This is a genomic window from Aliiroseovarius sp. F47248L, assembly GCF_023016085.1.
Lineage (GTDB): Bacteria > Pseudomonadota > Alphaproteobacteria > Rhodobacterales > Rhodobacteraceae > Aliiroseovarius.
Genome location: NZ_JALKBF010000001.1, coordinates 681,939 through 794,280 on the forward strand (window position 1 = coordinate 681,939; position 112,342 = coordinate 794,280).

115 protein-coding genes and 2 tRNA genes (2 of these 117 only partly in view) are annotated in these 112,342 nt (G+C 57.5%); 54 read left to right on the forward strand and 63 right to left on the reverse strand.

Translation table 11 applies throughout. The features are described from left to right. Both MWU51_RS03400 and MWU51_RS03405 read left to right on the forward strand, forming a co-directional pair. Window positions 1-251: the 3' portion of a YHS domain-containing (seleno)protein gene (locus tag MWU51_RS03400; protein ID WP_348646713.1), read on the forward strand. Its footprint begins 223 nt before the window's first position; only the last 251 of its 474 coding nucleotides appear in the window; its start codon lies off the left edge, out of view; the stop codon is at window positions 249-251. Window positions 252-477: 226 nt separating this feature from the next. Continuing rightward, a complete protein-coding gene (locus MWU51_RS03405; protein WP_247034717.1) occupies window positions 478-930 on the forward strand; it encodes a CoA-binding protein in 453 nt (150 codons plus the stop codon). A gap of 84 nt (window positions 931-1,014) precedes the next feature. Here MWU51_RS03405 and MWU51_RS03410 read toward each other — a convergent pair whose 3' ends face one another. Next, window positions 1,015-1,329: a phosphoribosyl-ATP diphosphatase gene (locus MWU51_RS03410; protein WP_247034718.1), complete on the reverse strand. Its 315-nt coding sequence runs from the start codon at window positions 1,327-1,329 to the stop codon at window positions 1,015-1,017. Beyond that, window positions 1,326-2,105 carry an imidazole glycerol phosphate synthase subunit HisF gene (gene hisF, locus MWU51_RS03415; protein ID WP_247034719.1) on the reverse strand — a complete coding sequence of 260 codons (780 nt, stop codon included), beginning with the start codon at window positions 2,103-2,105 and terminating at the stop codon, window positions 1,326-1,328. Before hisF ends, MWU51_RS03410 begins: the two co-directional genes overlap by 4 nt. Before the next feature lie 101 nt (window positions 2,106-2,206). On the opposite strand from hisF, the gene MWU51_RS03420 reads away from it, so the two are divergent. Next, window positions 2,207-2,650 (forward strand): DUF302 domain-containing protein, encoded by a 444-nt coding sequence (locus MWU51_RS03420; protein WP_247034723.1) that lies wholly within the window; start codon window positions 2,207-2,209, stop codon window positions 2,648-2,650. On the opposite strand, the gene hisA is transcribed toward MWU51_RS03420, so the two are convergent. After that, window positions 2,647-3,363, reverse strand: a complete 717-nt coding sequence (hisA, locus tag MWU51_RS03425) for a 1-(5-phosphoribosyl)-5-[(5-phosphoribosylamino)methylideneamino]imidazole-4-carboxamide isomerase (protein WP_247034724.1) — start codon at window positions 3,361-3,363, stop codon at window positions 2,647-2,649. The two genes, MWU51_RS03420 and hisA, sit on opposite strands and share 4 nt — an antisense overlap. A gap of 137 nt (window positions 3,364-3,500) precedes the next feature. On the opposite strand from hisA, the gene MWU51_RS03430 reads away from it, so the two are divergent. Next, window positions 3,501-3,884 (forward strand): DUF2147 domain-containing protein, encoded by a 384-nt coding sequence (locus tag MWU51_RS03430; protein WP_247034725.1) that lies wholly within the window; start codon window positions 3,501-3,503, stop codon window positions 3,882-3,884. Window positions 3,885-3,931: 47 nt separating this feature from the next. Here MWU51_RS03430 and hisH read toward each other — a convergent pair whose 3' ends face one another. From hisH to MWU51_RS03450, 4 genes are all read right to left on the reverse strand, one after another. Beyond that, a complete protein-coding gene (gene hisH / locus MWU51_RS03435) occupies window positions 3,932-4,570 on the reverse strand; it encodes an imidazole glycerol phosphate synthase subunit HisH (protein WP_247034727.1) in 639 nt (212 codons plus the stop codon). Window positions 4,571-4,594: 24 nt separating this feature from the next. After that, window positions 4,595-5,182: an imidazoleglycerol-phosphate dehydratase HisB gene (gene hisB / locus MWU51_RS03440; protein ID WP_247034729.1), complete on the reverse strand. Its 588-nt coding sequence runs from the start codon at window positions 5,180-5,182 to the stop codon at window positions 4,595-4,597. Window positions 5,183-5,273: 91 nt separating this feature from the next. Further along, window positions 5,274-5,990 carry a hypothetical protein gene (locus MWU51_RS03445; RefSeq protein WP_247034732.1) on the reverse strand — a complete coding sequence of 239 codons (717 nt, stop codon included), beginning with the start codon at window positions 5,988-5,990 and terminating at the stop codon, window positions 5,274-5,276. Window positions 5,991-6,161: 171 nt separating this feature from the next. Continuing rightward, on the reverse strand, window positions 6,162-7,046 hold the full coding sequence (locus MWU51_RS03450) for a LysR family transcriptional regulator (RefSeq protein WP_247034734.1): 885 nt from the start codon (window positions 7,044-7,046) through the stop codon (window positions 6,162-6,164). 253 nt (window positions 7,047-7,299) lie between these two features. Between MWU51_RS03450 and MWU51_RS03455 the strand changes: the two genes are divergently transcribed. Next, window positions 7,300-7,638 carry a helix-turn-helix transcriptional regulator gene (locus MWU51_RS03455; RefSeq protein ID WP_247034736.1) on the forward strand — a complete coding sequence of 113 codons (339 nt, stop codon included), beginning with the start codon at window positions 7,300-7,302 and terminating at the stop codon, window positions 7,636-7,638. Between the two features lie 145 nt (window positions 7,639-7,783). Here the strand turns inward: MWU51_RS03455 and MWU51_RS03460 are convergent. The 5 genes from MWU51_RS03460 to tldD all read right to left on the reverse strand — a co-directional run bounded on the left by MWU51_RS03460 (window position 7,784) and on the right by tldD (window position 14,499). After that, window positions 7,784-7,858: transfer RNA gene (locus MWU51_RS03460), tRNA-Gly, on the reverse strand. 47 nt (window positions 7,859-7,905) lie between these two features. Beyond that, a tRNA-Gly gene (locus MWU51_RS03465) sits at window positions 7,906-7,980 on the reverse strand. A gap of 190 nt (window positions 7,981-8,170) precedes the next feature. Next, window positions 8,171-11,611 (reverse strand): pyruvate carboxylase, encoded by a 3,441-nt coding sequence (locus MWU51_RS03470; protein WP_247034738.1) that lies wholly within the window; start codon window positions 11,609-11,611, stop codon window positions 8,171-8,173. A 166-nt stretch (window positions 11,612-11,777) separates the two neighbouring features. Then, a complete protein-coding gene (dprA, locus tag MWU51_RS03475; RefSeq protein WP_247034740.1) occupies window positions 11,778-12,953 on the reverse strand; it encodes a DNA-processing protein DprA in 1,176 nt (391 codons plus the stop codon). Between the two features lie 121 nt (window positions 12,954-13,074). Next, the gene (gene tldD, locus MWU51_RS03480; protein ID WP_247034742.1) at window positions 13,075-14,499 is read right to left on the reverse strand and encodes a metalloprotease TldD; all 1,425 of its coding nucleotides are present in this window, start codon (window positions 14,497-14,499) and stop codon (window positions 13,075-13,077) included. A 209-nt stretch (window positions 14,500-14,708) separates the two neighbouring features. Here tldD and coxB point away from each other — a divergent pair, with 209 nt between their 5' ends. From coxB to MWU51_RS03530, 10 genes are all read left to right on the forward strand, one after another. Then, complete coding sequence (gene coxB / locus MWU51_RS03485; protein WP_247038670.1) at window positions 14,709-15,566, forward strand: cytochrome c oxidase subunit II; 858 nt, start codon at window positions 14,709-14,711, stop codon at window positions 15,564-15,566. Between the two features lie 101 nt (window positions 15,567-15,667). Continuing rightward, the gene (gene cyoE / locus MWU51_RS03490) at window positions 15,668-16,609 is read left to right on the forward strand and encodes a heme o synthase (protein ID WP_247034743.1); all 942 of its coding nucleotides are present in this window, start codon (window positions 15,668-15,670) and stop codon (window positions 16,607-16,609) included. After that, window positions 16,609-16,773: a hypothetical protein gene (locus tag MWU51_RS03495; protein WP_247034744.1), complete on the forward strand. Its 165-nt coding sequence runs from the start codon at window positions 16,609-16,611 to the stop codon at window positions 16,771-16,773. Before cyoE ends, MWU51_RS03495 begins: the two co-directional genes overlap by 1 nt. Further along, the gene (locus tag MWU51_RS03500; RefSeq protein ID WP_247034745.1) at window positions 16,770-17,345 is read left to right on the forward strand and encodes a cytochrome c oxidase assembly protein; all 576 of its coding nucleotides are present in this window, start codon (window positions 16,770-16,772) and stop codon (window positions 17,343-17,345) included. The genes MWU51_RS03495 and MWU51_RS03500 overlap by 4 nt, the downstream gene beginning before the upstream one ends. A 26-nt stretch (window positions 17,346-17,371) precedes the next feature. Further along, the gene (locus MWU51_RS03505) at window positions 17,372-18,172 is read left to right on the forward strand and encodes a cytochrome c oxidase subunit 3 (protein WP_247034746.1); all 801 of its coding nucleotides are present in this window, start codon (window positions 17,372-17,374) and stop codon (window positions 18,170-18,172) included. Window positions 18,173-18,252: 80 nt separating this feature from the next. Then, window positions 18,253-18,951, forward strand: coding sequence for an SURF1 family protein (locus MWU51_RS03510; protein ID WP_247034747.1), 699 nt, complete (start codon window positions 18,253-18,255; stop codon window positions 18,949-18,951). Between the two features lies 1 nt (window position 18,952). Continuing rightward, window positions 18,953-20,350: a threonine synthase gene (gene thrC, locus MWU51_RS03515; RefSeq protein ID WP_247034748.1), complete on the forward strand. Its 1,398-nt coding sequence runs from the start codon at window positions 18,953-18,955 to the stop codon at window positions 20,348-20,350. Next, entirely contained in the window at window positions 20,347-21,609 is a 1,263-nt protein-coding gene (locus MWU51_RS03520; protein WP_247034749.1) for a pitrilysin family protein, read from the forward strand. Before thrC ends, MWU51_RS03520 begins: the two co-directional genes overlap by 4 nt. Beyond that, entirely contained in the window at window positions 21,609-22,193 is a 585-nt protein-coding gene (locus MWU51_RS03525; protein WP_247034751.1) for a GNAT family protein, read from the forward strand. Before MWU51_RS03520 ends, MWU51_RS03525 begins: the two co-directional genes overlap by 1 nt. A gap of 18 nt (window positions 22,194-22,211) precedes the next feature. Further along, window positions 22,212-23,630 (forward strand): FAD-binding oxidoreductase, encoded by a 1,419-nt coding sequence (locus tag MWU51_RS03530; protein ID WP_247034752.1) that lies wholly within the window; start codon window positions 22,212-22,214, stop codon window positions 23,628-23,630. 145 nt (window positions 23,631-23,775) lie between these two features. Here MWU51_RS03530 and MWU51_RS03535 read toward each other — a convergent pair whose 3' ends face one another. Both MWU51_RS03535 and MWU51_RS03540 read right to left on the reverse strand, forming a co-directional pair. Next, window positions 23,776-24,315, reverse strand: a complete 540-nt coding sequence (locus MWU51_RS03535) for an adenine phosphoribosyltransferase (protein WP_247034754.1) — start codon at window positions 24,313-24,315, stop codon at window positions 23,776-23,778. A 70-nt stretch (window positions 24,316-24,385) separates the two neighbouring features. Next, window positions 24,386-25,255 (reverse strand): S-methyl-5'-thioadenosine phosphorylase, encoded by an 870-nt coding sequence (locus MWU51_RS03540; protein ID WP_247034756.1) that lies wholly within the window; start codon window positions 25,253-25,255, stop codon window positions 24,386-24,388. A gap of 159 nt (window positions 25,256-25,414) precedes the next feature. On the opposite strand from MWU51_RS03540, the gene MWU51_RS03545 reads away from it, so the two are divergent. Further along, window positions 25,415-27,049 (forward strand): SulP family inorganic anion transporter, encoded by a 1,635-nt coding sequence (locus tag MWU51_RS03545; protein ID WP_247034758.1) that lies wholly within the window; start codon window positions 25,415-25,417, stop codon window positions 27,047-27,049. Here MWU51_RS03545 and MWU51_RS03550 read toward each other — a convergent pair. Both MWU51_RS03550 and MWU51_RS03555 read right to left on the reverse strand, forming a co-directional pair. Next, complete coding sequence (locus tag MWU51_RS03550; RefSeq protein ID WP_247034760.1) at window positions 27,046-27,702, reverse strand: CatB-related O-acetyltransferase; 657 nt, start codon at window positions 27,700-27,702, stop codon at window positions 27,046-27,048. The two genes, MWU51_RS03545 and MWU51_RS03550, sit on opposite strands and share 4 nt — an antisense overlap. A 96-nt stretch (window positions 27,703-27,798) precedes the next feature. Continuing rightward, on the reverse strand, window positions 27,799-28,404 hold the full coding sequence (locus MWU51_RS03555; RefSeq protein WP_247034761.1) for a flavin reductase family protein: 606 nt from the start codon (window positions 28,402-28,404) through the stop codon (window positions 27,799-27,801). 71 nt (window positions 28,405-28,475) lie between these two features. Between MWU51_RS03555 and MWU51_RS03560 the strand changes: the two genes are divergently transcribed. Continuing rightward, on the forward strand, window positions 28,476-28,994 hold the full coding sequence (locus tag MWU51_RS03560; RefSeq protein ID WP_247034762.1) for an N-acetyltransferase: 519 nt from the start codon (window positions 28,476-28,478) through the stop codon (window positions 28,992-28,994). Here the strand turns inward: MWU51_RS03560 and MWU51_RS03565 are convergent. The 7 genes from MWU51_RS03565 to MWU51_RS03595 form a co-directional block, all read right to left on the reverse strand. Further along, a complete protein-coding gene (locus MWU51_RS03565; RefSeq protein WP_247034764.1) occupies window positions 28,966-29,244 on the reverse strand; it encodes a hypothetical protein in 279 nt (92 codons plus the stop codon). The two genes, MWU51_RS03560 and MWU51_RS03565, sit on opposite strands and share 29 nt — an antisense overlap. Before the next feature lie 79 nt (window positions 29,245-29,323). Next, the gene (gene ptsP, locus MWU51_RS03570; protein WP_247038672.1) at window positions 29,324-31,591 is read right to left on the reverse strand and encodes a phosphoenolpyruvate--protein phosphotransferase; all 2,268 of its coding nucleotides are present in this window, start codon (window positions 31,589-31,591) and stop codon (window positions 29,324-29,326) included. A gap of 320 nt (window positions 31,592-31,911) precedes the next feature. Further along, complete coding sequence (locus MWU51_RS03575; protein WP_247034766.1) at window positions 31,912-33,147, reverse strand: aspartate kinase; 1,236 nt, start codon at window positions 33,145-33,147, stop codon at window positions 31,912-31,914. Window positions 33,148-33,247: 100 nt separating this feature from the next. Next, window positions 33,248-33,700, reverse strand: a complete 453-nt coding sequence (locus MWU51_RS03580) for a DUF1178 family protein (protein ID WP_247034768.1) — start codon at window positions 33,698-33,700, stop codon at window positions 33,248-33,250. A gap of 84 nt (window positions 33,701-33,784) precedes the next feature. Continuing rightward, on the reverse strand, window positions 33,785-34,288 hold the full coding sequence (locus tag MWU51_RS03585; RefSeq protein WP_247034769.1) for an NUDIX hydrolase: 504 nt from the start codon (window positions 34,286-34,288) through the stop codon (window positions 33,785-33,787). A 134-nt stretch (window positions 34,289-34,422) separates the two neighbouring features. Continuing rightward, window positions 34,423-36,141 (reverse strand): methionine--tRNA ligase, encoded by a 1,719-nt coding sequence (gene metG, locus MWU51_RS03590; RefSeq protein ID WP_247034770.1) that lies wholly within the window; start codon window positions 36,139-36,141, stop codon window positions 34,423-34,425. Window positions 36,142-36,245: 104 nt separating this feature from the next. Further along, window positions 36,246-37,469 (reverse strand): MFS transporter, encoded by a 1,224-nt coding sequence (locus MWU51_RS03595; RefSeq protein WP_247034771.1) that lies wholly within the window; start codon window positions 37,467-37,469, stop codon window positions 36,246-36,248. Window positions 37,470-37,684: 215 nt separating this feature from the next. On the opposite strand from MWU51_RS03595, the gene MWU51_RS03600 reads away from it, so the two are divergent. The 5 genes from MWU51_RS03600 (at window position 37,685) to MWU51_RS03620 (ending at window position 41,687) form a co-directional block, all read left to right on the forward strand. Further along, a complete protein-coding gene (locus tag MWU51_RS03600) occupies window positions 37,685-38,806 on the forward strand; it encodes an ABC transporter ATP-binding protein (protein WP_247034772.1) in 1,122 nt (373 codons plus the stop codon). Between the two features lie 209 nt (window positions 38,807-39,015). Then, window positions 39,016-39,237, forward strand: coding sequence for a twin-arginine translocase TatA/TatE family subunit (locus MWU51_RS03605; RefSeq protein ID WP_247034773.1), 222 nt, complete (start codon window positions 39,016-39,018; stop codon window positions 39,235-39,237). A gap of 25 nt (window positions 39,238-39,262) precedes the next feature. Beyond that, the gene (gene tatB, locus MWU51_RS03610) at window positions 39,263-39,943 is read left to right on the forward strand and encodes a Sec-independent protein translocase protein TatB (RefSeq protein WP_247034778.1); all 681 of its coding nucleotides are present in this window, start codon (window positions 39,263-39,265) and stop codon (window positions 39,941-39,943) included. Beyond that, window positions 39,940-40,845: a twin-arginine translocase subunit TatC gene (gene tatC / locus MWU51_RS03615; RefSeq protein WP_247034780.1), complete on the forward strand. Its 906-nt coding sequence runs from the start codon at window positions 39,940-39,942 to the stop codon at window positions 40,843-40,845. The genes tatB and tatC overlap by 4 nt, the downstream gene beginning before the upstream one ends. 44 nt (window positions 40,846-40,889) lie before the next feature. Next, a complete protein-coding gene (locus tag MWU51_RS03620; RefSeq protein ID WP_247038675.1) occupies window positions 40,890-41,687 on the forward strand; it encodes an ATP-binding protein in 798 nt (265 codons plus the stop codon). A gap of 72 nt (window positions 41,688-41,759) precedes the next feature. Here MWU51_RS03620 and serS read toward each other — a convergent pair whose 3' ends face one another. Continuing rightward, window positions 41,760-43,052, reverse strand: a complete 1,293-nt coding sequence (serS, locus tag MWU51_RS03625; protein ID WP_247034782.1) for a serine--tRNA ligase — start codon at window positions 43,050-43,052, stop codon at window positions 41,760-41,762. A gap of 156 nt (window positions 43,053-43,208) precedes the next feature. Between serS and yajC the strand changes: the two genes are divergently transcribed. The 9 genes from yajC (at window position 43,209) to MWU51_RS03670 (ending at window position 50,160) form a co-directional block, all read left to right on the forward strand. Beyond that, window positions 43,209-43,538 carry a preprotein translocase subunit YajC gene (gene yajC, locus MWU51_RS03630; RefSeq protein ID WP_247034784.1) on the forward strand — a complete coding sequence of 110 codons (330 nt, stop codon included), beginning with the start codon at window positions 43,209-43,211 and terminating at the stop codon, window positions 43,536-43,538. Between the two features lie 57 nt (window positions 43,539-43,595). Beyond that, a complete protein-coding gene (secD, locus tag MWU51_RS03635; protein WP_247034786.1) occupies window positions 43,596-46,226 on the forward strand; it encodes a protein translocase subunit SecD in 2,631 nt (876 codons plus the stop codon). Next, window positions 46,219-46,974, forward strand: coding sequence for a sulfite exporter TauE/SafE family protein (locus MWU51_RS03640; RefSeq protein ID WP_247034788.1), 756 nt, complete (start codon window positions 46,219-46,221; stop codon window positions 46,972-46,974). The genes secD and MWU51_RS03640 overlap by 8 nt, the downstream gene beginning before the upstream one ends. A 30-nt stretch (window positions 46,975-47,004) precedes the next feature. Next, window positions 47,005-47,358 carry an Mth938-like domain-containing protein gene (locus MWU51_RS03645; RefSeq protein WP_247034790.1) on the forward strand — a complete coding sequence of 118 codons (354 nt, stop codon included), beginning with the start codon at window positions 47,005-47,007 and terminating at the stop codon, window positions 47,356-47,358. A 10-nt stretch (window positions 47,359-47,368) separates the two neighbouring features. Further along, complete coding sequence (ccmA, locus tag MWU51_RS03650) at window positions 47,369-48,010, forward strand: heme ABC exporter ATP-binding protein CcmA (RefSeq protein WP_247034791.1); 642 nt, start codon at window positions 47,369-47,371, stop codon at window positions 48,008-48,010. After that, window positions 48,007-48,663 carry a heme exporter protein CcmB gene (gene ccmB / locus MWU51_RS03655; protein WP_247034792.1) on the forward strand — a complete coding sequence of 219 codons (657 nt, stop codon included), beginning with the start codon at window positions 48,007-48,009 and terminating at the stop codon, window positions 48,661-48,663. Before ccmA ends, ccmB begins: the two co-directional genes overlap by 4 nt. 67 nt (window positions 48,664-48,730) lie before the next feature. After that, window positions 48,731-49,465: a heme ABC transporter permease gene (locus tag MWU51_RS03660; protein ID WP_247034793.1), complete on the forward strand. Its 735-nt coding sequence runs from the start codon at window positions 48,731-48,733 to the stop codon at window positions 49,463-49,465. After that, window positions 49,458-49,613, forward strand: a complete 156-nt coding sequence (ccmD, locus tag MWU51_RS03665; protein ID WP_247034794.1) for a heme exporter protein CcmD — start codon at window positions 49,458-49,460, stop codon at window positions 49,611-49,613. The genes MWU51_RS03660 and ccmD overlap by 8 nt, the downstream gene beginning before the upstream one ends. Next, window positions 49,606-50,160 carry a DsbE family thiol:disulfide interchange protein gene (locus MWU51_RS03670; protein ID WP_247034795.1) on the forward strand — a complete coding sequence of 185 codons (555 nt, stop codon included), beginning with the start codon at window positions 49,606-49,608 and terminating at the stop codon, window positions 50,158-50,160. The genes ccmD and MWU51_RS03670 overlap by 8 nt, the downstream gene beginning before the upstream one ends. 369 nt (window positions 50,161-50,529) lie before the next feature. Here the strand turns inward: MWU51_RS03670 and acnA are convergent, their stop codons facing one another. Next, complete coding sequence (gene acnA / locus MWU51_RS03675; protein WP_247034796.1) at window positions 50,530-53,301, reverse strand: aconitate hydratase AcnA; 2,772 nt, start codon at window positions 53,299-53,301, stop codon at window positions 50,530-50,532. Window positions 53,302-53,530: 229 nt separating this feature from the next. Here acnA and MWU51_RS03680 point away from each other — a divergent pair, with 229 nt between their 5' ends. Beyond that, on the forward strand, window positions 53,531-54,265 hold the full coding sequence (locus MWU51_RS03680) for a DUF1223 domain-containing protein (RefSeq protein WP_247034797.1): 735 nt from the start codon (window positions 53,531-53,533) through the stop codon (window positions 54,263-54,265). A gap of 26 nt (window positions 54,266-54,291) precedes the next feature. Here MWU51_RS03680 and MWU51_RS03685 read toward each other — a convergent pair whose 3' ends face one another. From MWU51_RS03685 to MWU51_RS03730, 10 genes are all read right to left on the reverse strand, one after another. Next, entirely contained in the window at window positions 54,292-55,221 is a 930-nt protein-coding gene (locus MWU51_RS03685) for a lysophospholipid acyltransferase family protein (RefSeq protein ID WP_247034799.1), read from the reverse strand. 67 nt (window positions 55,222-55,288) lie between these two features. Continuing rightward, complete coding sequence (locus tag MWU51_RS03690) at window positions 55,289-56,404, reverse strand: FliG C-terminal domain-containing protein (RefSeq protein WP_247034800.1); 1,116 nt, start codon at window positions 56,402-56,404, stop codon at window positions 55,289-55,291. Between the two features lie 74 nt (window positions 56,405-56,478). Beyond that, window positions 56,479-56,640: a hypothetical protein gene (locus MWU51_RS03695; protein WP_247034801.1), complete on the reverse strand. Its 162-nt coding sequence runs from the start codon at window positions 56,638-56,640 to the stop codon at window positions 56,479-56,481. Window positions 56,641-56,716: 76 nt separating this feature from the next. Next, window positions 56,717-58,024, reverse strand: a complete 1,308-nt coding sequence (purB, locus tag MWU51_RS03700; RefSeq protein WP_247034802.1) for an adenylosuccinate lyase — start codon at window positions 58,022-58,024, stop codon at window positions 56,717-56,719. 155 nt (window positions 58,025-58,179) lie between these two features. Further along, complete coding sequence (locus MWU51_RS03705) at window positions 58,180-58,584, reverse strand: VOC family protein (protein WP_247034803.1); 405 nt, start codon at window positions 58,582-58,584, stop codon at window positions 58,180-58,182. A 2-nt stretch (window positions 58,585-58,586) separates the two neighbouring features. Then, window positions 58,587-60,086 (reverse strand): replicative DNA helicase, encoded by a 1,500-nt coding sequence (locus MWU51_RS03710; protein ID WP_247034805.1) that lies wholly within the window; start codon window positions 60,084-60,086, stop codon window positions 58,587-58,589. Window positions 60,087-60,230: 144 nt separating this feature from the next. Next, window positions 60,231-60,911: an orotate phosphoribosyltransferase gene (locus MWU51_RS03715; protein WP_247034808.1), complete on the reverse strand. Its 681-nt coding sequence runs from the start codon at window positions 60,909-60,911 to the stop codon at window positions 60,231-60,233. Window positions 60,912-60,935: 24 nt separating this feature from the next. Further along, window positions 60,936-61,976, reverse strand: coding sequence for a dihydroorotase (gene pyrC / locus MWU51_RS03720; protein ID WP_247034810.1), 1,041 nt, complete (start codon window positions 61,974-61,976; stop codon window positions 60,936-60,938). A 132-nt stretch (window positions 61,977-62,108) separates the two neighbouring features. Then, entirely contained in the window at window positions 62,109-63,050 is a 942-nt protein-coding gene (locus MWU51_RS03725; protein WP_247034812.1) for a phosphoadenosine phosphosulfate reductase, read from the reverse strand. Between the two features lie 129 nt (window positions 63,051-63,179). Further along, a complete protein-coding gene (locus MWU51_RS03730) occupies window positions 63,180-64,226 on the reverse strand; it encodes a glycosyltransferase family 2 protein (protein WP_247038677.1) in 1,047 nt (348 codons plus the stop codon). A 365-nt stretch (window positions 64,227-64,591) separates the two neighbouring features. On the opposite strand from MWU51_RS03730, the gene MWU51_RS03735 reads away from it, so the two are divergent. Then, complete coding sequence (locus tag MWU51_RS03735) at window positions 64,592-65,695, forward strand: XdhC family protein (RefSeq protein WP_247034813.1); 1,104 nt, start codon at window positions 64,592-64,594, stop codon at window positions 65,693-65,695. Window positions 65,696-65,706: 11 nt separating this feature from the next. Here the strand turns inward: MWU51_RS03735 and MWU51_RS03740 are convergent, their stop codons facing one another. Then, entirely contained in the window at window positions 65,707-66,327 is a 621-nt protein-coding gene (locus MWU51_RS03740) for a TRIC cation channel family protein (protein ID WP_247034818.1), read from the reverse strand. A gap of 93 nt (window positions 66,328-66,420) precedes the next feature. Beyond that, entirely contained in the window at window positions 66,421-67,320 is a 900-nt protein-coding gene (locus MWU51_RS03745; protein ID WP_247034819.1) for a LysR family transcriptional regulator, read from the reverse strand. Between the two features lie 84 nt (window positions 67,321-67,404). Here MWU51_RS03745 and MWU51_RS03750 point away from each other — a divergent pair, with 84 nt between their 5' ends. Continuing rightward, the gene (locus tag MWU51_RS03750) at window positions 67,405-68,037 is read left to right on the forward strand and encodes a class I SAM-dependent methyltransferase (RefSeq protein ID WP_247034820.1); all 633 of its coding nucleotides are present in this window, start codon (window positions 67,405-67,407) and stop codon (window positions 68,035-68,037) included. 91 nt (window positions 68,038-68,128) lie between these two features. Here the strand turns inward: MWU51_RS03750 and infC are convergent, their stop codons facing one another. Continuing rightward, entirely contained in the window at window positions 68,129-68,674 is a 546-nt protein-coding gene (infC, locus tag MWU51_RS03755) for a translation initiation factor IF-3 (protein ID WP_247038679.1), read from the reverse strand. Window positions 68,675-68,974: 300 nt separating this feature from the next. On the opposite strand from infC, the gene MWU51_RS03760 reads away from it, so the two are divergent. After that, window positions 68,975-69,679 (forward strand): translation initiation factor 3, encoded by a 705-nt coding sequence (locus MWU51_RS03760; protein WP_247034821.1) that lies wholly within the window; start codon window positions 68,975-68,977, stop codon window positions 69,677-69,679. Between the two features lie 74 nt (window positions 69,680-69,753). Here the strand turns inward: MWU51_RS03760 and MWU51_RS03765 are convergent, their stop codons facing one another. Then, the gene (locus MWU51_RS03765) at window positions 69,754-70,473 is read right to left on the reverse strand and encodes an SOS response-associated peptidase (protein ID WP_247034823.1); all 720 of its coding nucleotides are present in this window, start codon (window positions 70,471-70,473) and stop codon (window positions 69,754-69,756) included. A 231-nt stretch (window positions 70,474-70,704) separates the two neighbouring features. Between MWU51_RS03765 and MWU51_RS03770 the strand changes: the two genes are divergently transcribed. Beyond that, on the forward strand, window positions 70,705-71,001 hold the full coding sequence (locus tag MWU51_RS03770; protein ID WP_247034825.1) for a hypothetical protein: 297 nt from the start codon (window positions 70,705-70,707) through the stop codon (window positions 70,999-71,001). A gap of 26 nt (window positions 71,002-71,027) precedes the next feature. On the opposite strand, the gene MWU51_RS03775 is transcribed toward MWU51_RS03770, so the two are convergent. From MWU51_RS03775 to MWU51_RS03800, 6 genes are all read right to left on the reverse strand, one after another. Beyond that, window positions 71,028-71,393 carry a cupin gene (locus tag MWU51_RS03775; protein ID WP_247034827.1) on the reverse strand — a complete coding sequence of 122 codons (366 nt, stop codon included), beginning with the start codon at window positions 71,391-71,393 and terminating at the stop codon, window positions 71,028-71,030. A gap of 177 nt (window positions 71,394-71,570) precedes the next feature. Next, on the reverse strand, window positions 71,571-72,425 hold the full coding sequence (locus tag MWU51_RS03780) for a ferredoxin--NADP reductase (protein WP_247034829.1): 855 nt from the start codon (window positions 72,423-72,425) through the stop codon (window positions 71,571-71,573). Between the two features lie 68 nt (window positions 72,426-72,493). Beyond that, the gene (locus MWU51_RS03785) at window positions 72,494-72,904 is read right to left on the reverse strand and encodes a DUF934 domain-containing protein (RefSeq protein WP_247034831.1); all 411 of its coding nucleotides are present in this window, start codon (window positions 72,902-72,904) and stop codon (window positions 72,494-72,496) included. After that, window positions 72,901-73,641 carry a phosphoadenylyl-sulfate reductase gene (locus MWU51_RS03790; RefSeq protein ID WP_247034833.1) on the reverse strand — a complete coding sequence of 247 codons (741 nt, stop codon included), beginning with the start codon at window positions 73,639-73,641 and terminating at the stop codon, window positions 72,901-72,903. The genes MWU51_RS03785 and MWU51_RS03790 overlap by 4 nt, the downstream gene beginning before the upstream one ends. After that, window positions 73,631-75,301, reverse strand: a complete 1,671-nt coding sequence (locus MWU51_RS03795) for a nitrite/sulfite reductase (RefSeq protein WP_247034835.1) — start codon at window positions 75,299-75,301, stop codon at window positions 73,631-73,633. Before MWU51_RS03795 ends, MWU51_RS03790 begins: the two co-directional genes overlap by 11 nt. After that, the gene (locus MWU51_RS03800; RefSeq protein ID WP_247038681.1) at window positions 75,294-75,620 is read right to left on the reverse strand and encodes a DUF2849 domain-containing protein; all 327 of its coding nucleotides are present in this window, start codon (window positions 75,618-75,620) and stop codon (window positions 75,294-75,296) included. Before MWU51_RS03800 ends, MWU51_RS03795 begins: the two co-directional genes overlap by 8 nt. Before the next feature lie 140 nt (window positions 75,621-75,760). Between MWU51_RS03800 and MWU51_RS03805 the strand changes: the two genes are divergently transcribed. Then, window positions 75,761-76,222, forward strand: coding sequence for an Lrp/AsnC family transcriptional regulator (locus tag MWU51_RS03805; protein ID WP_247038683.1), 462 nt, complete (start codon window positions 75,761-75,763; stop codon window positions 76,220-76,222). Here MWU51_RS03805 and MWU51_RS03810 read toward each other — a convergent pair whose 3' ends face one another. Further along, window positions 76,223-77,398 (reverse strand): cytochrome P450, encoded by a 1,176-nt coding sequence (locus tag MWU51_RS03810; RefSeq protein ID WP_247034837.1) that lies wholly within the window; start codon window positions 77,396-77,398, stop codon window positions 76,223-76,225. It abuts the gene before it with no gap. A 59-nt stretch (window positions 77,399-77,457) separates the two neighbouring features. Between MWU51_RS03810 and MWU51_RS03815 the strand changes: the two genes are divergently transcribed. The 5 genes from MWU51_RS03815 to MWU51_RS03835 all read left to right on the forward strand — a co-directional run bounded on the left by MWU51_RS03815 (window position 77,458) and on the right by MWU51_RS03835 (window position 83,860). After that, window positions 77,458-79,215 (forward strand): ATP-binding protein, encoded by a 1,758-nt coding sequence (locus tag MWU51_RS03815; RefSeq protein ID WP_247034839.1) that lies wholly within the window; start codon window positions 77,458-77,460, stop codon window positions 79,213-79,215. After that, window positions 79,212-80,453 (forward strand): sigma-54 dependent transcriptional regulator, encoded by a 1,242-nt coding sequence (locus MWU51_RS03820; RefSeq protein ID WP_247034841.1) that lies wholly within the window; start codon window positions 79,212-79,214, stop codon window positions 80,451-80,453. Before MWU51_RS03815 ends, MWU51_RS03820 begins: the two co-directional genes overlap by 4 nt. Window positions 80,454-80,689: 236 nt before the next feature. Beyond that, a complete protein-coding gene (locus MWU51_RS03825; protein ID WP_247034842.1) occupies window positions 80,690-81,697 on the forward strand; it encodes a TRAP transporter substrate-binding protein in 1,008 nt (335 codons plus the stop codon). Window positions 81,698-81,805: 108 nt separating this feature from the next. Further along, the gene (locus MWU51_RS03830; RefSeq protein ID WP_247034844.1) at window positions 81,806-82,465 is read left to right on the forward strand and encodes a TRAP transporter small permease; all 660 of its coding nucleotides are present in this window, start codon (window positions 81,806-81,808) and stop codon (window positions 82,463-82,465) included. Between the two features lie 3 nt (window positions 82,466-82,468). Continuing rightward, window positions 82,469-83,860: a TRAP transporter large permease gene (locus tag MWU51_RS03835; protein ID WP_247034846.1), complete on the forward strand. Its 1,392-nt coding sequence runs from the start codon at window positions 82,469-82,471 to the stop codon at window positions 83,858-83,860. A gap of 125 nt (window positions 83,861-83,985) precedes the next feature. Here MWU51_RS03835 and MWU51_RS03840 read toward each other — a convergent pair whose 3' ends face one another. From MWU51_RS03840 to MWU51_RS03865, 6 genes are all read right to left on the reverse strand, one after another. Further along, entirely contained in the window at window positions 83,986-84,180 is a 195-nt protein-coding gene (locus tag MWU51_RS03840) for a DUF2892 domain-containing protein (RefSeq protein ID WP_247034849.1), read from the reverse strand. Window positions 84,181-84,258: 78 nt separating this feature from the next. Beyond that, window positions 84,259-84,918, reverse strand: a complete 660-nt coding sequence (locus MWU51_RS03845; protein WP_247034851.1) for a Crp/Fnr family transcriptional regulator — start codon at window positions 84,916-84,918, stop codon at window positions 84,259-84,261. Between the two features lie 25 nt (window positions 84,919-84,943). After that, on the reverse strand, window positions 84,944-85,816 hold the full coding sequence (gene mmsB / locus MWU51_RS03850) for a 3-hydroxyisobutyrate dehydrogenase (RefSeq protein ID WP_247034861.1): 873 nt from the start codon (window positions 85,814-85,816) through the stop codon (window positions 84,944-84,946). 11 nt (window positions 85,817-85,827) lie between these two features. After that, on the reverse strand, window positions 85,828-86,856 hold the full coding sequence (locus MWU51_RS03855; RefSeq protein WP_247034862.1) for an enoyl-CoA hydratase/isomerase family protein: 1,029 nt from the start codon (window positions 86,854-86,856) through the stop codon (window positions 85,828-85,830). Beyond that, the gene (locus MWU51_RS03860; protein ID WP_247034863.1) at window positions 86,856-88,007 is read right to left on the reverse strand and encodes an acyl-CoA dehydrogenase family protein; all 1,152 of its coding nucleotides are present in this window, start codon (window positions 88,005-88,007) and stop codon (window positions 86,856-86,858) included. The genes MWU51_RS03855 and MWU51_RS03860 overlap by 1 nt, the downstream gene beginning before the upstream one ends. 134 nt (window positions 88,008-88,141) lie before the next feature. Continuing rightward, window positions 88,142-89,275, reverse strand: a complete 1,134-nt coding sequence (locus MWU51_RS03865; protein ID WP_247034864.1) for a carboxylate-amine ligase — start codon at window positions 89,273-89,275, stop codon at window positions 88,142-88,144. A 179-nt stretch (window positions 89,276-89,454) separates the two neighbouring features. Between MWU51_RS03865 and MWU51_RS03870 the strand changes: the two genes are divergently transcribed. Next, window positions 89,455-89,889, forward strand: a complete 435-nt coding sequence (locus MWU51_RS03870; RefSeq protein WP_247034865.1) for a hypothetical protein — start codon at window positions 89,455-89,457, stop codon at window positions 89,887-89,889. Window positions 89,890-89,944: 55 nt separating this feature from the next. On the opposite strand, the gene MWU51_RS03875 is transcribed toward MWU51_RS03870, so the two are convergent. Continuing rightward, on the reverse strand, window positions 89,945-91,444 hold the full coding sequence (locus MWU51_RS03875) for a CoA-acylating methylmalonate-semialdehyde dehydrogenase (protein ID WP_247034866.1): 1,500 nt from the start codon (window positions 91,442-91,444) through the stop codon (window positions 89,945-89,947). Window positions 91,445-91,613: 169 nt separating this feature from the next. Between MWU51_RS03875 and MWU51_RS03880 the strand changes: the two genes are divergently transcribed. The 4 genes from MWU51_RS03880 to MWU51_RS03895 all read left to right on the forward strand — a co-directional run bounded on the left by MWU51_RS03880 (window position 91,614) and on the right by MWU51_RS03895 (window position 94,655). Further along, window positions 91,614-92,504, forward strand: a complete 891-nt coding sequence (locus tag MWU51_RS03880; RefSeq protein WP_247034868.1) for a LysR family transcriptional regulator — start codon at window positions 91,614-91,616, stop codon at window positions 92,502-92,504. A gap of 107 nt (window positions 92,505-92,611) precedes the next feature. Beyond that, window positions 92,612-93,046: a CBS domain-containing protein gene (locus MWU51_RS03885; protein ID WP_247034870.1), complete on the forward strand. Its 435-nt coding sequence runs from the start codon at window positions 92,612-92,614 to the stop codon at window positions 93,044-93,046. 104 nt (window positions 93,047-93,150) lie between these two features. Beyond that, window positions 93,151-93,642, forward strand: coding sequence for a pantetheine-phosphate adenylyltransferase (gene coaD / locus MWU51_RS03890; RefSeq protein ID WP_247034880.1), 492 nt, complete (start codon window positions 93,151-93,153; stop codon window positions 93,640-93,642). Between the two features lie 179 nt (window positions 93,643-93,821). Further along, window positions 93,822-94,655 carry a methyltransferase domain-containing protein gene (locus MWU51_RS03895; protein ID WP_247034882.1) on the forward strand — a complete coding sequence of 278 codons (834 nt, stop codon included), beginning with the start codon at window positions 93,822-93,824 and terminating at the stop codon, window positions 94,653-94,655. A gap of 165 nt (window positions 94,656-94,820) precedes the next feature. Here the strand turns inward: MWU51_RS03895 and gap (MWU51_RS03900) are convergent, their stop codons facing one another. The 3 genes from gap (MWU51_RS03900) to gap (MWU51_RS03910) all read right to left on the reverse strand — a co-directional run bounded on the left by gap (MWU51_RS03900) (window position 94,821) and on the right by gap (MWU51_RS03910) (window position 97,200). After that, entirely contained in the window at window positions 94,821-95,819 is a 999-nt protein-coding gene (gene gap / locus MWU51_RS03900; RefSeq protein WP_247034883.1) for a type I glyceraldehyde-3-phosphate dehydrogenase, read from the reverse strand. A 125-nt stretch (window positions 95,820-95,944) separates the two neighbouring features. Further along, window positions 95,945-96,088 carry a hypothetical protein gene (locus MWU51_RS03905; RefSeq protein WP_247034884.1) on the reverse strand — a complete coding sequence of 48 codons (144 nt, stop codon included), beginning with the start codon at window positions 96,086-96,088 and terminating at the stop codon, window positions 95,945-95,947. 113 nt (window positions 96,089-96,201) lie between these two features. After that, complete coding sequence (gap, locus tag MWU51_RS03910) at window positions 96,202-97,200, reverse strand: type I glyceraldehyde-3-phosphate dehydrogenase (protein WP_247034885.1); 999 nt, start codon at window positions 97,198-97,200, stop codon at window positions 96,202-96,204. A 248-nt stretch (window positions 97,201-97,448) separates the two neighbouring features. Here gap (MWU51_RS03910) and MWU51_RS03915 point away from each other — a divergent pair, with 248 nt between their 5' ends. Then, window positions 97,449-98,411 carry a DUF808 domain-containing protein gene (locus tag MWU51_RS03915; RefSeq protein ID WP_247034886.1) on the forward strand — a complete coding sequence of 321 codons (963 nt, stop codon included), beginning with the start codon at window positions 97,449-97,451 and terminating at the stop codon, window positions 98,409-98,411. Here the strand turns inward: MWU51_RS03915 and MWU51_RS03920 are convergent. Continuing rightward, window positions 98,408-99,268 (reverse strand): DMT family transporter, encoded by an 861-nt coding sequence (locus tag MWU51_RS03920; protein ID WP_247034887.1) that lies wholly within the window; start codon window positions 99,266-99,268, stop codon window positions 98,408-98,410. The two genes, MWU51_RS03915 and MWU51_RS03920, sit on opposite strands and share 4 nt — an antisense overlap. Before the next feature lie 116 nt (window positions 99,269-99,384). Beyond that, complete coding sequence (tkt, locus tag MWU51_RS03925) at window positions 99,385-101,409, reverse strand: transketolase (RefSeq protein ID WP_247034890.1); 2,025 nt, start codon at window positions 101,407-101,409, stop codon at window positions 99,385-99,387. 240 nt (window positions 101,410-101,649) lie between these two features. On the opposite strand from tkt, the gene MWU51_RS03930 reads away from it, so the two are divergent. Genes MWU51_RS03930 through MWU51_RS03940 form a run of 3 tightly spaced genes read left to right on the forward strand, consistent with a single transcriptional unit; the run spans window position 101,650 to window position 102,899 of the window. Next, window positions 101,650-102,171, forward strand: coding sequence for a hypothetical protein (locus MWU51_RS03930; protein WP_247034892.1), 522 nt, complete (start codon window positions 101,650-101,652; stop codon window positions 102,169-102,171). After that, window positions 102,164-102,547 (forward strand): cell division protein ZapA, encoded by a 384-nt coding sequence (locus tag MWU51_RS03935; protein ID WP_247034897.1) that lies wholly within the window; start codon window positions 102,164-102,166, stop codon window positions 102,545-102,547. The genes MWU51_RS03930 and MWU51_RS03935 overlap by 8 nt, the downstream gene beginning before the upstream one ends. A 1-nt stretch (window position 102,548) precedes the next feature. Continuing rightward, on the forward strand, window positions 102,549-102,899 hold the full coding sequence (locus MWU51_RS03940) for an MliC family protein (protein WP_247034903.1): 351 nt from the start codon (window positions 102,549-102,551) through the stop codon (window positions 102,897-102,899). Between the two features lie 6 nt (window positions 102,900-102,905). On the opposite strand, the gene grxD is transcribed toward MWU51_RS03940, so the two are convergent. The 5 genes from grxD to MWU51_RS03965 form a co-directional block, all read right to left on the reverse strand. Next, on the reverse strand, window positions 102,906-103,268 hold the full coding sequence (gene grxD, locus MWU51_RS03945) for a Grx4 family monothiol glutaredoxin (protein WP_247034905.1): 363 nt from the start codon (window positions 103,266-103,268) through the stop codon (window positions 102,906-102,908). Window positions 103,269-103,313: 45 nt separating this feature from the next. Next, complete coding sequence (locus tag MWU51_RS03950; protein ID WP_247034907.1) at window positions 103,314-103,556, reverse strand: BolA family transcriptional regulator; 243 nt, start codon at window positions 103,554-103,556, stop codon at window positions 103,314-103,316. A gap of 60 nt (window positions 103,557-103,616) precedes the next feature. Beyond that, window positions 103,617-104,153: a hypothetical protein gene (locus tag MWU51_RS03955; protein WP_247034909.1), complete on the reverse strand. Its 537-nt coding sequence runs from the start codon at window positions 104,151-104,153 to the stop codon at window positions 103,617-103,619. A 3-nt stretch (window positions 104,154-104,156) separates the two neighbouring features. Then, entirely contained in the window at window positions 104,157-106,316 is a 2,160-nt protein-coding gene (purL, locus tag MWU51_RS03960) for a phosphoribosylformylglycinamidine synthase subunit PurL (RefSeq protein WP_247034911.1), read from the reverse strand. Window positions 106,317-106,759: 443 nt separating this feature from the next. After that, window positions 106,760-107,653 carry a LysR family transcriptional regulator gene (locus tag MWU51_RS03965; RefSeq protein ID WP_247034914.1) on the reverse strand — a complete coding sequence of 298 codons (894 nt, stop codon included), beginning with the start codon at window positions 107,651-107,653 and terminating at the stop codon, window positions 106,760-106,762. Between the two features lie 166 nt (window positions 107,654-107,819). On the opposite strand from MWU51_RS03965, the gene MWU51_RS03970 reads away from it, so the two are divergent. The 3 genes from MWU51_RS03970 to argC form a co-directional block, all read left to right on the forward strand. Beyond that, window positions 107,820-111,236: an indolepyruvate ferredoxin oxidoreductase family protein gene (locus tag MWU51_RS03970; RefSeq protein WP_247034916.1), complete on the forward strand. Its 3,417-nt coding sequence runs from the start codon at window positions 107,820-107,822 to the stop codon at window positions 111,234-111,236. A 124-nt stretch (window positions 111,237-111,360) separates the two neighbouring features. Next, complete coding sequence (gene murI / locus MWU51_RS03975) at window positions 111,361-112,173, forward strand: glutamate racemase (RefSeq protein ID WP_247034917.1); 813 nt, start codon at window positions 111,361-111,363, stop codon at window positions 112,171-112,173. Between the two features lie 55 nt (window positions 112,174-112,228). Continuing rightward, window positions 112,229-112,342: the 5' portion of an N-acetyl-gamma-glutamyl-phosphate reductase gene (gene argC / locus MWU51_RS03980; protein WP_247034919.1), read on the forward strand. 915 nt of this gene lie beyond the right edge of the window; the window shows 114 of its 1,029 coding nt (coding positions 1-114); its start codon is at window positions 112,229-112,231; its stop codon lies beyond the right edge, outside the window.

The window sequence follows — 112,342 nt, forward strand, 5'->3', positions numbered from 1 at the left end:
TATTTGCCAATGATGAACACCGAGCGATGTTTGCCGATGACCCGATGCGGTATGCGCCGCAATATGGTGGCTACTGCGCTTATGCAATGAGCCAGGGGCAGATTGCACCTACCGTGCCCGAAGCCTGGACGATTTATGACGGTCGGCTGTATCTGAATTTCAGCCTTGGCGTGCGCGAATTGTGGTTGGCGGATGTTCCCGGCTTTATCGCCAAAGCGGATTCGTTCTGGCCGGGTGTGCTGAGCGAGTAAGGCTCGGCTTCCCGGCCGAGAGTTCACAAGTTCTTTACAATCCCTTCCCAAAACTGGGTTTGCACATATTTGTTTAACGAGAGCGGGCTGTGGAACGCCCGATTTCTCATTTCACTGTCCCTCGTTCCACCAACTTGCGCCCGGCCTTTTGGTTTCGGGCGCATTTTTCGTAGCAGTTGTGAGGTGAGGGATTGGAAAGCATCGCACGCTGGCCTATCTGTCATGCATGACGCACAATGATACAGATACCCGCCTGAAATCTATTCTGACCTCGACCCGCGTGATCGGGTTGGTCGGCCTGTCCCATAAGCCGGAACGCGCAAGCCACGGGGTCGCCGCATTTCTGGCCGAAAAAGGATATCGTGTGATTGGTGTCAATCCAGGGCTAGCCGGGCAGGTCATGTTTGGCGAAACGGTTGTGGCGACGGTTGACGAGTTGCCGCCAGAGACTGACATGATTGACCTATTCCGCCGATCAGATGCCGTGGCACCGATTGTGGATGCCGCGCTGAAGGCCTTGCCGGGATTGAAGACCGTTTGGATGCAGTTGGGGGTGGAGAATGCCGAAGCCCGCGCTCAAGCCGAGGCCAAAGGTGTTGTCGTGATCGAAAATCGTTGCCCCAAGATCGAATATCCACGCCTGTTCGGCGATGCGGCGCTGGATGAATTGGTCGGGTAGGCTCACTTCGTGAGCCTGAAGGGCGCTGCCCCTCGCGGCGGGGGGCCGCTCACCCCGGGTATTTTTGGCCAGAAGAAACAGAGGTCAGTCGGTGCGAGCGGCTTTTTCCGCGATGCCGGACGTGCCGTCGCGACGTTCGAGTTCTGCCAGTACGTCGGCAAAAGGAATGTCGCGGGCGGTGAGCATGACTAGCAGGTGGTAGAGGACATCGGCGGCTTCGGCGGTCAGGTTTTCGCGGTCGTCTTTGACGGCGGCGATGATGGCCTCAACGGCCTCTTCCCCAAATTTTTCAGCACATTTTTCCGGGCCTTTCGACAGCAGTTTTGCGGTCCAAGAGGTTTTGGGATCGGCGCTTTTGCGCGCCTCGATCGTGGCGGCGAGGTGGGTGAGAATGCTCATGTCAACCTCATCGGGATGCCCGCGGCGGCCATGTGTTCCTTGGCCTCGCGGATGGTGTAGTCGCCGAAATGGAAAATGGACGCTGCCAGCACGGCGCTTGCGCCGCCTTCGGTCACACCTTCGACGAGGTGATCGAGCGTGCCCACGCCGCCGCTTGCGATGACGGGCACGTGCACCGCGTCCGAGATCGCGCGGGTTAGGGGGAGGTTGAAACCTGCGCGGGTGCCGTCACGGTCCATCGAGGTCAGAAGGATCTCGCCCGCGCCCTTGGCTTCCATCAGCTCGGCGAACGCGACCGCGTCGATCGGGTCGCCGTTCGCGTCCAGCGCGGGTTTGCGGCCCCCATGGGTGAAGATACCCCATTTGCCCGGCGCAACGGTCTTGGCGTCGATAGCCACCACGATGCACTGGCTGCCGAACCGATCAGCCGCCCGCGCAATCACGTCCGGGTCAGCGACGGCGGCCGAGTTGAAGCTGACCTTATCGGCACCAGCCAATAGCAGATCGCGGACGTCTTCGGGGCTGCGCACGCCGCCGCCAATGGTCAGCGGCATGAAACACTGCTCTGCCGTGCGCGTCGCAAGGTCATACATCGTGCCGCGGTTTTCATGGGTCGCCTTGATGTCGAGGAAGCAGAGTTCATCGGCCCCGGCGGCATCATAGGCGCGCGCCTGTTCCACAGGGTCGCCCGCGTCGATTAGATCGACGAAGTTGACACCTTTCACCGTGCGGCCCTCGGCCACGTCGAGGCAAGGTATGATGCGGGTCTTCAGCATTTTCTGCGCGGTCCTTGGCTGATCACGGTTTGTTTTATTTGTTCAAGCCCCAACTGGCCAGAGCATTGTCGCATTCGAACCTGATTTAAAGGAATTGCCCCATGATGAAACTCACCCTTGCAACACTTGTGTCGATGGTCGCCCTGCCGGCGATGTCAGAGATTGTGAAAGTGCCCGCATCCGGCACCGTTCCTGACACGATGGATGCGTTGGAGGCCGCCGTTGGAAACGCAGGTGCAACCGTATTCGCGCGCGTCGATCATGCTGGCGGCGCTGCGTCGGTGGATATGGAGCTTGGGGCCTCGCAGCTTCTGGTGTTTGGAAACCCCAAACTTGGCACGCCGGCGATGCAGGATGACCCGCTGGCCGGATTGATGCTGCCGCTGCGGGTGCTGGTGTATGAGGATGCCGATGGCGCGGTCTGGCTAGCCTATGAAGCGCCCGCCGACATGCTGGGGGAGTTCGGCATCGCAGGTGACGCACCCTATGTCGGCATGATGGAGGGTGCGCTGGACAAGCTGACCGCGGCTGCTGCGGGCGGTTAGAGTGCGGCCAGGGCGTCCCTCAGGTCAATGGCCCCGTCATAAAGCGCCCGGCCCGAGATTGCACCGTTCAGTGATGCGCCACAATCGCGCAAGGCAATGAGGTCAGCCAGAGAGCTGACGCCGCCACTTGCGATCACCGGGATTGAAACCGCGCGGGCGAGGGCGGCGGTGGCTTCCACATTCGGGCCTTGCATCGCGCCGTCGCGGTTGATGTCGGTATAGATGATGGCCGCGACGCCAGCGTCCTCGAACGATTTGGCAAGGTCGGTGACCATTACGTCGGTTTCCTCGGCCCAGCCCTTGGTGGCAACGCGACCGTTGCGCGCATCGATCCCCACGGCAACCTTGCCGGGAAAGGCGCGCGCGGCTTCGCGCACGAGGTCCGGGTTTTCGACGGCCACCGTGCCGAGGATGACACGCGACAAGCCCTTTTCAATCCAGCCTTCGATGGTCGCCATGTCTCGGATGCCGCCGCCCAGCTGGGCGGGGACGTCGATGGCGGCAAGGATCGCTTCGACCGCAGCGCCGTTCACCGGTTCACCTGCGAAGGCGCCGTTCAGATCGACGAGGTGAATCCACTCGCAGCCCGCATCCTGAAATGCCCGCGCCTGAGCCGCCGGGTCGTCGTTAAAGACGGTGGCCGCCTCCATCTCGCCGCGCAAAAGGCGCACGCATTGGCCGTCTTTCAGGTCGATGGCGGGATAAAGGATCATGGTAGGCTCCGATGTTTGGTGCTTTTGGTGCTTTTTGCATGGAAGTCGCGGCTTGCCAAGCCGCCCCTCCCGTCACGTCACACTTGCCATGAACGGTTTCTCGGGGTCAGGATATTTCCAGATTCAGGGAGGAATGAATGAAACGTATGTTAATGGCGCTTGCGCTGAGTGTTGGTATGGCAGCCCCCGCCTTTGCGGATGCCGTGGAAGGCGTGTGGAAAACGCAGGTGGATGACGGGAATTACGCACATGTCACGATGTCGAAATGCGGGTCCGCGATCTGTGGTGTGATTTCCAAGGCCTTCAACGCAGACGGGCCGATCAAGTCCGACAATATCGGCAAGCGGCTGGTCTGGGACATGCAGCCGAATAGTGGCGGCAAGTATTCCGGTGGCAAGATTTGGCAGCCTTCAACCGGCAAGGTCTTCAAGTCCAAGATGACGCTGTCCGGCAACAGCCTGAAGGTTGAAGGCTGCGTGGCGGTGTTCTGCAAGAAACAAACCTGGTCACGGGTGAAGTAAGCGAATTGAAACAGGACGAGGAGGGCGCTGTTTCAGCGCCCTTTCTTCTATGGTTTCCAGCTTAGAAAATTGGCGATCATCCGAAGCCCGGCCGACTGGCTTTTTTCCGGGTGGAACTGCATTCCAATCAGGTTGTCGCGGCCCACAATGGCCGTGATGTCGCCTGCGTAGTCGCAGTGCGCCAGCCGATGCGTGATATCATCCACCACGAAATGATAGGAGTGCACGAAATAGGCGTGGTCGCCCGTTTTGACACCCTCCAGCACCGGATGTTCGTGGTCGATCACCAGATCATTCCAGCCCATATGGGGCACTTTCAGCTTCGGGTCTGACGGGGTGATCTTGCGCACATGGCCCTTGATCCAGTCAAACCCGCTCGTGTCCTGATATTCGTGACTGACCGTGGCCAGCATTTGCATGCCGACGCAAATTCCCATGAAGGGACGAGCTTGCCGTATCACCGCCTCTTCCAACGCTTCGTAGATGCCGCGATGGTCCGACAGTTGCTGGCGGCAGGCCGGAAACGCCCCGTCGCCGGGCAGAACGATGCGGTCGGCGCGGGCCACGTCTTCGGGGCGGGTGGTGACGATCACCTTGCCCGCGTGGGTCTCTGCCGCCATACGCTGAAACGCTTTTTCGGCCGAGTGCAGGTTGCCGCTGTCATAGTCGATGATCACGGTCAGCATGGGATGCTCCGGGGATATAGCGGCTTAAAGCGCGCCTTTGGTCGAAGGAATTGCGTCCGCTTTGCGCGGATCAGTTTCTACAGCCAAACGCAACGCACGGGCGACGGCCTTGAAGCCTGCCTCGGCCACGTGGTGGGCGTTGAAGCCGTGCAACTGGTCCACATGCAGCGTGATGCCGCCATGGGTCGCCAGCGCCTGAAAGAACTCGCGCACCAACTCGGTGTCGAACGTGCCGATCTTCGGGGCGGCGAACTCCATGTTCCACACCAGATAAGGGCGTCCCGACAGGTCGAGTGCTGCCCGCACCTGTGCGTCGTCCATCGGCAGGTGGCATTCGCCATAGCGACGGATGCCCTTCTTGTCACCAAGCGCCTGCGTCAGAGCTTGCCCCAGCGCGATGCCGGTGTCTTCGACCGTGTGGTGGTCGTCGATGTGCAGATCGCCCTTGGCACGCACAGTTAAGTCGATCAGTGAATGGCGCGAGAGCTGGTCCAGCATGTGATCAAAGAATCCCACGCCAGTCTGGTTATCGTAAGCGCCGGTTCCGTCGAGGTTGACCTCGACCGAAATCTCGGTTTCCGCAGTCTTGCGGGTGATTTTTGCGCGCCGCATTCAGGTCGTCCTTTTTCTGTCTGCGCCCCTTATAGGCGCGCAGTTCTGCGCGGGGAAGGTAGCAAATTCCAACCCCATCGGGGTGTGGCAATCACGCGGCTTGTGACAGCATGAAATCATGTGGGCAGAGCGAGATTAGATGGCTCAAATCATCGCGCCCCATATAGGTCATGAAACCCTTCAAAGCCGTATTGCTGCCTTTGGGATACCAGGCCAGAGCGCCAGGATCGGTGTGCATATACCCTTCACGTTCGGCCAGCCCACGAAAGGCATAGCGTTCGGGCATGAAGCCAAAGATATGGTCGGGCGACCAGCGCAGCACGCAGGTGGCCAGCGCAAACCGCGCCAGCAGTCCAGGTAATCCGGTGCCGCGATAGCGGTCATCGCCTTTCACCCACAGTTCGCCGTGGTAGACCGTTTTTCCCCTGATACGTTTTGCACCGGGACCCGGCTTGTAGCAGCACCGATCAAGGTCAAGGTCCAGACCCGTGGGCGGAAAGTCGACAAACCGTTTGTCCAGATAGTCCGACAAGGCCAAACCGCCCAAATCAAACAGACGCATTGCCTGTGTGTGAACCAGTTCACCGTTTTCGTTCCAGCCAACAATCCAGAAGCCGGTATCTTCGTTCATATCATGGAGTTTTGGATCAAACGGCAGACCCAGTGGCTGGTGTGTGCGATGGGTGTTGATGTGGCTTTCGTACAGATCGAAATCTGACCCCATCTCAATCACCATGCCATGTTCGCTGGCCATGTCGAGGATCGCGGTCACATATTGTGCCCCCGCAAAAGTGTCATGAATGGTCATTTGGGTCTCCCATGTGCTCGTGGTCCAGGGGAATCTTAACCTATGCGGGAAACATTTCGAATCGATTTGCGATTTTTCGCGATTTACGGGAAATTAGGCAGAATTATGAGCATAATGTGACACATTTCGAACCTTTTTTCGGCCCGTTGCGACGCGAAGGTAGCCATAAATTTAGGCCATGTCGGGTGGAATGTCCTTCATAGTTAGATCGGCGTCCATGGCGTCGCGATCCTCGTCACTCAGATTGGCGATCTGCACGTTCCGGGTACGGTCGATCAGGGTGGCAAGGGCGAACTCGCCATCAGCGAACCGACAGGCCATCGCCAGCCGCTGATAGCTGATGGCCTTCAGCGTGTTGTCTTCGCCATGCCCGATACGTGTGTGGATGTGATCCAGACGAATGCCCCGCGTGGTTGCGATATCGTGAAATGGTTTTGCCAGTAGATTTGCAAACCCGGGCCCGCCGGGCAGATTGGCAATACCCTTGCCAACTGATGACCTGTATTTTTCCCACCCGAACCATGTGGCATAGGATGACTTTTCCCCAACTTCGGTACAGATCCAGTCGCCATTGTCCTCGTTATAGCGAAACACCATTAAATAGGGTCGCAGGGGGGCAAGCACAGGGCTTTCAAGTGCGCCTTCCGACCCCGCCCAGGCATGAAAGCCGAACTGGATTAGCGGTGAGCCCATATCCCAGATGGCGGTCAGTGGATGTTGCTGCAGGTAGTAGGGCACATCCCCGATCTGCATCCCAAGATAGTAAAGCTCATTTACATGCTTGCTTTCGTCGTGCAGCCAGGCGTCACCACGGGCGATCAATTCCTCAGCTTCGCGTAAAGCGTTCTTACCGTCTTCGGTGAGCTGGTACTGTCTATTGTCAAAGCTAAACAGCTTGCAGCCTTTGTAGCTTTCCAGTGAAGCAATGTGGCGGCGGACGGTTTGCCGGGTGCTGTCAAGCTCGCGAACGGATTCGGAAAGGTTCAATGTGCGCGCCAAAGATGCAAAGGAGCGTAGCATCTCAAACAAAAGGGCAGGGCTGCTTCGATTGATCATTTTTGCACCCAAACCGCCATCACCAAACTGTTTCCGCAATAGAATTCAAGTTGGCCCAAACAGCCTATTGCAGAAAAAGTCGTTTGGAAATTGTTATTTAGGACCACGGGTAAAGAAATAATACATCATGGGTGCATTTTTGCAACCGAACCGTGCACGACTCATCACTTGGGTCTCTGGGTGAAACCTGACATTCTCGTTTAACGGGAAGCAATTAAATGGTGAGAAAATGGTCCATCCAGTCGATGTCCATGTGGGTAAGAAAATCAGAGAAGTCCGTCTGCTGCGCGGTCTCACTCAGGTAAAAGTGGCGGAGCAGTTGGGGCTTTCGTTTCAACAGCTTCAAAAGTACGAAACGGGATACAATCGTGTCTCGGCCAGCAAAATGTTCGAAATTGCACAGCTCTTGAATGTTCAACCGGGGTATTTCTTCGAAGGTCTGGCTGAAGCCGGAACGTCAGAAGACGAAGCCATGGATGAACGCACGGCGAAAGCCGCGCAGGCGTTGTCATCAATTCAGGACGTAAAGGTGCGCAACCAGATCCAATCTATGATCCACGAACTGGCCAACCGCCAGTCGCTGAGCGCCTGAACAAATAGCACTACCTTTCTGAGGGGGAAGGGACGTGGTGGAAAGGGGGACGTGCGATGCGCGTCCCTTTTTCTTTTGGTCACGCTTAACCAGACGCCGCTACAGGCACGCCTGTTGTAAGCTTTATCTGTCCGAGAATTCCCATTGGAGCGGGCGAGGCGATTCGAACGCCCGACCCTAACCTTGGCAAGGTTATGCTCTACCCCTGAGCTACGCCCGCATCCTGATGGGTTTGTTCGACTGGGTAAGTCGAACCGGGTAACCGATTGGAGCGGGCGAGGCGATTCGAACGCCCGACCCTAACCTTGGCAAGGTTATGCTCTACCCCTGAGCTACGCCCGCATCCTTCGGTGAGCCGTGAGATATGAAATCCCACGCAAGGCTGCAAGGGAAAAATAGCACTAAAAGGTGAAATTCTCATCTTAAAAGGGACTCTTGCGCTGTTTTGCTGACAGCTAAGGCACCAAAGCCTAGCGGTAACGAAGAAGGGGCCGCCAGTGATGGCCGCCCCAAGACATGATTGTCGAAGTGATTACTCCAGCTCGATCATCAGATCCTTTGCGTCGATCTGTCCGCCAGGTTGCACATGCACGGCTTTGACCGTTGCGTCGCGTTCGGCATGGATGCCGGTTTCCATCTTCATTGCCTCGATGGTCAACAAAAGATCACCTTCGCGCACCGGTTGTCCCGCGGCCACCGAAACCGTAGCCACCACGCCAGGCATTGGTGCGCCCACATGGGCGCCATTGCCTTCTTCTGCCTTAGGGCGTTTTGTTGTCGACGCTTTTACCAACCGGTTCGCCACGCGAATAACACGCGGTTGCCCGTTGAGTTCAAAGAACACTTTGACCTCGCCGTCTTCGTTGGTTTCGCCCACGGCTTGAAGACGGATTTCCAGTGTCTTGCCGGGGTCGATCTCGGTCGAGATTTCCTCGCCCGGCTCCATCCCATAAAAGAAGGTTTTCGTAGGTAAGGTGCGCACCGGGCCGTATTGACGATGACGGCCCATGTAATCCAGAAACACCTTGGGATACATCAGATATCCGTTCAGATCCTCGTCGTCGATAGGCAGCCCCTCAAGCTCTTTTGACAGGCTGGCGCGGGTGGCTTCCAGATCGACGGGCTTCAGGTGTTTGCCGGGGCGCTCTGTGTTGGGCTCTTCACCCTTCAGCACTTTCTTCACAATCGTTTTTGGGAACCCGCCGGGGGGTTGGCCCAGGTTACCGCGCATCATATCCACTACGCTCTCGGGAAAGGCGACGTCAGTCTTGGGGTCTTCGACCTCCGCCCGGGTCAAGCCTTGGCTGACCATCATCAATGCCATGTCACCAACGACTTTCGAGGATGGCGTGACCTTCACGATATCACCAAACATCTGGTTCACATCCGCATAGGTCTGCGCCACCTCGTGCCAGCGTTCTTCAAGGCCCAGCGACCGCGCCTGCGCCTTTAGATTGGTGAATTGTCCGCCAGGCATCTCGTGCAGATAGACCTCCGAGGCTGGTGCGGCCAGCCCGCTTTCAAAGGCCGTGTATTGCGCGCGCGCGCCTTCCCAATAGTTAGAGATCTCGCGGATAGCCCCGATATCCAGCCCGGTGTCACGGTCGGTGTTGTCCAGCGCCTCGACGATGGACCCCAGACAGGCTTGCGACGTGCCGCCCGAGAACGCGTCCATCGCGGCATCGACGGCGTCAACCCCAGCATCGGCTGCCGCCAGAATGGTCGCCCCGGCAATGCCCGACGTGTCATGGGTGTGGAAATGGATCGGCAAGCCGACTTCGTCCTTCAACGCCTTGACCAGCACGCGAGCAGCAGCGGGCTTCAAAAGTCCCGCCATGTCCTTTAGACCCAACACGTGAGCACCCGCTGCTTCCAGCTCTTTCGCCATACCGACATAGTAATTCAGGTCGTATTTGGCGCGATCTGGGTCAAGGATATCGCCCGTGTAGCAGATCGTGCCCTCGCAGATCTTGCCCGAGGCGACCACCGCATCCATCGCAACGCGCATATTTTCAACCCAGTTAAGCGAGTCGAAGACGCGAAACACGTCAATTCCGGTGAGTGCAGCTTGTTGTACGAAAGCCTGAACCACGTTGTCGGGGTAATTGGTGTAACCCACACCGTTGGATGCCCGCAAAAGCATCTGCGTCATCAGATTGGGCATCGCTTCGCGCAGGTCGCGCAGACGTTGCCACGGGCATTCTTGCAAAAACCGATAGGCCACGTCGAAGGTGGCGCCACCCCAGCATTCGACAGAAAACAGCTCGGGCAGGTTGGCCGCGTAGGCGGGTGCCACCTTGATCATGTCAATCGAGCGCATCCGCGTGGCCAGCAGGGACTGGTGGCCGTCGCGCATCGTGGTGTCGGTGATCAACAGTTTTTTCTGCGCCTTCATCCAGTCCGCCACGGCTTGCGGCCCTTGAGCCTCTAACAGAGTGCGTGTGCCTGCCGTGGGTTGTGTACGCAAAGCGGGAGGTTTCGGTAGCTTCAGGTCGCTGTGGGGGGCGACGCGCCCTTGTGTTTCCGGGTGACCGTTCACGGTGATGTCTGCGATGTAGGTCAAGACCTTCGTGCCGCGATCCCGCCGCTTGGAGAACTTGAAAAGCTCTGGCGTTTCGTCGATGAATTTCGTCGTATATTGATTGTTCAGAAAAGTTGGGTGCTTCAGCAGATTTTCGACAAAGGCGATGTTGGTCGACACGCCACGCACACGAAATTCTCGCAAGGCACGGTCCATCCGAGCGATGGCTTTCTCGGGCGTCTGTGCCCAGGCCGTCACCTTGGTCAGAAGGCTGTCATAATACCGCGTGATCACGCCGCCTGCGTAAGCCGTTCCACCATCCAGACGAATACCCATGCCGGTTGCCGAGCGGTATGCAGTGATGCGGCCATAATCTGGGATAAAGTTGTTTTGCGGATCTTCTGTAGTCACACGGGTTTGCAGCGCATGGCCGTTCAGGCGGATGTCATACTGGCTGGCCTTGCCGGTCGCTTCGGACAGCGATTTACCCTCGGCGATCAGGATCTGCGCCTGCACGATGTCGATACCGGTCACTTCTTCGGTCACGGTGTGTTCGACCTGTACGCGGGGATTCACTTCGATGAAGTAGAATTTGCCGGTCTCCATATCCATCAGGAACTCAACCGTGCCGGCGCATTCGTAATTCACGTGAGAGCAGATCTTACGGCCAAGTTCGCACAGCTCTTCGCGCTGCGCTTCTGACAGATAGGGGGCAGGTGCGCGTTCGACGACCTTCTGATTGCGGCGCTGGACCGAGCAGTCACGTTCGTAAAGGTGATAGATGTTGCCGTGGCTGTCGCCCAGGATCTGCACCTCGACATGGCGGGCGCGGGTGATCATCTTTTCCAGATAACCCTCGCCATTGCCGAAGGCGGCTTCCGCCTCGCGCCGGCCTTCCAACACTTTTTCCTCTAACTCGTCCGGACCGTGGATCGGGCGCATCCCGCGCCCGCCGCCGCCCCAGCTGGCTTTCAGCATTAGGGGATAGCCGACACTTTCCGCTTCCTTTCGGATCGCCTTCATATCGTCGCCCAAGACTTCGGTGGCGGGGATGACGGGAACACCCGCATCAATTGCAACTTTGCGAGCCGAGGCTTTGTCACCCAACGCGCGCATGGTGGCGGCCTTGGGACCGATGAAAGTGATGCCATTGGCATCACAGGCATCTACAAAATCAGGGTTTTCTGACAGCAGGCCGTAGCCGGGATGGATCGCATCAGCGCCGCATTCGCGCGCGACGCGGATAATTTCATCAATCGAAAGATAGGCGGCAACAGGGCCCATGCCTTCGCCGATGCGATAGGCTTCGTCCGACTTGAACCGATGCAAGCCCAGCTTGTCTTCTTCCGCATAGACAGCAACGGTCTTCTTGCCCATTTCGTTGGCCGCGCGCATCACGCGAATGGCGATCTCGCCCCGGTTGGCGATCAGGATTTTCTGAAATTCCTGCATCTCACTCTCCCCCTTGTCAGGCCCAATATGCCGATTTGGGTGAAAGTCGTAGGCTGTGCTGCATTGCAGCGCAATAGGGTTTGTAAGAATTCGGTAAGGTTTAACGCATAATTGGTAATAAAAAATTACCAATTATGCGCAGATGAGGTGCCCGCGAATTGTGATTCTACCGTGATCGGGACAGCAAGCCACCAGGCTGGCGTGTGATTCGCCCCTCAAGCTCCAAATTGACCAGTTCGGGCAGGATGTCGCCTGACCCGGCGCCTGTCTGGTCGCCCAAATCCCGGATCAACTGATCTTCGGCCAAGGGACTTGGGCCAAGACGGGCCAGGATCTGGCTGTGCAAATCAGCGGTTTGTGACAGGGTTCTTTTGTCTTGAGGCTTGTGCAAGTCGACCTGCGGAGTGAGGGCAGGCTGGGTAGATATGACATCGGTTGCTTCTGCCGGACTAATCGCGTCAATCACGTCTTGCGCGCCACGGACAAGCGCCGCCCCGTCGCGAATAAGAAAGTTGCAGCCTGATGCGCGAGCGTCAAACGGATGTCCCGGCACGGCCAGCACATCGCGCCCTTGATCCAATGCGTTGCGCGCCGTGATCAAAGACCCGGATTTGGCTGCTGCTTCCACGACCACCACGGCCCGAGCCAATCCTGAAATCAGCCTGTTACGACGGGGGAAATGGCGGGCTTGCGGGGTCAGACCCGGTGGTTGTTCCGACAAGCGAAGCCCCTTGCGGGCGATATCTTCGGCCAGATCGGTGTTGTCTTTGGGATATATCACGTCAACGCCGCCCGCCATTACGGCCACCGTGTGGCCTGCGTCCAATGCGACTTCGTGCGCCACTGTGTCCACACCGCGTGCCAGTCCGGAAACGATGATAAATCCGGCCTCACTCAGGTCACGGGACAGTTTGCGGGCCATGCGCAACCCGATCGAGGACGCATTGCGCGCCCCGATCAGCGCCACCATTGGACGATGCAGCAGAGAAGTATCGCCCATCGCCCAGATGAAGGGCGGTGGGTCTGGGATTTCTGAAAGAAGTTCTGGGTAAGCCGGCGTACCCCATGTGATCATCTTGGCCCCGGCAAAACGCGCACGGCGATGTTCGGCTTCGGCTTCATCAAGCGGGCAGGGGGCATAGTCGTTAACGCCCGCGTTGGCGGCGACGTCGGGCAATGCGCGCAGCGCTTCTTGCGCCGAGCCATGTTCGGCCAACAGCCGAAAGAAAGTCGCAACCCCAACACGGCGCGAGCGCAAGAGACGGATCCACGCCAATTCATCTTCCACAGACTGAGGTGAGGGGGTGGGGTGCGTTAGGGAAGGTGATATTTTCAGGGGCATGATTGATTCCGTCTCTTGCGAGTTAACCATGCGCCCTAAGTGGTTAACGTCACCCTAACGTCAGTCCATCAGGAAATCCTGATGCAGACTGGCTTGTATTAGGCACGTGATCGGTCAGGGATTACGCCGCCGAACCCCCAACCGTTAATCCGCCGATCAACAGCGAGGGTTGGCCGACGCCCACAGGTACCGATTGCCCCGCTTTTCCACAGGTGCCTATGCCGGGGTCCATTGCCATGTCATTACCAATGGCGCGAATTTGCTTCATCGCGGCAGGACCATCTCCGATCAATGTCGCACCTTTTACAGGCGCGCAGACTTTGCCGCCTTCGACGCGGTAAGCCTCGGTACAGCTGAACACGAACTTGCCATTTGTGATGTCAACTTGACCGCCACCGAATCCAACCGCATAGATACCGTCTTTCAACTCGCCCAAAACCTCTTGGGGGGTAGCGGTGCCGCTTTCCATGATCGTGTTGGTCATCCGTGGCATCGGAGCGTGGGCATAGCTTTGTCGACGGCCATTGCCGGTCGGTGCAACACCCATAAGGCGGGCGTTCTGACGGTCCTGCATATAACCGACCAGCATGCCGTCCTCGATCAGGACTGCGCGGCCGGTCGGCGTGCCTTCGTCATCCACCGAGAGTGATCCGCGCCGGTCGGGCAAGGTGCCGTCATCGACCACAGTCACTCCTTTGGCGGCGACCTGCGTGCCCACAAGACCTGAAAAAGCTGATGTGCCCTTGCGGTTGAAATCGCCTTCCAGTCCATGGCCCACGGCCTCGTGCAACAGAATGCCGGGCCAGCCATTGCCCAGCACCACATCCATCACACCTGCGGGGGCTGGGACCGCGTCAAGGTTCACCAGCGCAATACGCAGCGCTTCGCGGGCCGTGGCTTGCCAAGTTGCTGGTTCCATCAACCCCGTCAGACCCGCGCGACCACCACCGCCAGACGAGCCGCTTTCGCGTCGTCCGTCCTTTTCAACAATGACCGAGATGTTCAGCCGTGTCATCGGGCGTGTATCGGAGACCAGCGCACCATCGGGACGCAGGATGTGAACCTCTTGCAGGCTCGCGGCAATCGTCGCGGATACTTGCACTACTCGGGGATCAAGGTCGCGGGCGAATGCGTCGATCTCGCGCAGGGTCTCGATTTTCAGACCGAAACCCGCATCCGCCATCGGATCGGCGTCTGTATAGAGTTTCTGATTGGTGCGAGCAGGTGCGTCGGCCCAGGTTCCACCCCCTTCACCGACCGCTAGACGCGCGGTACCGGCAGCGCGTTGCAAAGCCGCTTCGCTGATCTCGGAGGAATGCGCATATCCAGTCGTGTCCCCGCGCACCGCGCGTAACCCAAACCCTTCGGATGCATCATAGCTTGCGGTTTTCAAACGCCCATCGTCGAAGACCAACGCTTCGGATCGCATTCGTTCCAGAAACAACTCGCCATCATCCGCGCCAACGGTCACGTCCGCCAGCAGGCGTTGGGCGCTATCAGCATCCAGATGGGTCTCAAACGGGCGAAACGATGTAGCATCAGTCATGGGGGCCTCGAAATAGCGCTAAACGTGGGTTTTGTTGTTTAACCTGAGAAGGTTTTTCCTTGTTCCCAGCTTTCTAATATGGTTTCTCGTCGAAGAGAAACAAGGAATCCCGCGCCAGCGCTCGGGAGAGGTATGAGCGAGCCGCCGCCGCGTTGACCAAAGGGTCAGCAAAAAGGCCGCGCCGCACAGAGAAGAGAAAGACGAACATGATGCGTTTCAGCAGCCTTTTCGCCACTGCAACTGCTATTCTGACCGCCGGTCAGGCATTCGCGCAGGAAAATCTGGAAATCATCGGCAAACCGGTCGATGGCGCGATGGGTTTTCAACCCTCGGCAACCAGTGTCGCACAGGCGGCGCACGGGCTGGATGACATGATCAACTATATCATCTTCGCCATCACGATTTTTGTCACATTGCTGCTGGCGATCGTGATCGTGCGCTACAACCGTCGCGCGAATCCCGAGCCTGCAACCTTCACCCATAACACTCCGATCGAGATCATCTGGACGTTGGTGCCGGTCGTTATCCTGGTGTTCATCGGGGCGTTCTCGTTGCCGGTCCTGTTCCAGCAACAAGTTATCCCCAAGGGTGATGTGGTGATCAAAGCCACCGGATATCAGTGGTATTGGGGATATGAATATCCCGAGCACGAGTTTGGCTTCGACAGCTTCCTTCTGTCGCGTGATGAGCTGGAAGAGCATGGCTACAGCCAAAGCGAATACTTGCTGGCCACTGACACTGCAGTTGTCGTGCCGACCGGTAAGAAAGTTGTCATTCAGGTCACCGGCGCTGACGTGATCCATTCATGGACCATCCCGGCATTTGGTGTGAAGCAGGATGCTGTTCCCGGACGTCTGGCCGAACTTTGGTTTGAAGTCGACGAAGGCAAAGAAGGCATCTATTTCGGACAGTGTTCCGAACTGTGTGGCAAGGACCATGCCTATATGCCGATCACCGTCAAAGCTGTGACCCAGGAAGAATACGATGTCTGGTTGAAGGGCGCGATCGAGGAATTTGCGGGCGACATGAACTCGCTTCCCACCGTTCAGATCGCCGCAGCTGAGTAATCAATGCGGGGCAGGTACAAGCCCGTGCCCCGCCTCGGCCGTCCTGACTGGGGCGGTATCTGTCAACCGAAAACCACAACAACCAGAGCGCAAAAAACCCAATGAGCGACGCCAGCATTCAGAGCAACACCGACAGCCGCGAAGCCGGTTTTGGCGACTATTTTGCGCTGTTGAAACCGCGTGTGATGTCGCTTGTCGTATTCACCGCGCTGGTGGGGCTTCTGGCAGCACCCGTCGGGGTGAACCCTGTCGTCGGGCTTGCGTCGATCCTGTTCATTGCCGTGGGCGGTGGCGCATCGGGCGCTTTGAACATGTGGTGGGATGCCGATATCGACCGCAAAATGCGTCGCACTCAATCGCGCCCGATCCCATCGGGGAAAGTGACCGAGGGCGAGGCGTTTGCCATCGGCATGACGCTGTCTGCTATGGCCGTGGTCATGCTGGGTCTTGCAGCAAACCTTGTGGCTGCCGCTCTTCTGGCCTTTACGATCTTTTTCTACGTCGTGATCTATACCATGTGGCTGAAACGCTGGACCCCGCAGAATATCGTTATTGGCGGCGCGGCAGGGGCGTTTCCGCCGATGATTGGCTGGGCAGTGGCCACTGGTGGTGTCAGCATTGAAAGCGTGTTGATGTTTGCTCTGACTTTCGCGTGGACCCCGCCGCATTTCTGGGCGCTGGCGCTGTTCACCAAGGGTGATTATGCCAATGCGGGCGTGCCGATGCTGACCGTGACGCACGGGCGCAAAGCCACTCGCGCGCATATTCTGGGATATTCTTTGGTTCTTGCGGTCGTGGCCATCGCGTTGGGCCTGACCTCTATCGGTGGACCGGTCTATATGGCCATCGCGCTGATCCTGAACGGCCTGTTCATCAAGGGCGCATGGGATGTGTTCCGCCGTGATGATGCCGCCTCGGATGCGGACACCCACACAGCCGAGCGGGGGCTGTTCAAGCTGTCGCTGGCCTATCTGTTCCTGCACTACGGTGCCCTTCTGATCGAAGCCTCGCTGAAACCGTTTGGTCTTGGGGGTTGGGGCTGATGGCGATCAAGGTTGATCACGAACTGCACAAACGCCGTCTAAGCCGCAATATCGGTGTCGGCGTGGCATTGATTCTGTTTGTTGGGCTGGTTTACGGGCTGACAGTGGCCAAGGTCAGCGACCTCTATAAACCCGCGCCCGCAACATCGGAGGTCAGCGAATGAGCCTGACCCGCCCACAGAAAACAGCCGCCAAGATGGTGGGCGTTGTGATCCTGATGGGATCGCTCAGCTGGGCCGCTGTTCCCTTTTATGACTGGTTCTGCCGTGTGACCGGGTTTGGCGGTGAAACTGCCGTCGCACAACGCGGATCCGACGTGGTGCTGGATCAGAAAGTTCTGGTTCGGTTTGACGCCTCGAAAGAACGCGGAATGCCGTGGGACTTCAAACCCATGCAGCACGAGATGGAAATCAAGTTGGGTGAAACGGGATTGGCCTTCTACGAGGCCTATAACCCGACCGACCGTCCTGTCGCAGGCACCGCCAGCTATAATGTCGCACCTTTCGCAGCGGGTGGCTATTTCACCAAGATTGACTGCTTCTGCTTTGAAGAGCAGGTGTTGCAACCGGGCGAACGCGTGACCATGCCGGTCACATTCTATGTTGACCCGGAAATCCTTGATGACCGAGAGGCGAAATACCTCAAAGCCATCACGCTGTCTTACACTTTCCACGAAACAGAATTGCCGGACGAGTTTGCGCAGCTTGCGCCAACCGCCCCGGCAGTGCAAAACTGAGCCAGAAGAACAGGGACTAAACGCTTATGGCACATGCAAAGAACCACGATTATCACATCCTGCCGCCTTCGGTGAATCCGTTCCTCGGGGCTGTGGCGGGCTTCATCATGCTTTTCGGGGCTGTCCAGTGGATGGCCAACGGTATTCCCTGGATCTTCTTCATCGGACTGGCTGGCGTTCTTTACGTCATGTTCGCGTGGTGGTCTGATGTCGTTCACGAAGGTGAAACAGGCGATCACACATCTGTCGTGAAAATTGGCCTGCGCTATGGCGTGATCCTGTTTATTATGTCCGAAGTCATGTTCTTCGTTGCGTGGTTCTGGAGCTTCTTCAAACATGCATTGTACCCCATGACAGAAGGTTCACCGGCAATTGACGGTGTTTGGCCCCCTGAAGGGATCGAGACCTTCGACCCTTGGCACCTGCCGCTGATCAACACACTGATCCTGCTTCTGTCGGGCGCTGCCGTCACTTGGGCACACCATGCTATTGCCCATGAAAACAACCGGAAAGACCTGATCACGGGTCTGGCGCTGGCGGTTTTCCTTGGTGCAGTGTTCACCCTCTTCCAAGCCTACGAATACAGCCACGCCGCCTTCGACTTCGCGGGCAACATCTATGGTGTGAACTTCTTCATGGCGACGGGCTTTCACGGCTTCCACGTGATTGTGGGCACGATCTTTCTGTTCGTCTGCCTGCTGCGTGCGATGAAAGGGCAATTCACGCCAGAAAGCCATGTGGGCTTTGAAGCCGCCGCTTGGTACTGGCACTTTGTGGACGTGGTGTGGCTGTTCCTGTTCGCCGCAGTCTACATCTGGGGCGGTTGAACCTGACCCGAAAATAGTCCTATTCGGGGCGCGAGGGGAAACCTTCGCGCCCCTTTCACTTGACCCGCTTCGGACCCTTCATGAACTTTCGCCTGATCCTGACCGTCATTCTCAGCATCGCCATTCTGGTGGTGTTTCTGGGGCTTGGGAAATGGCAGTTGGATCGACTCTATTGGAAAGAAGGTGTGTTGGCCGAGATTGAAAGCCGGATTGCAGCATCCCCTGTCGATTTGCCCGAGCAACCTGACCCAGAACGCGACAAGTACCTGCCGGTGAAGATCGCAGGCACGATGGGGTCAGAGACGCTTCGAGTGCTGGTCAGCAGCCGGGATGCAGGGGCCGGGTATCGTCTGATATCCTCGCTCACCACGTCGAATGGCGCTGTGCTGATCGACCGGGGTTTTATCCGCGTGGACGATGCGGTGCCTGAAACGCCGGCTGAGCTTTTCACCGTGGTGGGCAACCTGCATTGGCCTGATGACCGCAACAGCGCCACGCCGGAGAACGAAGTTGATACAAACACTTGGTTTGCCCGTGATATCGACCAAATGGCCGAGGTACTGAACACCCGCCCAATCCTGATCATTGCACGTCAGATCACCCCTGCCGAACCGGGCATTCTGCCGATGCCCGTCACCAGCGCGGGCATACCAAACGATCACCTGGAATACGCTGTCACATGGTTTTTGATGGCTGCGACATGGGTGGTGATGACAGTCTTTGCGCTTTGGCGTATGAAACGCCGGACACGTGAAACTCTCGCCCCAAGGAGCGACTGAAATGCGCTATATCTCTACCCGTGGTGACGCCGCGGACCTCGGCTTTGAAGATGCCATGCTGACGGGCCTCGCCCGTGACGGCGGCCTTTATGTGCCTGAGACCGTGCCAACCATGAGTGCAGGCGATATCGCCGCCTTGGCAGGTTTGCCGTATGAAGAAGTCGCCTTTCGCGTGATGCGCCCCTTCGTGGGCGACACCTTCACGGACGCGGAATTCACCGACATCATCGCCAAGGCTTATGCAGGGTTCAATCACGATGCCCGTGCGCCCTTGGTGCAGCTTGGCCCCAACCATTTCCTCCTAGAGCTTTTCCACGGCCCGACGCTGGCGTTCAAAGACTTCGCGATGCAGCTGATCGGTCAGCTTTTCCAAGTGGCGCTGAGCCGCCGGGGCGAGAAAGTGACCATTGTTGGCGCGACCTCGGGCGATACCGGGTCGGCGGCCATTGAAGCGTTCAAGGGGCTGGACGCGGTCGATGTGTTCATCCTGTTCCCGCATGGCCGGGTCTCTGATGTGCAGCGTCGCCAGATGACCACCCCGGACGAGTCCAATGTGCATGCACTGGCCGTGGACGGCGATTTCGACGATTGCCAAGCGCGGCTGAAGGATATGTTCAACGACTTCGCTTTTCGCGATGCGGTGAAGCTGGCGGGCGTAAACTCGATCAACTGGGCGCGGGTGCTTGCACAGGTGGTGTATTACTTCACCTCTGCGGTCGCCTTGGGCGCGCCGCACCGAAAGGTCAGCTTCACGGTGCCTACTGGTAACTTCGGCGACATCTTTGCTGGCTACATCGCCAAGCAAATGGGCCTGCCGATTGACCAACTGGTGATTGCCACCAACCAGAACGACATTTTGCACCGTACAATGGAAACGGGCGCTTATACCAAGGCGGGAGTCACGCCGTCGATCAGCCCATCGATGGATATTCAAGTGTCATCGAACTTCGAACGCGTGTTGTTTGATGCCTATGGCCGCGACGGCAAGGTGGTGGCCGATCAGATGACTGACCTGTCAAAAGGCGGGTTCAAGATTAGCCAAGGCGCGATGGAGTTCCTGCGTGAAACCTTCGACAGTGGGCGCGCGTCCGAGGACGAAACGATGGCGCAGATCAAAACCGCTTTTGCTCGGACTGGCGAAGTGCTGTGCCCGCATTCGGCAGTCGGTGTGAAAGTCGCGAACGAACACCTTGGCACAAGCCCGATGGTCACGCTGGCCACGGCACACCCTGCGAAATTTCCTGCTGCGGTCAAAGATGCTTGCGGGCAGGACGCGCCGCTCCTACCCCATATGGCAGACCTGTTTGACCGTGAAGAACGCATGACCCGCGTGGCAAATGATCTGAACGCATTGAAAACTCTGATCTGTGAGCGCACCGGAAAGGCCATCCCTGCATGAACGTGCGTCTGGACCGACTTCCCAACGGCGTAAGCGTCGTGACCGAGTATATGCCGGGGCTGGAAAGTGCCTCTGTCGGGGTATGGGTGACGGCGGGTGGCCGCCATGAAACCCCTGCCCAGAACGGCATCGCGCATTTTCTGGAACATATGGCATTCAAAGGGACCGAGCGGCGTTCAGCGCTTGAGATCGCCGAAGCGATCGAGGATGTGGGCGGCTACATCAACGCGTATACGTCGCGCGAGGTGACAGCCTATTACGTGCGCGTCCTGAAAGACGACGTGGCGCTGGGGCTTGATGTTATCTCGGATATCGTGCTGAACCCGGTATTCGATACGGGCGAGATCGAGATCGAGCGCGGTGTAATCCTTCAGGAAATCGGTCAGGCGCTGGATACACCGGACGATGTGGTCTTTGACTGGTTGCAGGAAGCCGCGTTCCCTGATCAACCGATGGGGCGCACCATTCTTGGTCCCGCCGAGCGGGTGCAGAGCTTTGGGCGCGATGATCTTTCGACCTTTGTTGATCAACACTACGGGCCGGATCAGTTGATCCTGTCAGCCGCAGGCGCGGTGGACCATGACCAGATCCTGCGTCTGGCCGAGGCTGCCTTTGGGCACCTGAAACCCAGCAAACCGCGCCTGACGGATGTCGCGCATTGGTCCAGTGGTGCGCGCATCGAGGTGCGCAATGGCTTGGAGCAGGTGCATTTCACACTTGGGCTGGAAGCGCCAAGCTATCGCGATGATGCCTTCTATGCCGCCCAGCTGTTCAGCTCAGCCTTGGGCGGCGGCATGTCTTCGCGTCTGTTTCAGGAGGCGCGCGAAAAGCGCGGGCTGTGCTATTCTGTCTTCTCGCAGCTTGGCGCCTATGACGACACCGGGATGATGACGATATATGCCGGCACCTCGGGCGATGATATCGCTGATTTGTCCCGACTTTGCATTGACGAAATGAAGCGGGCTGGCAGTGACATTTCCGAACGCGAATTGGACCGCGCGCGCGTTCAGATGAAGGCGGGGCTGCTGATGGGGCTTGAAAGCCCGTCATCGCGCGCCGAACGAATGGCCAGACTGGTCGCGATCTGGGGTCGTGTGCCGCCGCTTTCTGAAACGGTCGAGAAGATTGACGCGGTTACACTGGCCGATTTGCGCGACTTCGGCGCAAGCCTGACGAAAGGTGAAATGGCGATGGCGGTTTATGGGCCGGCAGAAAACGCGCTAAGCCTTGATGTTTTGAACGAGAGGCGCGTTGCCTAATGTTGGGGCGGTCCAAGAAGGTCAGGATCGAAACTGAACGATTGACCCTGCGCCCGCCTGCGCATGGCGACTTTCGTGGTTGGGCTGCGTTGCGCACTGCCAGCCGGGAATTCCTGACCCCGTGGGAACCGATCTGGGCGCAGGACCACCTGAGCCGCAAAAGTTTCACTAATCGCGTCTATTGGGCCAATCGGTCGATCCAAGGGGGCACGGCGCTTCCACTTTTCATGTTTCGCCGCGCTGACAATGTGTTGGTCGGGGCGGTGACGCTGGATCACATCCGGCGCGGCCCGTCACAGGCGGGAACGACTGGATACTGGGTTGGCGAACGCTTTGCGCGCCAAGGCTACATGCGTGAAGGGCTAGAGGCGGTGGTCCATTACGCCTTCAACGAACTTGACCTGTCACGATTGGAAGCAGGTTGCCTACCTGAAAATGCTGCCTCGCGCGGAGTTCTGGAAAAGGTCGGTTACAAATACGAAGGCGTGGCGCAAAGCTATCTGCAGATCAACGGGCGCTGGCGCAATCACGTGCTCTATGCCAACCTTCGGTCAGACCGGCGGGGGCGCACGCAGGCGGGATAAGTCAGCAACGGGGCAATGATGGGCGATCTGAAGTCAGTGGACGGTGCATTTAAGACCCGGCTGCGCGCTGTGTTGCCGGAACAGGTGTTTCGACCCCTTACCCCGACCTACCAAGAAGAACCTCGTGGGATGTTTCACGGCTCGGGCGGGTTGGTTCTTGCACCATCCTCAACCAATGACGTTTCTCTGGTCATTCAAGAATGTGCAGCGGCCCGCATTCCGGTGATTCCTTTTGGCGGTGGCACTGGACTGGTTGGCGGGCAAGTTATGCCCGGTGCCGCCCCGGTGATCCTGAGCCTTGAACGGATGTCCCGCATTCGCGACGTGCACCCATCCGAGAACGTATTGGTGGCCGAGGCGGGTGCAATCCTTGCCGATGTTCTAGCTGCAGCGCAGGCAGCGGGGCGCCTGTTCCCGCTGTCGCTGGCGTCCGAAGGATCTTGCCACATCGGAGGGTGTCTGTCGACCAATGCGGGTGGGGTGAATGTGCTGCGCTATGGCTCTGCCCGCGATCTGTGTCTTGGGGTTGAGGCGGTGTTGCCGGACGGGTCCATCCATCACGGGCTGAAGCGATTGCGCAAGGACAATACGGGGTTTGATCTGCGCGCGCTTCTGTGCGGGGCCGAGGGAACGCTGGGCGTGATCACCGCCGCCAGCCTGCGCCTCTATCCCCGACCAGCGCGGCAGGGCACTGCGCTTCTGACCGTGCGCGACCCAGCTGCGGCCATGGACCTGTTGGCCTTGGCGCAGGAACGGATGGGGCAAGGGATCAGCGCGTTCGAACTGATCAAAGGCACCGGGCTGGACTTTCTGAAAGCCAGTGGTTTGGGCGGTGCGCAGCCCTTTGCCTCAAGGCCGGACTGGTCGGTCTTGATCGAGATTGGGTTGGGGTTAACTCAAGACCCCGAAGCCGAATTGGCGGCTGTCTTTACCGAGGCAGAGCGTATAGGTCTGAGCCACGATGGCGTGATTGCACAAAGCAGTGGGCAACGCGACGCGCTTTGGAAGCTGCGCGAAGAAATTCCTTTGGCCAATAAGACCATCGGCGCGATCAGTTCGCACGACATTTCCTTGCCCTTGTCTGCCATCGCCGATTTTCTGACGGAAGCTGACGCGGCTCTTGCACGCGTTGGTTCATTTCGCATCAACGCCTTCGGACACCTGGGCGACGGAAATTTGCACTACAACGTGTTTCCGCCCGATGGTCAGGTGGCCACCGATTTCGTCAAGATGCGCCAGATGGTGCGCGATGTTGTCTATGGTCTGGTGCAGCAATTCGACGGATCGTTCAGTGCCGAGCATGGCATTGGCCGCTTGAAACCGGGCGAATTGCAACGCTACGGTGATCCCGCGCGGCTGGAAGCGATGCGCAAGATCAAAGATGCGCTTGATCCGCTGGGGATAATGAATCCCGGTGTAATCTTCAGTCAAGCGTGATGGTTTCAAATAACAACTGATCAAATGCAACAGAAAACGCCCCGCCAGTGTGGGGCGAGGCGTTGCACGAAATGTCATGCCAGCAAGCAGCGCCTGAAATTCGGTCAGGCAGGACAAGTCTAGACGTTCAAAGTTAACGAGAGGTTCACAACCCCTCAAACTCGCACAAAACATGGACATCCATGCCCATTTCCTCAAGCAACTTGCGCCCGCCCAGTTCGGGCAAATCGACGATGAAGGCGCATCCGACAATCTCGCCCCCCAACCGTTCGATCAGTTTGATGCCTGCCCCTGCGGTGCCGCCGGTGGCGAGCAGGTCGTCAACCAGCAGAATTTTCTCGCCGGGCTGGATCGCGTCGTCGTGGATTTCAACGACTGCTTCGCCATATTCCAGCGTGTAGGATTGAGACAGAGTGGCACCGGGCAGCTTGCCTTTCTTGCGGATCGGCACAAAGCCAAGGGTCAGCTGGTGCGCAATTGCGCCGCCCAGAATGAATCCGCGCGCCTCAAGCCCGACGACCTTGTCAATCTGCTCGCCAGCATAGGGGTGTAGCATCTGATCAACCGCCATGCGAAACCCGCGCGGGTCGGCAAACAGGGTGGTCACATCGCGAAACAGGATGCCCTCATGCGGGAAGTCGACGATGGTTCGGATGTAATCCTTGACGGTCTTGCTCTTGTTCATGAGAACGCCTTTCGCGAATTAGTCGGTAATGGTGTGGCGCAATCCGAGTAACGACGCAAGCGACGCATGGTCACAGAACGCGCCCCGCAACGGCGTCCAATTTGGCTAAAAGTGTGGGATCGCGTTTGTCCGGTGCCGTCATGATCGCCATGTCCAGAGCGCGGTCACACCCATGCAGGCATGGTGCGCGGTCGGCCCCCAGAAGTCCCGGCAGCCCCGCCACCATGCGCTTGGCCTTATTGCCATTGCCGGTAAGGGTGGCGATGACCTGGGCCACGTCCACCTCGTCATGGTCGGGATGCCAGCAGTCGTAATCTGTGACCATCGCGACCGAGGCATAGCAAAGCTCGGCTTCTCGGGCGAGCTTTGCTTCGGGCATATTCGTCATGCCAATCACATGCGCCCCCCATTGGTCACGATACATCCGGCTTTCGGCGAGGGTTGAAAACTGCGGACCTTCCATCGCCAAATAGGTGCCGCTCTCATGCACTGTGACACCCGCCGCTCTGGCCGAGGTAGCGCAGGCCGCGGACAAACGTGGGCAGGTCGGATGGGCAAAGCCCACATGGGCAACACAACCCGATCCGAAGAAACTTTTCTGACGCGCGAAGGTGCGGTCAATGAATTGATCTACAATGACAAAATCGCCGGGTGCCATGTCCTCACGGAATGACCCACAAGCTGACACACTGATCATATCCGTGACGCCCAGACGTTTTAATGCGTCGATGTTCGCGCGATAAGGCACGTCCGAGGGCGCATGAACATGGCCGCGACCATGCCGGGGTAGAAACGACATTCTTACCTCGTCCAGCATCCCGGTTAGGATCTGGTCAGATGGAGTGCCCCAAGGACCATTCACGCTCTGCCAGCACGCGCTGTTCAATCCATCAATCTCGTAAATGCCCGAGCCACCAATGATCCCGATATGCACGTCCATGCCTGTCTCCTTGTTCTGTTGGGGTCACGTTATCGTGCCGTTTGCGCTGTTGCCATGCGGCAAATGCAAGTCAGTTTCCCTTATGGGGCATTGTTTACGCTATCGTTTGCCTGTAGGCAGCGCACATCGCGAACAGATTTCCCCAGACGAGGTTACCCGATGCCCCGAGCCCTTTTGGCACGTTATGCCGCCCGTATTGAACGCCCCGACTTGCGCCTGTCGCAGTCCGAAGAACTGACGCCCAACCGCATCAAGATCGAGGTACTGTCGGGATTGACCGTCGCGCTGGCCTTGGTGCCGGAAGCCGTGGCCTTTGCCTTTGTGGCTGGTGTGCATCCGTTGGTGGGACTCTACGCGGCGTTTCTTGTCGGGTTGATCACAGCTGTGATCGGGGGGCGACCGGGCATGATTTCAGGTGCGACGGGCGCGCTGGCTGTGGTAATGGTGGCGCTGGTCGCCAAGCACGGGGTGGAATACCTGTTCGCCACGGTGATCTTGATGGGATGTTTGCAGGTGTTTGCGGGGATTATGCACTGGGGCAAATTCATCCGACTGGTGCCGCACCCGGTGATGCTGGGCTTCGTAAACGGGCTGGCGATCGTAATTTTCCTGGCGCAGCTGACGCAGTTCAAGAACCCGGACAATACGGAACAGTGGCTGACCGGTCTGAAGCTTTTCAGCATGTTGGGTCTAGTGGGGCTGACCATGTTGATCATATGGGGCATGCCGAAACTGACCAAGGTCATTCCGGCACCACTGGCGGGGATCGGGATCGTTGCAGGTATCGTCATCGTCTTCGGAATCGACGTGCCGACTGTGGGCGACATGGCGTCGATCAAGGGGGGGCTGCCTAGCTTCCACAATCCGTTCGGCACGGGTGAGGGGATTTATCCCCCTGCCATGCTCGCGCCCTTCACGCTTGAAACGCTGTGGATCATCCTGCCTTATGCGATAATCCTTGCGGCAATTGGTCTGATCGAAAGCCTTCTGACCCTGAACCTTGTGGGCGAGATGACGGGACATCGTGGCGGTGCCTCGCAGGAATGTATTGCTCAAGGTACGGCGAATGTTGTCACCGGCTTCTTCGGCGGCATGGGCGGTTGTGCCATGATCGGTCAGTCGATGATCAACGTGAAGTCCGGTGGACGCACGCGGATCGCCGGGATTGCAGCGGCAGTGTTCTTGCTTCTGTTCATCGTGGCGGCATCCTCGTGGATCGAGATGATTCCGCTGGCCGCCCTCGTCGGTGTCATGTTCATGGTGGTGATCGGCACCTTTGCGTGGAACTCGCTAACCATCCTGCGCCGAGTGCCAAAGACAGATGCGTTCGTTATCCTGCTGGTGACGGCGGTGACGGTTTACGAAGACCTTGCGGTCGCTGTGGTCGTTGGTGTGATCGTCTCGGCGCTGGCCTATGCGTGGAACGCAGCGGCGCGCATTCATGCGGAGACACGCGAAGAAAACGGGGCCAAGGTCTATGACGTCGAAGGCCCCTTGTTCTTCGGTTCTTCGGACGGATTTGTTGAACTGTTCGATGTGAAGAATGACCCCGATCTGGTGATCATCGAATTCGCTCGCTCGCGCGTGGTTGACCAATCCGCTTTGCAAGCAATCGAGGCTGTGGCCCTGAAATATGAGGCCGAAGGCAAGAAGATCCAGCTGCGCCACCTTAGCCGTGATTGTCACCGGTTACTGACAAAGGCTGGGCACCTGATCGTCGATAGTGACGACGACCCGGATTACGAGGTCGCCGCCGATTATTCGGTGCGCACAGGTATTTTAGGTAGCCACTAGGCGTCAGGCGCCAGCGCCTCCAGCCCATCCAGATCGCCTGCTTCCAGCGCATGTCGTGCTTGGGCGATCCGATCAACCGGCCAGTCCCACCAGGCCAACCGGTTCATCTTTGCGATGTCTTCGGGCGGTAGGCGCAACTTGACCACCCGTGCAGGGTTGCCTGCGACAATGGTATAATCTGGCACGTCCTCGCTCACCACGGCGCCCGCGCCGATGATAGCACCATTGCCGATGGTAACAGCGGGGCAGACAATCGCGCCGTAACCCAGCCAGACATCATTGCCGATCTTGGTCTCGCGGCTGTCCGGTTGCGTCATGACTTCCTGATCCAGAGCGAAGATGCCAAACGGAAAGCTTGTCAGCCCGTAATGGGCGTGGTTCGCTGCAGCGGTGATGAAACGCACACCATGGGCGATCTGGCAGAACCTGCCGATGGTCAATTGCCCCTCGGACATCGGGAAATGATAGGGGGCAAGGCGTGCTGCCCAACCATCGGGCGGCGGTGGATCGAAATCCGAGGCGTAGGTGTAATCGCCCACGTCGATATTGGGTTGATCAATCACGTTGGACAGAAGAACGGTGCCCTTGTGGATCGAGCCATCGGGCAGGGTAATGGGGTGGACGCGCGTGGCGTCTGGCATGGAAAACGGCATGTGGCCTCCTTGAATACAGAAATGAAGACATCAGGCCGAATTGTTCATGTCACCCTCCATGGTTGCACAGAGTTTAGCAGGCGGGTGACATCTCGTCTATTCACCTGGACGGCTCAGGGTGAATTTCTCCCGTACAACCGTGTAATCGCGATAGCCCAGCCGCGCCAAGGGTCGGGCGCGGGTGATGTCGAACATGCCGTCGATCATGCAATCTTCACGCAGATGTATGCCTGTGACCTCGCCGAAGCACACAAGGTTCTCGTCCCCTGGCAATCGGGTGATCTGTGTCAGCTTGCATTCCAATGCAGCGGGCGCTGCGGGCAGGCGCGAGGCGGCAATCGTCGTGCATTCGACCCGCTCCAGCTTCGTCAATGCGATCTCGTCCACATCGCGCGCATAGCTGCCCGAGGAAATGTTCATCGCGTCGGTCAGGTCTAGCCCGACCATGTGAACGCAAAATACACCGGATGCGTTGATGTTGTCTAATGTGTCCTTGCCCAGATCGCGATCACCTTTACCAGAGGTAGACGCGAACATCACCTGTGGCGGGGCATAGGCTACACCGTTGAAAAAGGAATAGGGGGCAAGGTTCTCGGACCCGTCTGCACCTCGTGTTGAAATCCACGCGATGGGGCGCGGGACAATCAATGCGTTGAATGGATTATGGGGCAGTCCGTGCCCATCTTTCGGCTCATAGAACACCCGCTTCTCCCTTCCTTTTCTGTGTGTTGCCGTGATAGCAGCAAAGAACGACAGATGGCGAGGGGCAGCGGGTGTACCACCTGACAGTAGAAACCGACAAAGACTGGTGGGAGGTCGAGGCGCTCTATGACCTTTGTTTTGCGCCAGGGCGCGAGGCCTTGTCATCATATCGGTTGCGTGATGGGGTCGACCCGGTGGCGCGTCTATCGCTGGTTGCGCGTGATGACGCGGGAATATTGGCAGGCGCTATACGCTATTGGCCTGTTGTGATTACCAGTGGCGACAAGTCACATGACGCTTTGTTGCTTGGGCCGGTCGCCGTTCACCCGACCCGTCAGGGTGAGGGGTTGGGCGGGCATCTGATCCGTGAAAGCCTTCTGGTGGCAAACGATCTGGGAATGGAACGTGTAATGCTGGTTGGGGATGCCCCATATTATTTGCGGTTCGGCTTTTCAAAACTCAGGGATGTGGTGATGCCTCCCCCAACCAATCCGGAGCGCGTTTTGGCCTATCGCTTGCAGGATGGCAAATGGGACGGCGTGACTGGAGATGTCATGCGCGTCACATCCGCACCTGACGATCCCGTTTAACGGAGGTGAACAGATCGATCTGATGGGTGCCGCCCGATTGGCTGGCCATCCGGTTCAATCTGTCATGCCACGTTCTGCGCGGCCATGTGTTGCGCCGAACCGAGGTGATGACTGCAGCGCCCAGCACAGCAAGGGCACCGGACAGGGCATAGGACAAAAACGCCCAAATTGCCCCAATATCAAAGCTGATTGCGAGCGCAGCAGCTGCGGTTCCAGTGAAAATTCCGGTGATGATAAAACTGATCGGCATGAGGGTTCTCCTTATTCCGTTCCAGTTTTGTTCCAAACTGGTGAATAAAGTGATAACCGCCAAGAATTTTCATCAACCCTTAGACAGCGACCGAAGACTGGGCCGGCTTTTTTCGCGTTAAATGTTCAAGCACTGCCGGTCGGACTGATTGCGCCCCAGACAGGCGTGCTTCGTCGATAACATCACGAAGCTCAAGAAGATTTGTGCGCCGTATCAGGTGCTTGACCGGTCCGATCGAAGCTGGGCGCATGGACAGATGCCGCATGCCTAGAGCCGCAAAACAGACGGCTTCAATGGGACGGCCTGCGTCTTCCCCACAAAAGCTCAAGGGGGTGCGGGCGGCATCGCATCGGGTGACGATTTCTTCGATCAGGTTCAGAAACGAGACGTTCAACGTGTCATATCGGCGACGCACACGCTCGTTTTCGCGGTCGGCCGCAAAGAAGAACTGTTTCAGATCGTTGCCGCCGATCGAGATGAAATCGGCCATTTCAAAGAACTGCTGCGGGGCAAACACCATAGAAGGTGTTTCAAGCATTGCGCCGATCTCGGTCGTCTCTGGCAAAATATGACCAAGCGCGCGTTCACGCTCGATCTCGGCCAACACCATTTCACGGGCATCGCGAAATTCATCAGTCTGGGCGATGAACGGGAACATCACGCTGAGCTTGCGCCCAGCGGCAGCCCGGATCAGCGCCTGCAACTGCATCCTCATGACGCCGGGCTTATCCAGCCCGACTCGGATTGCCCGCCAACCAAGCGCAGGATTGGGTTCGTCCAGCGGGTTCATATAGGGCAGCACCTTGTCCGACCCAATATCCAGCGTGCGAAACACCACACGTTTGCCCTTGGCTGCGTCCAGAACACGGGCATAGGTAGCAGCCAGATCACCGCGACGAGGCACGCGATCCACAGTCAGGAACTGAAGTTCGGTTCGGAACAGGCCAACGCCGGCTGCGCCCGAGTTTTCAAGCGATGGCAAGTCGGCCATCAACCCGGCATTCATATGCAGTAGCACCTCGGTGCCACACAGACCCATGGCAGGTTTGTCGCGCAGACTGCGATAGCGTTCCTGCTGTGCAGCCTCCATCGCCATTTTGTCACGAAACGCGTTGACCACGGTTTCTTCCGGGCGCAGGTGGACGATCCCGTTTTCACCATCCACAAGGATGTGATCGCCATTCAGAGCTTCGGTCGATATGCGACCCGCCTGAACGATCAATGGAATAGCCAGCGCGCGCGCAACAATGGCAGCATGGCTGGCAATCGAGCCTTCTTCTAGCACGATCCCGCGCAGGCCGCGCCCGTATTCCAGCAACTCGCCGGGGCCGATATTGGTGGCAATCAGGATCGGGTTCTCGGGCATTTCTGCGCCTGTTTCCTTGCCTTGGCCGGTCAAGATACGCAGTAGCCGGTTGGAAAGATCGTCCAGATCATGCAAACGTTCGCGCAAGTAAGCATCAGGCACCTGGCTCATCCGGGCACGGGCGGCGGATTGTTCTTTCTCGACGGCGGCCTCGGCGGACAGGCCACGATCAATGTTTTCTTCCATCCGGCGTTGCCAGCCCTTCGAGTTGGCAAACATCCGATAGGCTTCAAGGACCTGCATTTGGTCTTTGTCCTTGGTCAGCGTGTTGGCCAGAAGTTCGTCCACCGACACGCGCAACTGCTCGATCCCGTCGTGCAGACGTTCTTTTTCTGCATCAGGGTCATCGGCGACGGGGTTGGTCACGACGACGCGTGGGTCATGCAGCCAGACATGACCTTCCGCAGCGCCTTCTTGCCCCACGCCACCCGTGAAAGTGGTTGCGCGCTGGTGCAGGGCGCCCATTGCTTCGCCTTCGCCTACAAACGCGCCTAGCTCAGTCATTTCGGCCAGAACCATAGCGACGACTTCCAGCCCATAAAGCTCGTCCGCCGAATATTCGCGTTCGTCTTTGGACTGAATAACCAGAACACCAAGGTTTTCGCCCAGACGCTGGATTGGCACGCCAAGGAAGCTGGAGTAAATTTCTTCTCCAGTCTCAGGCATATAGCGGAACCCCCGTTCAGATGGGGCGTTCTTGGTATTGATCGGGCGACCGCGGCGGGCGACGCGACCGACAAGACCTTCTCCAACGCGCAGGCGAGTCTTGTGAACCGCTTCCGCATTCAGACCCTCGGTAGCACAAAGCTCTAACGTTTCACTGTCCCGGAACAAATAGATTGAACACACTTCGACGCCCAAACTTTCGGCGATCAAGGATGTAATTCTGTCCAGCCGTTCCTGCCCCTGCGATGCAGAGGCGAGGGTCTCGCGCAGTTTGACAAGAAGTTTACGACTGTCACTTTGCTGGCTTTCTGCCATTCTCACCATTCCCTGTTCCTGTGGACGTTGCCGGGGACCCGCAGATGGGTAATCCGTCGAACCACTTGGACGAACCCTACCGTAGTGGTAGTAGGACAGGTTTTCCAGAAACTACTTTCGTTCTTTTGCGCTAACACACGGCTGGTGGCGACTTATTGCGCAGATGCCCGTCATTTCAGCAGTTTGCTAGTGGGATTGGCAGTATGCATCTTTGGTGACTTGGCTGCGCATGCACAAAAAAGAAACAGCCCGCCATATGTGGCAGGCTGTGTCATGCAACAGTTGGTCATTGTGGTGAACCGCAAAGTCTCGATACTGGATCAGGCCTTCTCCAACTCAAACGCGTCATGCAACGCTTGAACGGCCAGTTCCATGTATTTGCGGTCGATCAGGACCGAGATCTTAATCTCGGAGGTGGTGATCACCTTGATGTTGATGCCTTCTTTCGACAACACGTCGAACATCTTGGCCGCAATCCCCGTGTGGCTCCGCATCCCGATACCGACGACCGACACTTTGGCGACATCCTTGTCAGCCACGATGTCGTGGAAGTTGATGTCTCCGCGCGTTTTGGCTTCCATCATGGCCTTCTCAGCCCGAGCCACCTGATCAACGGGGCACGAGAAGGTCATATCCGTGCGCCCTTCTTCCGAAATGTTCTGGACGATCATATCCACGTTCACGCCAGCCTCTGCCAGCGGGGAGAAGATGGCGGACGCGATGCCGGGACGGTCGGCCACTGAAATTAGTGTCATCTTAGCCTCGTCGCGCTGATAGGCGACACCTGCTACAACTTTACTTTCCACGATATCCTCCTCGTCGCATACCAGCGTGCCTGCTTCCGGGTCATATTCTTCGAAGCTCGAGAGCACCCGCAGCTTCACCTTATAACGCATCGCCAGTTCGACGGAACGGGTTTGCAGAACTTTGGCACCCAACGACGCAAGCTCCAGCATCTCTTCGAACGCGATACGATCCAGCTTGCGTGCCTTGTCGGAAATGCGCGGGTCAGTGGTGTAAACCCCGTCCACATCGGTATAGATATCACAGCGTTCGGCTTTGAATGCGGCGGCGAAGGCCACGGCAGTGGTGTCCGATCCGCCACGGCCCAGCGTGGTGATCCGGCCGTCATCGGCGATGCCCTGGAATCCGGCCACCACAGCCACGCGCATGCCCTCGCCGAACTTCGCCATAATGTTGTCGTTGGGGATGTCATGAATCCGCGCCGCCGAATGCACGCCTGAGGTTTTTACAGGCACTTGCCATCCCTGCCAGCTGCGGGCGGGCACGTCCATTTCCTGCAAGCGCAGCGCCATCAGACCGGCGGTCACATTCTCGCCTGAACTGACCACCGCGTCATATTCACGGGCATCGAACAAGGGCGAGGTTTCCTCGACCCAGCCGACCAACTCGTTGGTACGACCCGACATGGCCGAGACGATGACGATCACGTCATAGCCATTGGCGACTTCACGCGCGACCCGTTTCGAGGCCCGGTGGATCCGGTCCAGCGTGGCGACCGATGTGCCGCCGAATTTCATCACCAGAATAGGCATCTTGGCCCCAAATCCCGTCCGTTTTCTTGTGTTCGCGCGTGTTTAGGGCGTGAAGGGCGAAAGCGCAAGGCTGCGTGTGTTCCGTCGTGGGGGTGGTGATCTAGTTCGCTTTGCGCGTCGGCGTGAAGGGCAGGGGCATCACCGGTACGCCATCTTCCAGCAATTCCTTGGCGTCGGTCAGTTTGGCTTCACCATAGATGGACCGTTCGGGTGCATCGCCCAGATACATGGCCCGCGCTTCACGGGCGAAAGATCCACCCACATATTCGCTTTCTGCCTCCACCTTGGCACGCAACTTGGCGATTTCGGCTTCGATCTCGGCATTGGGGGCGGCGAGTGATGTTGGCGCATCAGGTTTGGCTGGGACAGGTGCAGGTCCAGCAGATCGAGCCGGGCGCACCTTAGGGGCCATCAGGCTTTTTTCCACTTTGGTCGATCCGCAATCCGGACAGCTCACGTGCCCTGCTGCGCGCAACCCATCAAAGGCTGCGGCGTTCTGGAACCAACTTTCGAACGTGTGGTTCTGATAGCATTTTAAGGCATAGCGGATCATTGTCTCTTCCGAAGTAACCTGACCAATTATATATGGCGCTCCCGGCAGGCGCGCGCAAGTCGTGGAAGATGATCCGGCAGTTTTTTAACGGGTTTGTTTTGCACCCGAGGGGTCGAATGCGCGGATAATGCGACGCAGTTCAGGTTCCCAAACCAGTTGCGCCGCCTTTTTCTGCGAGACCCATTTGCGTCGCCTTTGGCCTTTTTCAGGAAATGACTTGTGCTGTTTTTTTACCTTCAAAGGAAAGACTGCAACGACGCATGGCAATCGCTCTCCGTCATGCGATTTCGTATGTGAATAAAAGCCCAGCACGTCATGGCTCAGCTTGCCCTCTACTCCAGCTTCTTCAAAAGCCTCGGTGGCAGCTGCTCCGGCTGGCGTTTCGCCATCCATCGGCCACCCTTTCGGCAAAATCCAACGACCCGACCCGCGCGAGGTGATCAGCAACACTTCGATCTTGCCGTCTTTCAGGCGATAGGGAAGCGCACCGAACTGTGTGCGAACGGATCGCTTGTCCCCAAGCGAAAGACGTATCGGCCGTGGCTTGCCCTTCTCGATCGTCACTTTCTTGCTGCCCTTGATGCCCATCTTTCCGGTAAAACATCCGGTTATTGTTATAATCCAACCAAGATAGCCCGTTTGGACGGAAAATAAAGTGAAAAGCCAGATGTGGTGCGAATGCGCGTTACACCCGCCACATCGGGTATTTTAGCGAAGGTGGATCAGTCGCGGGTGCCTGCGAACCGTTCCTGCCAGCTTTCCCGATCCTCGTCCGAGATTTTGGCAAACACGTTCTCCGGCACGGTGAAGGAATGACCGGCGCGCAATATGCCAAGCGCCGCGGGTACGTCGTCCGGCCAGCTGTCATCTTGGGTGTTCATCGCCGCGAGCATCGTTTTGGAAGCATCGGGAATGAACGGTGCCGACAACACCGCATAGAACCGGATCAGGTTCAGGGCCAGCCGAATTTGCGCCGCTGCCAGTTCGGGGTCGGACTTGAACGTCGTCCATGGGGCCGCTGTCTGTAGGTACTCATTGCCAGCCACCCAGATCCCGCGTAATTCCTGCGCCGCTTTGCGCACGTCCATCGCCTCCATATGCGATTCATAGGCGCGGGTTTTTGAGGTCAGGTCCGCGATCAGCGCGTTTTCCAAGTCTCCATAGCTGCCACCGTCCGGCACGGCTTCCGAGAATTTCGAACGGCAGAACTTGGTCACGCGACTGACGAAGTTGCCCAGTACGTCCGAGAGATCTTTGTTCACGCTGGTCTGGAAATTTTCCCATGTGAACTCAGAATCCGAATTTTCAGGGGCATGGGACAAAAGCCACCAGCGCCAGTAATCCGCGGGCAGGATCGACAGCGCCTGATCCATGAAGACGCCGCGCCCCTTGGAGGTCGAAAACTGGCCGCCGTCATAGTTCAGGTAGTTGAACGACTTGATGTAATCGACCAGCTTCCACGGCTCGCCCGACCCCATGATGGTCGCGGGGAAGCTGAGCGTGTGGAACGGCACGTTGTCCTTGCCCATAAACTGCACATAACGCACGTCGTCGGCACCCTTGTCGGTGCGCCACCAGCGGTGCCAGAAGGCGTCAGGCTCGCCCAGCTTGTCGGCAAGCTCGGCGGTGGCGGCGATATATTCGATGGGCGCATCGAACCAGACATAGAAGACTTTGCCTTCCATGCCCGGCCAATCCTCGTCGCCTTTCTTGACCGGCACGCCCCAGTCCAGATCGCGTGTGATGCCGCGATCTTGCAGCCCATCGCCATCATGCAGCCATTTCTTGGCGATCGAGGTGGTGAGGACCGGCCAATCAGTCTTGGTGTCGATCCACGCATCAAGCTTATCCTTCAGCTTGGACTGGCGCAGATACAGATGCTTGGTTTCGCGCACTTCAAGGTCGGTGGACCCCGAAATGGCCGAGCGGGGGTCAATCAGGTCGGTGGGGTCCAATTGCTTGGTGCAGTTTTCGCACTGATCGCCGCGCGCGCCGTCATAGCCGCAATTGGGGCAAGTGCCCTCAATGTAGCGGTCGGGCAGAAAGCGGCCATCGGCGTGCGAATAGACCTGCTTTTCCGACACTTCCTCGATCAGACCATTCTCAGCCAGCTTGCCTGCGAAATGTTGGGTCAGCTTGTGGTTCCGATCAGACGACGAACGCCCGAAATTATCGAACGACAGGCGGAAGCCATCGGCAATTTCCGATTGCACCGCGTGCATCTCTGCACAGAATTCCGCCACGGGTTTACCAGCCTTCGCGGCGGCCAGTTCGGCCGGTGTGCCGTGTTCATCCGTGGCGCAAATAAACATGACCTCGCGGCCCCGGCCACGATTATAGCGCGCATAAAGGTCAGCAGGCAGTTGCGAGCCGACCAGATTGCCGAGGTGCTTGATCCCGTTGATATAGGGAATTGCCGAGGTGATAAGGACGCGGTTCATGTAGGCTCCGGTTCTGCGGTATTCTTGCGGGTTTGCGGGCCGTATACGCCATGCCCATCGGCAATGCCAGAGGGGCGGGCTGGATGCGGTTCGGGTGCGCTGTGTTAGGGTCGGTCGCGAAGCTTTCCAAACAGTCGCCCCATCGAAAATGATGTGCGCGGCGTGTAGGTATAAGGCGTCCGCACCTCGCGTGTCGGCCGCTGGCGGCTGCGCGCCAGACCGAAAATGATCAGGCCAAGATGTCCGACGGCAATGAAAGCGAACAGGGCAGGTGGTCCAAAGCGTTCGATCAGCCCCGATGCCATCAAGGGTGAGGCGATGGCCCCAACGGCATAGAAGAACATTAACGCCGCCGACAACTCGACCCGTTGTTCGCTGGTGGCAAAGTCATTGGCATGGGCGGCCGAAATCGAGAAGATCGGGAAGGTGGTGAAGCCAAACAGCCCGGCGGTTACAAAAGCCACGCTTTGACCCATGCCGGACGCCATGACGGTAACGGCACAACTGGCGATCGCAGCGGCGGACAGCCAGATCAATACCCAGCGTCGGTCAAAGCGGTCGGCAAGCCAGCCAACGGGAAGCTGCGCCAAAGCACCGCCCAGAACGAAGCTGGCCAAAAACCACGCGAGTTGCCCGGTGGCAAGACCGACCTCTTGCCCATAGACCGGTCCCACCATCCGGAACGCCGCCGAGGTGATGCCCGCCACGATCACCCCTGCGACCGCCAGCGGTGAACAGCTCCAGGCCAACGCCGGGCGTAAACGCGGCGTGCGGGGTGTTTCGGGTTGTGGTGTGCGGGTCAGTGTAAGCGGCAGAATGGCCGCGCAACAGGTCAAGGCAAGCACGTTGTAGGACACATAATGTGCTGGTTCCAACACGCCGATCAGAAGCTGCGCTGCCAGCGATCCGCCCAGATCGACAAAACGATAGCCACCCATCGCGCGGCCTCGGGTTTCGTTGGTTATGCTGGCGTTCATCCAAGCCTCGATCACCGTGTACGCGCCGGCGACGCTTAACCCCGTCGCGATCCGCATAACCGCCCATGGTACGGGTGCGATCCATAGCATATGCGCCAGAAGGCCGATTGCGCCCATCGCGGTAAAGCCAGCAAAGGCACGGGCATGGCCAACACTGCCCATCAGGCGGGGTGCCCACCAACACCCCACGAAAAAGCCAACGAAATGTGCTGAGCCCAACATCCCGATTTCGGCTTTTGTGAAGCCCAGCCCCAACCCTGACACAGCATCCAGAGGTCCAACGCCCCCCGAACTCAGTTGAAGCAGGATCACGGACAAAAGAAGCGGCGCGAAGGAAATCAGAAAACGCATCAGGACCTCGGGGGTTTTGATCAGCATCGGGGTTTTAACCGCTAAGGCTAGGCCGAAAGCGACGGTCTAGGGTTGGGCGGTGTCGTATCTGCGACAAAACCGGCGATGGGCTTGCGGGCGAAAAAGGGGGCTGATATGCCCATCCGAAAGCCTGATGGAATTCATCGGGTTTCTGTCCGCATATGCGGGACCAGCGAAGGATCGACCTTGGGACGATGGATGGGGCCACAGTGAACCATGCGCGACTAGAGATACGCGACCTGCACCGCGATTTCGGTGGCCGTCCGGTTGTGCGCGGCGTGTCTCTGTCATTGAAGGCTGGGCAGGTGACGGGGCTTCTTGGCCCGTCTGGCTGCGGCAAATCTACAACGCTTCGGATTATTGCTGGGGTGGATCAGCAAACCTCGGGTGAAGTTTGGATTGATGGGCGGCAAGTGGCCGGGCCGGGCGTGTTCGTCCCCCCTGAAAAACGCCAGATTGGCCTGATGTTTCAGGATTTTGCCTTGTTTCCGCATTTGTCGGTCGCAGACAACGTAGCGTTTGGGTTGAAAGGCTCGCGTACGAAAAAGCGGCTGCGTGTGCGCGAATTGCTTGAGAAAGTCGGGCTGGCGCGGTTCATCGACAGCTTTCCGCATGAATTGTCCGGCGGCGAACAGCAGCGGGTGGCACTTGCACGCGCACTTGCCCCGCGCCCGTCGATCATGTTGATGGACGAGCCGTTTTCCGGACTGGACAACCGTTTGCGTGATGGCATTCGGGACGAAACGCTCGGCATCCTGAAGGATGAGGGGGCGGCGGTGCTTTTGGTGACGCACGAGCCGGAAGAAGCGATGCGCATGGCGGATGAGATCGCTTTGATGCGGGATGGTCGGATTGTGCAAAGCGGCGCGCCCTATAACATCTATAACGCGCCGGTCGACCTTAAGGCGGCGGCGTTTTTTTCAGACGTGAACGTGATTTCCGGGGTGGTCGAGGGGGCTTTGACCGATACTGCCTTCGGGCAGTTTCTGGCCCCTGGTGTGCCGGATGGCGCCAAAGTCGATATCGTGATCCGACCGCAACATCTGAAAATCGACTTTGATCGAGGTGGTAAAGGGCCTAGCCCGACCCATGATCACGGCGTCTGGGCACGCGCGCTGGTGGATCGTGCGCGCTTCATCGGCAAGGAAAGCCTGGTCGATTTCCGTATGGAAGACAATGGTTCCATCCTGACGGCTTCGGTCCCATCAGTGTTTCTTCCTCAACCGGGCACACCACTTTGGATTGCGATTCGGCGTGATCGGTGCTTTGTCTTTCGGCGCAATGACAGGCCGGGTCCGGAAGCGCCCAGACAATAACCGTCTTGCCGACGTCGAAGCACCAAGCCTAAAAAATTGGGATGAGCACCGCCACAGATGGGCAAGAAAACGCACCTGCGCGCATTTTGCACATCATTTTCCCACCAGTTTTTCGCTTTGGGGCTTTGAACTTTGTTCGCAAAGCAATAAATGTTTCAGGCGCTATACATGTGGACGGGCGCCTTGCCGGTCCAATGAGGGAGAATAACATGCTCAACAATATCGGCCTTCCGGGCCTTCTTCTGATTGCCATCGTCGTGCTGGTTCTGTTCGGCCGCGGCAAGATCTCGTCGCTGATGGGCGAAGTTGGCAAAGGCATCACTGCGTTCAAGAAGGGCGTGGATGACGGCAAACAAGAGATCGAAGATCAGGCCGCTGACGTCGCCAAGGATGTCACCCCGAAAGAAGAAAAAGATAAGGAAAAGGCGTAAGCCCGACCGCTAGGGGGCGCTGCCCATGTTTGATATCGGTTTTTCCGAACTTCTGGTGATCGGGGTTGTGGCCCTGATAGTGGTTGGTCCCAAGGACCTGCCAGGCATGTTCCGCACCCTTGGCCGATTCACTGCGCGCGCGCGCCAGATGGGGCGGGAATTCAGTCAGGCGATGAATGAAGCTGCCGATGAAGCCGGGGCCAAGGATATTGCCGAGACCTTTAAATCTGCCACGTCTCCAAAGGCGATGGGGTTGGATGCGCTGAACAAGGCGGCAGACGGGTTCGAGAAGTGGGACCCCGCGAAATCCTTGCGTGACCAAAAGTCGTCAGATGCGAAAGCAAAGACCGGCGGTAAGGATGGTGACGAGAAGTCGGCGGTTGATAAGGCTGGCGATGCTGCTGGACGCAAGATTCAGGATGCCGCAGCGACATCGGCTGCGGATCGCAAGTCCGCTGACGAAGCCCGCAAAGCCGAAATGTTGAAAGTGAAGCGGCCTCCGTCGAAGCGCCCCTCGGAACGCACTGTTGGTGAGGTAACCGAAGACAAGACCACTGCCAAGAAATCTTCTCGCAAACCTGCCGCAAAGAAATCCACCGCAAAGAAACCCGCGGCGAAGAAACCAGCAAAAACGTCTGCGGCGAAGTCAAAAGCAAAACCAAAGGCCGCCCAAAAGCGCAAACCCACGGACACATCTGACGCATGAGCGACACTGACGAGATCGAAGACAGCTCGGCCCCGCTGATCGAGCATCTGACCGAGCTGCGCACGCGCCTGATCCATTCGGCGTTGGCCTTTATTATCGCCATGGTGATTTGTTTCACTGTTTGGAACCCGATCTTCAATTTCCTGACTGAACCGCTTTGCTCGACCATGGCAGAGCGCGGGCAAGACCAGTGCGGACTGATCCTGATCAAACTGCAAGAAGGGTTCTTTGTGGCGATTTCGATCTCGCTGTTTGGTGGGTTGGTGCTTTCTTTTCCCTTCATCAGCTATCAACTGTGGCGTTTCGTGGCACCCGGGTTATACAAATCGGAAAAGAACGCCTTTCTTCCCTTTATGATTGCATCCCCCGTGATGTTCTTCATCGGAGCATCCTTCGCTTTCTATGTTGTGATGCCGCTGGCTTTCGACTTCTTTCTGGGCTTCCAGCAAGCGGGCGACGTGGCCGATACGGGGGTGGAAGCCTCGATTGATTTTCAGGGGTCCGTGCAGGAATATCTGCGCCTGACCATCAAGTTCATCGTCGCCTTCGGCTTGTGCTTTCAGCTTCCGGTTCTCTTGACCCTTATGGGCAAAGCCGGACTGGTCAGTGCGCAAGGTCTGGGCGAAGTGCGAAAATATGCCGTCGTGGGCATTCTTGTTCTGGCCGCATTGGTGACGCCGCCCGATGTCATCACGCAGGTGATCCTGTTTGTAGTTGTCTATGGTCTTTATGAGATCTCGATCCAGCTTGTGAAGCGCGTCGAGAAGAGGCGCGAGGCAGATTTGCGCGCGCAAGGTCTGTGGTTTGAAGATGACGAAGATGAAGCCGACGAAGACGAGATGATGGCCGAGTTTGACGCGGATGAAGAGGATGATCCGGGGCAAGTGGAGAAAGGCGAGTGAGTGACGAGGACGCCTTGACGCGCATCGCCGATGCGTTGGAGCGGATGTCGCCTGCGCCCTTGTCAGCCCCTGACTTTTCCACCACTGACGCCTTCGTCTGGCACACCAAACCCGACCGGCTGGAATCTGTCGCGAAGGTCAATCGCGTCGCCATCGAACTTTTGATCGGCGTGAACCGGTCCCGCGACACGCTGTTGGAAAACACCCTGCAATTTGCCCGTGGTCTGCCGGCGAACAATGCCCTTCTATGGGGCGCGCGCGGGATGGGGAAATCCTCGTTGGTGAAAGCGGTTCACGCGGAAGTTTTACGCCAAGGCGAGGCAATGAAGATCGTCGAGGTGCAGCGTGAAGACCTGCCCTCAATCAGCCGTTTGCTGGGCCTGCTGCGCGGGGCACCACATCGGTTCCTTCTGTTCTGCGATGATCTGAGCTTTAGCCATGACGACCAGCATTACAAAAGCCTGAAGGCGGTTCTGGATGGCGGGATCGAGGGGCGGCCGGACAATGTGGTGTTCTATGCCACGTCGAACCGGCGCCACCTGATGCCGCGCGATATGATCGAGAACGAACGCTCATCCGCGATCAACCCGTCCGAGGCGGTTGAGGAAAAGGTGTCGCTGTCGGACCGGTTCGGCTTGTGGCTTGGCTTCCATCCCTGTGATCAGGACGAGTATCTGGCCATGATCCGTGGATACTGTGATGCTTATGGTGTGACGATTGATGACGATACCCTGCGCGCGGAAGCGATCGAGTGGCAGGCCACACGCGGGGCACGGTCAGGCCGGGTGGCCTGGCAGTATTTCGTCGACCTGGCCGGGCGCAAAGGCGTGGTGCTGGGTTAAGGGCAGGGGCGTTGCCCCTCTGCGCTGGCGCGCATTCACCCCAGGATATTTTAAGCCAGAAGAAACGAGGAGTCAGACAAGGTCGCCGTCGGCCGTGATCCGGGTCTTGCCACGCAGGTAAGGGTGGAGCGCGTCGGGCAGGATGACCGAGCCGTCTTCTTGCTGACCGTTTTCCAGCACCGCGATCAGGGCGCGTCCAACGGCTAGGCCCGACCCATTCAAGGTGTGCACAAACTGCGGCTTTCCGCCATCTGCGGGTTTGTAGCGCGCGTTCATGCGGCGGGCCTGGAAATCTCCGGCCAGCGAGACCGAGCTGATTTCGCGATACTGGTTCTGGCCGGGTAGCCAGACTTCGATATCGTGGGTGCGTTTCATGCCGAAGCCCAGATCCCCTGTGCACAGAACCACGGTGCGGTAGGGCAGACCGAGGCGCTTCAGGATGTCTTCGGCGCAGCAGGTCATGCGGTTATGTTCGGTCACCGAATCTTCGGGACGCGTGATCGACACCATTTCGACTTTCTCGAATTGGTGCTGACGCAACATTCCTGCGGTGTCACGGCCAGCCGATCCAGCTTCGGACCGGAAGCATTGGGTATGGGCGACATAACGTCGGGGCAGGTAACCATCATCGACAGTGACCCCGTTCACGATGTTGGTCAGCGTGACTTCAGCAGTGGGCACCAGCCACCAACCATTGGTGGTTTGATAGCTGTCTTCACCAAATTTGGGCAGTTGCCCGGTGCCATACATCATTTCTTCCTTGACCAAAACCGGGGTCCATGTCTCGGTCAGTCCGTTTTCCTCGGTGTGCACATCGAGCATGAATTGGGCCAGCGCACGGTGCAGACGGGCAACGGCACCCGACAGCACCATAAAGCGCGAGCCGGAGAGCTTGGCGGCGGTCTCAAAATCCATGCCGGATTTGACTGCGGGCAGTTCGTAATGTTCCAGTGGTTTGAAATCGTAAGCGGCGGGGGTGCCCCACCGATTGATTTCGACATTGTCGTTCTCATCCGCCCCGTCAGGGATGTCGTCGCCCGGAATGTTCGGCAAGCCCATCAGAAGGTCGGTCAGCTTCGCGTCCAGCGCCTTGGCCTCGTCATTCAGCTTGGCGATTTCAGATTTCTTGTCGGCCACCAGCGCGCGCAGGCGTTCAAACTCTGCGTCGTCGCCCGACGCCTTCGCGGCACCAACCGATTTCGCGGTCTTGTTGGCGTCCGCCTGTGCGGTTTCCGCCGCCAGAATCGAGGCGCGCCGCGCTTCGTCCAGCGCCAGGATTTCACCTGACAGGGGCGACAGGCCACGACGGGCCATTCCGGCGTCGAAGGCTTCGGGATTGTCGCGGATCAGACGAATATCATGCATGGCGGTCTTCCTTGTTTTTCTTGCCCGGCATATGCCAGATGCGGACGCGAGGGGGAAGGGGGAATGATCATCACCCGCTTGCTGGACAACCCCAAGACCCCCATATAGTGTGCGCCAACGTTTGGGGCCAAGGCCCGCTTGAGAAGGAATATCCATATGTTTGCCACTCCTGCTTTTGCACAGGCCGCAGGCGCGCCCGCTGGTGGGCTTTTGAATTCGATGCTGGTGCCGATGCTGCTGGTTTTCGCGATCATGTACTTCTTCATGATCCGTCCGCAGCAGAAGAAAATGAAAGAGCATCAGGCGATGCTGGGTGCGCTGCGCAAAGGCGATCAGGTGGTCACGCAAGGTGGTCTGATCGGCAAGGTCCTGAAGGTCAAGGACGACAGTGAGGTCGAGGTCGAGATCGCAACCGGCGTCAAAGTGCGCGTTGTGCGGGCGACCATCGTCAAGGTGATTGGCAAGACCGAACCGGTCGAAAGCTGATCCGGCGTCCCAACCGCCACAAATTAACGATATCAAACGCTTATAAGGCAGGGGCTTATGCTTCAAATCGCGACTTGGAAACGTCTTGTGATCTGGGGGCTGACGGCCCTTGGCTTGTATTTCGCGGCGCCCAACGGGTTCTATACCCGGGTGGAGCAACATAATGATGCTGTCTCGAAGATCGAGACAACCGGGACCACGGCTGAACTAGAGGCGGATCGGTCGGCGTGGCCGGACTGGGCACCCAACTCACTGGTTAATCTCGGGCTTGATCTGCGCGGCGGTGCGCATTTGCTGGCCGAGGTACAGGTCGAAGATGTGTATGCAGCGCGGATGGATTCACTTTGGCCTGAAGTGCGGGACATATTGCGTGATGAGCGTGCAACGGTTGGCACCATCCGCAGGCAAGAAAGCGCAGACAATGAGTTGCGCGTCAAAGTCTCTCAGCCCGAGGGGCTGCCGCGTGCCATCGAATTGGTTCAGTCCCTAGCGCAACCAGTGGTCAGCCTGGCCGGTGTCGGGTCCACCGATATCGAGGTGGCACCGGGGCGTGAAGGCGAGCTTGTTGTTACCTTGTCCGAAGCAGAGCGCGTTGCCACAGACGACCGCACCATTCAACAAACGCTCGAGATTATTCGTCGTCGTGTGGATGAGGTCGGCACCCGTGAACCCACGATTCAGCGTCAGGGCGACGCGCGTATTCTGATTCAGGTGCCCGGGATTGGCAGTGCATCCGAGTTGAAAGAGATCATCGGCAAGACTGCCAAGTTGACTTTCCACCCGGTGGTCAGCCGCTCGACCGATGCGAGCGCCACGCCCGGCCCGCGAAATGTATTTTACCCATCGCTGGACGAAGACGGCATATTCTATGAGCTGGAAAAAACCCCGGTCGTGACGGGGGAAGAATTGAACGATGCGCAACCCGCTTTCGATCAAAACGGCCAGCCTGCAGTAAATTTCCGTTTCAATGTGTCCGGTGCACGAAAGTTCTGTGATTATACTGGTGCAAATGTTGGCGCACCGTTTGCGATCGTTTTGGACGCCGAAGTCATTTCTGCCCCGCGCATCAACGAACAGATTTGCGGCGGGTCGGGGATCATTTCAGGCAATTTCACAATCGAAGAATCGACCAATCTGGCCATCTTGCTGCGAGCGGGCGCTTTGCCGGCTGAACTGACCTATGTTGAAGAACGCACCATTGGTCCGGAACTGGGACAGGACAGCATTGATGCGGGCAAGATCGCTTCGATTGTGGCGTTTGTAGGCGTTCTGGTATTCATGGTAGCCGCCTATGGCTGGTTCGGCGTGATCGCCAACGTGGCGCTGATCCTGAATGTCGGCATGATTTTTGGCCTGTTGTCGATGATTGGGGCCACGTTAACCCTGCCGGGTATCGCAGGGATCGTGTTGACCATCGGGATGGCCGTTGATGCCAACGTGCTGGTGTTCGAGCGAATCCGCGAAGAACTGAAATCCGGTCGTGGCCCGGCCCGCGCCATCGAACTTGGCTATGAAAAAGCCCTATCGGCGATTCTGGACGCAAACATCACCACATTCATTACGGCTGTGATCCTGTTCATCATGGGGTCGGGGCCGGTGCGCGGTTTCTCGGTCACGCTGGCGCTGGGGATTCTGACCTCGGTCTTTACCGCGATTTACCTGACCCGGCTGATGCTGATCATGTGGTTCGAACGCAAACGCCCTCGGACGCTAGAGATCAAGGGGATCCGTCTCGTGCCGCAGACTCGTTTGTTTGATTTTTTCCGCACGTCAATTGCGACATTGGGCGCATCTGGTCTGGCGATGATTGCATCGGTGCTGCTGTTCCTGATTGTCGGGTTGAATTTCGGCATCGACTTCCGGGGCGGTACGACCATCCGCACCGAAAGTACACAGGCTGTCAATGTGGGTGTCTATCGTGATGCGTTGGCCCCACTTGGGCTGGGCGACATCTCGATCGCGCAGGTCTATGACGTGAACTTCGCGGAAGATCAGCATGTGGCACAGATCCGCATCGAAGCTCAGGAAGGGCAGGAAGCCATCACGCCGGAAACCATAGAGATCATCGAACAGGCGCTGATTCAGGTTGATCCCGCAATCAGCTTCCCCAGTGTCGAAAGCGTTGGTCCTAAGGTGTCGGGCGAATTGGTGACAACCGCCATCCTTTCCGTGGTCGCAGCCCTTGCCGCCGTGCTGGTCTATATCTGGCTCCGGTTCGAATGGCAGTTTAGCTTGGGCGCGGTAATCTCGCTTGTGCATGATGTGGTGTTGACCATTGGGGTGTTCAGCCTGTTGGGCATCAAGTTCGACCTGGCGATCATCGCAGCCCTTCTGACCATCGTTGGTTATTCGCTGAACGACACTGTGGTTGTCTTTGACCGGGTGCGTGAAAACCTGCGCCGCTACAAGAAGATGGATTTGAAAGAGGTGTTGAACCTGTCGATCAACGAAACCCTGTCGCGCACGATGATGACCTCGCTGACCACGCTTCTGGCGCTGATCGCGCTTTATGTACTGGGGGGTGACGTGATCCGCGGATTCGTCTTTGCTATGATCTGGGGCGTGGTTGTCGGGACGTATTCGTCGATCTTTATCGCATCTGCGATCCTGCTGAAGCTGGGCGTCAAGCGCGACTGGTCGAAACCCGATGCCAATGCAGGCAATCAGTTTGCAGACGTAGATGCCTGATTTGCTGGCCCAAGCCCTGGCGCTGCCAGGGCTTGGCTGGCTTTTAATCATAGCTTTTATCGCAGGGCTGGTACGCGGGTTTGCCGGGTTCGGCACGGCTCTGATCTTTCTGCCGGTGGCGGCCCAGATCATTGATCCAGTCTGGGCAGTGACAGTTCTGATTGTGATGGATCTGGCCGGGCCTGCCCCGGCAATTCCGCGCGCACTGAAAGAGGGCCATCCCAAGGATCTGCTGCGACTGGTGGTGGCCACGGCACTGGCCTTGCCTTTCGGGATGGCGGTGCTGTTTGCAGTCGATCCCCACCTGTTCAAACTGGCGGTGTCGGTGATCAGCTTGATCATGCTCGCAGCCCTGATGGCTGGAAAGCGATTTGGCGGTGAGGTCACGCCACCAATTGTCTGGACCACCGGTGGAATCGCGGGTTTGTTGGGCGGCGCAGCTGGCATTCCCGGCCCGCCAGTCATTTTGCTATATATGGCGTCGTCCCATCCCGCGCGGGTGATCCGCGCGAACACGACGGCCTATCTCTTTTTCTTCGATCTGATGCTGCTGGCGGGGTTCTTCTTTGCCGGGCGTCTGGCGGGTATGCCGCTAATCCTCGGAGCGTTGGTCACGCTGCCCAACCTGCTGGGCAATTTGGTAGGCGGGGCGGTCTTTAATCCCAGGCACGAATCCCGCTATCGTTATGTGGCCTACCTGATCATCGCGGCCTCCAGCATGTCAGGACTTTACGCCGCCCTCTTCTGACGCAACCCGCTTAATCCATAAGGACCCGATATGCAGTTTCACGAAGTCAAATATGACAGCGCCCAACCGGTGGACAGCTATGGCCCCGGTTTCTTTCGTGTTGCGGGCGAAGTGATCCACGGCGCGATCCTTGTGACCGAGGATGCAGCGATAAGTTGGGGTGGTCCTGATGATGTTGAACCTCTCTTGGCGTTGGCAGGCAAGATCGACGTTTTGTTCTATGGGACCGGCGCCGACCCGGCGCATCCGCCTTCCGATTTGCGCGCGGCTTTGGAAGAGGTCGGGATCGGGGTCGAGGCGATGGCCTCTGCGCCAGCCTGCCGCACCTATAATGTGCTGGTCTCGGAAGGTCGGCGCATTGCGCTGGCCGCCCTTCCGGTCTAAGGCTTCAGACATGGAAATGAGGGTCGATAACCTGTCCGTCGCGCGTGGCGGTGTGCCAGTGCTGGAAGGGGTGAATTTCACGCTTTCAGCCGGACAGGTCTTGATCCTGCGCGGGCCCAATGGCTCGGGCAAAACGACGTTGTTGCGCACCTTGGCGGGATTGCAACCGCCGGTCGCCGGACAGGTGTCCGCGGACCCCGAACAGATCACCTATGGCGCCCATGCCGATGGTTTGAAAGCCACACTGACGGTCGAGGAAAACCTGCGTTTCTGGGCGTCGGTGCATGGGATCGGCAGCATCGACGCAGCGGTGCAAGGGTTCAATCTAATCAGTCTGACACATCGGCCAGCGGGCAATCTGTCAGCTGGTCAGAAACGCCGGTTGGGTTTGGCACGATTGCTTGTCACTGGGCGACCGATCTGGCTGTTGGACGAGCCGACCGTATCGCTGGATACGGCGTCCGTTGACCTGTTTGCCGATGCGGTACGCGCCCATGTGGCGGGCGGAGGGGCAGCCCTGATCGCGACCCATATCGATCTGGGCCTTAAGGCGGATACGTTCGACATCGGCCCGTTCCGCGCCAACGGTGAACGCGCGACACCCTCCCAACAACGCGACCGCTACGCAGACTTCGATGAGGCGTTTTCATGATTGCGCTGTTGGTTCGCGACATGCGCTTGGCGATCCGCGCCGGTGGCGGCTTTGGTTTGGGGCTGGCGTTCTTCCTGATCGTCTCAACTCTTGTGCCCTTCGGCGTTGGGCCGGAAGCTGCGATTTTGTCACGGATTGCGCCCGGTATCCTGTGGGTGGGCGCGCTTTTGGCGTGTCTTCTGTCGCTGGATCGCATTTTCCAGCTGGATTTCGAGGATGGATCGCTGGATTTGCTGGCCACAGCGCCGATCCCGATGGAAGGAACCGTGGCGATCAAGGCGCTGGCGCATTGGCTTGTCACTGGCTTGCCGCTGACCTTGGCCGCACCGGGTTTCGGTGCGTTGATGAACCTTCAGACGCCGGGGCATTATTGGATCTTCATCACGCTGCTGATTGGTACACCTGCGCTGTCGATGATCGGCGCATTCGGCGCGTCGCTGACCGTTGGGTTAAAACGTGGCGGGCTTCTATTGTCCTTGCTGGTCTTGCCGCTTTACATTCCAACGCTGATCTTTGGGGCCGAAGCCGCGACTCGAGGCTCCGCCGGGCTGTCCGCGCTGACGCCGCTTTTAATGATGGCAGGGATCACAGCCGGGTCCATCGCCCTTTTACCTTTTGCGGCCGCGGCTGCCCTTCGCATTAACCTGAGATAGGTCAAGTCGCTGTGAAGATAGCCTCGCTATGCTTGCGCAAATGGTAGCCACCGAATAGAGGAAGCAAATGTCACTTTGGGAATTCGCAAACCCGGTCAAGTTCATGGCGCTCAGCGGCAAGGTGTTGCCTTGGGTGATCGGATTGACCGCGTTGACGTTGATACCGGGCCTGCTTTGGGGGTTCTTCTTCACGCCCGAGGCCGCCAATTTCGGAAACTCGGTGAAGATCATCTATATCCATGTGCCGTCGGCGATGATGGCGATCAACATCTGGGTGATGATGCTTGTCACGTCACTGATCTGGATCGTCCGTCGCCACCATGTTTCGGTGCGTGCCGCCAAGGCCGCCGCCTTGATCGGCGTGACCATGACAGTGATTGCCCTGATCACCGGGGCGATCTGGGGCGAGCCGATGTGGGGCACGTATTGGGCCTGGGATCCGCGCCTGACCAGCTTTTTAATCCTGTTCCTGTTCTATCTGGGCTACATGGCCTTGTGGGCGGCAATTGAGAATCCGGACACCGCGGCCGATCTGACTTCGGTCCTGTGCATCGTTGGATCGGTATTTGCGCTGCTCAGCCGCTATGCTGTGAACTTCTGGAACCAGGGCCTGCACCAGGGCGCGTCGCTGTCGATGGACAAGGAAGAGCATGTAGCGGATGTCTATTACCTTCCGCTGCTTCTTTGTATCGCAGGGTTCATCCTGCTGTTCGTCGCGCTTGTGCTGATCCGCACCCGGACCGAACTGCGCCTTGTGCGCCTGCACCGTTTGGAAATCCGCGAAAGGATGAAAGATGCTTGATCTGGGCAAATATGCAAATGCTATCCTGTCTTCGTGGGGGATCACTCTCGCGCTTTTGATCGCATTGATCCTTGTCACATGGCGCCGTTCGGTCCAAGTGAAGAAAGCACTGCACGCGGCTGAAAAAAGGGTGTCCGAAAATGGCTGACGAAAAGAAAAAAGGTATCTCGTGGCTGATGCTATTGCCGCCCATTCTGTTTGTCGGGCTGGCGGTCATGTTCATGTGGGGCATGAAGCAGGAAGACCGGAACACGCTGCCTTCGACTCGCGAAGGCGGAATAGTGCCCGCGCTGCAATTGGTCGCGTTTGAGGGGGCCGAAGGGTTCACCCATGACGATCTGACCTCAGGCGGCGTGAAGCTGGTAAATTTCTGGGCCAGTTGGTGCGCGCCTTGCCGCGCCGAGCACCCGCAGCTTGAGACGCTGGCCAAAGAGGGCGTGGTGATCAACGGGATCAACTACAAGGACGAACCGGCCAATGCGCGCCGCTTTCTTGCGCAACTTGGTGATCCCTATGCCGCGCTGATGGCTGACAGTGACGGGCGCACGGGGCTGGAATGGGGGCTGTATGGCGTGCCAGAAACCTTCATCATTGCTGCCGACGGCACTGTGGTGAAACGCTTTGCCGGTCCGATTACCGAAAGCATTCTGAAAAGCGTGATTCGTCCCGCCATTGCGGACGCCGCCAGTCGCTAACCGGCGGCGTTCAGCATCAGGATAAAAGCGCTGAACGCGACTGTTTCCAGAATTGGGAGCGGAAATTGGCGCAAAAAATTGTACATGAAATAGATGAGTCCGATGGCGATATAAACGTCGATTCAAATCGGCCAGAGAAATATTCCAACCTTAACGAACACTAACACTTTCTGGCTGGATGAGACAGTTTATTCTGCCAAGAAAATGGTAAGTTCTTCCACAAGACTACTCGACGTTCCTGCATCCTTGTGTGCTGCTGATCACATCCTTTGATGCCAACCAGTATTTCTTCGGAACGGTCTGTCTGATCTCGGCACACAAAAAACGCGCCCTGAAAAAGGCGCGTTGATGTTTATAGGTGCCGGTTGCTTACGACTTCGCGAGGTTGCGCAGCACATAGTGGAGGACACCGCCGTTTTCGACGTATTCGATTTCGACCTCGGTATCGATCCGGCATTTCAGCTCGATCTCTTTCACCGACCCATCGGCGAAGGTGATCTCGCACGGCACGTTCGACAGCGGTTTCAGATCGCCCGCCAAACCTTTGATCGACACGGTTTCGTCGCCGGTCAGACCCAGTGATTTTCGGGTGTCACCACCGGTGAATTCGAACGGGATCACGCCCATGCCAACCAGGTTGGAGCGGTGAATACGTTCGAACGATTCCGCGATTACGGCTTTGACGCCCAGTAGGCTTGTGCCCTTAGCTGCCCAGTCGCGCGAGGAACCTGCGCCATACTGCTCACCCCCAAAGACCACCAGCGGGGTGCCGGCGTCCTGATAGGCCATCGAGGCGTCATAGATCGACGTCTGCTTGCCATCTGGCCCCTTGGTATAGCCACCTTCGACGCCGTCCAGCATCTCATTCTTGATGCGGATGTTGGCAAACGTGCCACGCATCATGATCTCGTGGTTGCCGCGGCGCGAGCCGTAGGAGTTGAACTCACGCGGGGCGACCTGACGCTCGGTCAGATACTGACCTGCGGGGGACGAAACCGGGAACGACCCAGCAGGCGAGATGTGGTCGGTGGTGATCATGTCACCCAGAACTGCCAGCACTTTGGCGCCTTCAATGTCCGAGATCACGCCTGCATCCTTAGACATGCCTTGGAAATAGGGCGGGTTCTGGATGTAGGTCGAAGACGCGGGCCAGTCATAGGTCTCGTCGCCAGTGGTCTCAACACTTTGCCACTTTTCGTCGCCTTTGAAGACGTCTGCATATTTCGACTGAAACGCTTCGCGGGTGACGGTTTTTTCAACCAATTCAGCCACTTCTTGGGTCGAAGGCCAGATGTCTTTCAAATAAACGTCATTGCCGTCTTTGTCCTGACCCAGCGGGTCGTTGGCGATGTCGATATTCATGTCACCGGCCAGCGCATAGGCCACGACCAGCGGCGGTGATGCCAGGTAGTTGGCGCGCACGTCAGGGCTGATGCGCCCTTCGAAGTTGCGGTTGCCCGACAGCACCGAAGTTGCGATCAGATCGCCCTCGTTTATAGCCTCAGACAGTTCTGGTGCGAGGGGGCCGGAGTTGCCGATACAGGTCGTGCAGCCATAGCCCACGAGGTTGAAGCCGATGGCGTCCAGATCTTCCTGAAGGTTTGCGGCCTCAAGATACGCCGACACAACTTGTGAACCGGGTGCTAGCGATGTTTTCACCCAAGGCTTGCGGTTCATCCCAAGTGCACGCGCCTTGCGTGCCACCAAGCCCGCCCCGATCATCACATACGGGTTCGAGGTGTTGGTGCATGAGGTGATCGATGCAATCACGATAGAGCCGTCATGCAGCTTGTAATCGGCGCCTTTCACCGCTTGTGATTTATGGTGGCCAAAATCACCCGGAATGTGGTGCGGCGCGGGTTGTCCGCCTTCGTCTGTCCATTCCTTCTTATCTTCCTTCGGCGCAACCTTCGCGGGCCGTTGGCCTTTAATGTATTTGCAAAACTCGCTCGCTGCTTGGTCCAGCGCGATATAGTCTTGTGGGCGTTTCGGACCAGAGATTGCAGGTACGATGGTCCCCATATCAAGGCTCAACGTGTCGGTATAGATCGGCGCGTAATCTGCACCACGCCAGAACCCGTTTTCCTTGGCATAGGCTTCGACCAGCGCGATGCGATCTTCATCGCGACCCGTGGTGCGCAGATAACGCAGGGTCTCACCGTCGATCGGGAAGAAGCCACAGGTGGCGCCGTATTCCGGTGCCATGTTGGCAATCGTTGCCCGGTCAGCCAGCGGCAGGCGGTCCAGACCGTCACCATAGAATTCGACGAACTTGCCGACCACACCCTTCGCGCGCAGCATTTCGACGACTTTCAACACAAGGTCGGTGCCGGTGGTGCCTTCGACCATCTCGCCGGTCAGCTCAAAGCCGACAACTTCGGGGATTAGCATTGAAATCGGTTGGCCCAGCATCGCAGCTTCGGCTTCGATACCGCCAACGCCCCAACCCAGAACGGCAAGGCCGTTGACCATGGTGGTGTGGCTGTCGGTGCCGACCAGCGTGTCGGGATAGGCGACCTGTTCGCCGTTCTGGTCCTCGTCGGTCCAAACGGTTTGTGCCAGATACTCAAGGTTCACTTGGTGGCAGATACCGGTTCCGGGGGGCACAACGCGGAAGTTGTTAAACGCCGACTGACCCCATTTCAGGAAGGTATAGCGTTCCAGATTGCGTTCATATTCGCGGTCAACGTTCATTTGGAATGCGCGGGGGTTGCCAAATTCGTCAATCATGACCGAGTGGTCGATGACCAGATCAACCGGGTTCAGGGGGTTGATCAACTGTGCGTCGCCACCCAGCGCTTTGATGCCATCGCGCATCGCGGCAAGATCAACAACGGCAGGCACGCCGGTGAAGTCCTGCATCAGAACACGGGCGGGGCGATAGGCGATTTCGCGTGGGTTCTTGCCACCTTTTTTGGCCCATTCGGCAAAAGCTTTGATGTCGTCCACGCTGACGGTGCGACCGCCATCTTCAAAGCGCAGCATGTTTTCCAGAACGACTTTCAGCGCGGCCGGCAGCCGGGTAAAATCGCCAAGGCCAGCGGCTTCGGCGGCGGGGATTGAGTAATAGGCGACGGATGAGTCACCGGCCTTGAGCGTCTTGCGCGTCTTGGCGGTGTCTGAACCTACGATAATGGTCATGGATTGGCTCCCTAAGGTCAGGATACAGGGTTGGGCTGGCTTGCTTTTGCCTCATAATCGAGGCGCGGCGCAAGAGGATTCCAGCGCTTTGTATACGATTGCACACCAGAAATCGACCCCAATCCCTACTTATCGGCGAAAACTGTAACAAACCCCTCGCAAAACCTTGATTGGCAGCGCCTTTGAGGGCGCGCTATCTAATGGTTGACCCAAACGGAAAAGAAACCAGATGAGAGCAGTTCTGCCCCTGATCCTGATATGCGCCACATGGTTCGGTGCGCATCCCCTGACCGCAGGGGAGCGCCCGGTGACAGTTGTCGAACTGTTTACATCGCAGGGATGTTCATCTTGCCCACCCGCTGACGCGCTGTTGGGCAAATTGGCCGAGTATGACGATATCCTGCCTTTGGCGCTGCACGTTGATTACTGGGATTACATTGGCTGGAAAGACACATTCGCAAAGGCCGCCCACACCAAGCGGCAAAAGGCCTATGCTTACAGCTTTGGTACGCGGTCCATCTATACGCCGCAAATGGTGATCGGCGGGGTCGATCAGGCGGTTGGCAGTCATGTGGTCGAGGTGATGGATGTGATCCATCGCCATCAAGCCAAACCACAACAAGTGGCGTTGCAAACGATTGGTGCGGATGGTGAAGTACCGCGGTTAAGGGTCGAGCGGATGACACATCGCGACCTTCCCGCACAGATGCTTGTTCAAATCGTTCGCTTTGTGCCAAAAGCCGAGGTGGATATCAGCCGGGGTGAGAATGCCGGCCTGTCGATCACGTCAACCAACGTGGTAACGGATATCCAGGGCTTCGGCGTCTGGGACGGGCGGGAAGCGGTGGAATATGAGCTTCCCAACCCGATTGCGGAGGAAGGACAGGCCGCGGCCATTGTCCTGCAAGCCGCCAGGAAAAGTGGATATCCGGGCGAAATCGTGGCTGCGATCAAGCTGGACTAGGTGACGACTGGCGCGGCAGCGCGGGTCTAATCTGCCTCGGGCAATTGCCAGCGATTATGGATCCATAAAAACTGGTCCATGTGCTGGCGCACCCGCGATTCAAACCGATCGTTGAATTCTTGCATCATGGTTTTGGCATCGCTGTGGGCAATCGGGTTTTCGACGACAACGTCGAAGTCCAACCCGTTCTCCTTGCGAATGGCAAACACAGGAATGAACAGCGTGTCGTATTTCAACGCCATCTCCGCCACCGCTAGCGTGGTCATGGCGGGTTGGCCAAAAAAGTTGAGCTTGGCACCCTGGTCTTCGCGTTGGTCCAGAAGGATCGCCAAAAGGCCACCCTTACGGAGGTGTTTCACCATCTCGGCCATGCCTCTCCGGGATTGCTCAAACGCCTTGCCCTCGAACCCTTCCATTCGTGCCTTGTAGCTTTCGTTGAAATAGGCGTTTGACATCGGACGATAAAGCGCCCCGGTGTTATAGCCCGCTTGTATGGTCACGGCACGCGCGGCGTCGTAGTTTCCAAAATGCCCGGATATCGCGATGATTGGTCGACCATCTGCTTTTGCCTGTTCCAAGGCGGCCAGACCGGGGCCGGACAGTTTGGTGGACTTAAGCCGGTCATAGAATGTGTTGCCCGACCACATCTCTGCCAGAAACCGACCGGCATTGGACAGGACATCGCGCACCAAGCGATCTACCTCAGCAGGCGAGAGGTCAGGACAAGCCAGCGTCAGGTTATTGCGAATGCGCTTGTCGTATCCGGCAATCGGGCCGACGACATGCGCGGCCAGCCAGCCCACTGCCGGAAGGCGCCAACGATAAGGCAAAAGGCGTGGCAGGTTCAGCACGGCAGACAGCGCCAAATGTGTCAGATAGGGAGCAACCCCACGCTTTTCTTGCACCATCCAGCCCGTCTCCTGTCGCGCGGCGACGGGAACCGGCGCGCGCTGCATCTATCGGTGCCCAGACATACAAGCGGGGGCGGGGGCTCGCAAGCTCTTGCCGCACGAAGTCGGCAGATCAGTCTTCGTCTTCGTCTGTGACAACGGTGATTTCGTCAGCAGCCTCAAGCGTGCGGATCTGTGTGACGATGGCAGCCATTGCAGCTTCACCGTCTTTGGCTTTCACAGTTCCGCGTTCTGCCATCTCTTCCCGGATCTGTTCGGACATGCGTTTTGAGATAGCGTTAAGGATGAAATCTGCGACCGGTTCCAGTTCGTCGACAGCCGCCACCAGAGCTGTGACTAGCACGGCCTGATCCACGTCCCGTGTGATCTTTGGAATATCAGTCGGTGTGATGCGGGCGGGAATATCGGCGAAGGTGAAGATAGCTTTGCGGACGGCTGTTGCGAAGATGGTATCATCCTGATCCAGACCATTCAGCACCTCGTCGCGGGTTGCGGCAGGCGAGGCATTCAGGATCGCCCCAACCCGCTCAACCGGCCCATCATCAAACGCTTTCGGGGGGCGTGTGCCCAACTGTTCCGCCAGTGATCGGCCGATCCGTTCGACAACATTCGGGGCGATGGAACCGGTTTGCGACACGGCATAGGCCACTTTGCGCGCCCGCGGACCGGGCAATTGTCCCAACAATTCAGCAGCGACAGATACCTTTAGTTTGGACAGCAGCACCGCCGCAATCTCGGTGCTTTCTGTTTCAAGAATGTCCAACAGAAGCTCTGGGTCCAACCCCGCAATCTTGGCCCATGGGTCACCTGTCAACGTGACGCCCGCCATCTTTCGCATCCTGGCTGCGGTTGAAGGGCTGATAGCACCATCAAGCATCGACAACGTGCCTTCGATCCCACCCGGAAAGGCCAGACCTATGTCCTCGATCTCTTGAACGAACTCATCAATGACAGATTTCAGCGTGGCGCGGTCGATGTATCGCAGGTCTGACATCTGACGGATCAATTCAGACTGCAGCCCCTCGGGCAAATCTTGCAGTGACAACACAGCCCCCTCTGCCAGCAGCAGGCGCACAATGATCGCGGCTTTTTGTTTTCGTGTCAGATATCGTGTCACCGTCGAAGCGCGACCCGACGGAGCAACCCCTGTCGGGGAGACAACATTCTTGGGCGACATCCCGACACTTGTCGGCATGATGTCGGCATGGTCGATATCCAATGCGGTCAACGCGTAGCCTCGTTCCTCTGGTTTGTGCCAGACTGCCACGGTCGGGTTAAGGCAGGCTTACCGCCTTCGCATTTTTAGCTGGAAACGACGTCAACGCAGGCTTGCGATGCGGCATCCCAGGTTTGACCTGCGTCACAGCTTGCTGCCGTGTGCTTGCCACGTTCGCAGCCCATCGCAACGGACAACGTCGGCAAAACGGTCAGAACAAGTGCGCAGAGTATGGTCTTGAAGTGCATTGGGGCCTCCTTTCGGAAGCCCCATGGTAGCATGAAATACAGTGATTCCCAAATTGGGACACGCTGTGCCTTAGGCTTAGTCTTCGCCAAAGACCCGTTTGAAGATCGTGTCTACATGCTTGGTGTGATAGCCAAGGTCGAATTTTTCCTCGATCCCTTCCGCACCCAGAGCTTTGACCACATCGTCATCGGCCAGCAGTTCTTCTTTGAAGTCACAGCCAGTTTCCCAAACTTTCAGTGCATTGCGCTGCACCATCCGGTACGCGTCTTCCCGGCTGACACCCGCTTGTGTCAGAGCCAGCAGCACACGTTGTGACATGACCAGCCCGGGGAATTTGTTCATGTTTGCCATCATGTTGTCAGGGTAGACCAGCAGCTTGTCGATGACCGAAGTCAGGCGCGCCAGTGCAAAATCCAGCGTAATGGTGGCATCAGGGCCGATGTTGCGTTCGACTGACGAGTGCGAGATGTCCCGCTCATGCCACAGAGTCACATTCTCCATCGCTGGCACAACGGTCATGCGTACAAGACGCGCAAGGCCGGTCAGATTCTCAGTCAGAACAGGGTTCTTCTTGTGCGGCATAGCGGACGAGCCCTTCTGGCCCATCGAGAAGAATTCAGCCGCTTCCAGCACCTCGGTGCGTTGCATGTGGCGGATCTCGGTGGCCACGTTTTCGATCGACGAAGCGACAACACCAAGCGCGGCAAAGAAGGCGGCATGACGATCGCGCGGGATCACTTGCGTCGAGATCGGCTCGGGCGCAAGACCCATTTTTCCACACACATGCTCTTCTACGGCAGGGTCGATATTGGCAAAGGTTCCGACTGCACCCGAGATCGCGCCGGTGGCGATCTCATATCGTGCTTTTTCCAGTCGGTTCAGGTTGCGGTCCATTTCCGCATAGAAGCGCGCGAATGTCAGGCCCATTGTAGTGGGCTCGGCATGGATGCCGTGGCTGCGCCCGATGCGGATCGTGTCCTTATGCTCATGAGCACGTCTCTTCAGCGCAGCGAGCAGTGCTTTCATGTCCTCGATCAGAATGTCTGAAGCGCGCACCAACTGCACGTTAAAGCAAGTGTCCAGCACGTCGGAAGATGTCATTCCCTGATGCACGAAGCGTGCTTCTTCGCTGCCGACATGTTCGGCAAGGTGGGTCAGGAAAGCGATGACGTCATGCTTGGTCTCGGCTTCGATCTCATCAATGCGGGCAACGTCAAACTCAACATCCTTGGCTTTCCAGACCGCTTTGGCGTTTTCACGCGGAATCACGCCCAGATCGGCCATCGCGTCGCAAGCGTGTGCCTCGATCTCGTACCAGATCTTGAACTTGGTTTCGGGTGACCAGATGGCGACCATGTCGGGGCGGGAATAGCGAGGGATCATCGGCAGACCTTTTTCGATTGAGGGCAGTCGCCGCTTTCATAGACTGCCGCGCTGCAGCGAACAAGAGAAGGCTGTTTGGATAGGGGAAGGGGCGTTGCCCCTCTGCGCATGCGCGCATTCACCCCAGGATATTTTTGGGCCAGAAGAAGCCGAGATCACTTATAAAGTTGAACACCCTTTTCTGGGTGGGCGCGGTAGTGGGCAAGGCGGCTGTTGAGATTGCCGTGATGCAATTCGAGTTTGTGGCCGTCAGGGTCGAGGAAATAGAGGGATGCACCCTCGGATACATTATCCTGCCAAAGTGTAGCTGCCTCGCTTATCCGGGTAGAAAAAGTCAAAAAGTGCGTGGGTTCGCATGACAAGGCAATGTGAGTATAGTCGCTGCGCGGTATGACGGGTTCGGCGGATTGGACGAGACAAAGCCAGAGCTCGCCCAGTTCCAGATAGGCCCCGCTAGACCAATCCGCGCGCAAATTGGCACCCAGAATGTCGATATAAAACCGAACCGACCGCGACAGGTCGGACACCGCAAGGGTGAAGTGGTTCACCCCAGTGATCATCGTCAGAATCCGCCGTCTGAGCCTTGCTGCCATTTCTGCACAAGGTTGCCGAAACGCGTGAACTGGGCTTCGAAAGACAGTTCGACCGTGCCGATGGGGCCGTGACGTTGCTTACCAATGATGACTTCGGCTTTGCCGTGCAAGTTTGACATTTCATCCTGCCAGCTCGCCATACGGTCGAGTTCGTGGTCGCCGGGCTTTTCGCGTTCTTTGTAATATTCTTCGCGGAACACGAACATGACCACGTCTGCGTCCTGCTCGATCGAGCCGGATTCGCGCAGGTCTGACAGTTGCGGCCGCTTGTCATCGCGGCTTTCGACCTGACGGCTAAGCTGCGACAAGGCGATGACCGGGATGTTCAGCTCCTTGGCGATGGCTTTCATGCCCATCGAGATTTCAGCGATCTCGTTCACCCGGTTCTCGGCGGTGCCGCGGCACAGCTGCAAATAGTCGATGATCAGAAGGTCCAGACCATGCGTCCGCTTCAGGCGACGCGCGCGGGCGGCCAATTGGCTGATCGGCAGTGCAGGCGTGTCATCAATGAACAACGGACAGCTTTCCAAATCCTTTGCCGCATCGACAAACCGGCGAAACTCGCCTTCGTCCATGTCACCCTGACGGATCTTGTGGGACGAGATTTCGGACGCTTCGGCCAAGATCCGGCCCGCCAGTTGTTCGGCTGACATCTCGAGCGAGAAAAAGCCAACCACACCTCCGTCAATGGCGCCCTCGGAGCCATCCGGGCGGGTGCCTTTCTTGTAGGCTTTCGCCACGTTGAACGCGATATTGGTGGCGAGCGAGGTTTTCCCCATCGAGGGGCGACCCGCAAGGATCAGAAGGTCGGACGGGTGCAACCCGCCCAGCTTGGTGTCCAGATCGGACAATCCGGTTGAAATGCCTGCCAGACCACCTTCTCGTTGATAGGCGGCATTGGCGACTTGAACCGCGTCAGTCACGGCTTTCAGAAAGCTTTGAAATCCGCTGTCGGTTTGACCCGCTTCACCCAGTTTGTAAAGCGCCTGTTCGGCTTCTACGATCTGCTCTTTCGGTTCGGACGAGATGTCGACCTTCTGCGCCTTGGACGAGATGTCCTGACCCAGCTGGATCAGCTCGCGCCGAATGGCGAGGTCATAGATCATTTGCGCATAGTCACGGGCCGCAAAGCTGGAAATCGCGGCACCGGCCAGACGCGCCAGATATGCGGGACCTCCGAGTTCTTTCAGGCCCTCATCATCTTCCATAAACGCTTTTAGCGTTACCGGGCTGGCAAGCGCGTTTTTCGAGATGCGGCTGGCGGCGATTTCCCAGATGCGGGCATGCACGGGTTCATAGAAATGGCCCGCATTGATGATCGAGGCGACACGGTCATAGACATCGTTGTTCGTCAGGATCGCACCCAGAAGCTGCTGTTCAGCCTCGATGTGGTGAGGCAGGGCGTCCTGCACACCTTCGCTATTGTCGCCCGATTGCGTGCCCTGAGGAATACTGCTGATCTCGTTCATGACTGCCTGCCCCTTTTGGGGAGTGTTTAGCGCCTTGGCATGTTCCAAGGCAAAATGTATGTTCCTGTGGGAATCCTGTGGATAACGTGAGCCTACCATATCTGGTGCGGTCCCGCAAAATGGTGCCTATGGATAGTAGGTGCGTTACTTGTTTGCGCGGGCTGTTTGCCACGCACGAGGATCGTTCAGGAAGCGTTCCACCTCGTCCAAAGTCTTCGCCGAAAACACACCTTGAGCCTTGGCCTCAGTCAGAACATCCCACCATGTACACAGGTGGATCAGTTGAACGCCATGATCGCCAAGGGTTTTTTCGGTCTCGGGGAAAATGTCGTAATAGAAGATCACGGCGGTAGCACCGCACGTCGCGCCGGTGTCGCGAATCGCATCGACGAAGCTGAGCTTCGATCCGCCATCCGTGGTCAGGTCTTCGACCAAGAGCACGCGCTGCCCTTCGCTCATCGCGCCTTCGATGCGGGCGTTCTTGCCATAACCCTTCGGCTTCTTGCGCACATAGGTCATGGGCAGGGCCAAGCGTTCGGCGACCATGGCCGCGAAGGGGATGCCCGCGGTTTCGCCACCGGCGATGTTGTCAAACGCCTCGAACCCCGCTTCGCGCATAATCTCGACCGCCATGAAATCCATCAGGGTCGAGCGGATGCGCGGGAAGCTGATCAGCTTACGACAGTCGATATAGGACGGGCTGGGCAGGCCAGAGGCGAGCGTATAGGGCTCGTCGGTGTTGAAGTTCACGGCCCCAATTTCCAACAGCATCCGCGCGGTCAGGCGGGCGATTTCATCCTTGGTGGGGAAGGTCGAAGGGATCATGGGCAGCGGTCCTTGTTCAGTGGTTCAGGCCTCGACCTGCCAGTGCAGCGGAAAACCGGGGTCGAAGGTGGTGACGGTGTGTTCGCCTGCCTGCAACGTGGCAGGATAGGTGATCGGGTCGCCCTTGCGGAGCGTGATCATGTCCTCGTTCACCGGCAGGCCATAGAAGGCCGGGCCGTGAATCGATGTAAAGCCTTCGAGCTTGTCCAGCGCGCCTGCTGCCTCGAATGTTTCGGCCAGGATCGACAAGGCGTTCGGCGCGGTGAAACACCCAGCAGAGCAACATTCGCTTTCCTTAACATGGGTGGGATGTGGTGCACTGTCAGTTCCAAGAAAGAAGCGCGGGTCGCCCGATATGGCTGCGGCTAACAGGGCCTCTCGGTGTTCGCGGCGCTTCAGGATCGGCAGGCAGTAGTAGTGCGGGCGCATTCCACCTACCAGCATGTCATTGCGGTCCAGGATCATGTGCTGCACCGTGATGGTGGCGCCGATATTGGTGTCATTGGCCTTGACGTAGTCGGCACCGTCTTTGGAAGTGATATGCTCCATCACCACGCGCAGCTCGGGAGTGGCGCGCCGGACCGGATCCAACACGCGATCGATGAACACGGCCTCACGGTCGAAGATGTCGACATCGCGGTCCGTAACCTCGCCATGGACGCAGAGGGGCATGCCGATCTCGGCCATCTTCTCAAGCACCGGTCGGACCTTGTCAAAATCCTGCACGCCGGACGCCGAGTTGGTCGTGGCGCCCGCCGGGTAAAGCTTCACCGCTTTCACCAAGCCCCCGGCCGCTGCGGCGGCAACATCTGATGGATCCGTATCCTCGGTCAGATAAAGGGTCATCAACGGCTCGAACCGCATGTCGCTGGGCAACGCCGTCATTATGCGGGTGTGATAAGCTTTGGCATCTGCACTCGTCACAACCGGAGGCACAAGGTTCGGCATGATGATGGCACGAGCAAAATGGCGCGCGGTTTCAGGGAGGACGGCTTGCAATATCGCGCCATCGCGAAGATGCAGGTGCCAGTCATCGGGACGGCGGAGTGTCAGGGTCTGGGTCATCGGAACAGGGCATAACGCAGCAACGAAATTGGTGCCAGAAGATTCGAGTGAATCCTGATCGCTAATCTGCGACGCGACAGGAGAAGTGACCGATATCTCTGCATCGGGTCCGCCGCTTTGGTGCAAGCTGGCCTAAGAACGTTCAGCCAATGCCTGTTCTGCGCGTTTCAGCGCCTGCTGGAATCTTGGGGCATGTTGATGCGTGGTCACTGACGTCGCCAACCATTTGACCAAAAGCGGTTTGCGCCGCGCCTCGGCAGACGCCAGCAATCTGCGCAAATAGGGACGGTAACGCCGTCGAACTCGCAAAGCGCGATAACAACTTTGCGGCGTCAACCTGTTCTGTCCGGCTTGGTCAATCAGATCATGGGTCACGCCCATGTCAAACAGCGCTTGCGGCAGGTCGCCACCAAAATGGCGGCAGTGAATATGATGAATATGTGTGCCTGCGAACATTGCCGCGTGGACAGTGTCTTCGGTGATCGCAGGATCGAAAAACAAGAACACATCTTGTGCCATTTCGACCATCTCAGGGGCATAGTGATATCGATCCGTGAAGTTGCGTCGCCGTGCTTTGGGGAAGCGGCGATCAAATTCAGTGCGGTTTGGATCAAGGGTGGCCTGCGGTTGTACGGCGATAACTGTCACTTCGGGCGCAACGATGGAAAACGCTGCCGCTGCATAGCCGCACATGCCAGCGCCAAAAAAAATTACCTTTTCAAATTCTTCAAAGAAGCCATCTTCGATCAAGCGGTCGAAGTATCCATAAACGGCACGGTCGCGAAACCAGCTGTCAGAATGCGCCAGAACACACAGGTTGGACCAACCGTTTTGCCGTACAAGCGTCCAGCCCAAAGGTTCTTGCAAAGGCGAGGTGTCGCGAACACTGCGGACCGTTTCAAACGTGACCAGCAGCGTCCGCCCCTCGTCGGTCAGAATAGCCGAATGCTCGACTCCCAGTGGCTCGAAATATCCCCGCTCGTCGCTAATCTCTTCAAGCTGTGCTAGCCACTCGTCATCAGGTGTGCCGGCACCATAGGCGTTTGCTTCATCCGCTGACAGGTCGTCCTGCATCACACACCTCGGCACTCATTGCTCCATCCGGTGCTTTCTTTCGGCGTGAAAACGGGCGGATTTTGGCACGGAATGCGGCAATAAATAGAAGAGTGGTAGAAAGGCTGACCTATTGTTTCCCGACGGATTTTAATCGTCCGAAACGCGTGGGATTTGTGCGAAACTGTATATTCTTTGCGCATCTTGCATGGGAATCGGGCGGGCCGGTGGGGACAACATTAGCCGCCCGAAAAGGGCACGGTTGGGTTCATCTTGCATGAGTTTACGAAAGTGCTGTTTGCGCCACTTGACCGCCGCGTGATGAAGGTCTGCAACTTTGGGGTCCGACATAAATTTGGCAAGCTGGGCCTGACGCGGGGCTTCTGTCTTTTGGATTGAAGTATCTTCAACCTCACACCAGTTTCGTTCGCACCAATAGTCCATTCCGATGGGACTGTCTGACCGGTTCACGCGGCCTCGGTCAGATTTCAGGACGAAGCTTTCCATCGCACCCAATGGGTAATGGTTCAACTGCACCAAACCGTAGTTTGTTTGGTTGAAAGCTGAAAAGATTCGGCTGCGCTGGAATTTTTCATCCAGCTTTCGGCCATTTCCGTCAAACCATTGCGTGGTTTCGGCGACCCCCTCGACCGGAGACCGGGGGCGGTGAACCCCGAGTTTTCGATACGCTCCGCGATTGCGATAAAGCGATTTAAACAGGAAGGCGCGCCACGGCCACGTCATAACCTCGGGCGCGGCGCGTGTGAATTGCCGCGTGATGGGTTGGTCGTGATAGTCGATTATCCCGCCATTGCCGAACAAGCGCCAGGTCAAGGTGATCGCGTCGGCGTCGGGCAGGGCGGTGAACAGGTCTGGTAGCGTGTGGTCCCCTATGTGGATGTTTACAAATTCGTCCACATCCAGCGTCATCAACCAATCGGCGTTCCGCACAAGCTGGTGTTTGTCCGCAATCTTAAACCCGGTCCATTGGATGCCGCCCTGATCATATGGTCCATCATTGCGTAGATGAGTAAGATGACCCAGATCCTGTAAACGATCCAGCAGATCATCCGTCCCATCTTCGCATCCGTTCGACAGGACCAGAAAATCGGTGAAGCCAACCGCCTTGTGATGCGCAAGCCATTCCAGCAGGAACGCAGCCTCGTTCTTCACACATGTGATAGCCGTAATGCGCATCACGGGGTCACAATCGCGTGTTTCGGAGAGCGGGGCCAGCATGGGTTTTTGTTCGGTAACATATGCTTAGCTGCTCACACTTCGTGCCTTGCCGGGTTGCGTTCGACATTGGCAGACGCGGCAAAACCCGTCAACGGCGCACCTTTCCGATCGCGGCGACCTATCGCAATGGTAGAGTTTACGTAACGAAAAGCCTTATTTCCTTGCCTCGATTGAGGTGTGAGTGTCATTTACCAGAGACCCTTTTCGTGGACCCATCCAGATTCGCTGGTTGCTGCAAACCGCGATTGTCGGCTCATACGGACAGGGTTCAGGAAGCAATGTGGCTGCTTGCGCCGCGGATGCGAACCAATTTTGTGTTGTAAATGGTATACTCCATAATGGGCCGCCTGATCCGTCAGGCGGTCCGTTTACGTTTTGCGGTTGAAACCCTGTGGAGGGCCGGTGACAGTCCTAATTCGAATATAGATTTTGGATCATCCACTGTGACAGAGCTCAGCACAATCCCGCAGATCGCTTTGCGATGGCTGCACGCGGGCAAGCGCGTGGCAATAGCGACAGTTGCCGAGACATGGGGCAGTGCGCCGTGTCCTGTGGGCAGCCAGATGGTCATCACCGAAGATGGGGCGATCGAAGGATCGGTCTCGGGCGGCTGTGTCGAAGGAGCGGTCGTGGCAGAAGCGCATGAGGTGATAAGTGCCCGCGTGCCGCGCCTGTTGACCTATGGTGTGGCAGATGCGGATGCGTTCAGCGCCGGATTGGCTTGTGGCGGCACGATCCGAATTCTGGTCGAACCGGTCACAAATGAGGAATGTGATAAAGCGACCATGCCCGCTGCAATACTGGAACGGATTGTTCGAAAACAAGCCGCGCGTGTATCGTTTGCCTATCAAGTGAACTTGAGTTCCTGGTCGCGACACCTTTTGGTGCCGAATGAAGCCCCCAAGTCGATGAATACGTTGGAAACCCAGGTCTATGGTGATCAGTTCACGCTTCTGTTCTGTCCGCCACCACGGTTGATCATCGTTGGAGCCGTGCATATTGCGCAGGTACTGGCCCCGATGGCGGTTGCTTTAGGATATGAACCCGTCATCACTGATCCGCGCAGCAGTTTTGCAACGGCTGTTCGGTTTCCGGGTCTACGCGTGATTTGCGAGGATACCGACGATGCTTTGGCACAGATTGGGGTGGACGCTCAAACTGCCATTGTCACTTTAGGCCACGATCCCAAGATCGACGATCCCGCGATCCTAATCGGGCTGGAGAAGGGGGCCATCTATATCGGCTGCCTTGGTTCGCGTCGCACCCATGCCGCACGGCTGGACAGATTGCGTGCCAAGGGTCTGAAAGAAGAGGCATTGGCGCGTTTGCACGGCCCTGTAGGGCTCGACATCGGGGCTAAAGGACCGCCTGAAATTGCGGTGTCAATCCTGTCGCAATTGGTTGCTGCACATCGGGGTAAGCTGTAGCCGTTTTGAGCTCATAGGCTGTCGCGCGGTGGTTTGATGCGCAAAACAAGCAGGCGTGCAAGCAGGATCGTGGCAAAGCCAAGACCCGCAGCTAAAGTCTCGCCCAGATAGGTCAGCAATGCCAGATAGACCGCTCCGCCCACAAGGGACAGCGTGGCATAAAGATCTTCTTTCAACAGGCTGGGGGTCATGTTGCATAAAAGATCACGGATCATACCGCCCGCCGTTCCGGTGACGCAGCCAATAACGATCGCAAGGATCGGAGATATTCCCGCATCCAGCGCCACCTGAACGCCGGTCAGGGTGAACAGCGCCAGTCCTATGGCATCCAGTTGCATTAGCACCTTGAGCCTGCGGCCGTTGCCTGACGACATACGCGTGGCAAGGCCGAAACTGATCAGGGCAACTGGCACCGCAACGGCAAGATAGCGGGTGTCGGTGATCCAGAACACTGGTGTCAGTCCAAGAAACAGATCGCGCAACGTCCCGCCACCCATCGACGTGGCAATCGCCAAAACAGTCGCGCCAAAAAGGTCCATATGAACCCGATGTGCCTGTATCGCGGCTGATGCCGCCATAACTGCAGTCGCCAGAAGCGACAGTGGGACGAACAGAAAAGACAATGATTCCATAGGGGTATCCGGATTTCGTAAGACAAATGGAAGGTCGATGGTAACGGCGGTGGTGTTAAGGTGGATACGTGATGTATTGGCTGAACAAAACGATCACTTGTTGGTTGAACGCGACAGAAAAGTAGCCAGCGTGTCAAAAATCAGCCGAATCCGCGGGCTGGTGTGCAGGTCACGATGAGTGATCAGCCAGACCGGGAAGATGACCGGTGCCATATCGGGCAAAATCCGTTCGACCCCCTGCGTTGTGTCCCCGACATTGGAGGACATGAAGGCTATGCCAAGCCCGCGTTGCACATACTCCCATGCAACGACACCGCTGTTCGACCCGATGTGAAAGTTCTGGTCCGTGACTGGGATGCCAAGCGGGGTAAGATACCTGATCATTTCGTCTGTTGATCCGAAGTTCACGAAATCATGTTTTGCAAGGTCAGCTTTGGATTTTGGGCGGCCGCGCCGTTTCAGATAGGATGTGGCGGCATAAAGATGCGCTTCGGCTTCGTCTACCAGACGTGCATAGAGTTCTGGTTGGGAAGGTCGAACGTGGCGGATCGCTATGTCTGCTTCGCGTCGCTGAATGTCCCGAATATCGTTGGCGGCGACTATGTCGACCTCGAGCATTGGGGCGACGTCGCGCAGATGTTGCAGCATGGGTGGCAGGATATATGCGGCAAACACATCTGACGCTGTGATCCGGACCGTGCCTTCAACAGCCTGCGTTTGCCCTGCCGCGACCAGCGAGATTTTGACCGCAGCATCTGCCATCTTATGCACATGTTCCAAAACCGCACGCCCTGATGGGGTCAAAACCAACCCGCGCCCGATGCGTTCGAATAGGGCAATGCCCAGCGTCTCCTCTAACCCTGAGACTTGCCGACCTATCGTGGGTTGGGTTTGGCCCAGCACGCGGGCAGCAGCCGACAGTGAACCTTCATCCGCTGTGGCCATAAAAGCCCGGATTTGGTTCCAGTCAAACGAGATCGCATCCCAATTCATGCGTATATGTATAGCTGTAAGGCAAATTTTAGCAATTCCTCTTGCCGTTGCGCATGGATAGACAAGCGCCAAAGGAGATATCACATGATCCAAGCAGCGAAATTCTGGGACCGTATTGCCGCGAAATACGCCAGTGCCAAGATTAAGGATCCCGAAGGATATCAGTTCACGCTTGAGCGGACGCGCTCTTATCTCGGTCCGCAAGATAGAGTGCTCGAGATTGGGGCCGGAACAGCAACAACTGCCTTGGAACTGGCCCCTGCCGTTGGGCACATCACGATCACCGATGTCTCGCCCGAGATGATCCGGATCGGAAAGGACAAGGCTGAAGCACAAGACGTCCGCAATGTTGATTTTCATGTGGTGGACGCAAAACTTCGGGGAATCGACGGTCCCTATGACGTCATTCTTGCCCATAATGTGCTGCATTTGGTGGATGACTTGCCCGGCACTTTAGCGCGTGTGCACGACCTTCTGGCGCCTGGCGGTGTATTCATATCGAAAACGTTCTGCAAACCAACGCAGGGCGGGCCGTGGTTTTATTATGCCATGCGCCTTGCGCTGCCAATGATACAGTTGATCGGCAAAGCGCCTTATGTAGCGATTATGAGTGTCGAGGAGTTCGAGGCCATACTGACCGAACACGGGTTCAAGATCGTTGAAAGCGGAAATTTTCCAGCTAAGGAGCTACGGCGTTATATTGTCGCCCGTCGCTGATCGGATCAGGCCGGTCAATCACCATCTGAAACGCAAAAAACGCCTTGCTAGAGCGAGGCGTTTTTCGGTGTTAGTTCAATTTCTTAATCCGTTATTTGGACAACGGACCAATCATCATAACCATCTGGCGGCCTTCCATCTTCGGCATGTTTTCGACCTTGCCGACGTCCTTGGTGTCTTCTGCGACCCGCTCAAGCAGCTCGCGACCAAGATTTTGGTGCGCCATTTCACGCCCCCGGAACCGCAGGGTCACTTTGACCTTGTCGCCATTTTCCAGAAACTTGAACACGTTGCGCATCTTGACGTCATAGTCATGCGTGTCCGTGTTAGGGCGGAACTTGACCTCTTTCACCTCGATGGTTTTCTGCTTCTTACGGGCTTCGCTTTCCCGTTTCTGCTGTTCATATTTGAACTTGCCGAAATCCATGATCTTACAGACGGGCGGCGCTGCATTGGGCGATATTTCAACCAGGTCAAGCCCGGCTTCTTCTGCCATCACCATGGCTTGCGCAGGCGTGACAACACCCACGTTTTCGCCTTCGGCGCCAATTAGTCGAATTTCGGTGGCCTTGATGCGCTCGTTTACGCGGGGGCCAGTTTCGCGCGTGGGCGGCGCGTTGTGAGGTCTGCGGGCTATTGTGCCATTCCTTCTGACGTTTCGGTGTTCTTCGGTTGCGGAAGTTAAGGCCCATGCGGGTGTGTTTCAACCCGATAAAGCGTTTTGCGAAGGATTGTTTCCAGTGGATGAGGATTTGAAGGCAAAAGTCGACGAAATCCGATCTTAGGGATCAGAATCCTGCAATTATTTCGATACATTGGCGTTTTGACGCGCATTGGATGAAACTCCCCTTGCGCTTGGTCGGCTTAGACCTCACATGCCTGTTGGATGCTGTGCAGATCTGTGCAGCGCATGTATGGACAAGTTGAGGATGCCGACATGAGAAACACCATTATCGCCGTTGGAATTGTGATCGTTGCCGCTGTGGGTGGCTATATCTGGTACAACAACAACCAGACCAAAATGATTGCCGAAGAGGCCGCAGCCGAAGCGGCTGCAGAGGCAGAGGCTGCTGAACAAGCAGCCGCAGACGCTGCAGCAAAAGCTGAAGCAGAAGCGAAAGCTGCCGCCGATGCCGCTGCTGAACAAGCGGCTGCTGCCGAAGCCGCAGCAAAGGAAGCTGCTGAAAATGCAGCTGACGAAGCGGCTGCTGCTGCTGACGTCGCGGGCGAGGCTGTTCAAGACGCCGCCGATGCCGCAGGCGAAGCTGTACAAGATGCCGCTGAAGCTGTTGGCGACACGCTGAACCAAGCTGGTGAAGCCGTAACCGATGCCGTTGAAGGCGCAATCGATTCCGTCACCGGCACTGCCAGCGACGCTGCAGAGACCGCGACACCTGAAGCCGGTGCCGATGCCGCCGCCGGGGGTGCAGCAGAGGCAACCGCAGAAACGCCCGCTGACGCCACGCCCGACGCGTTGACCAAACAGGGTTTTGACGCCGCGAAGGTGAACGAGATGATTGACAACTCGTCGCTGGGTGAAGCCGAGAAGGCCGGTTTGAAAGCTGCCGTTGAAGCCGCTGCAAGCAACCCTGCGCTTCTGGAAGCTGCAATCAGTCAGGTTAAAGGTGCGCTAGGCATGTAAGCCCCAGACAATGCAAAACAGAAAACGCCGCGTGGGAAACCGCGCGGCGTTTTTCGTCTTATGGGTCGCAGCGTTCACATTGCGGGACCAAAGTCGAACCCAGCACCGTCAATTGGTTCGATCAACTCGGGTCCATCATCCCTCAGACCAAATTTCGCAACCGGATCGACAAGAAATCGGCCCTGCCACCCGGTGCCGAAAGTATCGCGAACGTCGTCATCGGTTGCGGTCTTTTCAAGCCAGGCCTGCGCTTCCTCGGACGTCAGAATGACCGGCATACGTGGGTGCAGCGACTCGATGTCCGGCAAAGCCGGACGGGTCAGCAGCGTGCAGGTGCGGCGTCCATCTGACAACTGCGTATGCAGCCCGGCGAACAGCATCACCGGATGATTTTGGGCCAGACGAATGTAGTTTGGCATGCGCTTGTTTTTCGGTCCGCTCCATTCGTAATACCCGGTCGCCGGAACCAGGCAGCGCCCGGATGACCAGGCCTGCCGGAAGGTCGGTTTTTCAAACGCGGTTTCGATTTTTGCATTGAACGTGGTGGGTTTCCATTCTTCCGCCGGGTCCTTGAACCAACTGGGGACCAACCACCATCGCGCTGTCGATGCCGTCAGCGTTCTTCCCTGTGGAAACAGGATGTTCACTTGCTGGGTTGGTTTGATATTGAACCCGGTTTCAGCAGGTGGAGCATCGGTGTCGATCACCACAGAACGGGTCGGATAGATAAAGCCCTCGATGATGGCCAGCATCTGGGTCTGCGTCATGTTGCCAGCGATAAGTCGTCCACACATGCAGGTCAGTTTGCCTTGATATCTGCGCCCTGTCCATGCTGGGCGCGGGCATGGAATGATGGTGGCAATTTGATGGAAAAGTTGGTGCCGATCAACAGCGTGATCCAAATCGAAATGGTATCGCAGACGCGCCTTCGGACCGGCATTTAAAGTATGCTATACTGGCACATCGCGCTCAATCACGAGCGGGGTGGGTCGAACGACAATCATTGTCGTTCCAAGAAAGGGTGAATGAATATGTATGCTCGCGTTACACCTTACAAAATGAAGCCCGGAAGCAAAGCTGCTGCAACAAAAATTATGGAGAGCCTGAAAGACAAGATCATGGCGTTGCCAGGCCAGAAATCCTTCCTGAATGTCATGAATGATGATGAGGGGTCTGGCTATGTTATCTCGACCACAGAGTTGGCAGAGATGAGCCCGGAAACCGGCGAGAAGGTCAAAGCGCTTTGGTCTGCTTTTTCCGAGTTTCTTGAAAATGATCCCAAGGCGAAATCCTATACTGTCATCGCGAATTGGAAGGCCTGAGTGCTGAGTGGCATGATAGGACAGTTCTATTCGTGCTGAACAATCACGGCTTCGAAATCGACATCGCTCGTGACCATCGTGTGATGGCCTTTGCCATGCTTGTCTTCCATATGCCACACGTCGCCTTTGGCGATATCGCGGGTTTCTCCGTTGCTTGCGGTGACTTTGATGCTGCCCGCCAGACAGATCAGTTTTTGGCGCACCGGGGTGGGATGGATTGGTTCGTTCCATCCCGCGCGCAGGCGCAGAAACATCATCTGGCGTGCAGGTTCGGGGTCTGAGACCTCGATGTCTTGCGCCGGTGGTGCAAAGCTGCGCGGCGCAAGCGTGATGTCGATATCGCTCCAATGACTTTCGCCCGCCTCATCTGCATAAAGTTTGACATACTTCATAGGCTCCTCCGCGACCGACTGCGCCTGTTGGAGTACCACATCTTTTGGGTTTGGCCTATTCAAACGCCACGCATTTCAAACGAACGATATCGGTGGGCATGAGAAAAGGGCGGGCCGATGGCTCGCCCTTTGCGCTTAATGCCCTTGATATCCGGCTGGCCCGGACTGTGTGCCGCTTTATTCCAGAAACGCCTTTTCAACCACATATTGGGCAGGCTTGGAGTTAGCACCCTCTTCAAGACCTGCTTCTTCCAGCAACTCCTTGAGTTCCAGGTTGAACGGCAGGTTGCCGCAAATCATCGCACGGTCGTTTTCCGGGCAGAGGGGGGCGATGCCCAGATCTGCAAACACCTCGCCAGAGCGGATCAGATCGGTGATCCGGCCCATCTTGGGGCTCTCTTCGCGCGTGGTGGTCGGATAGTATTTGATCTTCTTCCAGAAGCCTTCGCCGATAACTTCATTCAGAAGCTCATCATGCTTCAGGCTTTCGATCAGGTTCGCACCATAGGTCAGTTCTCCCACTTCACGGCAGGTATGGGTGATGATGATCTCGTCGTAATCCTCATAAGTTTGCGGTTCACGCAGCAGCGAAGCGAAGGGAGCAAACCCGGTGCCTGTGGCAAAGAACCAGATGCGTTTCCCGGGGATCAGCGCGTCATGCACCAACGTGCCGACAGGCTTGGGGCGCAGAATGATCTGATCGCCTGCCTTGATGTGCTGAAGTTTCGAGGTCAGCGGGCCATCAGGCACTTTAATCGAATAGAACTCTAGTTCCTCATCCCATGACGGGCTGGCAATCGAATAGGCGCGCAGAAGTGGCTTTTGTTTGCCGGTATTGGGGTCCGGGTCGCCCATCAATCCGATCATCACGAATTCGCCCGAGCGGAAGCGCAGGGTTTGCGGTCGCGTGCAGCGGAACCGAAACAAGCGGTCGGTGTAATGTTCCACCTCGGTCACGGTTTGCGCGTCGGGCAGGGTGGGAACGGGTTTTACTTTTGCTTCAGCATCCATCACGGGCGTCACTTTATTCATGTGTATCAACGGGGCACACGGCCCCGTCCTTTTCTGTCTGCGTATATAAGGAGGATGAGCGAAAGGGTCTAGCCAGTCAGCCGCGACCGATAGTCATAGGCTTGCCAGTCCGCGCGCGATAGCCAGTCCGCTTCGGGTTGGCGCAGGGACAGGTCTTCGCTGATCTCGACCTCGTCAAAGCCGGACCGCCGCGCCATGGCGTATTGGTCCGAGATCACATGCCCATGCGCCCGCAAGCGACCCGTGTATCCCAACAGGCGCAACTGGCGACCCAGCGTGAAGCCACGCCCATCCGCGAAAGACGGAAAGTCGATGCGGATCATGTCGACGCCAGCCATCAACTGCGCCAGCGTCGCGGGGTCGGTTTCAGACGCCAGATGCAGCCCACGCGTGTCATTTGCGGCGCGGTCTTCGGGCGTGGCGAAACCGTGGGACCAGTCATCATGGGCAAAGCCCGCGTCTGTTACGATAACGCTCATGCGCCTGCTCCTATTCGTTGCATTTTGCCATCCACGAAATGGATGCCGCATTCTGTCTTTTCCGCCCCACGCCAACGCCCGGCGCGCGGGTCTTCCCCCGGTTTCACCGGCGAGGTGCACGGCGCACAGCCGATTGAAGGGAAGCCGCGCCCGACCAGCGGGTGGCGCGGCAGGCGGTTGTTGATCATATAGTCGCGCACGTCCTCGGACGCCCAGTGGGCCAGCGGGTTGACCTTCAGGCGGTTGTCTTCGGCCTCGAAGAACTGAAGATCGACGCGTTTGCCGCCCTGAAATCGCTTGCGCCCGGTAATCCAGCCGTCAACGCCTGTCAGGGCGTTTTCCAGTGGCTCGACCTTGCGCAGGTCACAGCAGGCATCAGTGTCGGCCAGATGCAGGATGTTGTCCGGGTCGCGTTTGAACAGCTCGTTTGCGTCCGGGTGGATGACCCGCACATCGGTCAGGCCCAGCTTTTCCGAGACCTCGACCTGATACTCCAGCGTTTCCTGAAACAGCATCTGCGTGTCCAGAAAGATAACAGGAACTGTCCGATCAATGCGCGACACCATGTGCAACAGCACGACGCTTTCCGCGCCGAAGCTCGACACCATCGCCAGCGCGCCGATCGTGCTGTCCGTCAGGGCGCGTTCAATGACTGAGGTGGCCGAATGGTGCTTGTAGCGCGCATTCAGCGTTTCGACCCGTTCAGCGGGGGCGGGAAGGGGGGCTTCAAGCGGCATTGGTCTTCGCCTCCTCAGGATAGAGCGCGGCCTTGAAGGGCGCTTCGCCCAGACGACGGAAGGCGTCGATGAAGGTCTCGCTGTCGTCGTCGCGCAGGTCCAGATAGGCCAGCACAAGGCGTTCGATGGCTGGCACGATCTGGTCATAGGCGAAGCCCGGCCCGGCGCGTTTGCCGATCACCGTATCGGGGCCAGCGTCACCGCCAAGGGTGATCTGGTAGTTCTCGACGCCCGCGCGATCCAGCCCAAGAATGCCGATATGACCCAGATGGTGATGCCCGCAGGCGTTGATGCAGCCCGAGATCTTGATTTGCAGGTGGCCGATATCGTGTTCGATCTTCAACTCGTCAAAACGTTCGGCAATCTCCTGCGCGACCGGGATCGAGCGTGCCGTGGCCAACGCGCAATAATCCATCCCAGGGCAGGCGATGATGTCCGAAATCAGACCGGCATTCGCCGTCGCAAGCCCATGTGCGCGCAGGGTCGCAAAGATCGCGGGCAGGTCTGCGCGGTGGACATGGGGCAGGATCACGTTCTGTTCGTGGCTGATGCGAATATCGCCATGGGCGTAGTGCTCGGCCAAATCGGCAATCACGCGCATCTGGTCGGCAGAGGCATCCCCCGGTGTCGCCCCATGCGCTTTCATCGAGATCGTGACGATGCCGTAGCCTTCGGCACGGTGCTCTGCGATGTTGGTGTCGACCCACGACCGGAAGATCGGGTCGGTGTCGCGGGCGGTGTGATAGGTGTCCAACGGAGCCGACTTGAACTCGGGGGCTTTGAAGTTTGCAGCAATATCGTTGAAATGTTCTTGGTCCACACCCGAGAACAGCGGGCGCAATTGCGCGAACCGCGTCTCGACCAGCTCGTTGATCTTGTCGATCCCGTTTTCCATCGTGGTGATCTTGATGCGCGCCTTGTATTTGTTGTCGCGACGGCCCAGCGAGTTGTAGACGCTGACGATTGCCTCGACATAGGGTAGCAAGTCAGCGCGGGGCAGGAAGTCTTTAAGCACCTGACCCACGACCGGCGTGCGGCCAAGGCCGCCACCGACGATGATCTGATAGCCAACCTCGCCCGCGTCGTTCTTCACGATGCGGATGCCGATATCATGCGCCTTGGTCACGGCGCGGTCGGCTTTTGATCCGGTCACGGCCAGCTTGAACTTGCGCGGCAGGAACTGGAATTCCGGATGGTCCGTGGACCACTGGCGCAAAAGTTCGGCGGTGGGGCGGGGATCTTCAACCTCATCGGCCGCGGCACCTGCGAAATGGTCGGCGGTCACGTTTCGGATGGTGTTGCCCGAGGTCTGGATGGCGTGCATCCCCACGTCGGCCAACGCATCGAGCATATCGGGAATGTCGGCCAGACGCGGCCAGTTGTATTGGATATTCTGACGCGTGGTCCAATGGCCATAGCCCTTGTCCCAACGTTCGGAAATCATCGCAAGCTGGCGCAACTGATTGGGGTTGAGTGAGCCATAGGGGATCGCGACCCGCAGCATATAAGCGTGCAGTTGCAGATAGACGCCGTTCATAAGGCGCAGCGGTTTGAATTCATCCTCGGTCAGTGCGCCCGAGATGCGGCGCGCGACCTGCGCACGAAACTGGCCCACGCGGTTGCGAACAAAGCCTTCGTCAAAATTGTTGTAATCATACATGGGCGGCGGCCTCCGGCTGCGCATGGGCGATCTGTTTGCCGTGGAAGCGGTTCGAGGGCCCTTTGGAGCGGAACGCTTCGCGGAAGTGGGTGGGGACGGGGCCATTGGGGCCAGCCTTGGCGTCGGCCAGATAGGCGCCCACGGCGATCTCGGGTTGGATTTCGGCCAGCGCAAGTTGGGTGGCGGCCTCGGCCTCGTCCTCGATCAGCCATGCCATACACATATCGCGCACCCAGGCACCATTGCGGGCCAGATATATCACATCGCCTTCGACAAGGTCGTTTGCGGTAACCACTTTGGGGGTGAAGGGGCGGGGCATGGCCAGTCCTTTCTTATTGCGTTCCCGCTCTATATAGGACATTTTCCCACCAAACAGCGATATGCTGCGCAAGATAAGGAACATTGTTTCGGTTTCGCGGTGTCGCAGAACGTATGGACCAAAAGAAGGAAGAAAACGAAATGTCTGTTCGGCTGGACGAGATTGACCGAAAAATCCTGCGCGAGCTGCAAGGCGACGCCAGTCAGTCACTGGACGTGATTGCCAAGAAAGTCGGGTCATCCAAGACCCCGGTCTGGAACCGGATTCGCAAAATGCGCGAAGGCGGTGTGATTGGCAAAAACACAATGGTGATGGATGCCGAAAGCCTTGGATTCGAGGCGTGTTTCTTTGTCCTGATCCGCACCTCGGAACACGATGCCGATTGGCAAAAGGATTTCCTGAAGGCGCTCATGGCGCGGCCAGAAGTGATGGAAGCACACCGGCTGGCGGGCGAAATCGATTATATCCTGAAAGTCCGCGTGAAGAACGCCCGCGCCTATGACGAGTTCTATCAGGCGCTGATCTCCGAGGTGAAAATCTTCAACGTGACAGCCCTTTTGTCGATGGAAGAGATCAAGTTCTCGACCGAGCTTCCGATCTGATCACGCACTGACCATCAGCTTTTCCAGCCCGTGGAAGTGATAAACATTGCCGAATTGCGGCGGGGCGGTCAGGCGCAGGTTCGGGCAGCGGTCAAACAGGATTGGCAGGGCGCGAGTCAGTTCCAGCCGGGCCAGCGGAGCACCAATGCAGAAATGCGCGCCTGCGCCGAAAGATGTGTTGGGCTTGATCGGGCGTGTTGGGTCGAAGATGTCCGGATCGTCCCAAACATCCGGGTCGCGATTGGCCCCACCCAAAAGCAGCCCGATCTTGTCGCCGCGTTTGAAGCCCTCGCCGTAAAGCACTGTATCCTCATAAACATATCGCGTGAACATGTGCAGGGGCGGGTCGAAGCGCATTGTTTCCTCGATGGTTGCATCGCAGGCCTCCGGGGTAAGGGCTGATGCGGGTGCCTTCTGCTCCAGCAGCGTTTTTACTGCAATCGCCATCGCGTGCACCGTCGCCTCGTGCCCCGCGTTCAGCAGAAGGATACAGGTCGATATCAACTCGTCGCTGGACAGTTTCTCACCTTCCGCTTCTGCGGCGATCAATTCAGTGATCAGGTCGTTGCGCGGGTCATTGCGGCGCTGATCCACATAGTCGCGCATGAAGGCGACGAAGGCTTCGGTTGCTGCGATCGCCTCGTCCTCGACCGCGCGGGTGCGCCGCGCCTGATACATCGAGACCATGGCGTTGGACCATCTGAGCAGATCATCCGCCATGTCTTCGGGCACGCCCAGCAGGCGGCAGATGATGATCACAGGAATGCGCGTCGCGAAGGTTGGCAGCAGGTCGAATTCGCCGCCCGGAAAAGCGTCGATCAGCTGGTGGGAAAGCTCGTCAATCTCTGGCCCCAGTTCCGCAATGCGGCGGCTGGTAAAGGCACGCAGCACCAGTTTGCGAAGCCGCGTGTGGCGCGGGGCTTCAAGTTCCAACATAGAATGAGCCTCGACCGCGTAGAAGGGGGCGAGGTGGTCAGGAAATGTAAGCGGCTCAACGGGTTCACGCCCGAACCTGCGGTCACGCAACAGCGCGTTCACGGCCCGGAAGCTGACCGCTATCGGCATGTCATAATCCTCCCACCAGAAGATATCGCCACCCGTGCGGGCGCGGTCATAGAACGCATAAGGGTTCTGAATGAAATCAGGGTCGGTCGGGGAATGAGTCAGGCGCAACATGGGCGCATGGTCGTCAAAGCGACTGGTCTTTGCAAGCGCAGCTTTCTATTCTTCCCCCCATGTTTCGATACCTGCGCACGAAATGGGTCTTTCCCTTTCTCATTGGCACCCTTGCGATCAGTGCGGGTGTCTGGGCGGTGGCGTGGCGGGCTGCCTTGTCGCCGTTGTCCGAGCAAGCAGCGTCCGAACTTGCTCTGGCATCCGACCAATTGACGCGCCACCTGTTTCGCTATCGCGAACTGGCGGTGGTGCTGGCTGAACACCCGGTGCTGCGCGACCGTCTTGGCGGCGAAGTTGACAGTGATGGCGATGCGGACCGCCTTTTGCAGGCCATGGCAGATATGACGGGGGCGTATCACCTGTCGCTCGTCGGGCTTGATGGAAAGGTGCTCGCTGCGTCGGGCGAAGGCGAGGCGCAGCTCAACCCGCACGCGCCGTTGATTCACCGTGCGCTGACTGGTGCTTTGGGGGTCGAGGCGCGTTTCCAGCCGGTGCCGGAGCGCCCCACACAGCGCATATTTTCATTTGCTGCGCCCATGCATGGGCAACAGGGCCAGACTGAAGGCACGGTGATCGCGCGCACCGATCTGTTGGATTTCGAAGAAAACTGGCCATCGACCGCGGCGGCGTTGTTCTTCACTCTGAACAGAGATCGTGTGTTCGTCGCCAATCGGTTGGAACTTGTCGGTGCTGAACGCCCCCGCGAAGGCGTGCTGAAAAGCTCGGCCAGTCTGTGGACGGGACACGAGGTCTGGACGCTGGATGCAGGTCCTTATCTGCCTGACCGGGCGCTGCACCTGACACGCGATCTGCCGGTGATCGGTCTATCTGGCGAAATCTTGCTGGACACAGCCCTGGCCGAACGCACCGCGGCCTTATTGGCTGCGATTGCGGCTGCGATCTGCTTGGGGATCGGCGCGATGTTGCTGGCCGTTGGGGAACGGCGACGGGCGTTGAACAATCAATTGAGACTGAAAGCTGCCGCAAACGCACGCCTTGAGGCGCGCGTGGCCGAACGCACCAAAGCCTTGTCTGCGGCCAACACTGACCTGTTGCGCGAAAACCGTGAGAGGCGCGAGGCAGAAGCGGCCTTGAAAAAGGCACAGGCGGATCTGGTGCAGGCAGGCAAACTGTCGGCTCTTGGTCAGATGTCGGCGGGCATCAGTCACGAGTTAAACCAACCTCTTATGGCCATTCGGTCCTTTGCCGATAACGGTATGGTGTTTCTAAGACGTGGGCAGGCCGATCAGGCTGACCAGAACTTAAACCGGATTTCACAACAGGCGGGTCGGATGGACCGGATCATCAAAAATCTGCGTGCCTTTGCCCGGCAAGAAAGCGAACCAATCACTGATGTCGATCTGGCGAAGGTCGTGGATCAGGCACTTGAGATGCTTGAGTCTCGTATCCAATCAGAACGGGTGCGTGTGGAGTGGCGGCGACCGGAAGGCGCGCCCAAGGTGCGCGGTGGTGAAGTGCGGCTTCAGCAGGTGGTGATGAACCTGATCTCAAATGCGATGGATGCGATGGCTGGGCGGGTGCACAGAAAGATCGAGATTTCGCTGGAACCATCAACGGATCGTGTGACGCTGTCGGTACGCGATACCGGACCCGGCCTTGACGAACCCGACCGCATTTTCGACCCGTTTTACACCACCAAAGAGGTCAGCCCGACCGAGGGGATGGGGCTGGGTCTGTCGATCTCCTATGGTCTGGTGCAGAGCTTCGGCGGCGCGATCCGTGGGCGCAATCATCCCGATGGTGGGGCGATCTTTACCGTGGAACTTGACCGCGCCGGCGCGCAGGAGGCCGCATGACCAACACCGTTCTTCTGGTTGATGATGATGCGATAGTGCGCGAGGCGCTGGGCCAGACGCTTCAACTGGATGGCCTGACCACGATCCTTGCCGGCAGCTATATCGAGGCCAAGGACCACATTGAGCCTGGCTTTGATGGCGTGATCCTGTCCGACATACGGATGCCGGGAAAGGATGGGTTTGCCTTGCTGGCACAGGCACGGGCGGTTGACCCAGAATTGCCGGTGATCTTGCTGACAGGAGAAGGGGACATTCCCACTGCTGTGCGCGGGATAAATGAGGGCGCGTTCGACTTTCTGGAAAAACCCTGCGAACCCGCCGCACTGTTGGCGGTTGTCGGGCGGGCCTTACGCACCCGTGCGCTGGTGCTTGAAAACCGCGCGCTGAAAGCCCGGGCAGAATCAGGTGATGCGGCGGCCCGCTTGTTGATTGGCGAAAGCACATTGGCCGAAGACCTGCGCAACAGGGTGCGCGCGGCAGCCCGCGCTCAGGCCGAGGTTCTGATCTGCGGCGAGCCGGGGTCCGGGACGTCGAAAGTGGCCGAGGTCGTGCACCTTCTATCCGGCGATGCCACGCGACCGTTCATCAAGCTGCCCGCCTCGGGGCTTACGTCAGATGCGCTTGAAGCGGCATTTTCCCGCGCCGAAGGCGGCACGCTCTTTCTGGATGAGGTGGCTGCGCTTGAGGGCTCAACGCAATACCTGCTGCTGGACCTGTTGGACCGGGCGAGCAAGACGCGGGTAGTGGCAGGCACCTATCGCGATCTGAAGGCCGAGGTTGGTGCGGGCCGGTTCAACCCGGATCTGTTCTACAAGCTCGACGTGCTGCGGATCCGCATCCCGGCACTTCGTGAACGTAAAGACGATATCCCGGTCTTGTTTCGCCACTATGTGTCCATTGCCAGCGAACAGGCGGCACTGACCCCGCCCGAGATAGAGCATGATGTCATTGCGCATTTGATGGCGCAGGAGTGGACCGGCAACGCGCGAGCGCTAATGAACGCCGCCATGCGGTTCGCAATGGGGCTGGGATTGGCAGATGTTGAGGGTGGGGCGTCTGATGCCCGGCCCGGCCTGGCTGAGCAGTTGGCGCAAGTCGAAAGGTCGTTGCTGATTGAGGCCCTCAGACGGCATAGCGGAGGCGCCTCCGCAGCCGCGCGCGAACTACAACTGCCGCGAAAGACATTTTATGACAAGCTGGCTCGGCACAAGATTCGACCGGAATCCTATCGGCCATAATTGTGCGGATTTCCGCACAGGGGCTTGGCTTGGATGTGCGGTCATCCGCTCACTCTGTAAGCGATCAATAGTTGCGGTGCATAAAGTTTGCCGCTTAAGGAGCGGAAAAGTAGAAATAATATTCTGATTTCACATCTGCGTGATTGTTTTTTCTTGGTGAAGCGGCGGAACCGTGGCCCAATGGATGCAGGCGCCCAACCGGGCTGCCGGAGGATATCTGTCTGGGAGGACACCTTATGAAATTCCTGACCATGGCCGTTTCGGCGATCGCGCTGACGGCAACTGTGAACACCGCAACCGCTGCATGTGACGAAGGCGAGATTGTCATCAAGTTCAGCCACGTCACCAACTCTGACAAACATCCCAAGGGCATCGCGGCTTCGCTGCTGTCCGATCGCGTAAATGAAGAAATGAACGGCAAGGCTTGCATGGAAGTCTATCCGAACTCGACCCTCTATAACGACGACCAGGTGCTTGAAGCGATGTTGCAAGGCGACGTTCAGCTGGCCGCGCCGTCGCTGTCGAAATTCGAAGCCTTCACCAAACAATTCCGTATCTTTGATCTGCCGTTCATGTTCAAGAACATGGAGGCGGTAGACGCCTTCCAAATGTCTGAAACTGGTCAGGCGATGAAGGAATCCATGGCACGTCGCGGCTTGTTAGGACTGGATTTCTGGCACAATGGTATGAAGCAATTCTCGGCTAACAAGCCGCTGATTGAGCCGACCGATGCTGCGGGCCTGAAATTCCGCGTGCAGCCGTCTGACGTGCTGGTGGCGCAGATGCAGGCCTTGGGTGCAAGCCCGCAGCCGATGGCATTCTCGGAAGTCTATGGCGCGCTGCAACAGGGCGTTGTCGATGGTCAAGAGAACACCTGGTCGAACATCTATGGTAAGAAGTTCTTCGAAGTGCAGGATGGCACGACGGAAACCAACCACGGCGTGTTGGATTATCTGGTCGTGACCAATATCGATTGGTGGGAAGGTCTGGACGCGGATGTTCGCGACCAACTGGCGACCATCATGCACGAGGTCACTGCAACGCGGAACGCCGCCGTAGGCGAGGTTGACGCCGAAGCCCGTCAGGCTGTTCTGGATGCGGGCGGTGAGATTCGCGAGCTGACAGACGAACAGCGGCAGGCATGGGTTGACGCGATGAAGCCAGTCTGGAGCCAGTTTGAAGCTGATGTCGGCGCCGAGAACATCTCAGCCGCTCAAGAAATCAACATGCAGTTGACACACTAACAATCAGGGGCCCGCGCATCATGCTCGGGCCCCCATTGTATCCCACCTTTGCGCCTCAATCTTGACCCTAGGTAAGAAGCGCCCCCTGCAACATGGGAAGGGACAGCCATGAGCACACATTCTAACAATTCAAACGGGTTCGAGGAGACGGTGATCGCCATCATCCTTGGCCTTATGACGATGATCACATTTGTGAATGTGGTCCTGCGATATGTATTCAACTCATCCCTGATATGGGGGCTTGAGGTAACACTTATTCTGTTTGCATGGCTGGTACTGCTTGGCGTCAGCTACGGCGTAAAAGTTACGGCCCATCTGGGCGTCGACGCGCTGACCAATCTGCTGCCCGAAGGGCCACGGCGCGTTCTGGCGCTGATCGCTGCCGCGATCTGTATCATATATACCTTCCTTCTGTTGAAAGGTGCTTGGGATTACTGGGCACCCTATGCCGCGCTCGATCGCACATCGGGCAGGTGGTTCCCTACCGGCTTCGAGCAAACCCGCGATCAGGCATGGTACATCACCGATCAGGTGCCGATGCCTGACTTCCTGCGCTTTCTGGAGGGCTGGATCAATCAAGGTGAGACCTATGACAAATTGCCCCGCGTGATCCCCTATGCCGTTCTGCCGTTTGGCGTTGCACTACTGCTGTTTCGGTTCATTCAGGCAACCATCCGGATCTGGCGCGGCCAGCAAGACAGCCTGATTGTCAGCCACGAAGTGGAAGACGATATCGAACAGCTGCAAGACAAGCCAGAGGAGGCATAAGCCATGGACGTCCTATTCCTTTTTGCGATGGTCGTCGGGTTTCTGATGATCGGCGTGCCGATTGCGATTGCTCTTGGCATGAGCTCGATCATCTTCCTGTTGCTGTTCTCAGACACATCGCTCGCATCGGTTGCGCAGAGTTTCTATCAGGCCGAAGCCGGGCACTATACCCTGCTGGCGATCCCGTTCTTCATCTTGGCGTCCAGCTTCATGTCGACCGGTGGTGTGGCTGCGCGGATCATCCGCTTCTCGATTGCATGTGTAGGGCATTTCCGTGGCGGTTTGGCAATCGCAGGCGTTTTTGCTTGCATGTTGTTTGCAGCGCTCTCCGGCTCAAGCCCAGCCACCGTGGTTGCCATCGGGACAATCGTCATCGCGGCGATGCGTCAAGTTGGTTACACCAAGGATTTCGCCGCAGGCGTCATCTGTAACGCCGGTACGCTGGGCATCCTGATCCCTCCATCCATCGTGATGGTGGTCTATGCGTCAGCGGTCGAGGTGTCGGTAGGCCGGATGTTCCTGGCCGGTGTCATCCCCGGCATCATGGCCGGTGTCATGCTGATGATCGCGATCTATGTGATCGCGACGATCAAGGACATGCCCAAAGGCGATTTTGCAGGCTGGAAAGAGATCCTCGCCAGCTTCTCGGACGCGTTGTGGGGCCTGCTTTTGATCGTCATCATCATGGTCGGTATCTACGGCATTCCCGGCATTACCGGGGCTTTGTTTACTCCGACCGAAGCCGCCGCCGTGGCATCAGTCTATGCATTCCTCGTGGCCACATTCATCTATCGTGACATGGGGCCGCTGGCGGACAAGGGCGAGGGCAAGAAGAACCTGCTGCAAAAGCCGCAAGCTCTGATCACGGCCTTTTTCCATGCCGATACACGCCGAACCCTGTTTGATGCGGGCAAGCTGACCATCACGCTGATGTTCATCATCGCCAACGCGCTGATCCTGAAGCATGTGCTGACGGACGAGCAGATCCCGCAACAGATCGCAGGTGCGATGCTTTCGGCGGGCTTTGGCAAGATCATGTTCCTGATCATCGTGAACATTATCCTGCTGATCGGCGGGCAGTTCATGGAGCCGTCTGGCCTGATCGTGATTGTGGCGCCTTTGGTGTTCCCGATTGCCATCGAGCTTGGTGTCGACCCGATCCATCTTGGCATCATCATGGTGGTCAACATGGAGATCGGGATGATCACGCCACCTGTCGGGTTGAACCTGTTCGTGACATCCGGGGTTGCCGGGATGCCGATGATGAGGGTGGTGAAGGCCGCATTGCCCTTCCTGGCCGTGCTGTTCGTGTTCCTGATCATGGTCACATATATCCCGTTCCTGTCCACATGGTTGCCGACCACGCTTATGGGACCAGAGATCATTACGAAATAAGAAAGGGCGGGCTGCATATGCGGCCCACCCTTCAAAACACAACGCCGGGCGTGATGCGCCCGGCGTTTACCGTTTCACTCGCTAACATCATGGGTTTAACACCCAATAGTTGCGATTTACTGAACTCAGTTTTTCAGTTTGCAGGTGTTGATCCCCAGCAATGTATAAAGGCCACAAAAACCCAAAGCACCGGTTGCCAGCGGCACGATGCCGATCAGTGCCCAAATCGGGCCGTCTGCAAAGAAATACCAGCCCAGCAGGGCGAGGCCAATCACAACACGCACGATACGGTCAATGTTACCAGTGTTTGTCTTGAACATGTCTAGCTCCTTTTCCAGTTGCCTCACCTTATAGATGGGGTGTCGCAAAGGCATGTGACGTGGTCACATAAAAAAGGGTCAAAATGCCGCGCCTCGCACGACTTCGTTTAACGCTTTCCGGTTAAGGATCGTGACCACGCCGCGTTCGTGGCTCAGGCAACCGGTCTGCGCCAGTTTTTCCAGCCGTCGCGACACCACTTCGCGCGCGGTGCCGATGGCGGTCGCCATTTCGGCTTGGGTCATGTGCAAACATCCGTCCGGGCCGGAACGGTCAAGGATCAGGGCAGCCAGACGCGCCTCGACAGACATGAAGGACACGTTTTCGATCAGTTGCATCATGGATTGCATCCGTTCCGCAAACGCACCAAAGACAAGCCGCCGAAAACCGGGCGAGCTGTCGAGCAGGGCAAAGAACACGTCGCGGGGGATAATAACCAAGCGCGCGGGCGTTTCTGCCATCGCTTCAGCCGTATAGGCGTCGCCACCCAGCAAGCCTAATGTGGACTGGATGCAGCTTTGGCCCGGTGCCACGCGATAAAGCAGGATGTCGCGTCCATTCGGGCCGATCAGGTTTACATCCATCTGACCAGACAGCATCACAACGTAGCCTTTGACCGCTTCACCCGGGCAGAACAGAACAGCGCCTTTGGGCACCTCGACAGGGGACAGGGTGTCCAGAAGTGCGCGCGCGGGCGCATCCAGATCAGTTATTTTGTCACTGTCTTGGGTCCAACTCATAGCTCTAGACTAGGCGGTTTGAACCTTAGCTGCGACCGCGTTTTTCAAACCGCGGCAACATGGCGGAAAAGTCCATGCCCTTGCCGTCTTCGTCTTCTACAAACTGGGTGTAAAGCGCTGTTGCAGCTTGTCCCAGAGGGGTGTCGGCATCGGCGGCCTCAGCGGCCTGTTGGCTCAGGCGCAGGTCTTTCAGCATCAATTCAGCCGCGAAACCGGGTTTATAATCATTGTCGGCGGGCGATTGCGGGCCAACTCCGGGGGCCGGGCAGTAGGCATTCATCGACCAGCTATAGCCGGACGAGGTGGACACAACGTCAAACATCTTCTGACGGTCCAGCCCCAGCTTGTCGGCCAGCGCGAAGGCCTCACATGTGCCGATCATGGTGATTCCAAGGATCATGTTGTTGCAGATCTTGGCCGCTTGGCCTGCGCCGCTGTCACCGCAATGCACGGCCTTTTGACCCATAATGTCGAACAGAGGTTCTGCCTTGGCAAACGCCTCGGCCGAGCCGCCGGCCATGAAGGTCAATGTGCCGCCAGATGCGCCGCCCACACCGCCCGAGACGGGGGCGTCGACTGGCAGAAGACCCGCGTCCGAGGCTTGCTTGGCCACGTCGCGGGCGCTTTCCACATCGACGGTCGAGCAGTCGACGAAAGCGGTGCCGTTGTCCATCGCGGGGACGATCTCGTTCGCCACGGCGCGCAGAATCTGGCCATTGGGCAGCATGGTGATCACCACGTCTTGCCCCTTGGCCGCTTCAGCGCCCGATGCAGCCATGGTGACGCCTTCGATTTCAACGGGCGCCATGTCGAAGCCTGTGACCTCGTGGCCAGCCTTGGCAAGGTTTGCAGCCATCGGGCCGCCCATGTTGCCCAGTCCGATAAATCCGATTTTCATGGCAGGTCTCCTTAAAATGTCAGTTCGTTGTCGCCCAGCGGGGCCAGCATGGCGTTGACCGCGTGCTCGGGCAGGGTGTCCAGATCGTGTTTCCAGCGTGGGGTGCGGTCCTTGTCGATCACGGCGGCCCGGATGCCTTCCATCAAGTCCGATTGTTCGAGCGCACGATAGACAAAGCGGTATTCCAGTTCCAGCGACGCTCGCACGTCATAGGTTGTGGACAGGCGGCGGATGATGTCGACAGTGCAGGCCATGGACAAGGGAGAGTTGCGGCCCAGGACTTCAAGCGCGTTGGTAGCAAAGACGCTGTCCTCTACTCGCAGTGAAGCGACAATCGCGCCCAGACTTCCGCCACCGAAATGCGCGTCGATCATTGGTTGCATGGCCGACAGGTTGCCAGGGATGGCGGGGATCGCGGCCTCGTTGATGTGGCTCGGGTCGCCAGTGCCGATCAGATCCGCCTTTAGCGCGGGCCATTCCGCCTGCGGGATCACATAATCCGCAAAACCAGCGTGGATCGCATCGCCCGGTGCCATGCGTGCGCCGGTCATACCGATATAGGTGCCCATATGCCCCGGCGCGCGAGCCAGGATCAGCGATCCGCCCACATCCGGCACCAGCCCGATGCCACATTCCGGCATCGCCATGCGCGACGACCGCGCCATGATCCGGTGGGACGCATGACAGCCCACGCCGACACCGCCGCCCATAGTGAAGCCTTGCATGAAGCTGACGATGGGTTTGGGGAATTCAAACAGCCGCGCATTCATCCGGTATTCGTCGCGCCAGAAATTCTGCGCGCGGGTGGGGTCGCCAGACTGGCCGATCTCGTAAATCTCGCGGATGTCGCCGCCGGCACAGAAGGCGCGGTCGCCCTCGGCGTCGATCACGATCAGCGCGACCTCGTCGTCGTCGATCCAGTCGATAAGGGCCGCATCAATTGCCAAACACATGTCGTAAGACAGTGCATTCAAGGCTTCGGGGCGGGTCAGGGTGATCCGCCCGGCTTTGCCTTCTTTCCGGATCGAGATGTCAGACATCAGCCGCGGTCGCGTTCGGCCAGCAATTGACGGGCGACAATCAGGCGCATGATTTCGTTGGTGCCTTCCAAAATCTGGTGCACACGCAGGTCGCGCACGATCTTCTCGATCCCGTAATCGGACAGATAGCCATAGCCGCCATGCAATTGCAGACAGCCGTTTGCCACATCAAAGGCCGCATCTGTGACCATCAGTTTGGCCATGGCACAGAATTTCGAGGCATCGGGTGCATTGTTGTCCAGCTTCCACGCCGCCTGACGCAGGAATGTGCGCGATGCTTGCAGGCGGGTTTCGTATTCCGCCAGCTTGAATTGCAACGCCTGAAATTGGTCGATGGTTTTGCCAAACGCTTTGCGCTCGCCCATATATTGCAGGGTCAGGTCCAGTGCCTTTTGTGCACCGCCAAGCGCACCTGCCGAGATGTTGAGCCGCCCACCATCAAGTCCGGCCATGGCATAGACAAACCCTTTGCCTTCTTCGCCCAGCAGGTTTTCGTGCGGCACAGCGCAATCGTCGAACTGCACTTGCGAGGTCGGCTGCGCCTTCCAGCCCATCTTGCGCTCATTCGCGCCAAAGCTCAGGCCGGGGGTGCCGTCTTCGATAATCACGGTGGAAATGCCCTTGGGACCATCTTCGCCTGTGCGGCACATGGTGACATAGACATCGGAATAATTGCCGCCCGAAATGAACGCCTTGTTGCCGCTCAGCACATAGCTGTCATTGGTCTTCTGCGCGCGGGTTTTCAGGGCGGCCGCGTCCGAGCCGGAACCCGGTTCAGTCAGGCAGTACGAGAACACTTTCTCCATCGAGCAGAGCGATGGCAGCCATTTCTGCTTGTCTTCTTCCTTGCCGAACTTGTCGATCATGCCGCCGCACATGTTGTGGATGGATAGAAACGACCCGATCGCGGGGTCTGCCATGGCGAGCGCTTCAAAGACCAAGGTCGCGTCAAGGCGTGTTAGGCCTGAACCACCATATTCTTCGCTGACGTAGATGCCGCCAAAGCCCAGCTCGGCCAGTTGCGGCCACAGCTCTTTCGGGATGCTTTCCTCGGCCTCCCATTTCTCGGAATAGGGGGCGATGTGCTCTTCGCCAAATCCTTTGGCCATATCGAAGATGAGGGTCTGTTCCTCGGAAAGTGCGAAATCCATGTATCTCTCCCGTCCACGTATTGCTGCGTCACGTTACGGCGCAATTATTACAGGAGTTTTTCAAGGCATGGGAGAGTTCCGTCGCGTCGTAAGTTGCCGTTACGTTACCATTTCGTGCCCAGATCTGCCGAGGGTCACAGATCGGCGTGATACTCGTCTATCAAGTGCCGCACAACGTCTTGAAGTGCATACTCTTTCGGCTTCTCAGCTTGAAGGCTATCGTGAAAGACCGCGCGCTGCCGATCAGATGAGATGCCCGTTTCCAGGATGCCACGTGCGGCTTCTACTTCAACGGTACAACCCAGGGCCTCGGCATCCTGTTCAATCAGTTGGAGCAAGTCCTCAAGCAGGCGTCGGAAATCCACGATCTCGCCGATGCCGAAATCAATCAGCCCGCCGCCGACGCCATATCGCTGGGCCCGCCAACGGTTCTCGGCGACCAGAAAATTATCATACAACCGCCAGCGTTGGTTCTTGGCTTTCAACCGCCACAGCATACGGGCCAGACATTGGGTCAGCGCGGCCAGGCTGACCGTGTGTTCCAGTCGGGGTTGCACATCGCAGATGCGGCTTTCAATGGTTGGAAAACGTGACGACGGGCGCAGATCCCACCAGATTTTCGAGCTGTCTTCAATGACGCCGATGTCGACCAAAGCCTGTACCGACCGTTCAAATTCGGACCATCCCGACAATTGTGGTGGCAGACCTGTGCGGGGTAAATTGTCAAAAACCGTCAGGCGATAGGAGGCCAGCCCGGTATCATCACCTTGCCAGAACGGTGAACTGCCGGACAGGGCAAGCAAGTGGGGCAGGAAATAACTGAGTTGATTGACGAGGTCGATCCGTGTGTCTGGATCAGGAATGCCCACATGAACATGCATCCCGCAGATCAGCATGCGGCGCACGACCCCTGCCAGATCACGCTTCAGATCATTATAGCGGTCCTTGTCGACATGATGTTGGTCCTTCCAGTCGGCAAACGGATGACACGAGGCCGCAATTGGGGCCAGGCCATATGTCTTGGCATGTTTTGCAACAGTTGACCGCAGACGTTTCAGGTCTTCACGCGCTTCGGATACGTTGGCGCAAACACGGGTGCCGATTTCGATTTGGCATTGCAGAAACTCGGGGCTGACCTGACTTTCAAGCTCGGCTCTGCAGTCGTTCATCAGGCGATCAGGGGCGCGCGCGAGCGCATAGCTTTCGCGGTCCACCAGTAGATATTCTTCTTCGACACCAATCGAAAAGGGAGGTTCCTTCAGGGCCATCAGCTGTCCTTTCGGTCTTGTCCAGAGCAGCTTTGCATCATTGTGGGCAGGCGACAAGCATCCGACGCTATGAACAGCCGATGAACGCTTGTCTGCCGCGGATTGGTGGAAATAGGTGGTTGACCTTAGGTAAAGATGTGGGTTTTCTGGGCAGGGCGTAATCGCGCTGGGGTTGAATAATGAACACTGCTACTTATTTTGACGCACAAAATCTTTTGTATGTCCGCTGTTCAGCGCATCTCCATTTTGCCAGCCTGACTGCTCGGATTGCTGAATGGATCATCACAATTGATGCGCCGCGGGATCGCAAGGTATTGGTTGATTTGCGCCAGCTACACACTGTTGATCGTCCGATTGATGGATCTGTGGAATACGTACAAATGCAGCGAAAGCTGGCGCATGAGTTCCCACCGGCCAGTAAACTGGCTCTGTTAGCTCCGCGGCCTGAAGTCTTTGTTTTAGCACGCATATTCGAACAATCTGCGCAAGACCATTTTACAACCGAGATCGATGTGTTTCGGAACGATGCAGAAGCACTGGCTTTTTTGGGATTGCCAGCAGAAGACGTGGACGACTTCGTAGAGGTTTTGGGGAAGGGGCAACGGTTAGACTAAAAAAAAGCCCCGGTCAAAAAACCGAGGCTTTGTTGTTGATATAGGCAGTAATCCGTCAGTCCATCGCCTTGAAGTTAAACTCGCCGCCTTCGCGGATGCCCGACGGCCAGCGCGACGTCACGGTCTTTGTACGCGTATAAAATTTGAACGCGTCGGGACCATGCTGGTTCAGATCACCAAAGCCGGATTTCTTCCAGCCGCCAAAGGTGTGATAGGCCAGCGGCACCGGGATCGGGACGTTGATGCCGACCATGCCGATATTAATCCGGTTGGCGAAGTCGCGAGCCGTATCACCATCGCGGGTGAAGATCGCGGTGCCGTTTCCGTATTCATGATCCATCGCATGACCAATCGCCTCTTCATAGCTCTGCGCGCGGACCATGGACAGGACCGGGCCGAAGATCTCGGTCTTGTAGATGTCCATGTCGGTCGTTACGCGGTCAAACAGGTGTGGACCGACAAAAAAGCCGTCTTCATAGCCTTGCAGGCTGAAGTCGCGGCTGTCTACGACAAGGTCGGCCCCCTGTTCGACACCAGAGTTAATCAGGCGCAGGATGTTTTCCTTGGCGGCCGCCGTCACAACCGGGCCGTAATCCACATCATCGCCCGCCGTGTACGGCGCAACTTTCAGCTTTTCGATGCGCGGCACCAGTGCATCGCGCAGTTTATCGGCGGTTTCCTCGCCGACTGGAACGGCGACCGAGATTGCCATGCAGCGTTCGCCCGCCGCACCAAACCCTGCACCGATCAGTGCGTCTGCGGCTTGCTCCATATCCGCGTCGGGCATAACGATCATATGGTTTTTTGCCCCGCCGAAACACTGCGCGCGCTTACCGTTCGCAGTGGCGCGCGAATAGATGTAATGCGCAATTGGAGTGGAACCCACGAAAGCCACCGCCTGAATGGTCTCGTTGTCGAGAATTGCGTCGACCGCATCTTTGTCGCCGTTCACAACCTGCAACACGCCATCTGGCAGGCCAGCTTCTTTACACAACGCAGCCAGCATCAAAGGGACCGAGGGATCACGCTCGGACGGTTTCAAAATCATCGCGTTGCCAGCTGCCAGTGCAGGCCCCATGCCCCACAGCGGGATCATGGCAGGGAAGTTGAACGGTGTGATCGACGCGACGACACCCAGCGGCTGGCGCATGGAATACATGTCGATGCCGGGACCAGCTGAATCGGTGAACTCACCTTTCATCATCTGGGCGGCACCGATGCAGTATTCGATCACTTCGAGCCCACGCTGTACGTCGCCTTTGGCGTCAGGAATGGTTTTACCGTGCTCGCGCGACAGGGCTTCAGCCAGTTTGTCCATGTCGCGGTTCAGAAGGCCTACAAGGGCCATCATCACGCGACCACGCTTTTGCGGGTTGGTCGCGCCCCACGCTTTCTGTGCTTCGGCGGCTTTTGCGACCGCGGCGTCAATTTCGGCCTGCGAGGCCAGCGCGACTTTGGCCTGCACCTCGCCCGTGGCGGGGTTGTAAACGTCTGCAGTGCGGTCCGACGTGCCGTCGACCATCTGGCCGTTGATCCAATGTCCAAGTGTCTTCATGGTCTGTCTCCCATCTGTTCGCGGGGAATATAGCCTTGCAATTATGCTTGGAAAAGGGACAGTTTCCCAAAAGGGTTTTGCAAAAACGCAAAATGAAGTGAGGGTGGAGAAGTGGGATGCCTCCGGCGGGGATATTTGTGGCCAGAAGAAACACAAGGTGAGGTGAATAGTGGACTGGGATGATTTGAGGGTTTTTTTGGCGGTAGCGCGGGCGGAAAGCCTGTCGCGCGCAGGCAAGGTGTTGCGGCGCGACGCTGCGACCGTTGGGCGTCGGGTGGCGAAGTTGGAGGGGGATCTGGGGCAGCCACTTTTCACCAAATCTCCGCAGGGATACGCGCTGACCGAGGCAGGGTCGCGATTGTTGTCGCACGCCGAAAGTGCAGAGCAGGCAGTGTTGTCGGGAGCGGACGAACTGGCCGGGCAGTCGGGACAGTTGTCGGGGCAAGTGCGTATTGGTGCGACCGATGGGTGTGCAAGTTATATTTTGCCACAGGTTTGCTCCGCGATCCAAAAAGAGCACCCGGAGTTGGAGTTGCAAATCGTGGCCTTGCCGCGGGTCATCAATTTGTCAAAGCGCGAGGCGGATATGGCGATCACGGTTTCTCCGCCACAGACCGGGCGCATCACCGTCCAGAAGGTGACGGATTATCATCTGCACCTTGCTGCGGCGCAGGAATATCTGAAGGATGCGCCGCCGTTGACCTGTCTGGAAGATCTGCACGCACATCCGATCGTCGGGTATATTCAGGACATGATTTTTTATCCTGAATTGGATTTCCTGACCGTGATGGGGATCGAAAAAGTCGCGCTGGCGTCAAACCTTGTCTCGGTGCAGTTGGGTATGGTGCGGCAGGGCGGGGGGATCGGTATTACCCATGATTTCATTCTACCCTTTGCGCCAAATTTGAAACGGGTGCTGACCGAAGAAGTCTCGGTCACCAGATCATTCTATTTGATCCGGCACGAGGGCGACGCGCGGGTCGAGCGATTCACGCGTGTTGCCGAAGAGTTGGCACGTGGCATCCGCGACGAAGTGGCGCGGCTGGAAGCGATGGTGTGAGGGGCTTTTCCCTTGCTGCGATTGCAAACAGCCCTTGACATATTGTTGCGCTTGGGGTGACGCTGAAGACAGAAAAATACAAGAATTTCACTAGAATGGAGGGCCACATGCTCATTCACCAGATCCTGAAGAATAAAACGCTGGCGGGTGTTGCGACGGTCAAGCCGGGCAGCAAAGTTGCGGATGCGGCGAACCTTTTGTCCGAGAAGAAAATAGGTGCTGTAATCGTGTCGAAAGATGGAGTGCGTCCGTTGGGCATTTTGTCAGAGCGCGATATCGTTTCAGCATTGGGTAAGGTTGGCACAGGGTGTCTGGATCAACCCGTTGATGATCTGATGACATCCAAGCTGGTGACCTGTGTGCCGGGGGACCGGGCCATTCAAGTGCTTCACACCATGACTGACGGCCGTTTCCGCCATATGCCTGTGATGGATGGCGATGAAATGATCGGGCTGGTGTCGATCGGTGATGTTGTCAAGGCGCGGCTGGACGAACTGTCACAACAAGCTGACGCCTTGAAGAATATGATCATGGGTTACTGATCAGATCGATTGGACCAACTGACAATGCTTCGCGCATTGCGTATTAAAACTTGCAATGCCGGGTGTAGTATTGTTGCGTGCCGGCATTGAAGAAAGGCCACAACATGCGCGTCGGACTGTATCCCGGAACCTTCGATCCCATCACCTTGGGCCATACCGACATCATCCGACGTGGGTGTGCTTTGGTGGACCGGTTGGTGATCGGAGTCGCGATCAACACCGGCAAAAACCCCATGTTCTCGCTGGAAGAGCGCGTCGCGATGGTTGAGGCGGAATGTGCCAAGCTGACTGTGGAAACTGGCACCGAGATCATCGCGCACCCGTTCGAGAACCTGTTGATTGATTGCGCCCATGATGTGGGGGCTCAGATAATTATTCGCGGCCTGCGCGCGGTGACTGATTTCGAGTATGAATACCAGATGGTTGGCATGAACCGCGCGATGGATGACAGCGTGGAAACCGTGTTTCTGATGGCCGAGGCGAAATATCAGGCAATCGCGTCGAAGCTGGTGAAAGAGATTGCAAAGTTGGGTGGGGACGTGTCGAAATTCGTTACCTCAAGCGTGAAAGACCAGCTTTTGGAAAAGATCGGTTAGCCTGCGGTGTCACATAATCTGTAAGGTAAGTTGGGCTGCTGCATGTTTATGTCTGCCGATCGGTTTGAGTTCGGATTACCAAATGTCTGCATGACGTTGAGTGATTGCTTCGGCCAGATTTGTTGACATACCGTCTCCTCCGCTTGTTCATTGGAGGGCGCCGATTGCAGAGAACACAGATGCCAGAATCTCAAGAATCCGATACTTTTGCCGCACTGGAAAAGCGTGAGTGGGCCAAGGCTGATCTTGCGCAATCCTATGCCCAGGTGTTTGCGAAAGCTGCGGATATGGTTGTTCCATCATTGGTTGAAGGTGTTAGAGCCGGCCCCGACACCAAGGCACTTGACCTATGCTGCGGCCATGGCAACGTGACCACGGGCCTGGTCAGAGCTGGCGCACGAGTAACAGGACTCGATTTCTCGCCCGCTATGCTGGAGATGGCGCGGGCAGCGGTGCCAGAGGCGCGGTTCGTTGAAGGCGATGCAATGGCGTTGAGATTTGATGATGAGTCGTTTGACGCCGTCACAATAGGGTTTGGAATGCCACATGTGCCGGACCCGCCCAAAGTGGTGGCCGAGGCGCGTCGCGTTCTGCGCCCCGGCGGTCGGTTGGCGTTCTCAGTTTGGTGTGGCCCTGAAGTGGATACGGCCCTTGGTTATGTGTTTGGTGCCATTGAGCAATATGGGGCTTCAAGCATTGCCTTGCCACCGGGGCCCGGTGCGAATGACTATGCTGATCCTGATCTGGCGTTTCCTGTCCTTGAAAAGGCTGGTTTTGCCCATTGCCGCCAACTTGCCGTTGCGTCGAACTGGCAGGTTAATGATCCGGGTGCACCCTATGATTTCTTTCTTGAGGGAACGGCGAGGGGCGGCGCCCTGTTACGCCCGCAGCCGCCAGATAACGCTGCCGCGATCAGAGCGGCGGTTGTATCAAAGGTGTTGGAAAAGCACGGGCCGGGGCCAAAATGGAACGTGCCAATTCCGGCATTGGTGACTGTAGCTGTCGCCGTATGAATGATCCGAGTATTGTGGGGCTTAAAGAAAGTAGACATTGCCGTCGTTTTTCCGACGGTAGGTAAAGTGCCACAACCCAGACTGCCGCATCATCAGAGGAACCGCGGTCTTAACGCAAAAAAAGCCGGGAGCGATGTCCCGGCTTTTGCGTTCCATATGTGTGGGTCAGAGATGTTTGGCCATCTCAACCGCTGTGTCCAACATGCGGCAGCTAAAACCCCATTCGTTGTCATACCAGCTGAGCACCCTCACCATATTGCCGTCCAGCACCTTGGTTTGGTCCAGAGCGAAGTTTGACGAATGCGGATCGTGGTTGAAGTCGCTAGAGACCAGCGGGCGATCAACCACGCCGAGGACGCCTTTCAGTGGGCCGTTGGCGGCGGTGACGATGGCTGTATTGACCTCGTCCACCGTGGTTTCGCGCGACGCTTCGAACGTCAGGTCCACGCAGGAAACGTTCGGGGTTGGGACGCGGATCGCCACGCCGTCTAGCTTGCCCGCCAGATCCGGCAGCACCAATCCGACCGCGCGGGCCGCGCCAGTTGTGGTGGGGATCATGCTCAAGGCGGCGGCGCGGGCGCGATAGAAATCCTTGTGCAGCGTATCCAGTGTCGGCTGATCGCCAGTATAGCTATGGATGGTGGTCATGAAGCCCTTGTTGATGCCGATGGCGTCCTGCAGAACCTTGGCCACCGGTGACAGGCAGTTGGTGGTGCACGAGGCGTTCGAGACATGCAAATCCGCCGATGTCAGCGTGTCGTGGTTCACACCGTAAACGATGGTTTTGTCAGCACCCGAAGACGGAGCCGAAACAAGCACGCGGCTTGCACCGTTTTCAAGGTGGATTTTGGCTTTGTCGCCGGTGAAAATACCGGTGCATTCAAGCACAATGTCCACATCACCCCAAGGCAGTTCAGCAGGGTTTCGAATGGCGGTGACCCGGATCGGGCCGCGACCAGCGTTGATCGTGTCGTCAGTGAACGTCACGTCGTTCGGGAACCGACCATGCACACTGTCGAATTGCAGAAGATGGGCGTTCATTTCAACCGGGCCAAGGTCGTTGATCGCCACCACTTCGATGTCGTCGCGACCAATTTCATGCAGGGCGCGCAGCACCAGTCGTCCAATACGTCCAAATCCGTTGATGGCCACTTTGACTGTCATATTCTTCATCCTTGCATGAGGGGCGCGCGCCGAACGTCCGGCGTAGTCGACCGTAATATGTGAGCGCTAACATCAACATTTTAGCCCAAAGGTCAAGAGAAGATCACGGCGGGGGTCAGCAATGCTTAGCGCCAGAAGGCGATCCATTCGGTGAATTCAAGAAATTTTTTCGACAGAAACAACACGGTGTGACCATCTGCAAACAGAAGATCGGCTCCAATCAAACCCACGATCAAAATGCCAAGGGTTAGTGCGATCTGGTTTGTCAATGTCAACTCCTGCCTCTTTGGCGCATTGTTGCAGTGGTGCAGACGCAGGGGCAAGGGCAAAAGAAAACCCCGCCCAGTTAGGGCGGGGTTGTGATTGGAGGTTGGCTAGGCGCTTAGAAAGATCCCATTTTAACAGCGACATCCGCCATGCGGGTCGAGAAGCCCCATTCATTGTCATACCAGCCCATCACGCGCACCGTACGGCCACCCACGACCTTGGTCTGATCCGGGGCGAAGATCGAGCTTTGCTCGGTGTGATTGAAGTCAATCGAAACCTTCGGTTCGGCGTCATAGCCAAGAACGCGCGACATGGTGCCTTCCGCGGCAATGCGCACAATCTCGTTCACTTCTTCGACCGAGGTTTCACGCCCGGCTTCGAAGGTCAGGTCGATGGCGGATACGTTTGGAGTGGGGACACGCATTGCGGTTCCGTCCAACTTGCCTGCCAGCTCTGGCATGACTTCGCCAAGCGCCTTTGCCGCACCGGTGGATGTCGGGATGATCGCCATCGCGGCTGCGCGAGCGCGATAAAGATCACTGTGGCGGCGGTCCAGCGTCGGTTGGTCGCCGGTGTAGGAATGGATCGTGGTCATGATGCCACGTTCGATCCCGAGCGCTTCGTGCAGCACCTTGGCAAGCGGGGCCAGCCCGTTCGTCGTGCACGACCCGTTTGATACCATGTTGTGATGGGCTTGAAGCTCTTTGTCATTCACGCCCAGAACGATTGTTTTCTGAACGTTCTTCGCAGGCGCCGAAATCAGAACCTTACGCGCACCTTGTTCGATGTGGCGTTTGGCCTTTTCACCGTCGTTGAAATTACCAGTGCATTCCAAAACGATGTCACAGCCGGTCCAGTCCAATTCGCCCATGTCATAGGTCGACATCATCTGCATAGGGCCACGTCCAACGTCCATGGTTTTGTCGCCCAGCGAAATCTCATTCGGGAAGCGGCCATGGACGCTATCGTATTTCAGAAGGTGAGCTGCCGTTTCCAACGGTCCGGTCGCGTTGACCTTAACCACGTTGATGTCGTTGCGACCGGACGCAGCGATTTGCGCCAAGGTGCAGCGGCCGATGCGGCCAAATCCATTGATACCCACTGTGACGGTCATGCGTATTCCCCTCAGGTTTTGGCCCGATAGCCACGAAACTTTCCGCTGATATAACGACCGAGACGCGCTGGCCCAACCCGCAAAACGCGTTTGACACCAGCTTGTTAGCGAAAACATGACGGGTGAACGAGTCGTTAGCGCAAACGAATTGCAGCGCCGGCCAAATGGTAGCTGTGGTTTGCAAGTGCTTCACCCTGTGACCGAATGGCTTTAATGTCTCGATCAACACAAACATAGGGGCTTGGTTTATGAGTGGTTTGATTGCGCTGTTAGACGACGTGGCGGGTATTGCAAAAATTGCAGCGGCATCAATAGACGATGTGGCGGGGCAGGCGGCGAAGGCCGGTGCGAAAGCGGCCGGGGCAGTCATCGACGACGCGGCGGTCACACCCAAGTATGTGCAAGGTTTTGAAGCCAAGCGCGAGTTGCCGATCATCGGACGCATCGCTTGGGGGTCGATCAAGAACAAACTGATTATCCTACTGCCAATCGGGTTGCTGCTGTCCTCGTTCGCACCGTGGTTGATCCCACCGCTTCTGATGCTGGGTGGGGGTTATCTTTGTTTTGAGGGTGCAGAAAAGGTCTGGCACGTGCTGTTTCCCCATGAGGAAACATGGGACCACGCCGAACACGACATTGGCAATCCAGCCCATCTTGAGAAAGAGAAAGTGGCGGGTGCAATCAAGACCGATTTCATCCTGTCCGCCGAGATCATGACCATATCACTTGCAGCCATTCCCGAAAGCAACATCTGGATGGAGGCCGCCACATTAGCGGTCGTTGCCATCGGCATCACGGTGGTCGTTTATGGGTCCGTTGCCTTGATCGTGAAGATGGATGATTTGGGGCTTTACATGGCCCAACACGGAAATCTGTCTGCGACACGGTCTTTGGGGCGCGGTATTGTCAATGCCATGCCGGGCTTCCTGAAGCTGCTGATGGTGATTGGGACTGCGGCCATGATCTGGGTCGGTGGCTCGATCATCATTCACGGGCTGCACGAGTTGGGTGTGCATCAACCATATAAGATCATCCACGATATCGCGGTGACGGCAGCGCAGGCCGTGCCAAACATGCCGGGCTTTGTGGAGTGGTTCGTGACGGCAGCGCTTGATGGGATCGTTGGCCTGGCACTGGGGATTTTGATCATCCCCCTGGCGACCCGCGTGATCGGACCAATTTGGCAGTCGGTGTTCAAGGGAAAGGCTTAGGCGGCAGATTGGCTTCGCGCCAACAGAAACAAACCACTGGACACGATCACCGCGCCGCCAAGCAACGTCCAGTTGTCGGGGCGTTCGCCGAACACTGTGATGCCAAGTACAAGCGCGAACAGCAAACGTGAATAGCGGAATGGTGTCACAATGGAGACTTCTCCGGTTCGCATGGCGCGGGTCAGCGCAGAATAGGCAAAAACGCCCACGATTGTGGCCATCGCCACGAAGGCCAAACTTGCCGCGCTGGGAGCTGTCAAACCACCCGAGACCGCCAGCAATACACCTCCTGCCATTGTAAGCATCATAAAACCTGCCACACCCAGCTGGGCCGAAGACATCGACACAGGGCTTGCGCGTGTCGCAAGATCGCGCCCGGCAAAGCCGACCATCCCCAACACTGCAAAGATGGACAAAGGATCAAAGCTGTTCAATCCTGGTTGCAAGATCATCAGAACACCGGCAAATCCCGCAAAGATTGCCATCCAGCGACGCCAGCCCACTTGTTCTCCAAACACGACCACGGCCCCCAGTGCTACCACTAACGGGGTGGCCTGCAAGATTGCCGATGCGCTGGACAAGGGGGTCAGGGCGATGGCTAAGGCATAGAACAATCTGCCTGAAATCTCGAACCCCGAACGGATGATCAGGACTTTGCCCAGAAATGCCGGATGAAAAGCAGGGGTGCCCTGTGCCTTTGCCAACCCGGCAAAGACCAAAGAGCCAGCACCGCCGAACATCAAGACCGCTTGTCCTATTGGGATGTCACGGGCCGCAGCTTTCAAGGCCATGTCTTCAAGCGCGAACGCCGCCATTGCGAGCACCATGAACAGCGCACCGCGTGTATTGTCGGTCATAAAACACCCCTTTTGTCGCGCTGCCTAGCCAAAGTGTCAGAAAATCATCAGCCTGCAATAGAAAACGCCCCGCCAGACAGGACCGACGGGGCGTTGGCGTTACAATTGCAAGCGAGTTAGCCTAACAGATCTTTGGCTCTCGCGACAACGTTCTCGGCCGTGATGCCGAACTTCTCGAACAACACGCCTGCCGGGGCAGACGCGCCAAAGCTGTGCATCCCGACGAAAGCGGCTTTGGCTTCGCGGCCACGCTCGCCCAGAAGCCAGCGATCCCAGCCACCATCACGCACCGCGGCTTCGACGCCGACGCGCACCGGACCGGGGGGCAGAACCTTGCGGCGATAGGCTTCGTCTTGTTGCGCAAAAAGCTCCATGCAGGGCATGGAAACAACGCGGGTGCCGATGCCCTGGGCCTCCAACGTGGCGCGGGCGTCCATCGCCAGAGACACCTCGGACCCGGTCGCGATCAAGATCACCTGACGCTTGCCAGCTTCCGCGTCCGCCAGAACATAAGCACCCTGAGCGGTTAGGTTCTTTTGTTTGTACTCCGTGCGCACGGTCGGCAGATTTTGCCGGGTCAGTACCAGCGTCGAAGGCGTTTCCTTTGAGGTCAGTGCCAGTTCCCACGCCTCGGCCGTTTCCACCGTATCGGCCGGGCGGAAGGTATAGCTGTTGGGGGTCGCGCGGCAGATTGCCAGATGCTCGACCGGCTGGTGGGTCGGGCCGTCTTCACCTACGCCGATTGAATCGTGGGTCATCACGAAGACCGTCGGGATTTTCATCAAGGACGCCAGACGCATCGCCGGGCGAGCGTAGTCGGTGAAACAGAAGAACGTGCCGCCATAAGGACGCATGCCGCCATGCAAAACCATTCCGTTCATCGCGGCCGCCATGCCATGCTCGCGAATGCCCCAGTAAATGTAGCGCCCCTTGCGGTTGTCCACGTCAAACACGCCCAGATCACCAGTCTTGGTGTTGTTCGATCCGGTCAGGTCAGCTGAACCGCCCACGGTTTCGGGCATAACCGGGTTGATCACCTCAAGCGCCATTTCCGACGATTTGCGGGTGGCAACAGTGGGTTTGCTTTCGGCAACCTGTCGTTTTAGCGCCCGCACAACACCACCAAGTTTTTTCGGCACGTCCAGCGCATAGGCGCGGTTGAACTCAGCCTGCTTGCGTTCGCTGATCGACGCAAAGCGAGCTTCCCATTCAGCACGCGCCGCAGCCCCTTTGGCACCTATAGCTTCCCAAGCAGCTTTCACGTCGTCCTCAACCTGAAAGTCGCCGATGGGTGCGCCATAGACTTCTTTTGCGGCTTTCAGCTGTTCTGCGTCGGTCAACGCGCCGTGGCCTTTGGATGTGTCCTGAGCCGCATGGCCCAAAGCGATATGCGTCTTGCAGGCAATCATAGAGGGCTTCTTGGTCGTCTTAGCCTTGGCAATCGCCGCGTCGATCTGTTCAGGGTCGTGACCGTCGATTTCCTGCACATGCCAGCCCGCCGCCTTAAAGCGCATTACCTGATTGGTGCGGTCAGACAGCGAGACCTTGCCATCGATCGTGATGTCGTTGTTGTCCCAGAACACGACCAGCTTGCCCAGTTGGTGACGCCCGGCCAGACCAATGGCCTCGTGGCTGATGCCTTCCATCAGACAGCCGTCGCCTGCGATCACATAGGTGTAGTGATCCACGATCTTCTTGCCGAAGCGCGCGCGCTGAAGTTCTTCGGCCATGGCAAACCCCACGGCGTTGGCGATGCCCTGACCCAGCGGGCCGGTCGTAGTTTCAACGCCCGAGACATGACCGTATTCCGGGTGACCAGCGGTGATCGCGCCCCATTGGCGGAAGTCTTTGATCTGCTGAAGCGTCACATCTTTATAGCCCGTCAGGTGCAAAAGCGAATAGATCAGCATCGAGCCGTGGCCCGCCGACAGGATAAACCGGTCGCGGTCCGCCCAGCGCGGTGCGGAAGCATCGAATTTCAGGTGGTTTTCAAAAAGCACGGTTGCCACATCGGCCATGCCCATCGGCATGCCAGAGTGACCCGAGTTCGCGGCAGCAACCGCGTCCAACGTCAGCGAGCGTATCGCGGTGGCTTTTTTCCAGTGATTGGGGTGGCTTTTGCGGAGCGTGGCGATGTCCAACGGTCAACATCCTTTGACAAAGTTGAGGTTGGCCCCCTGATAGCAGTCATTTGCCAAGGGTCAAGCCAAGCCGCATGTTGCAGGCCAAGTGTTTGGAAAAGAACGAGGGGCGCATTTTGGGGAGGGGTCGGCTAAGATCGGCATACCAACACACACCGCCGATTCGCACGCATGTCTTGCGTTGTCAGGTCGGCAGGCATGTGACAAGATCAGGCAAACAATACTGGTTCAGGGCAGAACATGAGCGATATTTCCGAATTGGAAACCCGAATTACCACCGCACTTGAACGGATCAGCAGCGGCTTGGCTGCGCTGTCTAATCAGTCAGGTGGTTCGGATGACGACGTTGCGCAACTGAAGGCGCAGCTGGACGAAGAGCAGACAGCAAACAGCCAATTGTCGGAACGGGTGAAAGCCTTGCAGCAAAGCCGCGCCGACGAGGTGGACAAGCTGCGGGGCGAGCTTGGTCGTCTGACAGCTCAGCTTGAGACGGATGAAGTTGTACTATCCAAGATGCGGCAGGTGAATGCCGATCTGCGTGCCAATAACGATGCGTTGCGCAAGGCGATTGCCGACGGAGATGTGACTGCTGAACTGGTCAATGACGCGATGGCCGCCGAGCTTGAAGGCCTGCGCGTCGCCCAATCTGCCGATCGTGCCGAGCTTGATGCTGTTCTGGGAGAGCTTGGACAATTGATCAACGACAGCAGCAGCGGTGCAAAGTCACAAACGTCAACCGGAGGGGAGGGCGCTGATGCCTGATATCAATATCACCATTGGAAGCCGCAACTTCGATGTAGCTTGTCAGGAAGGCGAGGAGCATTTCTTGATCGCAGCCGCCAAGATGCTGGACAATGAAGCCTCAGTTCTGGTCAGCCAGATGAGCAACCTGACTGAAAGCCGCATGTTGTTGATGGCTGGCTTGATGCTGGCCGACAAGACAGCCGGTATGGAAGATAAGGTGAAGTTGGCTGACAAGAAAATCGCGGATCTGGAGGCGCAACTTTATGCTGCGCAGAATGCAGCCCCGCAAAAGGTCGAAGTGCCTGTAATTCCAGATGCGGTTACCGATACGCTGGCCGAGATTGCCGCCCGCGCCGAAGCCGTCGCTGCGGAAATCGAAGAACGGGCGTCTTAAGATGGCAGCTAAAGTTGGGACAAAGGCATTTGCGACGCTGATTCTGTCTTTTATGCCGGTTGGTGTATTTGCAGCCTCGTCGATCCAAACCTTTCCCTATGAGTGTGAGCGCGGCGCAATGGTTTGGGCCACCTATATCAGTGGGGACGAAGGGTCATTGGCCGTGATTCATGTGGAAGGGCAGCAAGTGGCGCTTGGCCAAGTCATATCAGGATCGGGCGCCAAATATGCGCAAAGCGCGGATGGGGTTGGTTATGTCTGGTGGACCAAGGGCGACGAAGCGCTTCTGATGTGGGAAGATGTCCCCAACAGCACCGACGAAACGCTTCTGTCGCAATGCAAGACGAATTGAGCAGGTTTAGCCGTTCGCTTCGCGGATTTTGTCCGCAGCCTCTTTGTTATAGGCTACGCCGTTCTCGTCAAACAATGTGTCCAACTCTCCCGACAGCGTCATTTCGGTGATGATGTCGCAGCCGCCCACAAATTCACCTTTCACATAAAGCTGCGGGATGGTGGGCCAGTCTGAGTAATCCTTGATGCCTTGGCGAATTTCTTCATCGGCCAGCACGTTCACATCGGCGAAATCAACGCCCATGAAGTTCAGAACACCAGCAACGCGCGAGGAAAACCCGCATTGCGGCATCTCTTTCGTGCCTTTCATGTACAGCACAACATCGTTGGCTTTCACGGTCTCGGTGATGCGGGTTTTTGCGTCGGTCATGTCATTTCCTTGATGTCAGGGATCGGGCCGGAGACGTCCGGGCGTTTACTGAGGTGCTTTCGTCGTCAGCGCCAGCGCATGAAGGTCGCCATGACTGCCGGCCATTTTGTCCTTCAAAGCCGCATAGACGGCGCGTTGTTGCTGCACCCGGTTCTGGCCGCGAAAACTCTCGTCCACCACCTCGGCAGCATAGTGGTTTCCGTCACCGGCCAAATCGGTGATGGTGATGCTTGCGTCCGGGAATGCCTCGCGGATGAGGGCTTCGATTTCGGATGCTTCCATGGCCATGGTCAGAACCTCGTTTCTGTTTCATTGCAATCTATGGTCGGGGCCGGGGGGCCGCAAGGGCTAGAGGTGCGTTGCGGCATCACGAAAGCTGGACAAAACAGCGCGGCCGTCTGACAAAATTCCGTCTGCTTCGGCTTTTGCCAGCGTATCCGCCGTCCATGCCGGTCGGGGTAAAAGCCGGTCAAGCATGTCCCGCCGGGTGGATTCCTGTTCGGGCGACAAAGGTAGACGTTCAGCTACGCGAAACAGCTCGATCATGTCACAGATGGCGCGCATCCGGCGATAGGCCTCGGCGATTGCCTCCAGCGTTTCGCGATTCTTGCGCCAGCGTTTACGCGGAAAGACGTGTTGCATCACATAGGGGCCGGCCCCCTTGCAATCGAACCGCGCGCAACCCGGAAAGCCTTGATCTTCAAGCGTTTCATGAATGCGGCACAGGTTGTCAGATCCAAGGTGGCGGCACGGGGCCAAGGCGCGTTTGTCAAAGGCGAAATCATCGCCCGCGTCAAAGCCCGGAGCCACGCAACACAGACCGGCGCAGGCGGCACAATCCGCCACCAGCGCTGACATGTCCTGCGGGTCAGGGGCAGCGGTCATGGATTAACGGTGCGCCTGATCGAATCCGGTTCGGAAGATATCGGCCAGTTCGGCTAGCGGGGCTTCGGACCCGCCCATCTTGACCGAGTCGCCGGTAAAACGACCGACCGATTCGACGTGAATGCCAAGTTTGCCGGCTTCAATCATTAGTGCCTCGGCTTGATCGAAATTGCAGGCGACCAAATAGCGTGCCTGATCCTCGCCAAACAGCGTGGGCGTGTCAGTTGTGTCAAGAATGACGCCGACACCACCAGCTTCCGCCATTTCGAAGGCCGCGAGTGCAAGCCCACCATCAGACAGGTCAGAACACGCTTTGATCAGTTCGCGATTAGCACGGATGAAGTCGCCGTGCTTTTTCTCGGCAGTAAGGTCGACATGCGGCGCGTCACCGTCTTCGCGGTTGAAGACTTCGGCCAGCAGGGCGGATTGGCCCAGATGCCCGGTTGTCTCGCCAATGACCATCGCGACATGGCCGTCACGGGCCACACCGTCGATCATGTCGTCAAGGCTGTCCAGAAGCCCGACGGCACCGATGGTCGGCGTGGGCAGGATGCCTTGACCGTCGGTTTCGTTATACAGTGATACGTTGCCCGACACGATCGGCATATCGAGCGCGGCCACGGCTTCGCCGATGCCTTTGATGGCACCCACAAGCTGGCCCATGATCTCGGGTTTCTCGGGGTTGCCGAAATTCAGGTTGTCGGTGGTGGCCAGTGGCTTAGCCCCGACTGCGGTCAGGTTGCGATAGGCTTCGGCCACGGCCTGTTTGCCACCTTCAAACGGGTTGGCTTTGACATAGCGCGGCGTCACGTCCGAGGTAAAAGCAATGGCCTTGTCCGTTCCGTGCACCCGCACGATGCCAGCGCCCAAACCGGGAGCACGCACTGTGTCGGCCATAACCATGTGGTCATATTGTTCATAGACCCATTGCTTCGCCGCATGGTTGGGGGATCCGATCAGGGCTTTCAACCCATCAATGGCGTCGATTTCCGGGACATCTGCCAGCGGATCAACCGCAGGCGTTTCGACCCATGGGCGATCATATTCGGGGGCGCGGCCAGATAGGGGGGACAGCGGCAGGTCGGCTTTGACCTCGCCGTTGTGCATGATCAAAAAGCGATCTTCGGCAAGCGTTTCACCGACGATTGCGAAGTCAAGATCCCACTTTTCGAACACGGCGCGGGCTTCAGCCTCTTTTTCCGGCTTCAGCACCATCAGCATCCGCTCTTGGCTTTCGGACAGCATCATTTCATAGGCGGTCATGTTGTCTTCGCGCTGGGGCACGTCTTCAAGGTTCAGCTTGACGCCCAAGCCGCCCTTGTCGCCCATTTCGACCGCCGAGCAGGTCAGGCCAGCGGCACCCATGTCCTGGATCGAGATGACAGCGCCGGTCTGCATCAACTCCAGCGTGGCTTCCATCAGGCGCTTTTCGGTGAAGGGGTCACCGACTTGCACCGTGGGGCGCTTGTCTTCGATCGTGTCGTCAAACTCGGCCGATGCCATCGTCGCGCCGCCCACACCGTCGCGACCTGTCTTGGCACCTAGATAGACGACAGGCATGCCGACGCCGGAGGCGGCGGAATAGAAAATCTTGTCGGTGTCGGCCAAGCCCGCGGCAAAGGCGTTCACAAGGCAGTTGCCGTTATAGGCGGGGTGGAAGCGAACCTCGCCGCCCACATTGGGAACGCCGAAACAGTTGCCATAGCCGCCGATACCTTCGACGACCCCGTTGACCAGCTGCTTGGTCTTAGGGTGATCAATCTCGCCAAAAGACAGGGAGTTCATCGCGGCGATGGGACGCGCGCCCATGGTGAACACGTCGCGCAAAATGCCGCCAACGCCGGTGGCGGCACCCTGATAGGGTTCGATGTAGGAGGGGTGGTTGTGGCTTTCCATCTTGAAGACCACAGCCTGCCCGTCGCCAATATCCACGATACCTGCATTTTCGCCGGGACCGCAGATCACTTGGGGGCCTTCGGTGGGTAGGGTGCGCAGCCATTTCTTGGAGGATTTGTAGGAACAATGCTCGTTCCACATCGCAGAGAAAATACCCAGTTCGGTGAACGTCGGCTCGCGACCAATGATTTCGAGGAGCAGGTCGTACTCGTCGGGCTTCAACCCGTGCGCTGCAATCAGGTCCTCGGTGATCTTCGGCTCGGTCATGCCTGTTTCCCCCTTAGGCTTTGGTTGGCGCCTTTTATGCGATGCGTGCGTAATGGGAAAGAGCAAAGGCATTGCCTGCAAAGGCCGAAACCGACGTTTGCGAAAAAAAAGGCCGGGCAAAGCCCGGCCAAGTCCAACAGGGAGGTAAAAACCGACTAGAGCAAAGCTCAACCATCGGCTTTGGATAAGAATTAGGTTTCTCAGGGGCGCTGATCAAGGGAAATTGCTGCATTGCAGCTATGCATGTAACGCATGGCTGCGAAAGAAAAATGGGACGCAATCGCGAATAAGTAGAGTGGATGCTTGATATTCCCTGACTTTAGAGCAGGTTACACGCGGTGTTGAGTCGACATTGGTATACAGTGTGGGGCTTTCCCAGTTTTCCGGTGTTGCGAAAAAACACCATAATGTTCTAGTCCATGCAGCGCCATCGACGGAAAAAGCTAGTCCTGTCGGCCCTTGCGATGCTCGATCAGTTCTTCTACGACGAAATCCCGGAATGCTTCGATCCGCTTTGAAGAGCGCAGTTCTTCAGGATAGGCAAGAAATACTGGGATCTCCTTGCTTTCAACATCGGGAAGCACTCGTTGGATGCCGGGTATGTCCTGCGTGAGATAGTCAGGCAACATCCCAATGCCAAGATTGTGTAGCACTGCCTGAAGTACACCGAAATAATTGTTCACGGTTAGCAAGGACTTAACATCATAGGTCAGCAATTCCCGCGCTAGATCTGCACCCGCCCGGACTTGCGCCGAGGATGTGTTCTGACAAATCAACCGGTGATCGGATAAGTCTTCCAGCGTTTCGGGTGTTCCGTTTTCGGCAAGGTATGCAGGCGTTGCATAGAGCCGCATATGGACATCCATCAGGCGTTTGCGGATCAGGTCAGCCTGGCTGGGCTCTTTCATGCGAATCGCGACGTCAGCTTCTCGCATGGGCAGGTCGAGCACATGTTCTTCCAGCATCAGGTCGATCTTTAGATCGGGATACTTCTCGTAAAGTTTTGGCAGACGCGGGGCCAACCACAGAGACCCAAAGGCGGTGGTGGTCGTGACGCGCAATTCGCCAAACACTTCTTCCTTGCTGTCACGGATGCGCGCGACAGCCGCTTCGATACGCTGGTCGATCGCGCGTGAGGCGTCAAACAACAGCTCGCCTTGTTCCGTGAGAATCAGTCCACGTGCGTGCCGGTGAAAAAGTGTGGCATTCAGGCTTTCTTCCAACGCACGGATTTGGCGCGATACCGCAGATTGCGACAAGTGCAACGCATCACCCGCATGGGTCAACGACCCGGCATCCGCCACCGCGTGAAATATTCTGAGCTTGTCCCAATCCATACTGAAAGAACCACAATTTGTTAGCGCATAAAACTTGCACAGTGTTATCATCAGATACGTGATGAGTTCCAGCACGGATTATGATGCAATTTGAATTGATAGGTCATAGGTTTTGACCTATAATTGCCCTTATCCAGTTTCACTCTAACGTATTGGGAGGTGCGTCATGGGCAAGCCAGACATCACTCTGAACGACCGATTTGATCTGACCAAGGAACACGTGTTGCTGAACGGCACACAAGCCTTGGTGCGCCTGATGCTGATGCAGAAGGAACGCGATCGCGCTGCCGGGCTAAACACGGCGGGCTATGTAACGGGCTATCGTGGATCGCCGTTGGGTGCGGTCGATTTGTGGATGGGGCGTTCTAAGAAGGTTCTGGAGCCCAATGACATCAAGTTTCATCCCGGTCTGAATGAGGATCTGGCCGCAACTGCGTTGTGGGGCAGTCAGCAAGCCGAACTGCGGGGTGAGGGGGCCTATGATGGCGTGTTTGGCCTGTGGTATGGCAAGGGGCCGGGCGTAGACCGTACCGGCGACGTGATGCGACACGCCAACATGGCAGGCACCAGCGCGCATGGCGGTGTTCTGATGGCGATGGGCGATGACCACACCGGCGAAAGCTCGACCGTGCTGCACCAGTCTGATTGGGCGATGGTTGATGCCTATATTCCGGTTCTCAGCCCAGCCGGCGTGCAGGAGATTCTGGACTACGGCATTTATGGCTATGGCCTCAGTCGGTTTGCCGGTGTCTGGGCGGGTCTGAAGGTGATGAAGGACACGGTCGAGGCGACCTCGGTTGTCGATGGCGATCCCAACCGGATGCAGCTTGTCACGCCTGATTTCGATATGCCGGATGGTGGGCTCAATATTCGTTTGGCGGACCAACCGGTGCCGCAAGAAGCGCGGATGATCGACTATAAACGCTTCGCGGCCGAGGCTTATGCTCGTGCAAACCGCATTGACCAACGCAAATGGGGCAAGCCAGGCGCGAAAATCGGCTTTGTCGCCGCGGGCAAAAACTGGCTTGATCTGGTGCATGCGATGGGCCTTCTGGGCATCGACGAGGCCGAGGCTGAACGCCTGGGCATCACCACCTATAAGGTCGGCCAAACCTTCCCGCTGGATATGGAAAGCTTCCACGAATGGGCCGAGGGGCTGGACCTGATTGTAGTGGTTGAAGAAAAGCGCAAGCTGATGGAAGTGCAGATCAAGGAAGCGATCTTTGACGATCGCGACGGTCGGCGCGTTTATGGCTGGCACAAGGGCGACACGTGGGAGCACGGTCGCCGGTTGGAATTGTTCCCGACGCGCTATGCGCTTGACCCGATTATGATTGCCGAGAAGATCGGCGATATCCTGATTGAAGAAGGGCGCGGGACCGAGTCTGTGAAAGCAGGCCTGACCATGCTCGCCGAGGCGAAAGGCGCGGACAATGCGCCCAATATCGCGGCACGCTTGCCGTTTTTCTGTTCGGGCTGCCCACACAATACTTCAACCAAACTGCCGGATGGATCCCGCGCCTACGCGGGTATTGGCTGTCACTATATGGTGCAGTGGATGGATCGCGATACCGTCGGGTTCACCCAGATGGGCGGCGAGGGTGCCAACTGGATTGGCGAGGCGCCGTTCTCGAAAACCGGGCACGTGTTCCAAAACCTCGGCGATGGGACGTACAACCATTCGGGCAATCTGGCGATCCGCGCGGCTTTGGCCTCTGACGCCAATATTACCTACAAAATTCTCTATAACGATGCCGTCGCGATGACGGGCGGGCAGGAAAATGAAGGCGATTTGGACGCACCGCGCATCGCACGCGAGGTGATCGCGATGGGAGTGACAAACCTGTTTGTCGTCTACGATGAGAAAGAGGATGTGGACAAGGCGATGTTCCCGTCTGGCCTGACATTTCATGAGCGTGGCGAGTTGCTGTCGGTCGAAAAGAAATGTCGCGATATCAAAGGTGTATCGATCATTCTTTACATCCAAACCTGCGCAGCAGAAAAACGCCGCCGCCGCAAGCGCGGCCAGTTTCCTGACCCTGACAAACGCGTTTTCATCAACACTGATGTGTGTGAGGGGTGCGGCGACTGTGGAGTGCAGTCGAACTGTGTTTCGATCGTGCCAGTGGAAACCGAACTGGGCCGCAAACGCGCCATTGACCAATCAAGCTGCAACAAGGATTTTAGCTGCGTCAACGGGTTCTGCCCCAGCTTTGTGACCGTAGAAGGTGCAAAGCTGAAGAAATCGGCGACCGCCGAAGTCGACATTCCTGATCTACCAGCACCAGCGCTTCCCGCCATTGACGGCACCTTTAACACCGTGATCACCGGCGTTGGTGGCACCGGCGTTGTGACCATCGGTGCGATTATGGCGCAGGCAGCTCATATCGACGGCAAAGGCGTGGGCATGATGGAAATGGCCGGTCTGGCGCAGAAAGGTGGCGCGGTCACCGTTCACTTGCGACTTGCAGAACAGCCCGAGGACATCTCGGCCATTCGCGTCGCAACAGGGGAGTGTGACGCGCTGATCGGCTGCGATCTGGTGGTGTCGGCTTCGTCCACCACCCTGGGTCTGACCAAAACCGGACGCACCGGGGCCGTCGTGGACAGCCACGAAACAGTCACTGGCGAATTTACCCGCAACACAGATTTTGCCATTCCGGGCGATCGTCTGCAATTGTCGCTTGAAGCCCGTCTGCGCGACCGTTTGTCGATGTTCGACGCGACGGAGTTGGCGCGGGTGCTGATGGGTGACAACATCTTCTCGAACATGATGGTGCTGGGGGCTAGCTGGCAGGCAGGCATCGTGCCGCTGACCTATGATGCGCTGATGTATGCGATCGAGTTGAATGGACAGGCGATCGACCGCAACAAACATGCTTTTGAACTCGGCCGTTGGGCCGTGTTGCATCCGGAAGAGGCCGAGAAAATGGTCATGGGTGAGGTCGTTGAAAAACCAAAAACCTTGGCCGAGATTATCGACTTCCGCGCTGATCACCTGACGACGTATCAAAACGCGCGGCTGGCCAAACGCTATCGTGCCTTTGTCGATCAGATGCCCGAAGCGTTGAAAGAGCCGGTGGCAAGAAGTTATCACAAACTCTTGGCCTATAAGGACGAATACGAAGTCGCGCGCATGTTGTGCGACACTCGCGCCAAGGCTGAAGCTGAGTTCGACGGCGATCTGAAGCTAACCTATCACCTTGCTCCGCCAATCCTGACCGGGACAGATGCCAATGGACGTCCCAAGAAGCGAGGCTTCGGCAGTTGGTTCGAAACGGCGGCGCCTTGGCTTGCCAAGATGAAAGTCCTACGCGGCACGCCGTTTGACCCGTTTGGCCGGTCTGAGGAACGTCGCACGGAACGTTCTTTGATTGCCGAGTATGAAGCGGACATAAAAACCGTCGCGGCGGCTCTGTCCGATGATAAATTGGCAATTGCGGCAGAGTTAGCCGCGCTGCCCTTGACCATCCGGGGCTTCGGTCCGGTGAAAGAAGCCAACATTGCAAGGGCCGCAACGCGCCGGGCCGAGTTACTGGCCCAGTTTGGCAGCACGGCACCGATGGCTCACGCTGCTGAATGATCCGACCTGCCGCTGCGACGCCGCACTTGGGCGGAGAATCGTCGCAGCGCGCAATCGGTGATGGATTTCCGCGAAAAACGGACCTATGGCTTGCACCTGAACAACACGGACGGGACCATAGGACATGGCTGTAGGGGTATTCGATTCGGGGCTTGGTGGATTGACGGTGCTGGACGCCGTATCAAAACGTCTGCCCGATGTGGATTTCGTCTATTTCGCCGATAGCGCCCATGCGCCGTATGGCGTTCGGGATGCCGATGACATCTATGATCTGACCACGACCGCCGTTCAGGCGCTGTGGGATGAAGGGTGTGATCTAGTCATTCTAGCCTGTAACACGGCCTCAGCCGCCGCGCTTCGGCGGATGCAGGAAAGCTGGATTCCCAAGGACAAGCGGGTTTTGGGGGTCTTTGTGCCCTTGATTGAAGCTCTGACCGAACGGGACTGGGGCGACAACTCACCCCCTCGCGAAGTAGCTGTTAAGCATGTGGCGCTGTTTGCCACACCTGCGACCGTGTCCAGCCGGGCCTTCCAGCGTGAACTGGCTTTCCGTGCCATTGGTGTGGATGTCGAAGCACAAGCCTGTGGCGGCGTGGTCGATGCGATTGAAGAGGGCGACATGATCCTTGCCGAAGCTTTGGTCCGCAGCCATGTGGATGCGCTGAAACGGAAAATGCCGAAACCTGAAGCCGCCATTCTGGGCTGCACGCATTACCCGCTGATGGAAGAGGCTTTCCAAACCGCATTGGGTGACGATGTGCAAGTGTATAGCCAAGCCAATCTGGTTGCCGAAAGCCTTGCCTTTTATCTGGATCGCCATCCTGAGATGAAGGGCGATGGCACCGCTTCCAAGTTTCTGACAACGGGTGATCCGAACCGTGTGTCAAACAGTGCCACACAGTTTCTGCGACGAAAGATCACGTTCGAACCGGCCTGATTGAAGCCGACAGTCAAAACCACTACATCTTTCGACGAACTCGCAGGAGGTCATGATGACCCACAAAATCGCCATTCTTGGCGCGTCCGGCTATACTGGCGCTGAACTTGTCCGGCTGATTGCCACCCATCCGACGATGGAGATCGTCGCGTTGTCTGCCGACCGCAAG

Bases quoted from the DNA above. Each gene is read 5' to 3' on its own strand.
- MWU51_RS03405 (WP_247034717.1), top strand. From the start codon at position 478: ATGACGCACAATGATACAGATACCCGCCTGAAATCTATTCTGACCTCG.
- MWU51_RS03410 (WP_247034718.1), bottom strand. From the start codon at position 1,329: ATGAGCATTCTCACCCACCTCGCCGCCACGATCGAGGCGCGCAAAAGC.
- hisF (WP_247034719.1), bottom strand. From the start codon at position 2,105: ATGCTGAAGACCCGCATCATACCTTGCCTCGACGTGGCCGAGGGCCGC.
- MWU51_RS03420 (WP_247034723.1), top strand. From the start codon at position 2,207: ATGATGAAACTCACCCTTGCAACACTTGTGTCGATGGTCGCCCTGCCG.
- hisA (WP_247034724.1), bottom strand. From the start codon at position 3,363: ATGATCCTTTATCCCGCCATCGACCTGAAAGACGGCCAATGCGTGCGC.
- MWU51_RS03430 (WP_247034725.1), top strand. From the start codon at position 3,501: ATGAAACGTATGTTAATGGCGCTTGCGCTGAGTGTTGGTATGGCAGCC.
- hisH (WP_247034727.1), bottom strand. From the start codon at position 4,570: ATGCTGACCGTGATCATCGACTATGACAGCGGCAACCTGCACTCGGCC.
- hisB (WP_247034729.1), bottom strand. From the start codon at position 5,182: ATGCGGCGCGCAAAAATCACCCGCAAGACTGCGGAAACCGAGATTTCG.
- MWU51_RS03445 (WP_247034732.1), bottom strand. From the start codon at position 5,990: ATGACCATTCATGACACTTTTGCGGGGGCACAATATGTGACCGCGATC.
- MWU51_RS03450 (WP_247034734.1), bottom strand. From the start codon at position 7,046: ATGATCAATCGAAGCAGCCCTGCCCTTTTGTTTGAGATGCTACGCTCC.
- MWU51_RS03470 (WP_247034738.1), bottom strand. From the start codon at position 11,611: ATGCAGGAATTTCAGAAAATCCTGATCGCCAACCGGGGCGAGATCGCC.
- dprA (WP_247034740.1), bottom strand. From the start codon at position 12,953: ATGCCCCTGAAAATATCACCTTCCCTAACGCACCCCACCCCCTCACCT.
- tldD (WP_247034742.1), bottom strand. From the start codon at position 14,499: ATGACTGATGCTACATCGTTTCGCCCGTTTGAGACCCATCTGGATGCT.
- coxB (WP_247038670.1), top strand. From the start codon at position 14,709: ATGCGTTTCAGCAGCCTTTTCGCCACTGCAACTGCTATTCTGACCGCC.
- cyoE (WP_247034743.1), top strand. From the start codon at position 15,668: ATGAGCGACGCCAGCATTCAGAGCAACACCGACAGCCGCGAAGCCGGT.
- MWU51_RS03495 (WP_247034744.1), top strand. From the start codon at position 16,609: ATGGCGATCAAGGTTGATCACGAACTGCACAAACGCCGTCTAAGCCGC.
- MWU51_RS03500 (WP_247034745.1), top strand. From the start codon at position 16,770: ATGAGCCTGACCCGCCCACAGAAAACAGCCGCCAAGATGGTGGGCGTT.
- MWU51_RS03505 (WP_247034746.1), top strand. From the start codon at position 17,372: ATGGCACATGCAAAGAACCACGATTATCACATCCTGCCGCCTTCGGTG.
- MWU51_RS03510 (WP_247034747.1), top strand. From the start codon at position 18,253: ATGAACTTTCGCCTGATCCTGACCGTCATTCTCAGCATCGCCATTCTG.
- thrC (WP_247034748.1), top strand. From the start codon at position 18,953: ATGCGCTATATCTCTACCCGTGGTGACGCCGCGGACCTCGGCTTTGAA.
- MWU51_RS03520 (WP_247034749.1), top strand. From the start codon at position 20,347: ATGAACGTGCGTCTGGACCGACTTCCCAACGGCGTAAGCGTCGTGACC.
- MWU51_RS03525 (WP_247034751.1), top strand. From the start codon at position 21,609: ATGTTGGGGCGGTCCAAGAAGGTCAGGATCGAAACTGAACGATTGACC.
- MWU51_RS03530 (WP_247034752.1), top strand. From the start codon at position 22,212: ATGGGCGATCTGAAGTCAGTGGACGGTGCATTTAAGACCCGGCTGCGC.
- MWU51_RS03535 (WP_247034754.1), bottom strand. From the start codon at position 24,315: ATGAACAAGAGCAAGACCGTCAAGGATTACATCCGAACCATCGTCGAC.
- MWU51_RS03540 (WP_247034756.1), bottom strand. From the start codon at position 25,255: ATGGACGTGCATATCGGGATCATTGGTGGCTCGGGCATTTACGAGATT.
- MWU51_RS03545 (WP_247034758.1), top strand. From the start codon at position 25,415: ATGCCCCGAGCCCTTTTGGCACGTTATGCCGCCCGTATTGAACGCCCC.
- MWU51_RS03550 (WP_247034760.1), bottom strand. From the start codon at position 27,702: ATGCCGTTTTCCATGCCAGACGCCACGCGCGTCCACCCCATTACCCTG.
- MWU51_RS03565 (WP_247034764.1), bottom strand. From the start codon at position 29,244: ATGCCGATCAGTTTTATCATCACCGGAATTTTCACTGGAACCGCAGCT.
- ptsP (WP_247038672.1), bottom strand. From the start codon at position 31,591: ATGGCAGAAAGCCAGCAAAGTGACAGTCGTAAACTTCTTGTCAAACTG.
- MWU51_RS03575 (WP_247034766.1), bottom strand. From the start codon at position 33,147: ATGCCTATTCTGGTGATGAAATTCGGCGGCACATCGGTCGCCACGCTG.
- MWU51_RS03580 (WP_247034768.1), bottom strand. From the start codon at position 33,700: ATGATCCGCTATGCCTTAAAATGCTATCAGAACCACACGTTCGAAAGT.
- MWU51_RS03585 (WP_247034769.1), bottom strand. From the start codon at position 34,288: ATGGGCATCAAGGGCAGCAAGAAAGTGACGATCGAGAAGGGCAAGCCA.
- metG (WP_247034770.1), bottom strand. From the start codon at position 36,141: ATGAACCGCGTCCTTATCACCTCGGCAATTCCCTATATCAACGGGATC.
- MWU51_RS03595 (WP_247034771.1), bottom strand. From the start codon at position 37,469: ATGCGTTTTCTGATTTCCTTCGCGCCGCTTCTTTTGTCCGTGATCCTG.
- MWU51_RS03600 (WP_247034772.1), top strand. From the start codon at position 37,685: ATGGATGGGGCCACAGTGAACCATGCGCGACTAGAGATACGCGACCTG.
- MWU51_RS03605 (WP_247034773.1), top strand. From the start codon at position 39,016: ATGCTCAACAATATCGGCCTTCCGGGCCTTCTTCTGATTGCCATCGTC.
- tatB (WP_247034778.1), top strand. From the start codon at position 39,263: ATGTTTGATATCGGTTTTTCCGAACTTCTGGTGATCGGGGTTGTGGCC.
- tatC (WP_247034780.1), top strand. From the start codon at position 39,940: ATGAGCGACACTGACGAGATCGAAGACAGCTCGGCCCCGCTGATCGAG.
- MWU51_RS03620 (WP_247038675.1), top strand. From the start codon at position 40,890: ATGTCGCCTGCGCCCTTGTCAGCCCCTGACTTTTCCACCACTGACGCC.
- serS (WP_247034782.1), bottom strand. From the start codon at position 43,052: ATGCATGATATTCGTCTGATCCGCGACAATCCCGAAGCCTTCGACGCC.
- yajC (WP_247034784.1), top strand. From the start codon at position 43,209: ATGTTTGCCACTCCTGCTTTTGCACAGGCCGCAGGCGCGCCCGCTGGT.
- secD (WP_247034786.1), top strand. From the start codon at position 43,596: ATGCTTCAAATCGCGACTTGGAAACGTCTTGTGATCTGGGGGCTGACG.
- MWU51_RS03640 (WP_247034788.1), top strand. From the start codon at position 46,219: ATGCCTGATTTGCTGGCCCAAGCCCTGGCGCTGCCAGGGCTTGGCTGG.
- MWU51_RS03645 (WP_247034790.1), top strand. From the start codon at position 47,005: ATGCAGTTTCACGAAGTCAAATATGACAGCGCCCAACCGGTGGACAGC.
- ccmA (WP_247034791.1), top strand. From the start codon at position 47,369: ATGGAAATGAGGGTCGATAACCTGTCCGTCGCGCGTGGCGGTGTGCCA.
- ccmB (WP_247034792.1), top strand. From the start codon at position 48,007: ATGATTGCGCTGTTGGTTCGCGACATGCGCTTGGCGATCCGCGCCGGT.
- MWU51_RS03660 (WP_247034793.1), top strand. From the start codon at position 48,731: ATGTCACTTTGGGAATTCGCAAACCCGGTCAAGTTCATGGCGCTCAGC.
- ccmD (WP_247034794.1), top strand. From the start codon at position 49,458: ATGCTTGATCTGGGCAAATATGCAAATGCTATCCTGTCTTCGTGGGGG.
- MWU51_RS03670 (WP_247034795.1), top strand. From the start codon at position 49,606: ATGGCTGACGAAAAGAAAAAAGGTATCTCGTGGCTGATGCTATTGCCG.
- acnA (WP_247034796.1), bottom strand. From the start codon at position 53,301: ATGACCATTATCGTAGGTTCAGACACCGCCAAGACGCGCAAGACGCTC.
- MWU51_RS03680 (WP_247034797.1), top strand. From the start codon at position 53,531: ATGAGAGCAGTTCTGCCCCTGATCCTGATATGCGCCACATGGTTCGGT.
- MWU51_RS03685 (WP_247034799.1), bottom strand. From the start codon at position 55,221: ATGCAGCGCGCGCCGGTTCCCGTCGCCGCGCGACAGGAGACGGGCTGG.
- MWU51_RS03695 (WP_247034801.1), bottom strand. From the start codon at position 56,640: ATGCACTTCAAGACCATACTCTGCGCACTTGTTCTGACCGTTTTGCCG.
- purB (WP_247034802.1), bottom strand. From the start codon at position 58,024: ATGATCCCTCGCTATTCCCGCCCCGACATGGTCGCCATCTGGTCACCC.
- MWU51_RS03705 (WP_247034803.1), bottom strand. From the start codon at position 58,584: ATGATCACTGGGGTGAACCACTTCACCCTTGCGGTGTCCGACCTGTCG.
- MWU51_RS03710 (WP_247034805.1), bottom strand. From the start codon at position 60,086: ATGAACGAGATCAGCAGTATTCCTCAGGGCACGCAATCGGGCGACAAT.
- MWU51_RS03715 (WP_247034808.1), bottom strand. From the start codon at position 60,911: ATGATCCCTTCGACCTTCCCCACCAAGGATGAAATCGCCCGCCTGACC.
- pyrC (WP_247034810.1), bottom strand. From the start codon at position 61,976: ATGACCCAGACCCTGACACTCCGCCGTCCCGATGACTGGCACCTGCAT.
- MWU51_RS03725 (WP_247034812.1), bottom strand. From the start codon at position 63,050: ATGCAGGACGACCTGTCAGCGGATGAAGCAAACGCCTATGGTGCCGGC.
- MWU51_RS03730 (WP_247038677.1), bottom strand. From the start codon at position 64,226: ATGCGCATTACGGCTATCACATGTGTGAAGAACGAGGCTGCGTTCCTG.
- MWU51_RS03735 (WP_247034813.1), top strand. From the start codon at position 64,592: ATGGTATACTCCATAATGGGCCGCCTGATCCGTCAGGCGGTCCGTTTA.
- MWU51_RS03740 (WP_247034818.1), bottom strand. From the start codon at position 66,327: ATGGAATCATTGTCTTTTCTGTTCGTCCCACTGTCGCTTCTGGCGACT.
- MWU51_RS03745 (WP_247034819.1), bottom strand. From the start codon at position 67,320: ATGAATTGGGATGCGATCTCGTTTGACTGGAACCAAATCCGGGCTTTT.
- MWU51_RS03750 (WP_247034820.1), top strand. From the start codon at position 67,405: ATGATCCAAGCAGCGAAATTCTGGGACCGTATTGCCGCGAAATACGCC.
- MWU51_RS03760 (WP_247034821.1), top strand. From the start codon at position 68,975: ATGAGAAACACCATTATCGCCGTTGGAATTGTGATCGTTGCCGCTGTG.
- MWU51_RS03765 (WP_247034823.1), bottom strand. From the start codon at position 70,473: ATGTGTGGACGACTTATCGCTGGCAACATGACGCAGACCCAGATGCTG.
- MWU51_RS03770 (WP_247034825.1), top strand. From the start codon at position 70,705: ATGAATATGTATGCTCGCGTTACACCTTACAAAATGAAGCCCGGAAGC.
- MWU51_RS03775 (WP_247034827.1), bottom strand. From the start codon at position 71,393: ATGAAGTATGTCAAACTTTATGCAGATGAGGCGGGCGAAAGTCATTGG.
- MWU51_RS03780 (WP_247034829.1), bottom strand. From the start codon at position 72,425: ATGAATAAAGTGACGCCCGTGATGGATGCTGAAGCAAAAGTAAAACCC.
- MWU51_RS03785 (WP_247034831.1), bottom strand. From the start codon at position 72,904: ATGAGCGTTATCGTAACAGACGCGGGCTTTGCCCATGATGACTGGTCC.
- MWU51_RS03790 (WP_247034833.1), bottom strand. From the start codon at position 73,641: ATGCCGCTTGAAGCCCCCCTTCCCGCCCCCGCTGAACGGGTCGAAACG.
- MWU51_RS03795 (WP_247034835.1), bottom strand. From the start codon at position 75,301: ATGTATGATTACAACAATTTTGACGAAGGCTTTGTTCGCAACCGCGTG.
- MWU51_RS03800 (WP_247038681.1), bottom strand. From the start codon at position 75,620: ATGCCCCGCCCCTTCACCCCCAAAGTGGTTACCGCAAACGACCTTGTC.
- MWU51_RS03805 (WP_247038683.1), top strand. From the start codon at position 75,761: ATGTCTGTTCGGCTGGACGAGATTGACCGAAAAATCCTGCGCGAGCTG.
- MWU51_RS03810 (WP_247034837.1), bottom strand. From the start codon at position 77,398: ATGTTGCGCCTGACTCATTCCCCGACCGACCCTGATTTCATTCAGAAC.
- MWU51_RS03815 (WP_247034839.1), top strand. From the start codon at position 77,458: ATGTTTCGATACCTGCGCACGAAATGGGTCTTTCCCTTTCTCATTGGC.
- MWU51_RS03820 (WP_247034841.1), top strand. From the start codon at position 79,212: ATGACCAACACCGTTCTTCTGGTTGATGATGATGCGATAGTGCGCGAG.
- MWU51_RS03825 (WP_247034842.1), top strand. From the start codon at position 80,690: ATGAAATTCCTGACCATGGCCGTTTCGGCGATCGCGCTGACGGCAACT.
- MWU51_RS03830 (WP_247034844.1), top strand. From the start codon at position 81,806: ATGAGCACACATTCTAACAATTCAAACGGGTTCGAGGAGACGGTGATC.
- MWU51_RS03835 (WP_247034846.1), top strand. From the start codon at position 82,469: ATGGACGTCCTATTCCTTTTTGCGATGGTCGTCGGGTTTCTGATGATC.
- MWU51_RS03840 (WP_247034849.1), bottom strand. From the start codon at position 84,180: ATGTTCAAGACAAACACTGGTAACATTGACCGTATCGTGCGTGTTGTG.
- MWU51_RS03845 (WP_247034851.1), bottom strand. From the start codon at position 84,918: ATGAGTTGGACCCAAGACAGTGACAAAATAACTGATCTGGATGCGCCC.
- mmsB (WP_247034861.1), bottom strand. From the start codon at position 85,816: ATGAAAATCGGATTTATCGGACTGGGCAACATGGGCGGCCCGATGGCT.
- MWU51_RS03855 (WP_247034862.1), bottom strand. From the start codon at position 86,856: ATGTCTGACATCTCGATCCGGAAAGAAGGCAAAGCCGGGCGGATCACC.
- MWU51_RS03860 (WP_247034863.1), bottom strand. From the start codon at position 88,007: ATGGATTTCGCACTTTCCGAGGAACAGACCCTCATCTTCGATATGGCC.
- MWU51_RS03865 (WP_247034864.1), bottom strand. From the start codon at position 89,275: ATGGCCCTGAAGGAACCTCCCTTTTCGATTGGTGTCGAAGAAGAATAT.
- MWU51_RS03870 (WP_247034865.1), top strand. From the start codon at position 89,455: ATGAACACTGCTACTTATTTTGACGCACAAAATCTTTTGTATGTCCGC.
- MWU51_RS03875 (WP_247034866.1), bottom strand. From the start codon at position 91,444: ATGAAGACACTTGGACATTGGATCAACGGCCAGATGGTCGACGGCACG.
- MWU51_RS03885 (WP_247034870.1), top strand. From the start codon at position 92,612: ATGCTCATTCACCAGATCCTGAAGAATAAAACGCTGGCGGGTGTTGCG.
- coaD (WP_247034880.1), top strand. From the start codon at position 93,151: ATGCGCGTCGGACTGTATCCCGGAACCTTCGATCCCATCACCTTGGGC.
- MWU51_RS03895 (WP_247034882.1), top strand. From the start codon at position 93,822: ATGCCAGAATCTCAAGAATCCGATACTTTTGCCGCACTGGAAAAGCGT.
- gap (WP_247034883.1), bottom strand. From the start codon at position 95,819: ATGACAGTCAAAGTGGCCATCAACGGATTTGGACGTATTGGACGACTG.
- gap (WP_247034885.1), bottom strand. From the start codon at position 97,200: ATGACCGTCACAGTGGGTATCAATGGATTTGGCCGCATCGGCCGCTGC.
- MWU51_RS03915 (WP_247034886.1), top strand. From the start codon at position 97,449: ATGAGTGGTTTGATTGCGCTGTTAGACGACGTGGCGGGTATTGCAAAA.
- MWU51_RS03920 (WP_247034887.1), bottom strand. From the start codon at position 99,268: ATGACCGACAATACACGCGGTGCGCTGTTCATGGTGCTCGCAATGGCG.
- MWU51_RS03930 (WP_247034892.1), top strand. From the start codon at position 101,650: ATGAGCGATATTTCCGAATTGGAAACCCGAATTACCACCGCACTTGAA.
- MWU51_RS03935 (WP_247034897.1), top strand. From the start codon at position 102,164: ATGCCTGATATCAATATCACCATTGGAAGCCGCAACTTCGATGTAGCT.
- MWU51_RS03940 (WP_247034903.1), top strand. From the start codon at position 102,549: ATGGCAGCTAAAGTTGGGACAAAGGCATTTGCGACGCTGATTCTGTCT.
- grxD (WP_247034905.1), bottom strand. From the start codon at position 103,268: ATGACCGACGCAAAAACCCGCATCACCGAGACCGTGAAAGCCAACGAT.
- MWU51_RS03950 (WP_247034907.1), bottom strand. From the start codon at position 103,556: ATGGCCATGGAAGCATCCGAAATCGAAGCCCTCATCCGCGAGGCATTC.
- MWU51_RS03955 (WP_247034909.1), bottom strand. From the start codon at position 104,153: ATGACCGCTGCCCCTGACCCGCAGGACATGTCAGCGCTGGTGGCGGAT.
- purL (WP_247034911.1), bottom strand. From the start codon at position 106,316: ATGACCGAGCCGAAGATCACCGAGGACCTGATTGCAGCGCACGGGTTG.
- MWU51_RS03965 (WP_247034914.1), bottom strand. From the start codon at position 107,653: ATGGATTGGGACAAGCTCAGAATATTTCACGCGGTGGCGGATGCCGGG.
- MWU51_RS03970 (WP_247034916.1), top strand. From the start codon at position 107,820: ATGGGCAAGCCAGACATCACTCTGAACGACCGATTTGATCTGACCAAG.
- murI (WP_247034917.1), top strand. From the start codon at position 111,361: ATGGCTGTAGGGGTATTCGATTCGGGGCTTGGTGGATTGACGGTGCTG.